At 63.6% G+C, this 111,841-nt stretch carries 111 protein-coding genes, 3 tRNA genes and 2 pseudogenes (1 of these 116 cut by a window edge); 38 read left to right on the plus strand and 78 right to left on the minus strand.

Features of this window, described 5'->3' with window-relative positions; genetic code table 11:
* Positions 1–110, plus strand: a pseudogene (locus HHL26_RS12490) (IS5/IS1182 family transposase); the annotation flags it as partial.
* Positions 111–113: 3 nt separating this feature from the next.
* On the opposite strand, the gene HHL26_RS12495 reads toward HHL26_RS12490, so the two are convergent.
* Positions 114–560 carry a hypothetical protein gene (locus HHL26_RS12495; protein ID WP_169576128.1) on the minus strand — a complete coding sequence of 149 codons (447 nt, stop codon included), beginning with the start codon at positions 558–560 and terminating at the stop codon, positions 114–116.
* Positions 561–710: 150 nt separating this feature from the next.
* Between HHL26_RS12495 and lexA the strand changes: the two genes are divergently transcribed.
* A complete protein-coding gene (lexA, locus tag HHL26_RS12500) occupies positions 711–1,394 on the plus strand; it encodes a transcriptional repressor LexA (RefSeq protein ID WP_066555803.1) in 684 nt (227 codons plus the stop codon).
* Here the strand turns inward: lexA and HHL26_RS12505 are convergent.
* A complete protein-coding gene (locus HHL26_RS12505) occupies positions 1,385–3,457 on the minus strand; it encodes a ComEC/Rec2 family competence protein (protein ID WP_066555801.1) in 2,073 nt (690 codons plus the stop codon). The two genes, lexA and HHL26_RS12505, sit on opposite strands and share 10 nt — an antisense overlap.
* Positions 3,458–3,577: 120 nt before the next feature.
* Between HHL26_RS12505 and gltX the strand changes: the two genes are divergently transcribed.
* Both gltX and HHL26_RS12515 read left to right on the plus strand, forming a co-directional pair.
* Positions 3,578–5,032 (plus strand): glutamate--tRNA ligase, encoded by a 1,455-nt coding sequence (gene gltX, locus HHL26_RS12510; protein ID WP_066555793.1) that lies wholly within the window; start codon positions 3,578–3,580, stop codon positions 5,030–5,032.
* A gap of 17 nt (positions 5,033–5,049) precedes the next feature.
* Positions 5,050–6,336, plus strand: a complete 1,287-nt coding sequence (locus HHL26_RS12515) for a citrate synthase (RefSeq protein ID WP_066561525.1) — start codon at positions 5,050–5,052, stop codon at positions 6,334–6,336.
* 255 nt (positions 6,337–6,591) lie between these two features.
* Here HHL26_RS12515 and HHL26_RS12520 read toward each other — a convergent pair whose 3' ends face one another.
* The 4 genes from HHL26_RS12520 to HHL26_RS12535 all read right to left on the minus strand — a co-directional run bounded on the left by HHL26_RS12520 (position 6,592) and on the right by HHL26_RS12535 (position 10,664).
* Positions 6,592–7,974, minus strand: coding sequence for a HAMP domain-containing sensor histidine kinase (locus HHL26_RS12520; RefSeq protein WP_066555792.1), 1,383 nt, complete (start codon positions 7,972–7,974; stop codon positions 6,592–6,594).
* On the minus strand, positions 7,974–9,071 hold the full coding sequence (locus tag HHL26_RS12525; protein ID WP_082748474.1) for a DUF2336 domain-containing protein: 1,098 nt from the start codon (positions 9,069–9,071) through the stop codon (positions 7,974–7,976). The genes HHL26_RS12520 and HHL26_RS12525 overlap by 1 nt, the downstream gene beginning before the upstream one ends.
* Before the next feature lie 46 nt (positions 9,072–9,117).
* Entirely contained in the window at positions 9,118–10,284 is a 1,167-nt protein-coding gene (locus HHL26_RS12530) for a hypothetical protein (RefSeq protein WP_066555791.1), read from the minus strand.
* Positions 10,285–10,361: 77 nt separating this feature from the next.
* Positions 10,362–10,664: an Hpt domain-containing protein gene (locus HHL26_RS12535; protein WP_066555790.1), complete on the minus strand. Its 303-nt coding sequence runs from the start codon at positions 10,662–10,664 to the stop codon at positions 10,362–10,364.
* 80 nt (positions 10,665–10,744) lie between these two features.
* On the opposite strand from HHL26_RS12535, the gene HHL26_RS12540 reads away from it, so the two are divergent.
* Entirely contained in the window at positions 10,745–13,417 is a 2,673-nt protein-coding gene (locus HHL26_RS12540; protein ID WP_066555788.1) for a hypothetical protein, read from the plus strand.
* A gap of 200 nt (positions 13,418–13,617) precedes the next feature.
* On the opposite strand, the gene HHL26_RS12545 is transcribed toward HHL26_RS12540, so the two are convergent.
* Complete coding sequence (locus HHL26_RS12545) at positions 13,618–14,616, minus strand: D-glycerate dehydrogenase (protein WP_066555786.1); 999 nt, start codon at positions 14,614–14,616, stop codon at positions 13,618–13,620.
* Between the two features lie 119 nt (positions 14,617–14,735).
* Between HHL26_RS12545 and HHL26_RS12550 the strand changes: the two genes are divergently transcribed.
* Complete coding sequence (locus HHL26_RS12550; protein WP_066561521.1) at positions 14,736–15,206, plus strand: SH3 domain-containing protein; 471 nt, start codon at positions 14,736–14,738, stop codon at positions 15,204–15,206.
* 7 nt (positions 15,207–15,213) lie between these two features.
* Here the strand turns inward: HHL26_RS12550 and HHL26_RS12555 are convergent, their stop codons facing one another.
* Positions 15,214–16,740, minus strand: a complete 1,527-nt coding sequence (locus HHL26_RS12555; protein WP_066555785.1) for a peptide MFS transporter — start codon at positions 16,738–16,740, stop codon at positions 15,214–15,216.
* 138 nt (positions 16,741–16,878) lie between these two features.
* Here HHL26_RS12555 and HHL26_RS12560 point away from each other — a divergent pair, with 138 nt between their 5' ends.
* Positions 16,879–17,457: a nitroreductase gene (locus tag HHL26_RS12560; RefSeq protein ID WP_066561519.1), complete on the plus strand. Its 579-nt coding sequence runs from the start codon at positions 16,879–16,881 to the stop codon at positions 17,455–17,457.
* A 72-nt stretch (positions 17,458–17,529) separates the two neighbouring features.
* Positions 17,530–17,874, plus strand: coding sequence for a GntR family transcriptional regulator (locus HHL26_RS12565; RefSeq protein WP_066555782.1), 345 nt, complete (start codon positions 17,530–17,532; stop codon positions 17,872–17,874).
* Between the two features lie 127 nt (positions 17,875–18,001).
* Here HHL26_RS12565 and prsR read toward each other — a convergent pair whose 3' ends face one another.
* From prsR to HHL26_RS12595, 7 genes are all read right to left on the minus strand, one after another.
* Positions 18,002–19,366 (minus strand): PEP-CTERM-box response regulator transcription factor, encoded by a 1,365-nt coding sequence (gene prsR, locus HHL26_RS12570; protein WP_066555781.1) that lies wholly within the window; start codon positions 19,364–19,366, stop codon positions 18,002–18,004.
* Positions 19,366–21,438, minus strand: a complete 2,073-nt coding sequence (gene prsK, locus HHL26_RS12575; RefSeq protein ID WP_066555780.1) for an XrtA/PEP-CTERM system histidine kinase PrsK — start codon at positions 21,436–21,438, stop codon at positions 19,366–19,368. Before prsK ends, prsR begins: the two co-directional genes overlap by 1 nt.
* On the minus strand, positions 21,435–22,823 hold the full coding sequence (locus tag HHL26_RS12580; protein WP_066555779.1) for a TIGR03013 family XrtA/PEP-CTERM system glycosyltransferase: 1,389 nt from the start codon (positions 22,821–22,823) through the stop codon (positions 21,435–21,437). Before HHL26_RS12580 ends, prsK begins: the two co-directional genes overlap by 4 nt.
* 183 nt (positions 22,824–23,006) lie before the next feature.
* Positions 23,007–23,258 (minus strand): hypothetical protein, encoded by a 252-nt coding sequence (locus HHL26_RS12585; RefSeq protein WP_066555778.1) that lies wholly within the window; start codon positions 23,256–23,258, stop codon positions 23,007–23,009.
* A 48-nt stretch (positions 23,259–23,306) separates the two neighbouring features.
* Positions 23,307–23,963, minus strand: coding sequence for a sigma-70 family RNA polymerase sigma factor (locus HHL26_RS12590; RefSeq protein ID WP_066555776.1), 657 nt, complete (start codon positions 23,961–23,963; stop codon positions 23,307–23,309).
* Between the two features lie 113 nt (positions 23,964–24,076).
* Positions 24,077–24,211, minus strand: a complete 135-nt coding sequence (locus HHL26_RS24500; protein WP_254911450.1) for a hypothetical protein — start codon at positions 24,209–24,211, stop codon at positions 24,077–24,079.
* 94 nt (positions 24,212–24,305) lie between these two features.
* Positions 24,306–25,100, minus strand: coding sequence for a response regulator (locus HHL26_RS12595; protein ID WP_066561517.1), 795 nt, complete (start codon positions 25,098–25,100; stop codon positions 24,306–24,308).
* Between the two features lie 82 nt (positions 25,101–25,182).
* On the opposite strand from HHL26_RS12595, the gene HHL26_RS12600 reads away from it, so the two are divergent.
* The 3 genes from HHL26_RS12600 to HHL26_RS12610 all read left to right on the plus strand — a co-directional run bounded on the left by HHL26_RS12600 (position 25,183) and on the right by HHL26_RS12610 (position 27,423).
* Positions 25,183–25,377 (plus strand): hypothetical protein, encoded by a 195-nt coding sequence (locus HHL26_RS12600; RefSeq protein ID WP_140404534.1) that lies wholly within the window; start codon positions 25,183–25,185, stop codon positions 25,375–25,377.
* 118 nt (positions 25,378–25,495) lie between these two features.
* Positions 25,496–25,693 (plus strand): NepR family anti-sigma factor, encoded by a 198-nt coding sequence (locus HHL26_RS12605; protein WP_346765578.1) that lies wholly within the window; start codon positions 25,496–25,498, stop codon positions 25,691–25,693.
* 221 nt (positions 25,694–25,914) lie between these two features.
* Positions 25,915–27,423, plus strand: a complete 1,509-nt coding sequence (locus tag HHL26_RS12610; protein WP_066561513.1) for a sensor histidine kinase — start codon at positions 25,915–25,917, stop codon at positions 27,421–27,423.
* A 52-nt stretch (positions 27,424–27,475) separates the two neighbouring features.
* Here the strand turns inward: HHL26_RS12610 and tgt are convergent, their stop codons facing one another.
* Entirely contained in the window at positions 27,476–28,621 is a 1,146-nt protein-coding gene (tgt, locus tag HHL26_RS12615) for a tRNA guanosine(34) transglycosylase Tgt (RefSeq protein ID WP_087574089.1), read from the minus strand.
* Between the two features lie 53 nt (positions 28,622–28,674).
* On the minus strand, positions 28,675–28,854 hold the full coding sequence (locus tag HHL26_RS12620) for a hypothetical protein (protein ID WP_066555771.1): 180 nt from the start codon (positions 28,852–28,854) through the stop codon (positions 28,675–28,677).
* Between the two features lie 277 nt (positions 28,855–29,131).
* Between HHL26_RS12620 and HHL26_RS12625 the strand changes: the two genes are divergently transcribed.
* Positions 29,132–30,052 (plus strand): crotonase/enoyl-CoA hydratase family protein, encoded by a 921-nt coding sequence (locus HHL26_RS12625; RefSeq protein ID WP_237229982.1) that lies wholly within the window; start codon positions 29,132–29,134, stop codon positions 30,050–30,052.
* A 2-nt stretch (positions 30,053–30,054) separates the two neighbouring features.
* Here HHL26_RS12625 and HHL26_RS12630 read toward each other — a convergent pair whose 3' ends face one another.
* On the minus strand, positions 30,055–31,968 hold the full coding sequence (locus HHL26_RS12630) for an EAL domain-containing protein (RefSeq protein ID WP_346765579.1): 1,914 nt from the start codon (positions 31,966–31,968) through the stop codon (positions 30,055–30,057).
* A gap of 242 nt (positions 31,969–32,210) precedes the next feature.
* Between HHL26_RS12630 and HHL26_RS12635 the strand changes: the two genes are divergently transcribed.
* Positions 32,211–32,897, plus strand: coding sequence for a GNAT family N-acetyltransferase (locus HHL26_RS12635; RefSeq protein WP_066555767.1), 687 nt, complete (start codon positions 32,211–32,213; stop codon positions 32,895–32,897).
* A 39-nt stretch (positions 32,898–32,936) separates the two neighbouring features.
* Here HHL26_RS12635 and HHL26_RS12640 read toward each other — a convergent pair whose 3' ends face one another.
* From HHL26_RS12640 to thiE, 23 genes and pseudogenes are all read right to left on the minus strand, one after another.
* The gene (locus HHL26_RS12640; protein WP_066555765.1) at positions 32,937–33,197 is read right to left on the minus strand and encodes a DUF1467 family protein; all 261 of its coding nucleotides are present in this window, start codon (positions 33,195–33,197) and stop codon (positions 32,937–32,939) included.
* Between the two features lie 12 nt (positions 33,198–33,209).
* On the minus strand, positions 33,210–34,847 hold the full coding sequence (locus HHL26_RS12645; RefSeq protein WP_066555763.1) for a ribonuclease J: 1,638 nt from the start codon (positions 34,845–34,847) through the stop codon (positions 33,210–33,212).
* Positions 34,847–35,626 carry a type III pantothenate kinase gene (locus HHL26_RS12650; protein WP_066555761.1) on the minus strand — a complete coding sequence of 260 codons (780 nt, stop codon included), beginning with the start codon at positions 35,624–35,626 and terminating at the stop codon, positions 34,847–34,849. Before HHL26_RS12650 ends, HHL26_RS12645 begins: the two co-directional genes overlap by 1 nt.
* 16 nt (positions 35,627–35,642) lie before the next feature.
* On the minus strand, positions 35,643–36,350 hold the full coding sequence (locus HHL26_RS12655; protein ID WP_082748473.1) for a biotin--[acetyl-CoA-carboxylase] ligase: 708 nt from the start codon (positions 36,348–36,350) through the stop codon (positions 35,643–35,645).
* Positions 36,347–37,783: an NADH-quinone oxidoreductase subunit NuoN gene (gene nuoN / locus HHL26_RS12660; RefSeq protein WP_066555758.1), complete on the minus strand. Its 1,437-nt coding sequence runs from the start codon at positions 37,781–37,783 to the stop codon at positions 36,347–36,349. Before nuoN ends, HHL26_RS12655 begins: the two co-directional genes overlap by 4 nt.
* Positions 37,783–39,354: an NADH-quinone oxidoreductase subunit M gene (locus HHL26_RS12665; RefSeq protein WP_066555756.1), complete on the minus strand. Its 1,572-nt coding sequence runs from the start codon at positions 39,352–39,354 to the stop codon at positions 37,783–37,785. The genes nuoN and HHL26_RS12665 overlap by 1 nt, the downstream gene beginning before the upstream one ends.
* Positions 39,354–41,399, minus strand: coding sequence for an NADH-quinone oxidoreductase subunit L (gene nuoL / locus HHL26_RS12670; protein WP_066555754.1), 2,046 nt, complete (start codon positions 41,397–41,399; stop codon positions 39,354–39,356). The genes HHL26_RS12665 and nuoL overlap by 1 nt, the downstream gene beginning before the upstream one ends.
* Before the next feature lie 6 nt (positions 41,400–41,405).
* Positions 41,406–41,711, minus strand: a complete 306-nt coding sequence (gene nuoK / locus HHL26_RS12675; RefSeq protein ID WP_066555752.1) for an NADH-quinone oxidoreductase subunit NuoK — start codon at positions 41,709–41,711, stop codon at positions 41,406–41,408.
* Positions 41,708–42,319 (minus strand): NADH-quinone oxidoreductase subunit J, encoded by a 612-nt coding sequence (locus HHL26_RS12680; protein ID WP_066555751.1) that lies wholly within the window; start codon positions 42,317–42,319, stop codon positions 41,708–41,710. The genes nuoK and HHL26_RS12680 overlap by 4 nt, the downstream gene beginning before the upstream one ends.
* Positions 42,320–42,349: 30 nt before the next feature.
* Complete coding sequence (gene nuoI, locus HHL26_RS12685) at positions 42,350–42,835, minus strand: NADH-quinone oxidoreductase subunit NuoI (protein ID WP_004211738.1); 486 nt, start codon at positions 42,833–42,835, stop codon at positions 42,350–42,352.
* Entirely contained in the window at positions 42,832–43,881 is a 1,050-nt protein-coding gene (gene nuoH / locus HHL26_RS12690) for an NADH-quinone oxidoreductase subunit NuoH (RefSeq protein WP_066555750.1), read from the minus strand. The genes nuoI and nuoH overlap by 4 nt, the downstream gene beginning before the upstream one ends.
* Positions 43,878–45,899 (minus strand): NADH-quinone oxidoreductase subunit NuoG, encoded by a 2,022-nt coding sequence (gene nuoG / locus HHL26_RS12695; protein WP_066555749.1) that lies wholly within the window; start codon positions 45,897–45,899, stop codon positions 43,878–43,880. Before nuoG ends, nuoH begins: the two co-directional genes overlap by 4 nt.
* Before the next feature lie 2 nt (positions 45,900–45,901).
* Positions 45,902–47,218, minus strand: a complete 1,317-nt coding sequence (gene nuoF, locus HHL26_RS12700) for an NADH-quinone oxidoreductase subunit NuoF (protein WP_066561509.1) — start codon at positions 47,216–47,218, stop codon at positions 45,902–45,904.
* On the minus strand, positions 47,215–47,883 hold the full coding sequence (gene nuoE / locus HHL26_RS12705; protein WP_066555747.1) for an NADH-quinone oxidoreductase subunit NuoE: 669 nt from the start codon (positions 47,881–47,883) through the stop codon (positions 47,215–47,217). Before nuoE ends, nuoF begins: the two co-directional genes overlap by 4 nt.
* The gene (locus tag HHL26_RS12710; RefSeq protein WP_066555745.1) at positions 47,883–49,118 is read right to left on the minus strand and encodes an NADH-quinone oxidoreductase subunit D; all 1,236 of its coding nucleotides are present in this window, start codon (positions 49,116–49,118) and stop codon (positions 47,883–47,885) included. The genes nuoE and HHL26_RS12710 overlap by 1 nt, the downstream gene beginning before the upstream one ends.
* 29 nt (positions 49,119–49,147) lie before the next feature.
* A pseudogene (locus HHL26_RS12715) lies at positions 49,148–49,753 on the minus strand (NADH-quinone oxidoreductase subunit C); the annotation flags it as partial.
* A gap of 1 nt (position 49,754) precedes the next feature.
* Positions 49,755–50,309, minus strand: a complete 555-nt coding sequence (locus tag HHL26_RS12720) for an NADH-quinone oxidoreductase subunit B (protein ID WP_066555741.1) — start codon at positions 50,307–50,309, stop codon at positions 49,755–49,757.
* A complete protein-coding gene (locus tag HHL26_RS12725; protein ID WP_066555740.1) occupies positions 50,300–50,674 on the minus strand; it encodes an NADH-quinone oxidoreductase subunit A in 375 nt (124 codons plus the stop codon). The genes HHL26_RS12720 and HHL26_RS12725 overlap by 10 nt, the downstream gene beginning before the upstream one ends.
* 130 nt (positions 50,675–50,804) lie before the next feature.
* A complete protein-coding gene (locus HHL26_RS12730; protein WP_066555739.1) occupies positions 50,805–51,617 on the minus strand; it encodes an inositol monophosphatase family protein in 813 nt (270 codons plus the stop codon).
* Positions 51,618–51,765: 148 nt separating this feature from the next.
* Positions 51,766–52,329 (minus strand): elongation factor P, encoded by a 564-nt coding sequence (gene efp, locus HHL26_RS12735; protein ID WP_066555738.1) that lies wholly within the window; start codon positions 52,327–52,329, stop codon positions 51,766–51,768.
* 100 nt (positions 52,330–52,429) lie between these two features.
* The gene (locus HHL26_RS12740; RefSeq protein ID WP_066555736.1) at positions 52,430–52,999 is read right to left on the minus strand and encodes a M23 family metallopeptidase; all 570 of its coding nucleotides are present in this window, start codon (positions 52,997–52,999) and stop codon (positions 52,430–52,432) included.
* Positions 52,996–54,093: a L,D-transpeptidase family protein gene (locus HHL26_RS12745; protein WP_066555734.1), complete on the minus strand. Its 1,098-nt coding sequence runs from the start codon at positions 54,091–54,093 to the stop codon at positions 52,996–52,998. The genes HHL26_RS12740 and HHL26_RS12745 overlap by 4 nt, the downstream gene beginning before the upstream one ends.
* Before the next feature lie 170 nt (positions 54,094–54,263).
* Positions 54,264–54,956, minus strand: coding sequence for a thiamine phosphate synthase (gene thiE, locus HHL26_RS12750; RefSeq protein ID WP_066555731.1), 693 nt, complete (start codon positions 54,954–54,956; stop codon positions 54,264–54,266).
* A 98-nt stretch (positions 54,957–55,054) separates the two neighbouring features.
* Between thiE and HHL26_RS24235 the strand changes: the two genes are divergently transcribed.
* Positions 55,055–55,255, plus strand: a complete 201-nt coding sequence (locus tag HHL26_RS24235; protein WP_237229981.1) for a hypothetical protein — start codon at positions 55,055–55,057, stop codon at positions 55,253–55,255.
* Positions 55,256–55,492: 237 nt separating this feature from the next.
* On the opposite strand, the gene HHL26_RS12760 is transcribed toward HHL26_RS24235, so the two are convergent.
* From HHL26_RS12760 to tkt, 4 genes are all read right to left on the minus strand, one after another.
* Complete coding sequence (locus HHL26_RS12760) at positions 55,493–56,389, minus strand: fructose bisphosphate aldolase (RefSeq protein WP_066555730.1); 897 nt, start codon at positions 56,387–56,389, stop codon at positions 55,493–55,495.
* Between the two features lie 124 nt (positions 56,390–56,513).
* The gene (locus HHL26_RS12765) at positions 56,514–57,716 is read right to left on the minus strand and encodes a phosphoglycerate kinase (RefSeq protein WP_066555729.1); all 1,203 of its coding nucleotides are present in this window, start codon (positions 57,714–57,716) and stop codon (positions 56,514–56,516) included.
* A 78-nt stretch (positions 57,717–57,794) separates the two neighbouring features.
* A complete protein-coding gene (gene gap / locus HHL26_RS12770; protein ID WP_066555727.1) occupies positions 57,795–58,805 on the minus strand; it encodes a type I glyceraldehyde-3-phosphate dehydrogenase in 1,011 nt (336 codons plus the stop codon).
* Between the two features lie 37 nt (positions 58,806–58,842).
* Positions 58,843–60,807 (minus strand): transketolase, encoded by a 1,965-nt coding sequence (gene tkt / locus HHL26_RS12775; protein WP_066555725.1) that lies wholly within the window; start codon positions 60,805–60,807, stop codon positions 58,843–58,845.
* Positions 60,808–60,982: 175 nt separating this feature from the next.
* Between tkt and HHL26_RS12780 the strand changes: the two genes are divergently transcribed.
* The 4 genes from HHL26_RS12780 to HHL26_RS12795 all read left to right on the plus strand — a co-directional run bounded on the left by HHL26_RS12780 (position 60,983) and on the right by HHL26_RS12795 (position 62,537).
* Positions 60,983–61,177 (plus strand): hypothetical protein, encoded by a 195-nt coding sequence (locus HHL26_RS12780; RefSeq protein WP_237229980.1) that lies wholly within the window; start codon positions 60,983–60,985, stop codon positions 61,175–61,177.
* On the plus strand, positions 61,170–61,505 hold the full coding sequence (locus tag HHL26_RS12785; RefSeq protein ID WP_066555723.1) for a cell division protein ZapA: 336 nt from the start codon (positions 61,170–61,172) through the stop codon (positions 61,503–61,505). Before HHL26_RS12780 ends, HHL26_RS12785 begins: the two co-directional genes overlap by 8 nt.
* 214 nt (positions 61,506–61,719) lie before the next feature.
* Positions 61,720–62,298 carry a 5-formyltetrahydrofolate cyclo-ligase gene (locus HHL26_RS12790; RefSeq protein ID WP_066555721.1) on the plus strand — a complete coding sequence of 193 codons (579 nt, stop codon included), beginning with the start codon at positions 61,720–61,722 and terminating at the stop codon, positions 62,296–62,298.
* Positions 62,295–62,537, plus strand: a complete 243-nt coding sequence (locus HHL26_RS12795; RefSeq protein WP_066555718.1) for a DUF2842 domain-containing protein — start codon at positions 62,295–62,297, stop codon at positions 62,535–62,537. The genes HHL26_RS12790 and HHL26_RS12795 overlap by 4 nt, the downstream gene beginning before the upstream one ends.
* Before the next feature lie 146 nt (positions 62,538–62,683).
* On the opposite strand, the gene HHL26_RS12800 is transcribed toward HHL26_RS12795, so the two are convergent.
* The 3 genes from HHL26_RS12800 to HHL26_RS12810 form a co-directional block, all read right to left on the minus strand.
* Positions 62,684–62,760: transfer RNA gene (locus HHL26_RS12800), tRNA-Asp, on the minus strand.
* A gap of 82 nt (positions 62,761–62,842) precedes the next feature.
* Positions 62,843–62,919 (minus strand) — tRNA-Asp (locus HHL26_RS12805).
* A 41-nt stretch (positions 62,920–62,960) separates the two neighbouring features.
* The gene (locus HHL26_RS12810) at positions 62,961–64,115 is read right to left on the minus strand and encodes an AI-2E family transporter (protein ID WP_066555717.1); all 1,155 of its coding nucleotides are present in this window, start codon (positions 64,113–64,115) and stop codon (positions 62,961–62,963) included.
* 186 nt (positions 64,116–64,301) lie between these two features.
* Here HHL26_RS12810 and HHL26_RS12815 point away from each other — a divergent pair, with 186 nt between their 5' ends.
* Positions 64,302–64,781: a hypothetical protein gene (locus HHL26_RS12815; protein ID WP_066555716.1), complete on the plus strand. Its 480-nt coding sequence runs from the start codon at positions 64,302–64,304 to the stop codon at positions 64,779–64,781.
* Between the two features lie 213 nt (positions 64,782–64,994).
* On the opposite strand, the gene HHL26_RS12820 is transcribed toward HHL26_RS12815, so the two are convergent.
* The 4 genes from HHL26_RS12820 to thyA all read right to left on the minus strand — a co-directional run bounded on the left by HHL26_RS12820 (position 64,995) and on the right by thyA (position 69,684).
* The gene (locus HHL26_RS12820; protein ID WP_066555714.1) at positions 64,995–66,266 is read right to left on the minus strand and encodes a dihydrolipoamide acetyltransferase family protein; all 1,272 of its coding nucleotides are present in this window, start codon (positions 66,264–66,266) and stop codon (positions 64,995–64,997) included.
* Positions 66,267–66,275: 9 nt separating this feature from the next.
* Positions 66,276–67,280, minus strand: coding sequence for an alpha-ketoacid dehydrogenase subunit beta (locus HHL26_RS12825; RefSeq protein WP_066561502.1), 1,005 nt, complete (start codon positions 67,278–67,280; stop codon positions 66,276–66,278).
* Positions 67,281–67,318: 38 nt separating this feature from the next.
* Entirely contained in the window at positions 67,319–68,626 is a 1,308-nt protein-coding gene (locus HHL26_RS12830) for a 3-methyl-2-oxobutanoate dehydrogenase (2-methylpropanoyl-transferring) subunit alpha (protein ID WP_066555712.1), read from the minus strand.
* A 110-nt stretch (positions 68,627–68,736) separates the two neighbouring features.
* Positions 68,737–69,684, minus strand: coding sequence for a thymidylate synthase (gene thyA / locus HHL26_RS12835; protein WP_277349395.1), 948 nt, complete (start codon positions 69,682–69,684; stop codon positions 68,737–68,739).
* Between the two features lie 181 nt (positions 69,685–69,865).
* Here thyA and HHL26_RS12840 point away from each other — a divergent pair, with 181 nt between their 5' ends.
* The 3 genes from HHL26_RS12840 (at position 69,866) to HHL26_RS12850 (ending at position 70,893) form a co-directional block, all read left to right on the plus strand.
* Entirely contained in the window at positions 69,866–70,159 is a 294-nt protein-coding gene (locus HHL26_RS12840; protein WP_066555710.1) for a JAB domain-containing protein, read from the plus strand.
* A gap of 104 nt (positions 70,160–70,263) precedes the next feature.
* Positions 70,264–70,340: transfer RNA gene (locus HHL26_RS12845), tRNA-Pro, on the plus strand.
* Positions 70,341–70,398: 58 nt separating this feature from the next.
* Positions 70,399–70,893 carry an Lrp/AsnC family transcriptional regulator gene (locus HHL26_RS12850; RefSeq protein WP_066555709.1) on the plus strand — a complete coding sequence of 165 codons (495 nt, stop codon included), beginning with the start codon at positions 70,399–70,401 and terminating at the stop codon, positions 70,891–70,893.
* 83 nt (positions 70,894–70,976) lie between these two features.
* On the opposite strand, the gene purB is transcribed toward HHL26_RS12850, so the two are convergent.
* Positions 70,977–72,290 (minus strand): adenylosuccinate lyase, encoded by a 1,314-nt coding sequence (purB, locus tag HHL26_RS12855; RefSeq protein ID WP_066555707.1) that lies wholly within the window; start codon positions 72,288–72,290, stop codon positions 70,977–70,979.
* Between the two features lie 255 nt (positions 72,291–72,545).
* Here purB and HHL26_RS12860 point away from each other — a divergent pair, with 255 nt between their 5' ends.
* Entirely contained in the window at positions 72,546–72,929 is a 384-nt protein-coding gene (locus HHL26_RS12860) for an EF-hand domain-containing protein (protein ID WP_066555703.1), read from the plus strand.
* Positions 72,930–73,033: 104 nt separating this feature from the next.
* Here HHL26_RS12860 and HHL26_RS12865 read toward each other — a convergent pair whose 3' ends face one another.
* From HHL26_RS12865 to HHL26_RS12875, 3 genes are all read right to left on the minus strand, one after another.
* Positions 73,034–73,225 carry a hypothetical protein gene (locus HHL26_RS12865; protein WP_066555701.1) on the minus strand — a complete coding sequence of 64 codons (192 nt, stop codon included), beginning with the start codon at positions 73,223–73,225 and terminating at the stop codon, positions 73,034–73,036.
* A gap of 117 nt (positions 73,226–73,342) precedes the next feature.
* Positions 73,343–75,832, minus strand: a complete 2,490-nt coding sequence (gene ligD / locus HHL26_RS12870; protein ID WP_066555699.1) for a DNA ligase D — start codon at positions 75,830–75,832, stop codon at positions 73,343–73,345.
* A gap of 3 nt (positions 75,833–75,835) precedes the next feature.
* Entirely contained in the window at positions 75,836–76,702 is an 867-nt protein-coding gene (locus tag HHL26_RS12875) for a Ku protein (protein ID WP_066555696.1), read from the minus strand.
* A 189-nt stretch (positions 76,703–76,891) separates the two neighbouring features.
* On the opposite strand from HHL26_RS12875, the gene HHL26_RS12880 reads away from it, so the two are divergent.
* Complete coding sequence (locus tag HHL26_RS12880) at positions 76,892–77,218, plus strand: lipopolysaccharide assembly protein LapA domain-containing protein (protein WP_066555694.1); 327 nt, start codon at positions 76,892–76,894, stop codon at positions 77,216–77,218.
* On the plus strand, positions 77,215–77,889 hold the full coding sequence (gene pyrF, locus HHL26_RS12885; protein WP_066555692.1) for an orotidine-5'-phosphate decarboxylase: 675 nt from the start codon (positions 77,215–77,217) through the stop codon (positions 77,887–77,889). The genes HHL26_RS12880 and pyrF overlap by 4 nt, the downstream gene beginning before the upstream one ends.
* Here the strand turns inward: pyrF and HHL26_RS12890 are convergent.
* The 7 genes from HHL26_RS12890 to HHL26_RS12920 all read right to left on the minus strand — a co-directional run bounded on the left by HHL26_RS12890 (position 77,886) and on the right by HHL26_RS12920 (position 87,738).
* A complete protein-coding gene (locus HHL26_RS12890; RefSeq protein WP_087573158.1) occupies positions 77,886–78,314 on the minus strand; it encodes a thioesterase family protein in 429 nt (142 codons plus the stop codon). The two genes, pyrF and HHL26_RS12890, sit on opposite strands and share 4 nt — an antisense overlap.
* Before the next feature lie 94 nt (positions 78,315–78,408).
* A complete protein-coding gene (locus HHL26_RS12895) occupies positions 78,409–79,062 on the minus strand; it encodes a porin family protein (protein WP_066561499.1) in 654 nt (217 codons plus the stop codon).
* Between the two features lie 171 nt (positions 79,063–79,233).
* Positions 79,234–80,625 (minus strand): L-serine ammonia-lyase, encoded by a 1,392-nt coding sequence (locus HHL26_RS12900; RefSeq protein ID WP_066555688.1) that lies wholly within the window; start codon positions 80,623–80,625, stop codon positions 79,234–79,236.
* Between the two features lie 2 nt (positions 80,626–80,627).
* Positions 80,628–84,809 (minus strand): translocation/assembly module TamB, encoded by a 4,182-nt coding sequence (locus tag HHL26_RS12905; RefSeq protein ID WP_066555686.1) that lies wholly within the window; start codon positions 84,807–84,809, stop codon positions 80,628–80,630.
* Positions 84,809–86,845, minus strand: coding sequence for a BamA/TamA family outer membrane protein (locus HHL26_RS12910; protein ID WP_066555684.1), 2,037 nt, complete (start codon positions 86,843–86,845; stop codon positions 84,809–84,811). The genes HHL26_RS12905 and HHL26_RS12910 overlap by 1 nt, the downstream gene beginning before the upstream one ends.
* A gap of 126 nt (positions 86,846–86,971) precedes the next feature.
* The gene (locus tag HHL26_RS12915; RefSeq protein WP_066561498.1) at positions 86,972–87,442 is read right to left on the minus strand and encodes a DUF1465 family protein; all 471 of its coding nucleotides are present in this window, start codon (positions 87,440–87,442) and stop codon (positions 86,972–86,974) included.
* Positions 87,443–87,558: 116 nt separating this feature from the next.
* Positions 87,559–87,738: a DUF465 domain-containing protein gene (locus HHL26_RS12920; RefSeq protein WP_066561497.1), complete on the minus strand. Its 180-nt coding sequence runs from the start codon at positions 87,736–87,738 to the stop codon at positions 87,559–87,561.
* Positions 87,739–87,929: 191 nt separating this feature from the next.
* On the opposite strand from HHL26_RS12920, the gene HHL26_RS12925 reads away from it, so the two are divergent.
* Positions 87,930–88,088: a YdcH family protein gene (locus HHL26_RS12925; protein ID WP_007684009.1), complete on the plus strand. Its 159-nt coding sequence runs from the start codon at positions 87,930–87,932 to the stop codon at positions 88,086–88,088.
* Positions 88,089–88,358: 270 nt separating this feature from the next.
* Here HHL26_RS12925 and HHL26_RS12930 read toward each other — a convergent pair whose 3' ends face one another.
* The 4 genes from HHL26_RS12930 to HHL26_RS12945 form a co-directional block, all read right to left on the minus strand.
* Positions 88,359–88,721: a PilZ domain-containing protein gene (locus HHL26_RS12930; RefSeq protein WP_066555683.1), complete on the minus strand. Its 363-nt coding sequence runs from the start codon at positions 88,719–88,721 to the stop codon at positions 88,359–88,361.
* A 65-nt stretch (positions 88,722–88,786) separates the two neighbouring features.
* Positions 88,787–89,251, minus strand: a complete 465-nt coding sequence (gene dksA / locus HHL26_RS12935) for an RNA polymerase-binding protein DksA (protein WP_066555682.1) — start codon at positions 89,249–89,251, stop codon at positions 88,787–88,789.
* Between the two features lie 579 nt (positions 89,252–89,830).
* A complete protein-coding gene (locus HHL26_RS12940) occupies positions 89,831–90,304 on the minus strand; it encodes a hypothetical protein (RefSeq protein WP_237229979.1) in 474 nt (157 codons plus the stop codon).
* Between the two features lie 295 nt (positions 90,305–90,599).
* The gene (locus HHL26_RS12945; protein ID WP_066555678.1) at positions 90,600–91,040 is read right to left on the minus strand and encodes a host attachment family protein; all 441 of its coding nucleotides are present in this window, start codon (positions 91,038–91,040) and stop codon (positions 90,600–90,602) included.
* Between the two features lie 97 nt (positions 91,041–91,137).
* On the opposite strand from HHL26_RS12945, the gene serS reads away from it, so the two are divergent.
* The 3 genes from serS to rimO all read left to right on the plus strand — a co-directional run bounded on the left by serS (position 91,138) and on the right by rimO (position 94,787).
* Positions 91,138–92,415, plus strand: a complete 1,278-nt coding sequence (serS, locus tag HHL26_RS12950; RefSeq protein WP_066555677.1) for a serine--tRNA ligase — start codon at positions 91,138–91,140, stop codon at positions 92,413–92,415.
* 13 nt (positions 92,416–92,428) lie between these two features.
* Positions 92,429–93,193: a 5'/3'-nucleotidase SurE gene (gene surE / locus HHL26_RS12955; protein WP_066555675.1), complete on the plus strand. Its 765-nt coding sequence runs from the start codon at positions 92,429–92,431 to the stop codon at positions 93,191–93,193.
* Positions 93,194–93,404: 211 nt separating this feature from the next.
* Positions 93,405–94,787 carry a 30S ribosomal protein S12 methylthiotransferase RimO gene (rimO, locus tag HHL26_RS12960; RefSeq protein ID WP_197672770.1) on the plus strand — a complete coding sequence of 461 codons (1,383 nt, stop codon included), beginning with the start codon at positions 93,405–93,407 and terminating at the stop codon, positions 94,785–94,787.
* Between the two features lie 50 nt (positions 94,788–94,837).
* Here rimO and HHL26_RS12965 read toward each other — a convergent pair whose 3' ends face one another.
* Both HHL26_RS12965 and HHL26_RS12970 read right to left on the minus strand, forming a co-directional pair.
* Entirely contained in the window at positions 94,838–95,683 is an 846-nt protein-coding gene (locus tag HHL26_RS12965; RefSeq protein ID WP_066555673.1) for a DUF4163 domain-containing protein, read from the minus strand.
* Complete coding sequence (locus HHL26_RS12970; RefSeq protein WP_066555671.1) at positions 95,683–95,886, minus strand: hypothetical protein; 204 nt, start codon at positions 95,884–95,886, stop codon at positions 95,683–95,685. Before HHL26_RS12970 ends, HHL26_RS12965 begins: the two co-directional genes overlap by 1 nt.
* A gap of 141 nt (positions 95,887–96,027) precedes the next feature.
* Between HHL26_RS12970 and HHL26_RS12975 the strand changes: the two genes are divergently transcribed.
* From HHL26_RS12975 to argC, 4 genes are all read left to right on the plus strand, one after another.
* Positions 96,028–97,425 (plus strand): leucyl aminopeptidase family protein, encoded by a 1,398-nt coding sequence (locus HHL26_RS12975; protein ID WP_066555670.1) that lies wholly within the window; start codon positions 96,028–96,030, stop codon positions 97,423–97,425.
* A gap of 61 nt (positions 97,426–97,486) precedes the next feature.
* Positions 97,487–97,894: a MarR family transcriptional regulator gene (locus HHL26_RS12980; RefSeq protein WP_066555668.1), complete on the plus strand. Its 408-nt coding sequence runs from the start codon at positions 97,487–97,489 to the stop codon at positions 97,892–97,894.
* The gene (locus tag HHL26_RS12985; protein WP_066555666.1) at positions 97,854–98,762 is read left to right on the plus strand and encodes an NlpC/P60 family protein; all 909 of its coding nucleotides are present in this window, start codon (positions 97,854–97,856) and stop codon (positions 98,760–98,762) included. The genes HHL26_RS12980 and HHL26_RS12985 overlap by 41 nt, the downstream gene beginning before the upstream one ends.
* Entirely contained in the window at positions 98,759–99,703 is a 945-nt protein-coding gene (argC, locus tag HHL26_RS12990; RefSeq protein WP_066555664.1) for an N-acetyl-gamma-glutamyl-phosphate reductase, read from the plus strand. The genes HHL26_RS12985 and argC overlap by 4 nt, the downstream gene beginning before the upstream one ends.
* A 76-nt stretch (positions 99,704–99,779) precedes the next feature.
* On the opposite strand, the gene HHL26_RS12995 is transcribed toward argC, so the two are convergent.
* Positions 99,780–99,983: a hypothetical protein gene (locus tag HHL26_RS12995; protein ID WP_066561493.1), complete on the minus strand. Its 204-nt coding sequence runs from the start codon at positions 99,981–99,983 to the stop codon at positions 99,780–99,782.
* Positions 99,984–100,211: 228 nt separating this feature from the next.
* On the opposite strand from HHL26_RS12995, the gene HHL26_RS13000 reads away from it, so the two are divergent.
* Together HHL26_RS13000 and HHL26_RS13005 are read left to right on the plus strand one after the other, a co-directional pair.
* Entirely contained in the window at positions 100,212–100,385 is a 174-nt protein-coding gene (locus HHL26_RS13000) for a hypothetical protein (RefSeq protein ID WP_169576129.1), read from the plus strand.
* A 59-nt stretch (positions 100,386–100,444) separates the two neighbouring features.
* Positions 100,445–101,773, plus strand: coding sequence for a sorbosone dehydrogenase family protein (locus tag HHL26_RS13005; RefSeq protein ID WP_066555662.1), 1,329 nt, complete (start codon positions 100,445–100,447; stop codon positions 101,771–101,773).
* Positions 101,774–101,813: 40 nt separating this feature from the next.
* Here the strand turns inward: HHL26_RS13005 and HHL26_RS13010 are convergent, their stop codons facing one another.
* The gene (locus HHL26_RS13010; RefSeq protein ID WP_066555660.1) at positions 101,814–102,632 is read right to left on the minus strand and encodes an ATP-binding protein; all 819 of its coding nucleotides are present in this window, start codon (positions 102,630–102,632) and stop codon (positions 101,814–101,816) included.
* 110 nt (positions 102,633–102,742) lie between these two features.
* Between HHL26_RS13010 and HHL26_RS13015 the strand changes: the two genes are divergently transcribed.
* Positions 102,743–103,699, plus strand: coding sequence for an L-threonylcarbamoyladenylate synthase (locus tag HHL26_RS13015; protein ID WP_066561491.1), 957 nt, complete (start codon positions 102,743–102,745; stop codon positions 103,697–103,699).
* A gap of 82 nt (positions 103,700–103,781) precedes the next feature.
* On the opposite strand, the gene HHL26_RS13020 is transcribed toward HHL26_RS13015, so the two are convergent.
* The 7 genes from HHL26_RS13020 to HHL26_RS13050 all read right to left on the minus strand — a co-directional run bounded on the left by HHL26_RS13020 (position 103,782) and on the right by HHL26_RS13050 (position 110,466).
* Entirely contained in the window at positions 103,782–104,048 is a 267-nt protein-coding gene (locus tag HHL26_RS13020; RefSeq protein WP_066555659.1) for a hypothetical protein, read from the minus strand.
* A gap of 75 nt (positions 104,049–104,123) precedes the next feature.
* Positions 104,124–104,657 carry a peptide-methionine (S)-S-oxide reductase MsrA gene (gene msrA, locus HHL26_RS13025; RefSeq protein WP_066561489.1) on the minus strand — a complete coding sequence of 178 codons (534 nt, stop codon included), beginning with the start codon at positions 104,655–104,657 and terminating at the stop codon, positions 104,124–104,126.
* 57 nt (positions 104,658–104,714) lie between these two features.
* Positions 104,715–106,421: a long-chain fatty acid--CoA ligase gene (locus tag HHL26_RS13030; RefSeq protein WP_066555657.1), complete on the minus strand. Its 1,707-nt coding sequence runs from the start codon at positions 106,419–106,421 to the stop codon at positions 104,715–104,717.
* Between the two features lie 139 nt (positions 106,422–106,560).
* On the minus strand, positions 106,561–107,244 hold the full coding sequence (locus HHL26_RS13035) for a DUF1013 domain-containing protein (RefSeq protein WP_066555655.1): 684 nt from the start codon (positions 107,242–107,244) through the stop codon (positions 106,561–106,563).
* Positions 107,245–107,369: 125 nt separating this feature from the next.
* Entirely contained in the window at positions 107,370–108,398 is a 1,029-nt protein-coding gene (locus HHL26_RS13040; protein ID WP_066555653.1) for a glycosyltransferase family 1 protein, read from the minus strand.
* A 29-nt stretch (positions 108,399–108,427) separates the two neighbouring features.
* Positions 108,428–109,291 (minus strand): UDP-2,3-diacylglucosamine diphosphatase, encoded by an 864-nt coding sequence (locus HHL26_RS13045; protein WP_066555651.1) that lies wholly within the window; start codon positions 109,289–109,291, stop codon positions 108,428–108,430.
* Positions 109,292–109,446: 155 nt separating this feature from the next.
* A complete protein-coding gene (locus HHL26_RS13050) occupies positions 109,447–110,466 on the minus strand; it encodes an NAD(P)H-quinone oxidoreductase (protein ID WP_066555649.1) in 1,020 nt (339 codons plus the stop codon).
* Positions 110,467–110,562: 96 nt separating this feature from the next.
* Here HHL26_RS13050 and HHL26_RS13055 point away from each other — a divergent pair, with 96 nt between their 5' ends.
* Both HHL26_RS13055 and clpA read left to right on the plus strand, forming a co-directional pair.
* Positions 110,563–110,760 (plus strand): DUF1192 domain-containing protein, encoded by a 198-nt coding sequence (locus tag HHL26_RS13055; protein ID WP_082748472.1) that lies wholly within the window; start codon positions 110,563–110,565, stop codon positions 110,758–110,760.
* A 157-nt stretch (positions 110,761–110,917) separates the two neighbouring features.
* A protein-coding gene (gene clpA / locus HHL26_RS13060; protein ID WP_066555647.1) for an ATP-dependent Clp protease ATP-binding subunit ClpA crosses the window boundary here: on the plus strand, positions 110,918–111,841 show its 5' end (the start). The gene runs 1,395 nt beyond the window's last position; only the first 924 of its 2,319 coding nucleotides appear in the window; it begins with the start codon at positions 110,918–110,920; the stop codon falls past the right edge of the window.

Consider the following 111,841-nt stretch of genomic DNA (forward strand, 5'->3'; position numbering starts at 1 on the left):
GCAATCGTCGCCTCGCCAAAGACTTCGAGCGGACTATCAAATCCGCAACCGCGCTTCTCTATGCCGCCGCTGCCATCGTCCTCATCCGACGCATCGCTCGTTACGCATGAGATTCAAGACAGGCTCTTAGAAGGATCGGTGTTCATTCCTATGATAGCAGTTCCGGGGCCGATTATCTCGCAATTAATAAACTTCTTACCGTTGACACGCTTACGTCCAAGCGGCGCCAGATCGCGTAAATACAGCCTCTTATTCTGATAAACCCGCGCCATTGGATCAAAATCTAAGCCCTCCCCGTCCAGTCGTGCCCGATGCCTTCTTTCGACTCTCCAGAGCTGCGTCTTGGCGAATAGTGCGAAGGACATGCTGGTAAGTAAGAACGTCACCAAGCCGCAGGCTATCCATCCAAAAGCGCCGAATTGATTGATGAGGCCCACGCCCTGAGAAAGATAGGCCATCACGATGCCCAAAATCGTGCCCGGAACGATGGAGCCTGAAAAAGTGAATAGCGATGAAGCCACCGAGAGTAGGCGCTCCATTGATTGGCTGAACTTTGCCATCTTGCCCCCTTCATGCCGAATCTCCTTCGGCATGGGGATCGCATATAGCGGATATCGCTACTTGTCGGAAAGGGATAATAACCAGGCGCTTGACTTACCCCTTTCCGTTTCCTATGCGTTCCCCATACGTTCCAAGGAGGGCAAGGCGAGATGTTGACACCCAAGCAACAGGAATTGCTGAGCTTCATTCAGACCCGGCTGGAGGAGGGAGGCGTCTCCCCCTCTTTCGAGGAGATGAAGGAAGCGCTGGACCTGCGGTCCAAATCCGGCATTCACCGCCTAATCAACGCGTTGGAGGAGCGCGGCTTCATTCGCCGCCTGCCCAATCGCGCCCGTGCGCTGGAGGTGCTCAAGCTTCCCGACGCCATGCATCGCGCGCCCAAGCTCATTGCGCCGCTCAAAGCCCCCTTGGCGACCGGACCGGCGTTGATCACGCCGCCTGCCGCCAATGACATCCTTGAGATTCCGCTGCACGGCCGCATCGCGGCGGGCGTGCCGATCGAAGCGTTGGAGGGGCAGAATATGCTCTCCGTCCCCGCGGCGCTGCTCGGGACCGGAGATCATTATGCGTTGGAAGTGGCAGGCGATTCCATGGTCGAGGCGGGAATACTCGACGGCGACTTCGCGCTCATCCAGCGCACCGAGGTGGCGCGCGAAGGACAGATCGTGGTCGCGCTGATCGACGAGAATGAGGCCACCCTCAAATATTTCCACCGCGAAGGACAGAAGGTTCGGCTCGATCCCGCCAACAGTGCCTATGAACCGCAAATCTACAATCCGCAGCAGGTCCGGATACAGGGAAAGCTGGCGGGGTTATTGCGGCGCTATAACTGACGACCCGGCAATCCGCGCGGTCGACCCAAAGGCCGCGCGACCCAGGGATGCTCGTCATTCCCGGTCTTCACGCTGCGGATGGAGCCATGGTCGAGATCGATGGCAAGGCCGCCCGTTGCGGCCAGGGATCGTCGATCCACCTTCAACCAGCGCGGTCGGCAGACCCCCGGCAGGCGCCGATCGCTGACGACGATATCGACGCGCGCGCAATCCCGCGCCAATATGGCATTGTCGATCTTCATGCTGCTTCGCGTCAGCAGCAGGTTCCAGTTCCGGCCTCCGCCCGTCACGCGAACGGCGCAAAGATCGGGAGAACAGCGGGCTTGCGGCAACGCCGCCATTGCCTCCAGCGTGCCGTCATAGCCCGCGCTTTCCGCCATGACCTCCCGCACATAGCTGCCCGCCCGCCCGCGCAGCGTCGCCATGCCGTCATTCGCAGTCCGGACCGCGACATGGCGACCATCTCCCGTTATCAAGATGGCGGGTGGCGAACTGGTCACGATCATCACCACGCCAGCCGTCACTGGCATCAAACCCGCCCAGCGCCACCGGCTTCGCCATAACAGGCACCACAACATGCCTGACAGGATGAAGCCGAACACCACCCCCGATTGCCCGGGCGCCAGAACCACCGCCCCGGGGCTGGACGCCACCCCATGCGCAACCAGCAGCAACAGGTCCAGCGAGCGGGCGGTGAGCCACCAGAAGGGGGCGCCCCATCCGCCCATATCGAACAGCAAGGCCATCGCCTCCAACGGCATGACGACCAGAGTGGTGAGCGGTATGGCCACTAGATTGGCGACCGAACCCAGCATGCCCGCCTTGTGGAAATGAAAAAGCGCGATGGGGGCCAGCACCAGTTCGACCACCAGTCCCGTCGCCAGCATGCCCATAAGATTGCGGGCGATCCGGCGCCATATTTCTTCGTCCCGCGCCGACAGGAAAGCACGAAAGCGCGGATGCTCACCCAGCGACACCAGGGCGACCACCGCGGCGAAACTCATCTGGAAACTCGGCCCCACCAGCGCTTCGGGCCAGAGGATCAGCACCACCAACGCGCCCGCCGCCACCAGCCTGAGCGTGATCGCGTCCCGCCCCATTGCCAGCCCGCCCAGGACCAGCAAGGCAGCGACGCATGACCGCACGGTCGGCACTTCCGCACCCGTCAGAAGCGTATAACCGATACCCGCCAAAGCCCCGCCGCCCGCCGCGACCAGCATCAGGGGCCAGTCGAGCGCCGCCCGACGGCTCAGCGCCATCGCCCGCATCAGCAGGAAAATCACCGCCGCGATCAAGGCCGTGACATGCAGGCCGCTGATGGACAGAAGGTGAGCAAGCCCGCTCCGCCGCATCGCCGCGGCATCGACTTCGGAAATCGCGCCTTGATCCCCCGTAGCCAGAGCGGCGGCAATGCCTGCGCCCTTCCCCGGAACCCGTTCCAGAATATGCGCGAACAGCCGAGCCCTGAGCGGCGGCCCCGCCGTCGCGGGCCGCAGGACGGTGATCGGCCGCAGCACGCGCCCGGTCGCACCGATCCCGTCAAAATAGGCCCGGCGCGCGAAATCATAGCCGCCCGGCAGGCTGGGTGGTGCAGGCGGCATCAGCCTCGTCCGGAAGCGCAGGACCGCCCCCTCCCCGATACCCGCCGGCATCAGCGCATCGTCAAGATTGACGCGTATCAGAGACGGCAGCGCGGGCATGCCGATCGGACGAACCAGCACGCGACTCATCTTCTGCGCAGGGCGCCGGTCGACCGATCTGACCTCCCCCGTCAGCTCGACAAAAGCCGCCCGAGGCAAGGGCGGCGCGCCCCACATCATCGCCTTTGCCCAGACCAGCAGGCATCCTGCACAGGCCAAAAGGCTGCCCGCCAGGATCGCCTGACGCACCCGTCCGCCGATCGGCAAAACAAGCGCGGCGCATGCCCCCGCCAACATGGCGCAGCAAAAGGCAAGCCATTGCAATCTATTAGGCAAGGCGAACCAGGCCGCAATACCAACAGCCAAGGCAACCGGAACCCAAAGCGGCAGCCGCTCGCGCTCTTCCTCCAGCCAAAGTTCCAAGCCGCGCCGAATCCGTTCCGCCCTTGCCCGGGCGGAAGTGACAACGGAGGTTTGTCGTGGCTCGAAAGCCATGCTAGGGGGCGTCGCGATCATGGATAGGCCGGGTGGATATCAGGGCGAATGTCAGGGAATGAAGCGGTGAGTGCTACGGGTTCGAACAAACAGGTAGTAACCCGTTTTGCGCCCTCGCCTACCGGTTTTCTTCATATCGGCGGCGCGCGCACCGCGCTCTTCAACTGGCTGTTCGCGCGTCATCATGGCGGCAAGTTCCTGCTGCGGATCGAGGACACGGACCGGGCGCGTTCCACTGAGGAAGCCGTGACCGCGATTTTCGACGGCCTGGAATGGCTGGGTCTGGGCGGCGACGAACCCGCGGTCTTCCAGTTCGAGCGCACCCCCCGCCATGCCGAAGTGGCGAACCAGTTGCTCGCCGCCGGTCATGCCTATCGCTGCTATGCGTCGCCCGAGGAACTGGCGGAACTGCGCGAGCAGCAGCGCGCCGCGAAGCAACCCATGCGCTATGACGGGCGCTGGCGCGACCGCTCGATCGAGGAGGCGCCTGAAGGCGCACCCTTCGTCATCCGCCTGAAAGCGCCGCGCGAAGGCGAAACGGTGATCGAGGACGCCGTGCAGGGCCGCGTCGTCGTCCAAAATGCGGAGCTGGACGATATGATCCTGCTGCGCTCCGACGGCACGCCTACTTATATGCTGGCCGTGGTGGTCGACGATCATGACATGGGCGTCACTCATGTCATTCGCGGCGACGACCATCTCAACAATGCGTTCCGCCAGCTTGGCATCATCAAAGCCATGGGTTGGGAAGAGCCAGTCTACGCCCATATCCCGCTGATCCACGGATCGGATGGCGCGAAACTCTCCAAGCGCCACGGCGCGCTGGGCGTTGACGCTTATCGCGACGAAATGGGCATGCTGCCCGAAGCGGTGCTCAACTATCTGCTGCGACTCGGCTGGGGCCATGGCGATGAAGAGATCATCTCCCTCGACCGCGCCGTCGAACTTTTTGATATCACGGGCGTCGGCCGCTCACCTTCACGCTTCGACATCAAGAAGCTGGAAAATCTGAACGGCCATTATCTGCGCGAAGCCGATGATGCGCGCCTGGCTGCGCTGGTCGCGCCGCGAATCGGGGAAAGGCTGGGCACTCCCTTGCCCGAAGGCGCCGAAAAGCTGCTGACCGACGCCATGGCGTCGCTGAAACCCCGCGCCAAGACGCTTAACGAAATTGCGGAGGGGGCCGAATTCTTGTTCAAAAATTGCCCGCTCGATTTTGACGAGAAGGCTCTTGCTCTGCTAGACGACTCGGCGCGCGCGCTGCTGGGACAGACAGCCGACGCTCTTGCACCCATCCAGTCCTGGACGGTCGAAGCGATCGAGGAAGCAATACGCCGCGTGGCAGAGGATGCCAGCCTCGGGCTTGGAAAGGTCGCGCAGCCTTTGCGCGCGGCGCTGACCGGTCGCACGGTTTCGCCGGGAATTTTCGACGTCCTTTTCCTTTTGGGGAAGGCGGAGAGCTTGGAACGATTGGCCGCTGTGAGGCACGCATCGGCCGATTGAAGTATCAGGAGAACAGCATGTCGGATAATAATGCCACTTTGACCGTCGGAGGCGACGCGAAAGACTATGCCATTCTGAATGGCACGGTCGGCCCGCAGGTCATCGATGTTCGCAAGCTTTACGCCAACACCGGCATGTTTACCTATGATCCGGGCTTCACCTCGACCGCGAGCTGCGATTCGGGCCTGACCTATATCGATGGCGACGCCGGCGTGCTGCTGCATCGCGGCTATCCGATCGACCAGCTTGCCGAGCAGTCGACCTTCATGGAAGTCAGCTACCTGCTCCTCAACGGCGAACTGCCGTCCAAGAAGGAGCTGGAGGATTTCACCCGCACGATCACGCGCCACACCATGGTGCATGAACAGCTCACCACCTTCTACCGCGGTTTCCGCCGCGACGCGCACCCGATGGCGATCATGTGCGGCGTGGTTGGCGCGCTGTCGGCCTTCTACCATGATTCGACCGACATCAACGATCCGGAACAGCGCAAGATCGCCAGCCACCGCCTGATCGCCAAGATGCCCACGATCGCGGCCATGGCGTATAAATATTCGGTGGGTCAGCCCTTCGTCTATCCGCGCAACGATTTGAGCTACACCGCCAACTTCCTGCGCATGACCTTCTCCGTCCCGGCGGAAGAATATGAGCCCGATCCGGTCATCGTCGATGCGATGGACAAGATCTTCACGCTCCATGCCGACCATGAACAGAATGCGTCGACCTCGACCGTGCGTCTGGCCGGTTCGTCGGGCGCCAATCCCTTCGCCTGCATCGCTGCCGGCATCGCCTGCCTCTGGGGTCCGGCGCATGGCGGCGCGAACGAAGCGGCGCTCAACATGCTGCGCGAAATCGGCACCGTCGATCGCATTCCCGAATATATCGCCCGCGCCAAAAACAAGGACGATCCGTTCCGCCTGATGGGCTTTGGCCACCGCGTCTACAAGAATTACGATCCGCGCGCGACCGTGATGCAGAAGACCGCGAAGGATGTTCTGGCCAAGCTGGGCGTGAACGACCCGATCTTCGACGTGGCGAAGGAACTGGAGCAGATCGCGCTTCACGATCCTTATTTTGTCGAAAAGAAGCTCTATCCGAATGTCGACTTCTATTCGGGCGTGATCCTCTCGGCCATCGGCTTCCCGACCGAGATGTTCACCGTGCTGTTCGCGCTCGCCCGCACCGTCGGCTGGGTCGCGCAGTGGAACGAAATGATTTCGGACCCCGCGCAGAAGATCGGCCGTCCGCGCCAGCTCTACACTGGACCCGCGCAGCGCGACTATGTCCCGGTCGAAAAGCGCTAAGCGGCGCTGACAATGAGAAAAGAGAAACGGCGCCCGATAGGCGCCGTTTTTTTTCAGCCGGAACATGTGATGTTTTACAAAAATAGCCATTAGCTGCCATTGAGCGCATCCGTGTTCCTGCGAAGGCAGGAACCCAGTTCCGCCGCTTGTGGATCATCGCACCGTAGGAACTGGACTCCTGCCTTCGCAGGAGCACGCTGCGCTTCAAGGAAAACAGCGCGGAACAGAACGTCCGCTACCGGCCCTTCCCCTTGGCTACCCCGCAAAAACAGGAAGCAAAAGCGTAAAGTGCGCGCCCCCTTCCGGCGCGTCGTCGATGCGGATATCTCCATCCATCGCTCGCGCCAGACGCCGCGAAATATAAAGCCCCAATCCGCTGCCGCCCGCATCGCTGCGGCCCAGTCGCTCGAACTTGTCGAAGATGCGCTCACGGCTGTCCGCGGGAATGCCATCCCCCCGGTCCAGCACCGCAATCCAGGCTTGCCCGGCTTCCCGGCCAGTCTCGATCCGCACGGTCGATCCTTCGGGCGCATAGCGGACCGCATTGCCGACAAGGTTCATCAATATCTGTAAGGCACGGCGGAATTCCCCGACCGCAGGCTGCTTCACCTCCGGCGCGGGCGCCACCACGCAAATCCCGCGATCCAGCGCCTTGACCAGGAACAGCCCGGCGGCCCGTCTCCCTATGTCGGCCAGATCGATCTCTTCGGCTATCACGCTGAAATCGGGCCGGTCGATCGCTTGCAGATCGGCCAGATCGTCGATCAGCGCCATCAAATGCCGCCCCGCCGCCGATATGTCATGGGCATAGCCGACATAATCCGGCCGCAACGGCCCTTCCAATTGCGCACCGATCGAATCCGCATTGGCGATGATCCGGCCCAAAGGCTGGCGCAACGAGCGGTCCAGCCTTTTGCCGAACTCGGCGGGATAGAACACCACCGGCTCCGGCGCGGCGAGTGGCGCCGCCACTGCGCGATCCAGCGGCAGCGCCTTCCCGCGATAGCCCACCAATTGCCCGGCCAGATCGAACATCGGAAAGCCCGACAGCATGAAGCGCTGCGCAGCATCGCCGGTCAGCGCCGCAACCTGATCGCGAAAGGCGCGCCGCTGGGCAAAGCCGCGCAGGATCGACAGATCGCCGTCCGCATCCGGACGCAATTCGAAATAGCTGGTGAAGCGGCTGCCCGGCACGGGCGCCGCCGAAGGCAGCGCGCCCTCTTCGCCAAAGCCCTCCAGCACCATCTGGAACCGCAATTGCGTGTCGATCTGCCATGTCCAGCCGTCCGACAGGGCGGCGATGTGGGTATCCCGCCGCATCAGATCGACCGGCGCGACAGCCGGCTGCCGCTCATGCCAATCGATGACGGCAAGCTGAACCAGTTCCGCTTCCGGCCTGGCGCGCACCCACATGTCGATATCGCCGCGTTCCGCCGCAGCGACGACAGGCCGCGACAGCGCGATTCCCAGATGTCCAGCCAGCCGAACCATCGCCGCCAGTTGCGGGATCGCCAGCATAGTTCCCAAATCCCCCCCTGCCTCCTGCTGCAAGGCGAGCAAGGGCGCATCCGCACTCAGCAGCCGACCGTCCGCAGCGACTGTCGCCCGGATGATGGCAGGATGCGCCGGCATGTTCATCAACCGCTAATCCGCAGCAGATGATCGAGCTTGGCCCGCAGCGCCGCGGGCGCGCGCAGGGCGTTCACCGCCGCATCCGCCTGCGCCATGGTGAGATCCTGATAGCGCACCGCTTCCCCGACAATCGCCGCGTCGGACAGGGACGGCCGCACCGGCCGCAACGCCAGCAGCAAATGCCGGTAATCTGCATCCGATCCCCCGAGGGCGCGGCAGAGCGCGGCGACCTGTCCCACCGGCCCCATGACCAATATGTCAGCGACCTGCGCGCTCTCCATCCGCAACCGCCGTCCGGCCAGCGCCGCAAACAACAGAAATTGCCTCTGCCCCAGCGCCGCGCCCATCAATTCCGGCGCGTCTGCCCCATCGCCCAGTTGACGGACCAGCCTGTCGGCCGCCGCAATCGGTCCCAAAGCCTCATCATGCCGCGCGAGCAGCCGCTGCGCCGCCGCTTCGACCAAGGGCAACACCGCCTCGGGCTCCATCAGGCCGCTCCGCTGGACGATCGCCGCCAGGCAAGCCGCCGCCGTCCACAGCAATTCCGCGAAAAAATCCGCAGGCAGATCGGGCTGCATCGGCTGATCCTCCGCCGCCGTCATCAGCCATCGCCCCTCGGCCAACATCAGCGCCGCCAGCGCATTCCCCAAGGCAGGATCGTCGGCGGGAAACAGCGACTCCGCTTCCGATTCGCCGCCAGCGTTGCCATCGGACACGCCAAATTGGCGCAGCATCAGGCTGATCCCGCCCCGCATCTGCATATGGGCGAGTAGCGCCGGTCCCAGCAGGGTCGGCTGCGCGCGCAGGGTCGGCCAGCAGACAGGCCGCGGCCATTGCGCCAGGGCTGCTGCGATTTCGGGCGTTTCCTCCAGCGCCAAGCGCAATCCGATCTCGATCGCGGTCAGGCATCCGCCCAGATGCCGCCGGGTTTCCGCCACCAGCGCATCGTGCCGCTCCCGCCCCTCATCGGGAAAGAAAAACGCCAGATCAATGGCATGACCAACAGGAACGGCGGACATGCCCGCCATGACTTGCGCCATTGGCCAGCAGTCCGCCTGGGTCGGTCCGATCAGGGACGAAAAGGCGCTCATATCGGCCAGCATAATGGCACGTCGTTAAAATGCACTAAACCGTAACGAGCAAAATCGCTCAAACCCGCCGCAGCAGGATCATCGCTCCGGCAGAGGCAATGGCGCATAGCATCGCAAGATCGAACATCAGCGGCAGCACGCCCAAGAGCGCCCCCGCCAGCAACGGCAGCAGCGCGCTGGCAGGGGTAAAGATCGTCCACGGCCGCGCCGCGCCCATCTTTTGCCCGCGGTCGGCCAACTGGATGATCGCCAGCAGCAGCGCCAGATAAAGCGGCGTGGCGCCTTGCGCCGCCAGCGCTATCCCGCCCACCGCGAAAGCGGGCGCGACAAAGGCCGTCCAGCCCATGGGCAGCGGCCGCAACGCCATTTCGTCCAGCCGGTCGGCGGTTTCCGCCATCAACAGCGACAGCAGCAACAGGCAAAAGCCCGCCCCGGTCCAAAGCAGTTCGATCGGCACCAGCGCGATCGCACCCAGCGCCATGGCCGCGATCCGCACCTGCAGGGCGGGAACCTGCATGCGCATCAACGCCGGGCTGATCAACCGCGCGACCGGACCCAGCAGATAATGTTCCGCCGCGCCCCTTACCCGCCGTTGCCGCGGCCCGTGGGAGAGTACCGCCTGGGCCGCCAGATCGGCCTGTTCCTGCGCCTCGACCAGCGCCACCCGGCCTTCCAGCAGATCGTCCTGCGGCACGGTGACCCGCCGCGCCCCGGCCTGCACCGCGGCCCGCACCAGGGTCAGCGCCAGATCCCAGTCACCGATCATGTCGAGCGTGTTGAACAACAGGTCCGGGCTGACCCGCGCCAACCCTGCCCAGCGCTGACCGGCATCGATCCGTTCGAACGGCGCGCTGGCGCGGCTGTCGTCCGTCACCAGCAGGGCATTGCCCTCATGGCCCGCCATCGCCTCGAAATAGTTCTGTCCGATGATCGCTCCATCCGCGACCAGCAGCGTATCGGCGTCACGCGGCGCATCGCGCACCATCGACACCATGTCCCGCACCAGCGCGACGGCAATGCCGTCCGCCGACAGCCGGTCGACCACCTGCGACAGAGCCGGGGTGATGACGCTGACCAGGATCATCACCCGGTCGGCGCCCGCGCGCACGGCCTGCCGCGCCTGATATTCCACCAGCGTCTGCCCGGCGAAATGCAGACTGCCGCGCAGCGACCCGGCCGAATCGCCACCGGCCCGGCTCGCGCTGAGAATAGCCGCAAAAGTCATGCGTGATGAAACCGACCCGATCGTTGTTCTGCCACCTTGTTACAAGGCGGACGCGTTCACGCAAGCAGCGTCACGCATCACCCCCGCGCAAGATCGTCAATCAACGCCCGCAAGCGCCGCAGGATGCGCGGATCGCCGGGCGCGGCGTCGACCGCTTCATCGGCCATGGTCATCAGGCTGGTAAGGCCGAAACTGGCCGCCAGCCCTTTCAGCCGCCATGCGGCAAGCTGCCAATTGGCGTCGCAACGGGCGCGCCCGAGCAAATCGAGATGCCGCTGCGCGCTTTCCATGAAGGCGACGCGCAGATCCTCAATCAACGGCCTGTCGTCACCGACAGCAGCGGCCAAAGCCGCATTCAGGGCGCCTGGGTCATAGGACATGGGGTCAACGCTATCTGGCTTGCGTTAAGTTTTGGTAACAGGGCATTTTCGTGCGCGTAAAAGCTGCTAGGATAGCAACCATGAATGGGGGCAGCACAATCGTCGAATTCTGGCGGGACAAGGACGCAGCGGCCGATGACACGGCGCGGGCAGACGACAGCTTGCTATTGAAACAGGCCGTTTTGGATCTGGAGGACGAAGGCATCCCCATCGAAAATGGCGAGCGCGGCGTGCGCGGCACCCAATGGGCGCTGCTAGCCGCAGGCATCGCCTGGATCGGCTTTGCCGGCTGGGCCACGCTTTCGTCCGGGCAATGGCGGGCGGGGCCGGCGGCCTGGCCGAGCCTGGTCGCGACGATCCTGGTGCCGCTCATCCTGCTCGGCGTCTGCTATCTGCTGCTGCTGCGGAACAGCCGCAGCGAATCCCGCCGCTATCTCGACACCGCCCAGGCTCTCAGGACCGAGGCGGAACTGCTCGAACTGCGCCTCGGCCGAATCGCCGGTCAGTTGGAGACGGCGCGCCAGACCATGCAGGATCAGGCGGAACTGCTCGACAGCTATGGCGCGGCGGCCAGCAGCAATATGGAAGCGTCGGCCGAACTGATCGCGAGCCGCGCCAACAGCACCGCCGAACGCGCCGAAGCCGCCGAACGCGCCGGACTGGCCCTGGTCCAGCGGATGGAAACGCTGATCGCATCGATCCCCGAACTGGAGGATCGCGCCACCCGCGTGTCGGCGCAGATCATCGACAATGGCCATGCGCTGTCGGAACGCATCGACGCGTTGGAGGCGCGGCTGCATGCGCTGGGCGAACTGTCGGACGACGCCCGCGCGCGCACGCTGTCCGCGACCAAGAGCCTGTCGAGCCAGCTCACCCAGCTACAGGAAGCCACCCGTTCCGCCACGCAGGAGGTCACGGGCATGGCGGACTTGGCTTCGGGCCGGATCGAAGCGACAACGCAAAGCGCCCGCAAGGCGATGGAGGAAAGCTGGCTCGACATCGAGCAGAAGTCTGTCGTCCTGAGCGGGCTGACGGATCGAACGAAGGCGGACATCGCGGAGACGACTGAGTCCGTCATCGCCCTTCTGACGCAGGAATTGAACCGCGTCGAAATCGACGTGCTGCATCGCCTGGAAACCACCCATGGCCGGGCGCAGGAAACCATGGCGGCGGTCGATGCCAATCTGACGGCTCAGGCTCTGTCGCTCAAATCGCTGATCGAAGGCGCGCAGGCCGGGATCGCCGCGACCAGCCAGTCCGCGCTCACAATCCTGTCTCGCGATGCCGAGACCGTCGAGGCGGAACTGCGCCAGCGGGTCGAAGCCGCCATTGCGCAAACCCATGAAGGCATCAGGTTGACGGACGACGGCATCGCCCGTCAGACCGAGGCGCTGGAGACGCTGATCGCCCGGTCGCGCAACAGCATCGCCGCCATTGGCGATGAAACCGTCACCAATCTTGCGGATCATGTGGGCGAAATCGAAAGCCGCCTGCACCAGATCAACGATCTGGTGCAGGGTCAGCGGGCGCTCGTCTCCGGCCTGCAGGGCAGCCTCGACGATGCGGTCGATTCCGCACAATCCCGTTTCGCGGCGATGGAACAATCTGCGCTGGCCCGCAACGAGCGGCTGACCGAGGCGTTGAGCCGTCTGACCGCCGAAACGCAACGCATCGACTCGGCGCTGGCCGCCGGCGGACTGACCGCCGAAAGGCTGATCGGCAGCGCGGAGACGCTGATGATGGCGCTCGATTCCAGCGTGCGCGAACTTGATGAAACCTTCCCCGCAGCGCTTCAGCGGTTCAACGGGCGAATCGAGACCAGCCGTACCCTGCTCGACAGCGCCGCGCCGGAAATGGAGCGGCTGGAGGCGATTTCCGAGGCGCTGCTCGGCCGCACCCAGGAAGCGGAAGAACTGCTGCGCGGCCAGGGCCGCCGCCTGACCGAATGGCTGGAAAGCACGCAGAGCGGCGTCGACGCCAATCGCGAGCTGGTGGAAAAGCTGCGCACCGCGCTCGACAATGCGCATCAGGACGCCACCCGCATCACCGAAGGCGCAGGCCCGCTGCTCGTCACCGCCCTGCTGCGCGTCAAGGACACCGCCGACCAGGCGGCCGAGCGCGCTCGTCAGGCGCTCAGCCGAGCCATTCCCGAAGCGGCCGAGGCGCTTGCCGACGCGAGCGAAGAAGCGATGCGGCGCGCCATAGGTGAAAAGGTCACGGCGCAAATCGAGATGGTCGCCAAGGTGGCCGAGGAAGCCGTGAAGGCCGCTCATCAGGCCTCCGATCGCCTGACCCGCCAGCTTCTGACCATCGCTGACACCAGCGCCAGCGTCGAAGCGCGGATCGAAGAGGCCGAACGCGCCACCGAAGATCGCGACCGCGACCATTTTGCGCGCCGCTCCGCTCTGATCATCGAATCGTTGAACAGCACGGCGATCGACGTGTCCAAGATTCTGTCCAACGATGTGACGGATTCGGCCTGGTCAGCCTATCTGAAGGGCGATCGCGGCGTCTTCACCCGGCGCGCGGTCAAGCTGCTGGACGCCGGCGAGTCCCGCGAAATAGCCCTGCATTACGACAATGATCCTGAATTTCAGGAACATGTGAACCGCTATATCCACGATTTCGAATCGATGCTGCGGATCATCCTGTCGGCCCGCGACGGCAATGCGCTGGGCGTTGCGATCCTATCGTCGGATATGGGCAAGCTCTATGTCGCGCTCGCTCAGGCGATTGAGAGGCTGAGGCAGTAAGCGACCTGGAGATTGGAAACACTTCCGGTAACGGCCATTTCCGGACATTTTCGAAGTTCGTCATTCCCGCGAAGGCGGGGATCCATCTCCTGACCTAACCGCTTGATGCAACGCTGGGAGATGGATTCCCGCCTTCGCGGGAATGACAAAACAGGAAGCGTCCGCTCTCCACCCTTTCCACCATCCCACCGGCGACAGGTTCAGACCCAGCCTTCCAGCACCTGATTGGGTGGCCGGTGACCGTCGACCCAGCTCCGGATATTGGCGATCACCCGCGCCCCGGTGGCGTCGCGTCCCTCGAACGTCGCAGACCCCATATGCGGCAACAGCACGACGTTGGAGAGGTCCAGCAGCCGCGGATCGACCGCCGGCTCATGGGTATAGACGTCCAGCCCCGCTCCTGCGAGCCGTCCTTCGGCAAGCGCGGTGATCAGCGCCGCTTCATCCGTGATCTCGGCGCGCGACGTGTTGATCAGATAGGCATCAGGCCGCATCAGCGCGATCCGCCGCGCATCGATCATGCACCGGCTGTCGGCATTGAGCGGACAATGGATGGAAACGATGTCGCAGTCGCGCAGCAGTGAATCCACATCCGGATACCAATGCGCCTGCAATTCCTGCTCCACTTCGAAGGGCAGGCGGTGGCGATTGTGATAGGCGATGGAAAGGCCGAACGCCACGGCCCGGCGGGCGACGGCGCGGCCGATGCGGCCCATGCCGATGATGCCCAGCCGCTTGCCGCCGATGCGATGGCCCAGCATCCCCGATGGGCTCCAGCCGGCCCAGGCGCCGGAACGCACCAGCTTTTCCCCTTCGGCCAGGCGGCGCGGCACGGTCAGGATCAGCGCCATCGTCATGTCGGCGGTATCTTCGGTCAGCACGCCGGGCGTGTTGGTGACGATGATCCCCTTCTTCCGCGCTGCGTTGAGGTCGATATGGTCGACGCCGCTGCCGAAGCTGGCGATCAGTTGCAGCCGCTCCGGCGCAGCCTCGATCAACGCCGCGTCCAGTTGATCGCTGACGGCCGGCACCAGCACGTCGCACTGCGCCATGGCGCGGGTCAGCGCGGCGCGATCCATCGGCACGTCACCGATATTGAAGACTGTATCGAACAGATCGGCCATGCGCGCCTCGACATTGGGAGGCAGGCGGCGCGTGACGATGACGCGCGGCTTGGCGGGGCGCGGTTTCTTGGCCATGTCTGGCCGCTATTCTTCGTAAGCGCGATGGTCAAGCGCTTATCCCCAATGTGCAAGAGAGCGGTTGTCGGTCATAGGCGCGAGCGGCTATGGTCGCGGGGTCGCATGATGGGGAATATATGGGCATGAAGGGCTATCTGGGCGCGGGCATCGTCGCCGCGCTGTGCTGGACGGGCGGGGCATGGGCCGCGCCTGCGAAGCCGGTTCCCTATTGGGCGTCGTTGACGCAGGCCGAGGCGCGCATGCGCGTGGGGCCGAGCCTGGATTACCCGTCCAACTGGGTCTATCGCCGCCGCGACCTGCCGGTGAAGGTGGTGCAGGTGCTGGGCCTGTGGCGCAAGATCGAGGATTCCACCGGCACCCAGGGCTGGATGCATGTCCGGCTGCTCAGCGACACGCCCACCGCCATCGTCACTGCCGGCATCGCGCCGATGCGCAATTCCCCCCGCGAGGATGCCCGTCCTCTCTTCCGCGCGCAGAAGGGCGTGGTGGGGCGGCTTTCCTCCTGCGGCAAGGGCTGGTGCGCGTTCGATGTCGGCGGGCAGAAGGGCTTCATCCGCGAAAGCGATATCTGGGGGGCGACGCAGTAACGCCCGTTCAGGCGTTTTCCTCTCCAAAGCGATCGCTGTGCATCAGCCGCTTCACCAGCGGCGCCAGCGCCATCACCACCAGGCCCGCGCCCACGGACCACCAGCCGATCTGGCTGTAGACCGCCAGCACATCGCCACGGGAGGCCGCTCCCCCCTCTCCGCCCGTAGCCGCCGCGATCAACCCGGCGGCATATTCGCCCAGCGCCATGGCCAAGAACCAGATGCCCATCATCAGGCCGATCATGCGCGACGGCGCCAGCTTCGACATGGCGGAAAGGCCGACCGGCGACAGGCAGAGTTCGCCCAGCGTGTGGCAGAGATAAAGCAGGAAGATGAACAGCACCGGCGTCAGCGTGCCGGGCGCGCCGGTCCCCGCCACCAGGATCAGGAAGCCAGCGCCGACCAGCGCCAGTGCAATGCCGAACTTGGCCGGGGTGGAGGGTTCCCATCCCCGCTTCGCCAGCCAGATCCACAAACCCGCGATCACAGGCCCGAACATCAGGATATAGGCGGCGTTGACCGACTGGAACATCGACGCCGGGACATGGAAACCCAATATATGCCGGTTCGTGTAGCGATCGGTGAACAGGCTGAGCGACGATCCGGTCTGCTCGTACAGGCCCCAGAAGATCGGGTTGATGACCAGCAGGAACAGCGCCGCCAGCATCCGGTCGCGGCCGATCCGCTCCATCCGGCCAAAAGCCTCCCAGAGGATGTACAGCACGACGGCGACGCTCGCCGCCGCCAGCATCCAGCCGACGACTGCGTGGCTCTGGATCAGGAACCAGCAAAGCGCGATCGACGCCAGGCTGGACAGATAGACCAGCCATTCGCGGCTGATGACGCCGCCGACGCGCTCCTTCAGGCGCGCTGGATCGGGCGGCTCTCCCCGGCCCTGTAGCAGCGGCTTGCACAGCATGAAGCCGATGACGCCCGCGATCATGCCGACCGACGCCGCGCCGAAACCCCAATGCCAGCCCCATGTCTGACCCAGATAGCCGCAAATGACCGGACCGATGGTCGCGCCCAGATTGATGCCCATGTAGAAGATCGTATAGGCCGGGTCGCGCCGCATATCGTCACGCGGATAGAGCTGCCCCACCAGCGCCGACACGCTGGATTTGAGGAAGCCGGTGCCGGTGATCACCGTCGCCAGGCCGAACCAGAACAGGCCAAGGCCCATGGCGCCCGCATCGTCGCTTTCCATGCCAAGGATGATATGCCCGATGGCGATCACGACGCCGCCAAACAGCACCGCCTTACGCTGGCCGAGATAGCGATCCGCCAGATAGCCGCCCATCAGCGGCGAAATATAGATGAGCGACATATAGGCGCCATAGGCGTAGCTGGCGTCGCGGTCGGAAAAGAGGAAATGCTGCGTCAGGTAGAAGATCAGCAGCGCGCGCATGCCGTAGAAGGAGAAGCGTTCCCACATCTCCACGAAAAACAGCAGGAACAGCCCACGCGGATGGCCGAGCCAGGTCTTGCCTGTGCCCGCCCCTGCCCCGGCGGCGGTTGTAACGGAGGTCGCCATCCGGCCCCTTATCCTATCTTGTTGCGGGGCCTGCGGAACGCACCCCTTGTCGCCGCCAGCCTAGAGCCGAAATTATTCATCTGTCAAAGAGCGGCCATGCCCTTGCGTCCGATCAGCGGGCGAGCCATCTGGAGCGCCATGTTCAATGACCTCAGCTCTCCGCTCTCGCTTCTCCAGACCCGCAGATCCGGCAAGCCCCGCGACCTGATCGCGCCGGGACCGGATGCCGACCAGCTCCGCACGATATTGGAGGTGGCGCAGCGCACGCCCGATCATGGCAAGCTGACGCCCTGGCGCTTCGTGATCGTGCCGCTGGAAAAGCGCGAGGCTCTCGCCGCGCTGCTGGAGACCGCCTATCGTGCCGAAAAGCCGGATGCGGGCCGGCTGGAAATAGAGGCGATGCACCAGTTCGCGCATCAGGCTCCGACGCTGGTCGTCGCGCTTTCCGCGCCGGTGGAGGGCAGCAAGATTCCGCTCTGGGAACAGGAATTGTCGGCAGGGGCGGCGATCATGAACCTGCTCCACGCGACCCATGCCCTGGGCTTTGCTGGCGGTTGGCTGACCGGCTGGGCCTGCTATAATGAGGATGTGCGGGCAGCCTTCGCAAAGGGCAAGGAACGGATCGCGGGCTTCGTCTTCATCGGTACGCCGGGAAGAGAACAGGAAGAACGGCCCCGGCCAGAATATGACAATATAGTTTCCGTTTGGGATAGATAGTTACGTATCCAGCCTGACATGGCGCAAGAGCGTGGCTTGACCCGCACGGCTGTATTATGGCACTGATGCACCATGGCCGACGACTCCAAACCCGTCTATCTCCGCCTGCGGGAGATCATCGCCGCCTCGATTCTGGACGGGGAATTTCGAGACGGCGACATGCTGCCTTCAGTGCGCGCCCTGGCCGCGCAACAGGGCGCCAATCCGCTGACGGTGGCCAAGGCCTATCAATGTTTCCAGGATGACGAACTGGTCGTGGTGAAGCGCGGCGTCGGCATGTTCGTCGCGGACGGCGCCACGCGGCGGCTGCGGGATATGGAACGGGCGCGATTCCTGGATGCCGTGTGGCCTCCGGTGGCGGAGCAGATCAGGCGGCTGGGGATCAGCGCGGCGGATCTGGGAGTTGAGAGGGTTTAGGACCAGCACGCCGTGCTCCTGCGAAGGCAGGAGCCTAGTTCAAACGGCGCGATAATCCCCAAAGGACGGGACTGGACTCCTGCCTGCGCAGGAGCACGTTGCATTTTTGGGCCAATCGGAAGAACCCTCAATTCTGCATCCGATATTGCTTCAACAAATCATAGAGCGTCGGCCGGCTGATCCCCAGCACCTTCGCCGCGCCTGAAATATTCCCATCCGTTCGCGCAATCGCCCGGCGGATCGCGCGGCGGTCGGCCATTTCCCGTACCGCCTTGAGGTTCACCGCATCACCCCCTTCGGCCCGATCCCCGTCCAGATCGAGATCGGCGGCGGTGACATGCTTGCCATCCGCCATGATGACAGCGCGCTTCATCCGGTTCTCCAGCTCACGCACATTGCCGGGCCAGCCCCAGCCATCGAGCGCCGCCAGCGCATCGGGCGCGAGACCCTTGACCTGCGGATTCATATCCTTGGCGAAGCGGTTGAGGAAATGCCGCGCCAGCAGCGCCGGATCGCCCGGCCGCTCCCGAAGCGCGGGAATGCGCACCACGATCTCGGCCAGCCGGTAGTAAAGATCCTCGCGGAAGCTGCCCGCCGCGATCATTTCCTCTAAATTTTGGTGCGTGGCGCACACGATCCGCGTGTCAACCGATATGGGCTGGCGCCCGCCGATCCGCTCGATCACCCGCTCCTGCAGGAAACGCAGCAGCTTGACCTGCAAAGCCAGCGGTATGTCGCCCACTTCATCAAGGAACAGCGTCCCGCCCTGCGCCAGTTCGATCTTGCCCGGCGTGGTCTTGATCGCGCCGGTGAAGGCGCCCTTCTCATGCCCGAACAGTTCCGCTTCCAGCAGCGTCTCCGGGATCGCCGCGCAGTTGATCGCGACAAAGGCACCCTCGCGGCGCGGGCTGGCATCGTGCAGCCCCTGCGCCAGCAATTCCTTGCCGGTGCCGCTCGCCCCCAGCAGCAGGACGGAGACGTCCGCCCCCGCGACCCGCTCGATGGTGCGGGCGACCTTCATCATTTCCGGCGCGGCGGTGATCAGGCGGCCCAGCACGCGCCCGCCCTCCGGCGCGGTTTCGGCCAGCCGCGCATTTTCCTTTTCCAGTGCATGGACGTGGAAGGCGCGGCGGACGATCAGGCCCAGCTCATCGATGTCGACCGGCTTCTGATAGAAATCATAAGCGCCGCCCGAAATGGCATGGAGCGCGCTTTCCCTTGCGCCATGGCCGGATGCCACGATGACCTTCGTATCAGGCTTGATCCGCAGGATTTCCGCCAGCGTGGCGAAACCCTCGCTGGTGCCGTCGGGATCGGGCGGCAGACCCAGGTCCAGCGTCACCACATCGGGCGCCTGCTCGCGCAGCATTTCGATCGCTTCCTCGCGGTCGCCCGCGATGAAAAGCTGATATTCCTCATAGGCCCAGCGCAACTGCCGCTGAAGCCCCGGATCATCCTCGACGATCAGCAATTTCGGTCGCATGTCGCTCATCAGGCGGCCTTCCCCCTAAATTCTTCCCCCGAGGCCAGCGGCAGGCGCAGCGTGAAACGGCTCCCCACCCCCGGCTTGCTTTCCACGTCGATCCGGCCACCCATGGCCTGGGCCAGCGCCCGCGCCTCGAACGCGCCGATACCGAAACCACCCGTCTTGCTGGACGAAAAGGGCTTGAACAGCTCGCGGCGGATGAATTCCGCAGTCATGCCCCGGCCCTGGTCCACGACGTCTAACGCTGCATTTTCGGCCTCAACCGACAGACGCAATTCCACAGGACTATCGGGCCTGCTGGCGTCGATTGCGTTCTGGAGCAGATGAATCACGATCTGCTCGACCCGCGCCGGATCGGCCAGCACCTGCGGCGCATCGCCCGTGACGCGTATCTCATGCTGGCGCGAACGGGTGCGCGCCACCTGCTGCGCCACCTCGAGCAGCGCCATGGGACGCGGTTCTTCCGCCCGGCCCTTGTTATGTTGCGACAGGCGGGCAAGCATGTCGTTCATCTTGCCCACCGACTCTTGCAGCGTCAGCACCATGTCAGCGCGGAAGTCCGGATTGTCGGCATGCCGCTCCGCATTGCGGGCGAGCAGCGAAAGCTGGCTCACCAGATTTTTCACGTCATGGATGATGAAGGCGAAGCGGCGGTTGAACTCCTCGAAACGCTGGGCATCGTCCAGCGCCTGCTGCCCCTGCGCCTCGCTCAGATAGCTGGCGGCCTGCCGTCCGGCGGCGCGCAGCATGTCGAAATCCTCCCAGTCGAGCCGCCGGTCGATCGGCGGCCGGGCGAGCAGGATGGCACCGATCAGCCGACCGAAATGAATGAGCGGCACCAGCGCCCAGGCGCGGCGATCGAGGCTCATCCAGCCGGGCGCGCTGATTTCTCCCGCGCCGCTTGGCGGGCGATCGATGTCGATGATCCAGCCGCTCTGTTCGATCAGTGCGGCGAGCGGTGCGGGCACCACTGCCCCATCGGGCATCTCGCCGGGCCAATTCCACTGCGTCTCGAACGCCAGCGCGCCATCCTCCGCCCGCAGCATCAGCACGGCGGCGGGGGAATCGGTGATGTCGGCCACCGCCTTCGCCACCCGCTCTCCCAAAGGCAGGGCATTGTCGCCCGGACGCCCTATCGTGTCACCGAAGCGCATCCATTCAGTGCGATAATCATAGCGGTGCTGGAAGAAATGCTTGGCCACCTGCACCTTCCAGAAGGCGCGTATCCGGCGGGAGGGGAGCAGCACCAAGGCGCTGACCGCCATGAAGAAGACGCAGCCGATTTCGACGACCCGCGCATAGGGGCCGGCGACCAGTTCCACCAGCACCGCCGCTGCCGCCAGCACCACGACATACAGCGCGATCGCCGCCAGCGAGAGCGACTGCAAGGTCAGCGCGCGCGACAATTGCAGCCGCCCCGCCATGTCGTTGCGCATCCCCGCCGCGATTACTGGCGCGAGCAGCGCCATCATCGGCCCGCGCAGCGCGTAAAGCTCGTTGGCGCGGTGCATGGCGAAGGTGGCGATGGCATAGAGGTTGAGATCATAGGTCCACATCGCCGCCAACGCGCCCAGCAGCAGCGCCACCCGCCCCCGTTCCCGCGTCGGCCAACTGATGTAGAGATGATGGACCAGCATCAGGCTGCCGATCGCGGTCATCATGTGCAGCACCAGCGAAACATGGGTGAGTGCGCGATGCAGGTCGCTGGACGAAGGCAATTGCCGCCAGATGAGGTCGGTGAAGGTCTGGAGCAGGATGATTCCCGCCACGGCGGCGTAAACCGATCCGATCGCCACCAGCGATCCTCCGCGGGTTGCCCCATTCCGCCGCAGCATGGCGAACAGCAACAGCAGCCAGGCGGCGTTGCGGATGTTCTCGCCAATGCCGGTCAGCGGCTTTTCCACCCCGCCGAAGGAGACGTAGAGCGACCAGCAGGAAGTGAGCAGCAGCGCGGCGGCCAGCAGCCGCTGTTCGGCCGCCTCTTCCCGGCGGCGCAGGATGAAGATGCCCAGCGCCGCGAACAGCACGGCGGCCAGGGCATGGCCCCAATCCCCGACGAATTGCAGCAGCATGCTCATCGCGCGCCCTCTGGCCAGAGGATGACGCGCAGGGTCTGGATCAGGATCAGCAGGTCCAGGAAGGGCGTGTAATTCTTGGCGTAATAAAGGTCATATTCCAGCTTGTGCCGGGCATCCTCTATCGACGCGCCATAGGGATAGTTGATCTGCGCCCAGCCGGTGATGCCGGGCTTCACCATATGCCGCTCGGCATAATAGCGCAGATGCTGTTCCAGATCCTCGACGAACTGGCGGCGTTCGGGACGCGGGCCGACAAAGCTCATCTCGCCCTTCAGCACCGTCCAGGTCTGGGGCAGTTCGTCGATGCGCAGCTTGCGCAGCCAGTAGCCGAGGCGCGTGATGCGCGGATCGTCCTTTTCCGCCCATACCGCCTGGCCGGACGATTCCGCATCCTGCCGCATGGTACGCAGCTTCACGATCCAGAATTCCTCGCCGAACAGGCCGACGCGCTGCTGGCGGTAGAAAGCGGAGCCTTTGCTGTCGAGCTTCACCAGGATCGCCGCCAGCAGGATGATGGGGCCGGTCAGCAGCAGCAGGATGGAACTGGCGATGATGTCGAACAGCCGCTTGGCGATGCTGGAAATCCGGCGGCCGGCGGAAAAGCCGTCGGAGAAGATCAGCCAGCTCGGATTCACGCTATCCAGGTCGACGCGGCCGGTTTCGCGTTCCAGAAAGGTCGATATCTCGTTCACATGGACGCCGGTGGTCTTGATGCGCAACAGGTCGCCCAGCGGCAGCGCGTTGCGCCGCTCCTCCAGCGCCAGCACGACCTCGCTCGCGGCCAGGCGGACCACGAAATCAGCGAGATTGTAAATGGCGCCGCGGTTGATCGCTTCGGGGATGACCTGCGAGCCGTCGTTCATCGCGATATAGCCGACGATGAGAAAGCCCGAGCCCTTGCGCTGTTCAATCTCCCTGATGCGGGCGGCACGATTGCCCGCGCCCAGCACGACCAGCCGCCGCTTGAACGCCTCGCCGCCCAGCATCGACCCCAGAAGGATGCGGATCGCCAGCAGCATAGCGATGGCCAGCCCCATGGCGTAGAGCGAATTGGATCGCCAGAGCGTGATGTCCGGAAGCAGGAAATGCATGACCGACAGGAACAGCACGCCCAGCGAAATCGCGACCAGCAACCGCGCCAGTGCATAACGGATCGATTGCAGCGCCTCCGGGCCATAGACGCCGACGGCGATCATCGCCGTCTGGATCGCGATGCCGAAGCTGACGAGCGGCCCGATGCGCGTGGTTACATGATCGACATTCATGCCGATCTGATGCGCGCGCAAAATCCAGCCGCCTTCCGCCGCGCCGATCAGCAGCAGGAAGTCCAGCAGACCGAGCAGCAACACCGCATGCGGCACATAATGTTTGAACAATCTTATCATTCGTCGCGCGTTTCCCGCTGCGCCCGGCGGGCAGGCCATCGCCGGATCGCCTTACAGGTGCTGTAAGGCGATCCGACACCGCCGGGGACAATGCACGACAATCACAAAGATTTTCTGAACGGGAGCCTATGTCTTATCAATGCCGCAAAATGGTGTCGGCGGGCATGGGCATGCAAGGACGCTTCAATCATGATTTCGAAGCGTATCCGCCGCATTCTTCGCCGCATCGCCCACCACATGGGCCGCGCTGTCGACAGACCCGGCCGCTTCCGTCAGAGTATCGGCCCGGCGATCATCCCGTTCCTTGGTCATGTAGAAAAAGCCGATCGCCAGGATCAGGGCGATGGCCACCAAAAGGAAGATGATCAAGCTGCCGCGCGACCGGCCCGGTACGGAAGCCGGTTCGTAGGATTCATCCTTACGCCCCTCGTCCATTCTCCTTCTCCCGATCCTCACATCCAGAGGTGGAGAGTGTAACACAGATCATTCCAGGTCGGAGTCGGTATCTTCGCTCACTTCCCTGGCTTCGCGGCCACGGCTCAACCGGTCGACATCGTCCATGATCTCGTCCAGCACCGACGTGTCGCTGGTTTCATGGCTGCGGCGCGAAGGCAGTTCGCCATTTTCCAATATCTGTTCCAGCGCAGCGCGGCCGCGCGCGACCCGGCTCTTGATGGTGCCGACGGCGACGCCGCAAATCTCGGCCGCCTCCTCATAGGCAAAGCCGCCCGCGCCGACCAGGATCAGCGCCTCGCGCTGCGGCTGCGGCAATTGCAGCAAAGCGCGCTGCATGTCCGACAATTCGACATGCTTGTCCTGCCCGGCAGGCGCGGCAAGCAGGCGGTCGGCGGCCAGATCGTCCCAGTCGCCCCGGAAACGGGAGCGGCGCATCTGGGAAAGATAGTGATTGCGCAGGATGATGAAGGTCCAGGCGCGCATGTTGGTGCCCGCCTGGAAGCGGCTGCGCGCGGCCCAGGCCTTCAGCAGCGTTTCCTGCACCAGATCGTCCGCCACATCGCGATTGCCCGACAGCGACCGGCCAAAAGCGCGCAAATGCGGGATCACGGCTGCCAGCTCGCGCTTGAAATCCGCGTCCGACAGGGTTTCGCGCTCCACATCCTGGCTTATGCCCTCGCTCATGGAAACAACCCCCTCACCGGCCGTCGCCCTCGCTGCATGAACGGAAGTCGTCAAAGCCATATGTGCGTCCGCATCCCAATTTTTTTCTTCTCAAGGACCAATTGCCGCAGCATTCAATAGCCCCATAATATCACAATCATCACGATGATCGCGAGTGTCAGCGAAATGCCCAGGACGTAACGCACATTATGCCGCGTAGAGCCCGCTCTGGCATCTTCGGTCGCAATGTGCTGTTCCTGTTCAGCCATCAAGCTTCTCCCGATCGTTACGCATCAATAACGCGAGTCGCGGATCGGGGTTCCCGCTTTTTCCGGCCTAATTTTAGAAAGCTGACAGCAACGATCAGGCCGGAGCCGTGGCTTCGTCGAAGAACAGCGCCTGGGAAATCGCCGCCTTGACGGTGGACCGCTGGAAAGGCTTGGTGATGAGGAAGGTCGGCTCCGGACGCTCGCCTGTCAGCAAACGCTCCGGGAATGCGGTGATGAAGATCACCGGCACGGAAAATTCGGCAAGGATATCCTTCACCGCGTCGATCCCGCTCGAATCGTCGGCAAGCTGAATGTCCGCCAGCACGAGGCCCGGCCGTTCCGCCAAGGCTTCGCGCACCGCATCTTCGCGGGTGACGGCGATCGCGGTCACTTCATGGCCCAGGTCGCGGACGATGGTTTCAATGTCCATCGCGATGATCGGCTCATCCTCGATAATCAGCACCTTGGCGAGGGTCTGAGACTCGATCTCGCTCAGCGCTTCCTTGACCAGCGCCTCGACGTCATCGCTCTCCAGACCGATGAGATAGCCGACATCGTCGACGGTGAACCCTTCCAGCGCCGTGAGGAGCAGAGCCTGGCGCGGCAGCGGCGTCAGGCGGGCCAGCCGCGCCTGCGCGATCGCTTCCTGCCCGTCGACGCCGGTCAGCACCGGCCCGTCTTCCAGATGGGAGGAAGACCAGATCGCATGGAAGGTTTTATAGAGGCCAAGGCGCGGGTCGACATTTGCGGGAAATTCGTCCGGCGCCGCCACAATGGCTTCGAGCGTGGCACGGACATAGGCATCGCCATGCGCCTGACTGCCCGTCAGCGCGCGCGCATAACGACGCAGGAAAGGAAGGTGGGGGTGGAGTTGCTGACCAAGCGACATCTGTAAAAAATCTCCCAGCCCATCGGGCGCCTTGTCATGGCTTAACATATGCGTCGAAACATTCGCCGGATCGGAAGGATGGATGGACGATGCCGATGTGGCAAGCCCCCCTTCCCCCTTTCAGAACGGAAAGGCTTTCGGCAGGCTTGCCGAAATCGCTCCCCCATTCCTGCACCGGCCTGCCCAGCGGGCAAAAAATGCTTCGCCAAGGGAACCAACAACCGGGGGATTTGTTTCACTGCCGTTCGGTTTTTTCGAAATCTTTGGAATTTTGTGATTTGATTTCCCAGACGTTGAATTGACGTCATAGGGGAAAGCCGCAAGAAGAGCAGGCTGGCATGATATTGATGGCTGCAGAGGGGCGTGTTTTGGTTGCTTCAACGACGGAACGGGATGTGACGGGAGGGGACAAGAAAGATGTCGGCACCAGCACTCCGGGTTCTGGCGTGAAGGGCGGCGTCGCCCGCAAGAAACGCGCATCCGCGGCGAAAGATGACGGCCAGGTCGCCAACGCCCTGCGTTCCGTTTACCAGCGGGCGGTGGATGAGGATATTCCCGCCGAAATGCTCGACCTTCTCAGCAAGCTGGACTGACTCTCCCTGATCAGCCGGACCAGAACAACCGGAGGGGATATGGCGCTTCTGGAAAAATCCGGCGGGCGGATGTTGCCTTCCTGGGAAAACCGGCGTTTGATGTTCAGCGTCAGATAATGGACACAAGCCCCGCACCGCCGCCCATCGAAGCCACGCCTCCTCCGGCCCTTCTCTCCTTCGTGCAAAGATTGAACAACATTTCCCATTCGACCGGCGTCAAGATGTTCCTCATCCTGACGCTGGCGCTGCTGCCGCTTGGGCTCATCGCGCTGGTGGCGTCGCTCCAGGCGATCCGCACGACCGATCTGGAAAAGGAAGCCCTGCTGCGCGTCGCCGTCACCCAGAGCGCGCGTAAATTATCGGCGGATCTGGCCTCGGATCGTACGGCGCTGATGCTGACGGCCAACAGTTTCGCCACGTCCGGGCCGGATCGGGGCATGTGTGCGCGCCTTTCGGTGTTCCTGAACTCCCACGATCGCGGCGGGGGGCGCTATTATATTTACGACCGCGCAGGCCGGCGGCTATGCGGCTCCTCCTTGCCGGAGCCCACCGGCCTGCCGCCCTCGCTGCGCTTCAGCAGCGCCCCCGCCCAGTTGCTTCCCAATGCGCCCTATCTCGTCAGCCGCGCACAAAGCAGCAACGGCGCGGTCGTGGCGATCGCATATTATTCGCGCGCCTATCTGGAGGCGATGACCAACCCGGCAGGCACGTTGCAGAACCGGCAGATCACCCTGCACGATAGCCGCCACAGCCTGCTCATCACGCGCCCCGCCAGCTTGCCGAGCGGCCATAGCACGACGCTTTCGGCCCGGCTCGATTCGCCGGGCATCATCCTCACCATGACGCTGCGCGATCCCCCGGTCACGGTTGCGCGCATGCTCTCGCTGTTCCTGCCGCTGGTCATGTGGTTCGCGGCGGCGGCGATAGGCTGGTTCGTGGTCAACCGCCTGCTGATCCGGCCGCTGGTGCTGCTGCGCCGATCGGTGGCGGCCTATCAGCCCGGCGAGGTGCTGGAACCGATGCGCCGCATCCGCACCCCCGCGCAGGAGATCGTGGCGCTGGGCGACACCTTCCGCGAAATCAGCGAGGATGTCGCGACCCATGAGGCGGAAATGGCGGAGGGTCTGGAAACCCAGCGCAAGTTGACCCGCGAGGTCCATCACCGGGTCAAGAACAACCTTCAGATCATCGCCAGCCTGATCAATCTCCACGCGCGATCTGCCCATGATACGGAAGCGATCGAGGCCTATGCGACGATCCAGCGCCGGGTCGATGCGCTGTCCGTCGTCCACCGCAACCATTATGCGGAGCTGGAGGAGCATCGCGGCGTCGGCGTGCGCTCGCTCATCAGCGAATTGTCGGCCAGTCTGCGCAGCACCGCCCCCGCCGAAGCGCGCCGCTTCGGCATTCAGATCGACAGCGACAATCTGCATATCAGCCAGGACGTCGCCGTGCCGATCGCCTTCCTGCTGACCGAACTGGTCGAACTCGCCATGCTGTCCAACCCGCGCACCGCGATGCGGATATCGGTGCAACTGGAACCGGGCAGCACCGGCCGGGCGGTGCTCCACATTCTCTCGCCCGCCCTGCGCGGATCGCCGGACATGACCGCCCGGCTGGAGGAACGCTATGGACGGGTTCTCACCGGCCTGTCCCGCCAGTTGCGCGCGCCGCTGGAGCATGATCCGGAAACGGGGGATTATGCGATAGCGATTACGGTGCTGGATTAGGCCTGGAGCGAGGGACGATCCGCACGCCCCGCCCCAACGCCGTCTTCGCCCCTCAAGCCCGCCGATAATCCCGCCGGAAATCCGCCGCGAAACCCGCAAACCGCCCCTCGGCTATGCTTTGCCTGATCCCCTGCATCAGCGCCTGGTAGAAATGGATGTTGTGCTGCGTCATCAGCATCGCGCCCAGCATCTCGCCCGCCTTCACCAGATGATGCAGATAGGCGCGGCTCCAGGTCGCGCAGACCGGGCAGTCGCAGCGTGGATCAAGCGGACCCATATCCTCGGCAAAGCGCGCATTGCGGATGTTGAGCGGCCCGGCCCAGGTAAAGGCCTGCCCGTTGCGCCCGCTGCGCGTCGGCAGCACGCAATCGAACATGTCGATGCCGCGCTCCACCGCGCCGACGATGTCGTCGGGCTTGCCCACGCCCATCAGATAGCGCGGCTTGTCCACCGGCAGCATGTCCGGCGCGAAATCAAGCGTGGCGAACATCGCCTCCTGCCCCTCGCCCACGGCCAGCCCGCCAACGGCATAGCCGTCGAAGCCGATCTCGATCAGCTTTTCCGCCGAAATCCGCCGCAACCCTTCGTCAAGCGATCCCTGCTGGATGCCGAACAAAGCCGCTCGTTCGGGGTGGTCTTTGGCGGCATGCTCCCCGCCCGCATCGAAGCCGTCGCGCGAACGCTTCGCCCAGCGCATGGAGCGCTCCATGGACTTGGCTGCCTCGTCATGGGTGCAGCCGTTTTTCGTGCACTCGTCGAACGCCATGACGATGTCGCTGTCCAGCAGCCGCTGGATTTCCATCGACCGTTCCGGGGTCAGCATATGCTTCGACCCGTCGATATGGCTTGAAAAGGCGACGCCCTCCTCGCTCATCTTGGTCAGCGCGCTGAGGCTCATTACCTGATAGCCGCCGCTGTCGGTCAGGATCGGCCGGTCCCAGCCCATGAAGCCGTGCAGCCCGCCCAGCCGCGCCATGCGTTCCGCGCCGGGACGCAGCATCAGATGATAGGTGTTGCCCAGGATGATGTCGGCGCCTGTCGCGCGCACTTCGGCAGGGCGCATCGCCTTGACCGTGGCAGCCGTGCCCACCGGCATAAAGGCAGGCGTGCGGATGTCGCCGCGCCGCATCTTTATGGTGCCGGTGCGGGCCTTGCCGTCGGTCGCGGCGATCGAAAAGGAGAAACGGGGATTGGTCACGCTGCGCGCTGTAAGGTTGAAAGACGCGCCATACAAGGTCGCAAAGGCGCGGTTCAGCCCTTCTTGCGCAACCCGTCCAATGCCACGATCGCGTCGACGTTGAAGCCCTCCACCCGGCGATAATTGCCGATGAAGCAAAGGCAATCCGCAGACAGGCTGAGCCGCCATGACTCACCTTGCAGATCGTGCAGCAGCAGGGTCACAAGCTGCGTATCGGTTCGGGGCGTATTCATGCCGCCCGTCCTAATTAATAAAGGTTAACAAAGGCCTGCGCCGAATTTGCGACCGGCAGTCAAAACAGCGATTTGTTGCATTAGTGCAACATTTACCCTTCGATAACCCTCTTTTGGGCGACATGTACGCAACAGTAGCTAATAAAAATGGTTAATTCCGGAGCGACCTCGACCGCGGCGGTTGCATAAGTGCCGCAACACTGTTCTGCTCATTATCTGTCGCAGTTTGGGGGCTCAGATGGTTGATTCCGGGCGATTTAATTCCGCGCGTGAACATATGGACGAGCTGACTCCCGCCCATCTCCCGGCGGAGGAGGACGCTGCCCTCATTGCCGTTACGGAAAGCGTGACTTCCGCGCCGGACATCGGCACGTCGACGATGTTCGACCTGGGCCAGATCGACGTGAGCTGGGACGCGGCGGCGGCCACTTTGTGGGCATTCATGACACCCGCGAATCGGCCCAACTTCAGTCCGGCGATGCTGCGCGACGTCCGTTACTGGTATGTGGAGACGAAGCGGCTGTTCGACGCCGGCAAGCTGCCGGTCAAATATATGGTGGCGGGATCGCGCTTTCCCGGCGTCTTCAACCTGGGAGGCGATCTGGAACTGTTCGCCGGCTGCATCGAGCGGGGCGACCTGCCGGGACTGGTCGATTATGGCCACGCCTGCATCGACGTGGTGCACCGCACCTGGCGCAATGGCGACCTGCCGGTGATCTCGATCGCGCTGGCGCAGGGCGATGCGCTGGGCGGCGGGTTCGAAGCCTTGCTCTGCTTCGACGTGGTGATCGCTGAACGCAGCGCCCGTTTCGGCCTGCCCGAAATGCTCTTCGGTCTGTTCCCCGGCATGGGTGCCTATTCCATCCTGGCGCGCAAGCTGGGCCGGCTGATGGCCGAGCGGATGATCCTGTCCGGGAAGGTCTATAGCGCGCAGGAAATGTACGACATGGGCGTCGTCCATACGCTGGTGGAGGATGGCGAAGGCGAACAGGCGGTGCGCGACTATATAGCGGGCAGCCTGTCCCGTCATGCGGGCCATGTCGGCGTTTTCCAGGCGGGCCGACGTGTCGATCCGCTGGAATATGAGGAACTCAAGGACATCGTCGAAAATTGGGCGGCCACCGCGCTCAAGCTCGATCCGAAGAGCGTGCGGATGATGCGCCGCCTGGCTTCGGCCCAAACCCGCCTGCAGAAATAGGATCAGGCGCGCCGCCGGTCCTGCAACATCGCCACGGTGCCGCTGTCGTCGTTCATGCGCCGCATCATCTCCAACACCTGGGCCGCAGGCACCGGCCGGCTCAGCACGAAGCCCTGGACATTGGTGAAGCCCATCTCATGGGCGCACCGCAGTTGATCCTCCGTCTCTATGCCTTCGGCCACCGTCTCCACGTCCAGCGCATGGGCCAGATAAGCGACCGACTGGGCGATCGCCCGGTGGCGTGAATTGCCATCCACCCCGCGCATGAAGCTCTGGTCGACCTTGATCGTGTCGAAGGCATAGTCGCGCAGATAGCCGAGCGAGGAATAGCCCGTGCCGAAATCGTCCAGCGCCAGCCGCAGGCCGATGCGCCGCAGGTCGGACAGGATCAGGTTGGTCCGCCCGCTATCCTCCAGGAAGATCGATTCCGTCACCTCCAGCTCCAGCCGGCGCGCCTTCAGCCCCGACTGCATCAACGCCGATATCACCGCGCGAGGCAGACCGTCGCTCTTGATCAGTACGGGCGAGATATTGACGGCGACGCGGACATTCTCATCCCATTCCATCGCATCCTCGCAGGCCCGCTCCAGCGCCCAGGCGGTGATCGGCTCGATCATCGAACTGCTTTCCGCGATCGGGATGAACTCCGCCGGAGAAATGCGGCCAAGCGTCGGATGATCCCAGCGCATCAGCGCTTCGCAGATCGCGATCTTCCCCGTCTCCGTATCGAAGATCGGTTGATAGTGCAGCATCAGCTCATCATTGGCCATGGCGCTGCGCAGGCCCATTTCCAGCTCGTAGGTGCGGTTCTGCCGCTCCTTCATCGACCAGGTGAACTGCGCATGGCGGTTCCGCCCGGCATGTTTCGCCTGATAGAGCGCCATATCCGCATGCTGGAGCAGTTCCTCGCTGTCCTGCCCATCCTCCGGCGCGACGGCGATGCCCATGGAGGCGGTCACGCCCAGACGATAGCCGCCGACATCGAAGTCATGCGCGAATTCCGCCATCACATCGGCGGCGATATGCTCCGCCGCACGCCGGTCGGCGCCCGGACAGATCAGGACGAACTCGTCCCCGCCGAAGCGCGCGACATGGCCCCGGCCGTCCAGCGCATGGGAAAGCCTTTCAGCGACCCCGCACAATAGCTGGTCGCCAATCATATGCCCCAGGGAATCGTTGATTTCCTTGAACCGGTCCAGATCCATCCAGAACACGGCCATCGGATCCTGATCGGATCGTCGCCCGTCGAACAGTTCGCGCAGCCGCATCTGCATCGCCATGCGGTTTTCGACGCCGGTCAGGCTGTCGAACCGGGCCAGACGCTCGAACTTGGTGGCGAGCTGGGACTTTTCATATTTGCCCTGCAACGCCTCCAGAACGATGCGGTGCGTCGTCTTGGTGATGTCCGCCATGGCGAAGATCATCAGGAAGCAGAGGATGCCGAGCACCGTATAGCCCAGCCCACCCGAAAGGATGAGGCCCAGCGAAGTCGGTAGCAGCGAGAGGCAGGTCTGGCCGACCGCGACCTGGATGCGCCCCGCATTGCGGCCGGAAATGCCACCTGAATAGGACGCCACCAGACAGACGGCCAGGACGTGCAGCTTCGCGTCGTTGGACAATAGCAGTGTCGCGAACGACAAAATTCCCAGCAGCGCCGCATAGCACCAGGCGCCCAGCTCATAAGCCAGCCCCCAGATCGGCTGGGTCACGCCATGCTGATGGGCAAGCTGCCGCTGAAAATAGACGGCGGAGATCGATCGGCTGAGCCCTACCAAACAGATCAATCCGCAAATGACGGTAATGGCGGTAATCTGCGCATGCCACGCGACCACCAGACTCAGCGCCCCGCCCGCCACCGCGCCGATCATCAGCGATGCCGGGGAAGCATAGAGGGATTTGACGAGATTCGCCTGCACTTCAGCGCTTTGCTGAGTGTCCGGGGCAAGGCGCCCGCGCAAGGTTGCGATCAAGTTTCGTTCATGGCGTGGCACGTCATCGCCACCTTTGCCGAAACATGATTTCCATTTGGTAAATCACGCCCCGCAAAGACGCCCGAAACAAGCGGATTGTTACGGAATCGACAGTTTCCACGGCCCGCCGCCGGATGGAGACGGGAAGGGCTTGCCATCCCTGCTCTTAACCGGAAAATAGGACCGTCATGACAGATCATCCTCTGCATCGCCCCGTCTGGAACGCCCTCAACAGCGGCTGGATGCCGCTGGCCCAAGGCGATGCGCATGCATTGCGGATCGATCCGCGCTACGGCCCCTTCGCCGCCGCCGCGGATGATGGGCCGACGGCGCAGGCCGCACTGGCGGCGCTGGTGCCGAAGGATGGCGAGGCATGGATCGTCGAACCGGAAGCCCCGACGCCACCACCCGGCGCCCGCCTGGTGCGGGAAGCGATGCTGGCGCAGATGGTGGCGGAAGAAATCCTTGGCGATCCCGTCCCCTTCGACCCCGTCATCTTGACCGAAGAGGATGCGGCGGAGATGCGCGCCCTGGCTCTGATGACGAAGCCGGGACCGTTCCTGCCCCTCACCCACCGGCTCGGCCGGTTCATCGGCATCAAGGAGCAGGGTAAGCTGATCGCCATGGCGGGCGAGCGGATGCGCATGCCCGGCTTTGCCGAAGTCAGCGGGGTTTGCACCCATCCCGACCATCGCGGACAGGGCCATGCGAAAAGGCTGATGCAGATCGTCGCCAGAGCCATGCTGGAACGGGGAGAAACGCCCTTCCTCCATGCTTATGCCGCGCATGAGGCAACGGTCGCGCTCTACGAGACGCTCGGCTTTCGGGTGCGGGCGCGGATGCACATGATGGTGATCGCCGCTGACGCGCGATAAATCGGTGAAATCGCCTCCGCGCGCCGCTCCACCAGACGCTCAGCCGATATGCGTCCACCGCTCCAGCGTGATCCAGCCTTCGACATAATTGGCATAATAGAGGCCAAACAAGGCCGCCGACAGGATGGTCGCCCGGATGGCGACCCGGCCCGGCCGGAAATTGCCGGGCGCGCTGTCCGCCTGCCCCTTCAGCAACACCTCGCCCGTTTCGTCAGGCGTACGAATGCCGAAGGGAAGCACGATGAATGCGCTGATCACCCAGAACAGCACATAAATGGCAAAAATCGCATACCAGTTCATGGAGGTCAGGCTTTAGGCGCGAATGAGCAGCACGTCTACCACGGGCTTCTTGCCTGTCCAGCGCGTCGCCGTGCGCCGCACCGCCAGTCGCACCCGCTCACGCAGCGCTTCCTCTTCCTGCGATCCCTTGGCCACGACGGCGGCAGCTTCCTCGGCGGCTTCCTGCAGAAAGGCCGTCTTGTCTTCCTCGACCGGCACGCCCTGGGTCCGCAAGGCAGGAGTGCCGATCACCCGCCCCTTGCCGTCGAGCGCCACCGCCACGCTGATCTGCCCATGCAGCGCGACCTTCCGCCGCTCATTCATCGTCGAGCCATCTGCCGGCAGAATGACATCGCCGTCCAGCACCAGCCGCCCAGTGGCTTCCTGGCCGATAATCTCCGGCCCGTTCGGTGCCAGCCGCAGCATATCGCCGTTGGACTGCACCACGGCGGAAGGCACCCCGCTCGCCAGCCCCAGCCGCGCCTGCTCGGCCATATGCCGCCGCTCGCCATGCACCGGCAGCAGGATCTGCGGCCGCACCCAGCGATACATGGCCTCCAGTTCAGGCCGCCCCGGATGGCCCGACACATGGACCTCCGCCTGACGATCCGTCACCATCAGCACGCCCTTGGTCGCCAGCGCATTCTGGATGCGCCCGATGGCGATCTCATTGCCCGGAATCTGCTTGGAGGAGAAGACGACCAAATCGCCTTCGTCCAGCTTGATCGGATGGCTGTCAAAGGCGATGCGGGACAATGCCGCGCGCGCCTCCCCCTGCCCGCCGGTGGCGATGATCATCACCTCATTATGGGGCAGCGCCATCACATCGTCCCAATCGACGGTGGGCGGAAAATCCTTGAGATAACCCGCAGTGCGTGCCGTCGAGATGATCCGGTCGAGCGACCGCCCCGCCACGCAGAGCTTGCGCCCCACGGCATTGGCGACCTCGCCCAAGGTCTGCAGACGCGCGGCGTTGGAGGCGAAGGTAGTGACCAGCACCCGGCCCTTCGCGCCCTTGATCGTCTCCATCAGCCCTATGCGCACATCGCCTTCGGAGCCGCTCGCCTCTGCATTGAAGACATTGGTGCTGTCGCACACCAGCGCCAATATGCCCTCATCCCCGATCGCGGTCAGTTCCTCGGGCGTTGAGGGCTGGCCCAACTGCGGCGCCTCATCCAGCTTCCAGTCGCCGGTATGGAATATCTTGCCATAAGGCGTGTCGATCAGCACCGCATTGCCTTCGGGGATCGAGTGAGCCAGCGGCACATAGCGGAAACCGAACGGCCCCAGCGCGAAGCTGCCCTCATTGTCGATGACGTTGAGCTCGACCTCTCGACTGAGTCCCTCTTCCTCCAGCTTCAGCCGGATCAGCCCAGCGGTAAAGGGCGTCGCATAGAGCGGCACGCCCAGATCGGCGGCGAGATAGGGAATCGCGCCGATATGATCCTCATGCCCATGCGTCAGCACGATGCCGAGCAGGTCGTCCTTGCGTTCCTCGATAAAGGCGAGGTCGGGCAACACCAGCTCGACGCCCGGATAGGCCGGATCGGCAAAGGTGAGGCCCAGATCGACCATTACCCATTTGCCCTGGCAACCGTAGAGATTCACATTCATGCCGATCTCCCCCGACCCGCCAAGGGCCAGGAAGATCAGCTCATTTCCAGGTGTCATTATGTTTTCAAACTCCGTTCATACAGCAATGCGAGGCCCTGGATCGTGAGATCGGGCGCGATCGCATCGAAAATATCGCTATTGTCATCAAAGAGGACCGCTAAGCCCCCCGTCGCAATCACCTTGGCCGGCCGGCCGATCTCCGCACGGATGCGGGCGACCAACCCCTCCATCATCGCAACATAGCCCCAGAAGACGCCGATATGCATCTGCGCTTCGGTGGTCCGACCGATAACCGACCGGTTCTCCGGCGGCGCGATCGCGATCTTGGGCAACTTGGCGGCGGCCGCCACCAGCGCATCCAGCGACAGGTTGATGCCCGGCGCGATGATGCCGCCCTTATAAGCGCCATGATAGTCGATTACGTCGAAGGTCGTCGCCGTGCCGAAATCGATGACGATAAGATCGGCCGCGTAGAGATGGTGGGCGGCGATGGCATTTACAACCCGGTCCGCGCCGACCGAGGCCGGTTCGGCCACGTCCAGTTCAATCTCCCACTCCACCGGCGCCTGCCCGGCGATGAGCGCGGTCGTCTTGAAATATTTCTCGGCCAGCACCTGAAGATTATGCAGCGCCCGCGGCACGACGGTCGCGATGATCACCGCATCGACGTCTCCGATGGCAAAGCCCTCCAGCATCAGAAGCTGGTTCAGCCATACCGCATATTCGTCGGCCGTGCGGCGGGGATCGGTCGCGATCCGCCACCGCGCGCGGATGTCCCGCCCGTCGAGCAGCGCAAAAACCACATTGGTGTTACCCGCGTCGATCGCGAGAAGCATAGCCCGTCCCCGGATATCAGATGAGAAGGATGTCGCCGGCATGAATGGCACGGCTCTGCCCATTCGCCAAGCGCAGGATCAGCATGCCCTGCCGGTCGAGCGTATCAAAGGCTCCCTCGATCGTCTCGCCATCGGGTTGCACCACCCGCATCGGCGTACCGGTGGGATGAGCGTTGAGCAGCCAATGCGTCCGCACCGGATCCAGCCCCTGCACCCGCCAGATCGCCAGCCAGTGCGCGAACAGTTCCGCCAGCCGCGCCTGCAAGGCGGCTGCGTCAACGTCCGACGCGCCCTGCGCGAAGAGGCTCGTCACCGGACGATCCAGCCCGACCGGATGCCCCGTCACATTGATGCCGATCCCCGCGACGATGGCATCGCCAGCCCGCTCCAGCAGGATGCCGGCGATCTTCGCGCCATCGACCAGCACATCATTGGGCCATTTGATCCGCGCCTGACCCGCGCAAAGCGGCGCCACCAGCGCATGAACGGCATTGGCCGCCACCAGCGCCAGCGTATGCGGCAGCGGATCGCCCGCCCGCAGGCGGATCACCGTCGAACAATAGAGATTGCCGTCGGGGCTTTCCCAATTGCGCCCCATGCGCCCCCGCCCGCCGGTCTGGCGTCCTGCGCGCAGCCAGCAGCCCTCTGAAACGCCTTGCTCCACCAACGCCAGCATGTCGGCATTGGTGGAGCCAGTCTCCTCAACGAAGCGAAGATCGGTCAGAACAACGCCGCCGCTGCCGCAGCGCTCGCCTTGTCGAGCATCGGGTTGAGCAGATAGCCGAAGACGATCACCACGGCGCAGGCCGTCAGGATGACATTTTCGACCGCCCCGCCGCGCGCTTCATAGGCGTCAGCGGGTTCGTCGAAATACATCGTCTTGATGACCTTCAGATAATAGAAGGCGCCGATCACGGAGGCCGCGATACCGAAGGCGGCCAGCGCCGTCAGCCCTGCCGCCACCGCCGCATCGAACACCAGGAACTTCGCCCAGAAGCCGAAGAGCGGCGGGATACCGGCCATGGAGAACATGAAGATCGCCAGCGCCGCCGCCAGACCCTTGCGCGAACGCGACAGACCGGCAAGGCTCGCAATCGTCTCGACCGGACGGCCATCCGCATCGCGCATTTGCAGGATGCAGGCGAAAGCGCCGATGGTCATCACGACATAGATCGCCATGTAGCTCATCGTCCCGGCCACGCCAGCGGGGGTGCCCGCCGCCAGGCCGATCAGCGCGAAGCCGACATTGTTGATCGACGAATAGGCCATCAGGCGCTTGATGTTGGTCTGGCCGATGGCCGCGACCGCGCCGAAGAGAATCGAGGCCAGCGCCACGAAGATCACGATCTGCTGCCAGTCCAGCCCCGCCGGACCCAGCGCCTCGATCGCCACGCGGACGGTCAGGCCCATGGCCGCGACCTTGGGCGCGCTGGCGAAGAAGGTCGTGACCGGCGTGGGCGCGCCTTCATAGACGTCGGGCGTCCACATATGGAACGGTACGGCGCTGATCTTGAACGCCAAACCCGCCAGCACGAACACCAGGCCGAACAGCTCGCCCTTCGACACGCCGTCGCCCAGCGCGACCGCGATGCCGTCAAAGCCGGTGCCGCCGGTGAAGCCGTAAAGCAGCGAAATGCCGTAAAGCAGGATGCCGCTCGCCAGCGACCCCAGCACGAAATATTTGAGGCCCGCTTCGGACGAACGCTCGTCCTGCCGCATGAAGCTCGCCAGCACATAGGAGGCAAGGCTGTTCATTTCGAGGCCAACATAAAGCGTCAGCATGTCGCCCGCCGACACCATCATCCCCATGCCGATGGCGGCGAAGAGGATCAGGATCGGATATTCGGGACGCAGGGCGCCGCCAGTGATGAAGTAGCGAGGCGCCAGCAGGATCGCCGCCGCCGCCGCGCCGTAGATCAGCGCCTTGGCAAAGACCGAGAAGGCGTCAGCCCGGACCAGCCCGTCAAAGGCCACCGGCCCATGGGCCAGCGAGGTCGAGAGCGTCAGCCCGGCAATCGCCAGCGTGGCGACCGACAGCCAATTGATCAGCCGGGTCGTGCCATCGCCGCCATAGGCCGCGATCAGCAGCAGGATCAGGCCACCGGCCGTCAGCACCAGCTCCGGCAGGACCGCCAGAAGGGAAGCGGAATCAATCATCAGTGCGCCTCCCCCGACGCTTTTTCATGGGATATTGCAGCGGCAGGTTCATGATGAGCCTCAGCACCCGGAAGCACCGGACCCATCTTGATCCTGGAATCACCCGCCGGAGCGGCGGAGGCGATGCGCGCTTCGAGCGCGCGGATGTCGGAACGCATGGGGCTGAGGAAGCTTTCCGGATAGATGCCCATCCACAGCACCGCCGCAGCGATCGGCGCCAGCAGCCAGACTTCCCGCATCGACAGGTCGGGCATGGCCGCCGCGTCGGCATTCTTCTGGTCGCCATAGCAGATGCGGCGATAGAGATAGAGCATATAGGCCGCGCCCAGGATGATGCCCGTGGTGCAGACCAGCGCCACCCAGCTCGACGCCTGGTAAATGCCCATCAGCGACAGGAATTCCCCGACGAAGTTGCTGGTGCCGGGCAGACCGACCGACGCCATGGTGAACAGCATGAACAGCACCGCATATTTCGGCATGTTGATGCTGAGGCCGCCATAACGGGCGATCTCACGGGTGTGCAGGCGGTCATAGATGACACCGACGCACAGGAAGAGCGCGCCCGACACCAGACCATGGCCCAGCATCACCATCATCGCGCCTTCGATGCCCGCCTGGTTGAAGGCGAACAGACCGACGGTGACGATCGCCATATGCGCGACCGACGAGTAGGCGATCAGCTTCTTCATGTCCGACTGAACGAGGGCGACGAGGCTGGTATAGACCACCGCGACCATCGACAGACCCCAGACCAGCGGCGCCAACTGCGCCGAGGCTTCCGGGAACATCGGCAGCGAGAAGCGGATGAAGCCATAGCCGCCCATTTTCAGCAGCACGCCCGCCAGAATGACCGAACCGGCGGTCGGCGCCTGAACGTGCGCGTCGGGCAGCCAGGTATGGACCGGCCACATCGGCATCTTCACCGCGAAGCTGGCGAAGAAGGCCAGCCACAGCCAGATCTGGATTTTCGGGTCGAAATTATAGGCCATCAGCGTCGGGATGTCGGTCGTGCCCGCGTCATGCACCATCCACATCATCGCGATCAGCATCAGCACCGAGCCGAGCAGCGTGTAGAGGAAGAATTTGTATGAAGCGTAGATACGATCCGCGCCACCCCAGATGCCGATGATCAGATACATCGGGATCAGGCCGGCTTCGAACATGATGTAGAAGAGGTAGAGATCCTGCGCCGTGAAGACGCCGATCATCAGCACCTCCATGAACAGGAACGCCGCCATATATTCGCCGACGCGCTTTTCGATCGCGTGCCAGCTCGCCCCGATGCAGATCGGCATCAGGAAGACGGTCAGCATGATCAGCACCAGCGCGATGCCGTCAATGCCCAGCGCCCAGGCGAAGCGCCCGAAGATCGGCGCATATTCCTGGAACTGCCACTGCGCGGCGGTGCCCGACTGGTCGAAATGCGCCCAAAGCACGACGCCCAGCACCAGATCGACCAGTGTCGCCACCAGCGCGATCAGGCGCGCCTGACTGGCGCCCGAGTAGAGACAGGCGATGGCCCCCGCCATCGGCACTGCCATCATCAGGGAAAGGATGGGGAAGCCGTCCATTATCGTGTCATCGCCCAGGTTGCGGCTGCGGCGAGGCCAATCAGCATCACCAGCGCGTAAGTGTAGAGGTAGCCGGACTGAAGCCGACGGGTGACTTTATTGCCCTGCACGACCAGCGCAGCCAGACCATTAGGCCCGAAGCGGTCGATGAAGCCCACGTCACCGAACTTCCAGAAGAAGCGGCCGATGGCGAAGGCAGTCTTGACGAACAGGAAGTGGTACAGCTCGTCGAAATACCATTTGTTGAGCAGGAACTGGTAGAGAGCGCCGAAGGTCGCGACGAAGCGACGCGGCCAGTCGGTGAACTTGAGATAGGCCAGCAGGGCGATCACGAGACCGGTCAGCATCACCGTGAACGGACCGAACTTGACCCAGGTCGGCACTTCATGGCTCGCGTGCATCAGGTGGCTGTCGAACGCGATCGCGCCCTTCCAGAACTCGATGCCGCCTTCCGGCCCTATGAACTGGTCATGGAACAGGAAGCCCGCGAACACCGCGCCAAGGCTCAGCACCACCAGCGGCACCAGCATGACCCAGGGACTTTCATGCGGATGATAGCCCGCCGTGCCCGTCAGCTCATGCCCATGCTCGTCATGATGGCCATGGCCGTCATGCTCGGTTTCTTCTTCCGGCGTCTCATGATGGCCGTGGACCGCATGCTGGATATGCTCCGAAGCGGCCCAGCGGGGCTTGCCGAAGAAGGTCAGGAACACCAGACGCCAACTGTAGAAGCTGGTGAGCAGCGCCGCGAAGACGCCGACCAGATAGGCGCCCACACCCGCACCGCCCGAAGCATAGGCCGCTTCGAGAATGCCGTCCTTCGAATAGAAGCCCGCAAAGCCGACGCCAACGAGCGGCAGGCCTACGCCGGTAATGGCCAGCGTGCCCAACGTCATCGTCCAGAAGGTGATCGGAATCTCCTTCCTGAGCGCGCCATAGTAACGCATGTCCTGCTCATGGTGCATCGCGTGGATGACCGAACCGGCGCCAAGGAACAACAGCGCCTTGAAGAAGGCGTGGGTGAAGAGGTGGAACATCGCCGCGCCATAGGCGCCGACGCCCGCCGCGAAGAACATATAGCCGAGCTGCGAACAGGTGGAATAGGCGATGACGCGCTTGATGTCGTTCTGCACGGTGCCCACGGTCGCCGCGAACAGACAGGTGGCCGCGCCGATGATGGTGACGAAATGCAATGCCGTCGGCGAAGTTTCGAACATCGGCGACAGGCGGCACACCATGAACACGCCCGCGGTCACCATGGTCGCCGCGTGGATCAGCGCCGACACCGGGGTCGGGCCTTCCATCGCGTCCGGCAGCCAGGTGTGGAGGCCCAGCTGCGCCGACTTACCCATCGCGCCGATGAACAGCAGCAGGCAGAGCACGGTCATGGTGTCGAAACGATGACCGAGGAAGCCGATGGTCGAACCGGCCATGGACGGCGCGGCGGCCAGGATTTCCGGGATCGAGATGGTGTTGAACACCAGATAGGTACCGAAAATGCCCATCATGAAGCCAAGGTCACCAACGCGGTTGACGACGAACGCCTTGATCGCGGCGGCATTGGCCGAGGGCTTACGGAACCAGAAGCCGATCAGCAGATAGGATGCCAAACCGACGCCTTCCCAGCCGAAGAACATCTGCAACAGATTGTTCGCCGTCACGAGCATCAGCATCGCGAAGGTGAAAAGCGACAGATAGGCGAAGAAGCGCGGCTGATCCGGCTCCTCCTCCATATAGCCCCAGCTATAGAGGTGGACGAGGCTCGACACGCTGGTGATGACCACCAGCATGACCGCGGTCATGGTGTCGACGCGCAGCGCCCACTGAGCATCGAAGCTGCCCGACTGAATCCAGGTGAAGGCGGGCGCGACATAGGGCTCAGCATGGCCAGTCACGAAGCTCAGGAAAATCGGCCAGCTCATTGCGCAGGAGGCAAAAAGCGCGCCGGTGGTGACGATCTTCGCGGGCAGCTTGCCAAGGGCCTTGTTGCCAAGACCGGCGATGGCAGCAGCCAGCAACGGGAGAAGGACGATAAGCTGGATCATCGAGCTTTAGCCCTTCATCCGGTTGACATCGTCGACGGCGATGGTGCCGCGACCACGGAAGTAAATAACGAGGATGGCAAGGCCAATGGCTGCCTCACCCGCCGCGACGGTCAGCACGAACATCGAGAAGACCTGACCCACCAGATCGCCAAGGAAAGCGCTAAAGGCGACAAGGTTGATGTTCACGCTGAGGAGGATCAGCTCGATCGCCATCATGATGATGATGACATTCTTACGATTGATGAAGATGCCCAGCACGCCCATCACGAAGAGGATCGCGCTGACCACCATATAATGCTGAAGGCCGATCACAGCTCCACCCCCTGCCCGACGGGCTGATTGACGTTCCGCACGGCATCCTGCGGACGGCGGCGGTTCTGTTTCGCGACATTCTGGCCACGCACGCCGCCACGGGCACGATGGGTCAGCACGATGGCGCCGATCATCGCGACCAGCAGGACGATGCCCGCCGCTTCGAACAGGAAGATGTAACGGGTGTAGAGCAGCCCGCCGATCGCCTGAATGTTACTAAGTTCCGGGTTCACCGGCGCGGCGCGCTGCGCCAGCTCGATGGGACCGGCGCTCCACAGGCCGATACCCAGCACGATCTCGGCCAGCAGCACCAGCGCGATCAGCAGCCCGAAGGGCAGATAATCGACGAAACCGGCGCGCAGCTCGGCGAAATCGATATCAAGCATCATGACGACGAACAGGAACAGCACGGCGACCGCGCCGACATAAACGATGACCAGAAGCATCGCGATGAATTCGGCGCCCAGCAGGACCATCAGGCCCGCCGCGTTGAAGAAGGCGAGGATCAGCCACAGCACCGAATGAACCGGATTGCGCGACAGGATCGTCAGCGCGCCGCTGCACACCACCAGCGTGGCGAACAGATAAAAGGCAAGCACGTGAATCACAGGACCATGTTCCCCTTGGGCGGCTGCGGCTTAACGGTAGGGTGCATCGGCGGCAAGGTTCGCGGCAATCGCCCGCTCCCACTTGTCCCCATTTTCAAGGAGCTTGGCCTTGTCGTAGATCAGCTCCTCGCGCGTTTCGGTGGCGAATTCGAAGTTCGGACCCTCGACAATCGCATCCACCGGGCAGGCTTCCTGACAGAAGCCGCAATAGATGCACTTGGTCATGTCGATGTCGTAGCGCGTCGTCCGGCGGCTGCCGTCGTCGCGCGGCTGCGCTTCGATGGTGATCGCCTGCGCCGGGCAGATCGCCTCGCACAGCTTGCACGCGATGCAGCGCTCTTCCCCATTGGGATAGCGGCGCAGCGCATGCTCTCCCCGGAACCGCGGCGAGATCGGGTTCTTCTCATAAGGGTAGTTGATGGTCGCCTTGGGCTTGAAAAAATATTTCAAGGTCAGCCAATGCGCCTTCACAAACTCCCAGAGGGTGAAGGATTTTACGTAGTATCCGAGGCTCATTGAGCGCCTCCGTAACGCGTGAACATGAGGAAGCCCGAAACCAGGAAGACGAACAGCAGCGAGGTCGGCAGGAAGATCTTCCAGCCCAGCCGCATCAGCTGATCATAACGGTAGCGGGGCACCGTCGCCTTCACCCAGGAGAAGACGAAGAAGAAGAACAGAATCTTGGCCAACAGCCAAAGGATGCCCGGCACATAATAAAGCGGCGCCCAGTCGAATGGCGGCAGATAGCCACCCCAGAACAGGATCGCGTTGAGCGCGCACATCAGGATCACGTTCGCATATTCGCCCAGCCAGAACAGCGCGAAGGCCATGGACGAATATTCAGTCTGGTAACCCGCGACGAGTTCGGATTCCGCTTCGGTGAGGTCGAAGGGCGCGCGCGCCGTTTCCGCCATGGCCGAAATCAGGAACATGATCGCCATCGGGAAGAGCAGCGGGTTGAAGCCGTTACCGTTCAGGAAGCCATAATAGCCCTTCTGGCTCTCGACGATCTGGGTCAGGTTGAAGCTGCCGGCCCAGAGGACGACGCAGATCAGGATGAAGCCGATCGAGACTTCATAGCTGATCATCTGCGCGCTGGCGCGGATCGCCGAATAGAAGGGATATTTGGAGTTGGAGGCCCAGCCCGACAGCACCACGCCGTACACGCCGAGCGAGCTGATCGCGAGAATGTAGAGCAGCCCCACATTGATGTTCGCCAGCACCACGCCCACCTGGAACGGGATCACCGCCCAGGCCATCAGCGCGACCGTGAAGGTGATGATCGGCGCGATCAGGAACAGTGCGCGGTTGGACGCCGACGGGATGATGGTTTCCTGGAGGAAAACCTTGGCGCCGTCCGCGAAGGACTGGAGCAGGCCGAAGGGACCCACGACGTTCGGGCCGCGGCGCAGCGCCATGGCCGCCCAGATCTTGCGGTCGGCATAGATGATCATCGCGACCGCCAACATCAGCGGCAGTGCGATCAGCAAAATGCCGATGATCGTCGAAAGCAGCCACGCCCCTTCATAGGGCAGGCCCAGATTATTGAAGAAAGCGGTCACTCTGCGGCCTCCGCGAAGGTCACACCATGGATCAGCTCGGCCGAGCATTGCTGCATCGTCGGGCTGGCGCGGCAGATGGCGTTGGTCAGGTAGAAATCCTTGATCGGCGAACCGAACTCGCCGGTGGCGCCAGTCGGCAGCGACGGCAAGTCTTTGAGGTCTTTTGGCCAGCCATAGTCAGCCAGACCCTCAACGCCGAGCGCCGGAACCGCCTTGGCCATTTCGGCGCGCAGCGCTTCGAAGCTGTCGAACGGCAGGGTCGCGCCCAGCACTTCCGACAGGGCACGCAGGATCGACCAGTCCTCGCGGGCATCGCCCGGCGCGAACACGGCCTTTTCGCCACGCTGCACCCGGCCCTCCAGATTGACATAGGTGCCAGCCTTTTCGGCATAGCTCGCGCCCGGCAGGATCACGTCCGCCGCATGGGCACCCTTGTCGCCATGGTGGCCGACATAGACTTTGAAGCTATCCTCGAACGCCGAATAATCGACCTCGTCCGCGCCGAGCGAGAAAAGCAGCTTCGGCTTGGCCGCCGCCACCGCCTTGATGCCGCCCTGCGTCGCATAGCCGAGCATCAGCCCGCCCATGCGCGCCGCCGCGAAGTGCAGGACATTATAGCCGTTCCAGCCGTCCTTGATCAGACCCAGCGTCTCGACCAGCGCCAGCGTATCGCCATGCGCGCCGTCCTTGGCCAGCACGCCGCCACCGACGATCATCGCCGGACGGGCCGACTTACCGAACGCTTCGACCACCGCTTGCGGCAGCTTGGCGAGCAGCGACGCGTCGTTACCCAGCCATTCGACCTTATAGGTGAGGTCAACCTGCGGGCCGAGGGCGAAGACCTTCGCGCCCTTCTTGATCGCCTTGCGGATGCGGGTGTTCACCAGCGGCGCTTCCCAGCGCAGATTGGTGCCAACCAGCAGGATCACGTCAGCGGTCTCCAGACCGGCCAGCGTCGTGTTGAAGTTCACCGCCGACAGGCTCGACACATCATAGGCAAGGCCGGTTTGACGACCTTCGAGCAGGTTACCGCCCAGCTTCTCGACCAGCGCCTTACCCGCGAACATCGTCTCGCAGTCGAGCAGATCACCGGCCAGAGCCGCGACCGAACCGCCATGTTTGACGGTGGCAATCGCCACGAAAGCCTCGTTCCAGGTCGCCGGAACCAGCTTGCCGTCCTTGCGGATAAAGGGCTTGTCGAGACGCTTGCGAACCAGACCGTCGACATTGTGCCGGGTCTTGTCGCTCGCCCATTCCTCGTTCACGTCGTCATTGATACGCGGCACGGCACGCAGCACCTGACGGCCACGGCTGTCGAGGCGGATGTTGGTGCCGACCGCGTCCATCACGTCGATCGCATGGGTCTTCTTCAGCTCCCACGGACGCGCTTCGAACGCATAGGGCTTGGACGTCAGCGCGCCCACCGGGCAGAGATCGACCACATTGCCCGACAGCTCGCTTTTCGCGGCATGTTCGAGATAGGTGGTGATCTGCATATTCTCGCCGCGATAGATGGCGCCGATTTCCGGCACGCCCGCGACTTCCTCGGCAAAGCGCACGCAACGGGTGCACTGGATGCAACGGGTCATGACCGTCTTGACGATCGGACCCATATATTTCTCGGTGACGGCGCGCTTATTCTCGTCGAAGCGGCTCGTGCCCTTGCCGTAAGCAACCGACTGGTCCTGAAGGTCGCATTCGCCGCCCTGATCGCAGATCGGGCAGTCGAGCGGGTGGTTGATGAGCAGGAACTCCATCACCCCTTCGCGCGCCTTCTTGACCATCTCGGTCTGCGTGAAGATTTCCTGATTTTCGGCGGCGGGCAATGCGCAAGACGCCTGCGGCTTGGGCGGTCCAGGCTTCACTTCGACCAGACACATGCGGCAATTGCCCGCGATGCTCAGCCGCTCATGATAGCAGAAACGGGGTATTTCCTTCCCCGCCAGCTCGCAGGCCTGGAGGACAGTGGCGCCCGCCGGAACTTCGAGTTCTACGCCGTCTACTTTGACCTTCGGCATGGTTACTCCGCTGCCTCCATGACGGGGGCGCTACCCTTGTTTTCATTGATCCGGCGCTCGATTTCCGGACGAAAGTGCCGGATCAAGCCCTGGATCGGCCAGGCCGCCGCGTCGCCGAGCGCGCAGATGGTGTGACCTTCGACCTGCTTGGTCACCTGCTGGAGCATGTCGATCTCGCTGATATCGGCATCGCCCGAACGCAGCCGTTCCATCACGCGCCACATCCAGCCGGTGCCTTCGCGGCAGGGCGTGCACTGGCCGCAGCTCTCATGCTTGTAGAAATAGGACAGGCGCGAAATGGCGCGGACGATGTCGGTCGACTTGTCCATGACGATAACAGCGGCGGTACCAAGGCCGGACCCCACGGCTTTCAGCCCGTCGAAATCCATCGGCGCGTCCATGATCTCACGCGCTGGCACCAGCGGCACCGAAGACCCACCGGGGATCACCGCCAGCAGATTGTCCCAGCCGCCGCGAATGCCGCCGCAATGCCGGTCGATCAGTTCCTTGAAGCTGATGCCCATCGACTCTTCGACGACGCAGGGCTTGTTCACGTGGCCGCTGATCTGGAAGAGCTTGGTGCCCTTGTTATTCTCGCGGCCGAAGCTGGAGAACCATTCGGACCCACGGCGCAGGATCGTCGGCGCGACCGCGATGGATTCCACATTGTTCACCGTGGTCGGGCAGCCATAAAGACCCGCACCCGCCGGGAAAGGCGGCTTCAAACGCGGCTGGCCCTTCTTGCCTTCCAGGCTCTCGATCTGCGCGGTTTCCTCGCCGCAGATGTAAGCGCCCGCGCCGCGATGGACGAAGACGTCGAAATCATAGCCCGAACCGCACGCATTCTTACCAAGGAAGCCCTTTTCATAGGCCTGTTCGACGGCGGCGAAGAGGACCTTCGCCTCATAGATGAACTCGCCGCGGATGTAGATATAGGCGGCCCGCGCCCGCATCGCGAAACCGGCGACCAGCGCGCCTTCGATCAGCTTGTGCGGATCGTGGCGGATGATTTCGCGGTCCTTGCACGAACCCGGCTCGGATTCGTCGGCGTTGATGACCAGGAAACTCGGACGGCCATCCTTGCTTTCCTTGGGCATGAAGCTCCACTTCATGCCGGTCGGGAAGCCCGCGCCGCCACGACCGCGCAAGCCAGACGCCTTGATGCGCTCGATGATTTCGTCCTGGCCGATTTCCAGCAGCTTCTTGGTATTGTCCCAATCGCCGCGCTTGATCGCCGCGTCGATGCCCCAATCCTGGAAGCCATAGACGTTGGTGAAGATGCGATCCTTGTCGCTGAGAGGCGCAATCACGTCGCTCATGCCCATTCCTCGCGATAATCATGGTTGCCGTTGACCATCTCCTTGAGCGTGGTCGGCCCGCCTTCGGGGCAGCTCGTCTGGCGATCGATCTGCGGCCCGATCTTGGGCTGCTTGCCAGCGGCGAGATCGTCGAGGATCGCGCTCATGCTGTCATAGGTCAGGTCTTCGAAATTATCGTCGTTGATCTGGACCATCGGCGCGTTGGCGCAGGCGCCCAGACACTCGACCTCGCTCAGCGTGAACAGGCCGTCGGGGGTCGTGCCGCCCTTGACCAGACCCTTGTTCTTGCAGGCCGAAAACACATCGTCCGAGCCGCGCAGCATGCACGGCGTCGTGCCGCAGACCTGCACATGATAGCGGCCGACCGGCGCGAGGTTGTACATGGTGTAGAAGGTCGCGACCTCGTAAACGCGCATGTACGGCATTTCGAGCTGGTCAGCGATATATTCCATCACCGGCACCGGCAGCCAGCCGTTCGTCTGCGTTTCCGCGCCCACCTGACGCTGGGCCAGATCGAGCAGCGGCATCACCGCCGACTGCTGACGGCCGGCAGGATAGCGGGCAATGACCTTCTTCGCCTGTTCGGCGTTCTCGGCCGTCCACGCGAACGCGCCCCAGCGCGCGCGGGTCTCGGCCTCGTCCGGGATATGAACTGCGTCAGCCATTAGCGGTCACATTCTCCAAACACGATGTCCATGGCGCCCAGGACAGCGGTGGTATCGGCCAGCATGTGGCCCTTCATCATGAAATCCATCGCCTGAAGGTGCGAGAAGGCGGTCGGGCGGATCTTGCAGCGATAGGGCTTGTTGGAGCCGTCCGCGACCAGATAGACGCCGAACTCGCCCTTGGGGCTTTCGGTCGCCACATAGACTTCGCCAGCGGGCACGTGGAAGCCTTCGGTATAGAGCTTGAAATGGTGGATCAGCGCTTCCATCGAGCGCTTCATCTCGCCACGCTTGGGCGGCGAAACCTTGCGGTCGAAGCTGGCGATCGGCCCTTCCGGCATTTCATTGAGGCACTGCTTCATGATCCGCGCGGACTGGCGGACTTCCTCGACGCGCACCATGAAGCGGTCATAGCAGTCATAGTTGGTGCCGACCGGAATATCGAATTCCATGCGGTCATAGACGTCGTAAGGCTGCGCCTTACGAATATCCCAAGGGATACCGGAGCCACGGATCATCGGCCCGGAGAAGCCCCATTTCAGCGCGTCTTCCTTGCTCACCACGGCGATGTCGACATTGCGCTGCTTGAAGATGCGGTTGTCGACCACCAGGCTCATCGCGTCCTCGAACAGGCGCGGCAGACGGGTGTCGAGCCAGTCGGCAATGTCGGTCAAGAGCTTGAGCGGCACATCCTGATGCACGCCGCCCGGCCGGAAATAGGCCGAGTGCATGCGGGCGCCCGAGGCACGCTCGAAGAAGTTGAGGCAATCCTCGCGGATTTCGAACAGCCACAGGTTCGGCGTCATCGCGCCGACGTCCATGACGTGCGAGCCGAGGTTCAGCATGTGGTTGCAGATGCGGGTCAGTTCCGCGAAGAACACGCGCAGATATTGCGCGCGCAGCGGCACTTCCAGATTCAGCAGCTTCTCGATGGCCAGAACGTAGGAGTGCTCCATGCCGAGCGGCGAGCAATAGTCCAGCCGGTCGAAATAGGGCAGCGCCTGCATATAGGTCTTATATTCGATCAGCTTCTCGGTGCCGCGATGCAGCAGGCCGACATGCGGGTCGCAGCGTTCGACGATTTCGCCGTCCAGCTCCATGACCAGACGCAACACGCCGTGCGCCGCCGGATGCTGGGGGCCGAAGTTGATCGTATAGTTCTGGATTTCGGTGTCGCCGTAGGTCGGGTCGGCGGCGTCGACCTTATGATCCAGCTTTTCGAGATAATCGGACATCAGGCTTTGCTCCCCTGGTCCTTGGCCTCAGCCTTTTCGTCGCCCGGCAGCACATATTGCGCGCCTTCCCACGGGCTCATGAAGTCGAAGCTGCGGAAGTCCTGCGCCAGCTTCACCGGCTCATAGACGACGCGCTTATCCTCTTCGGAATAGCGCAGCTCGACATAGCCGGTCAGCGGAAAGTCCTTGCGCTGCGGATGGCCCTTGAAGCCATAGTCGGTCAGGATGCGGCGCAGGTCGGCATTGCCTTCGAAAATGACGCCATACATGTCGAACACCTCACGCTCCAGCCAGCCGGCGACCGGCCAGAGATGCGTGACGGTGGGAACGGGCGTATCCTCGTCGGTCGACACCTTCACACGGACGCGATGGTTCCGCGTGACGCTGAGCAGATGGTAGCAAACCTCGAACCGGTCGGGACGATCGGGATAATCGACCCCGGCGATTTCCATGAGCTGCTGATAGCCCGCCTTGTCGCGCAACAGCATCATCGCCTCGGCCAGCTTTTCGCGCACGACGGTGAAGCTCAGCTCATCGGCATGGTCGACGGTCTCGACCAGCATCGATCCCAGCAGCCCGGCGATTTCCTGCGCGATCCCTTCTGGGTTCGCGATCTTAGGAGCAGAATGACCCATATTAACGCTCAACTGTCCCGATCCGGCGGATCTTCCGCTGCAACTGCATGATGCCGTAGAGCAAGGCCTCTGCGGTCGGCGGACAACCCGGCACATAAATATCGACCGGCACGATGCGGTCGCAGCCACGAACTACCGAATAGCTGTAATGATAATAGCCGCCACCATTGGCGCAGCTGCCCATCGAAATCACATATTTCGGATTGGACATCTGGTCGTAAACCTTGCGCAACGCCGGAGCCATCTTGTTGCAGAGGGTCCCCGCAACGATCATCACATCCGACTGGCGCGGAGAGGCGCGTGGCGCGGCGCCGAAGCGCTCCATGTCATAGCGCGGCATGTTGACGTGGATCATTTCCACCGCGCAGCAGGCCAAGCCGAAGGTCATCCACCATAGCGAGCCGGTGCGCGCCCACTGGAACAGTTCCTCGGTCGAAGTGACAAGGAAACCCTTGTCGCTGACTTCGCTGCTCAGCGCGTTGAAGAAATCCTGGTCGGGCTGCGTGCCGGCCGGCAACAGCGTGCCAGGAACCGGACGGTCAAGTTCTACTCCCAATCGAGTGCTCCCTTCTTCCACGCATAGACGAGGCCGAGCACCAGCTCCGCTATGAAGATCATCATCGTCGCCCAGCCGGCCCAGCCGATCTGGTCGAGGCTGACCGCCCAGGGAAAGAGGAACGCCGCTTCCAGATCGAAGATGATGAACAGGATGGCGACGAGGTAGAAACGCACGTCGAACTGGCTGCGCGGTTCTTCAAAGGCGGGGAAACCGCATTCATATTCGCTGAGCTTGGCCGGGTCGGGCTGATGAGAGCCGGTCAGGCGCCCCACGAGCATCGGCAGGAACACAAATGCGCTCGAAAGCAGCAAGGCGATCCCGAGAAAGATCAGGATCGGCAGATATTGGGCTAGATCGACCAACGGAGTCCCCTGGGCGAAAATGATTTACGGGCGCGCTTTAGGCCCGCTGCATATGCGAAGCAAGGCCCGCAGGCATGAGAATGATTCGCAACAATTGCAGCGGGCCGATCGCGTCACCAAAACCGTGACTTCAACGCAGCGCGCCAGCCACCAGCTTATGCAATTTGCTGTGGATGGCGTCGTTGCCCGCAATGACTTCCTTGCGCTCGATTGCCTGGTCGCCGCCGCGGAAGTCCGAGACGAAGCCGCCAGCTTCCCGCACCATCAGCAGGCCCGCGGCGACATCCCAGGGCTGCAATCCGCTTTCCCAAAAGCCGTCATAGCGCCCGGAAGCGACATGGGCGAGGTCGAGCGACGCCGCGCCGAAGCGACGAATGCCCGCGACGGAAGGCGCCACCGCGCCGAAGATGCGCGTCCACTGGGCAAAATCGCCATGGCCCATGAATGGGATGCCGGTCGCGATCAGGCACTCCCCCATGTCCCGCCGTGCCGACACGCGCAGACGCTGGTCATGCCGCCAGGCGCCCCGGCTCTTTTCCGCCCAATAGCTTTCGTCGGTGACAGGCTGGTAGATCAGGCCGGTGGTGACCTCCCGCTTGCCGCCATAAAGCGGCTCCTCGACGGCAATCGAGATCGCGAAATGCGGAATGCCGTGCAGGAAGTTGCTGGTGCCGTCGAGCGGATCGATGATCCAGCGCGGCTTGCCCGGATCGCCGGCGATTTCCCCGCCCTCTTCCAGCAGGAAACCCCAATCGGGGCGCGCCTTCTGCAATTCCTCGACCAGGGTCTTTTCCGCCTGCTGGTCAGCCTTGGACACGAAGTCCGCCGGTCCCTTGCGGGACACCTGCAGATGCTCGACCTCCCCGAAGTCGCGGCGCAGCTTGGAGCCGGCCTTGCGCGCTGCGCGTTCCATGACGGTCAGAAGGCCTGAATGGGAAACCATTTTTCTTTCTCCCCCCCTCCCACAGGCGGGAGGGGGCCGGGGGTGGGCGGCCGCCCAAGCGGCCCTCAAAAAAGGAGGGGGCAGAAGGCTCGCTGCGCTCGCCACCCACCCCCTTCCCCTCCCTTGAAAGGGAGGGGTGAATTGTCTTTTAGTCCGCGCGCTTTACATATTCGCGTTCGTACACATCGACAACGATGCGCGTGCCGGTGACGATGTGCGGCGGCACCATGACGCGCACGCCATTGTCGAGGATGGCGGGCTTGTAGCTGGCCGAAGCGGTCTGGCCCTTCACCACGGCGTCCGCCTCCACGACCGTCGCTTCGATCGTTTCGGGCAACTGCACGGAGATCGGGCGCTCCTCATACATTTCGAGGATGACCATCATGCCGTCCTGCAGGAAGGCGGCAGCGTCACCGATCAGGTCCAGCGGCAAATTGATCTGCTCATAGGTTTCGGTATCCATGAAGACGAGCATGTCGCCCTCGGCATAGAGATACTGGAAATCCTTGGTGTCGAGGCGGATACGCTCGACCGTCTCGGCGGAGCGGAATCGGACGTTGTTCTTGCGTCCGTCGATCAGATTCTTGAGTTCCACCTGCATATAGGCGCCGCCCTTGCCGGGCTGCGTGTGCTGGATCTTCACGGCGCGCCACAGGCTGCCGTCATATTCGATGTTGTTGCCGGGACGAATCTCGACGCCGCTGATCTTCATGGGAAGAGCCTGCCTATATGTCTGAAGGTGAAAAGAGCCGGCCTCTGGAGGCTGGCCGCGCCCTTACATCGGGAAGGGCCGAAGGGCAAGAGGGAGCATCCTATCGCGGCTTCGCCAGCAAGGGATAGGGGTTGATCGCCCGCCCGCCATGCCATGGCTCGCCCGCCGCCATCTCATGCACGGCAAAGTGGAGGTGCGGCGCCGATGGATCGGCATTGCCGCTGCTGCCGACAGTACCGATCCGCTGCCCGCGCCGGAGCGCCTGTCCTTCCCGCAGACCCGGCGCATAGCCGTCCAGATGTGCATAATAATAGATATGCCGCCCGTCGGACGACCGCTCGTAAACGGTTCGTCCGCCCTCCTCGCTCCAGAACAGCTTTTCGATCCGTCCATCCGCCGCCGCCAATACCGCCCTGCCCCGCGCCGCCATGATGTCGATCGCGTCATGCGGCCGCGCGCCGTTGGCGCGGGCTTGGGTGAAGGTGTCGGTGAGCGCGGTCGGCGGAACGCCCTCCACCGGGATCAGCAATGCACCAGCTTCCGCCGCGGCAGGACGCGATGGCGTCCTCTCGCTCGGCCCATCCGCCGGCACGATCCGCACGCACAGCCGCAGAAAGGCCACGCTGAGCAGGACGGCAAACCCGATCCCCGCCCAGCCGCGCGCCCTCATGGCTGGAACACCGCCTTGACGCCGGACTGCACCATCTGCGCCAGCCGCGCCGCATCCCAATTGGTCAGGCGAATGCAGCCATGGCTTTCCGTCCGCCCGATCGTCTGCGGCTCGGGCGTGCCGTGAATGCCGTAATGCGGTTTGGAGAGGTCGATCCACACCACGCCGACAGGGCCATTGGGGCCCGGCTTCAACACCGCCTTCTGGTCGGTGGAAGAGGCATCCCAGAACAGGTCCGGATTATAGTGAAAGTCAGGATTGCGGCTCAACCCCTTGATTTCCCATGTTCCGATCGGCAGCGGATCATGCTGCGATCCCGTGGTGGCGGGGAACTGCGCGATCAGCCGGTTCTGCGCATCATAGGCGCGCAGCAGCCCGTCCGATTTGTCCACCACGATATGGTCGGCCTGCGGCTGCTCCTTGGCGACACCCAGACTCGCAAGCGTCTCGCCCCAGTCCCGCTCATCCCCTTCGATCCGCGCCACCGGCTGGTTCGCGATCGCCGGCACGCGGACAGTGGTGCCCGCGCCGACCCTGGCATCGGGCCGGTTGAGCGTCATCAGCACCTCCGGCCTGGTGTGGAACCGCTCGGCCAGCTTCTCCAGCAGATTGCGATAGCCCAGCGCCGGCAGCTTCGCCTGATCGTTCAGATCCTTGGGAACCGCGAAAAACGGTCCCTTGGCGAACCCTGTAGGAATCTTCACCAGCCATGTCGCGGGCTGAGGCCGCTCGCCCAGCAGCGTTTTGGCCGTCGCCTCATCATATTGCCCGGTCTGCGGCAGCCCCCTGGCCTCCTGAAATCCCTTGAGCGCGCTGGTGAAGGACATGCCCTCCTTTCCATCCAGCACGCCCGGCGAAAAGCCCGCCCGGTCGAGCGCCACCTGCGCCTGGAGCACGGCCTCAACCCGCGCCGGCGCCCCTGCCGGTTCCGGCACGAGGACGAAGGCGTAGGGATCGGTGGCGGGTGCGGCGGGGCGCGCCGCCTGCTTCGGTTGATGGGAGGCAGCATTTGACGGGGCGCTTTCATCCGCTTCCGTAATGGTCATGTTACAGGCTGAGCATAGCAGCGCGAGGATCAGGGCATGGTTTTTCAAAGCGATACTCTCCCGATTGTGGAAGAGGAAACGCGCAAAGTGCGAGAAAGCTGCCTGCCTCGCTTTCCCGCCGTGCTCCTGCGAAGGCAGGAGCCCAGTCCTGCTGCTGGTTCTTTATCGCAACGCCTGAATTGGACTCCTGCCTTCGCAGGAGCACGGCGGCACGATTTTTATTTCCGTGCCAGCACCGCCCCAAATGCCGCCACGCCCGCCTGCGGACCTTCCGGATGGTTCCACACCGCCCCACTCACCGCCAGAAAATCCGCCCCCGCCTTCACCAGCGGCGCGGCATTGTCCGCCGTGATCCCGCCAATGGCGACGCAGGGCAGCTCGAACAGCGCGGTCCACCAGCCCAGGATCGACGGATCGGGCCGATGAAGGGTTTCCTTGGTCATGGTCGGATAAAAGGCTCCAAAAGCGACATAATCCGCCCCCGCCTCGCCCGCTTCCATCGCCAGATGGCGGCTGTCATGGCAGGTGACGCCGATCTGCACCGACGGCCCCAGCAGCTTGCGAGCCTCTCGCGGATCACCGTCGCCCTGCCCCAGATGCACCCCATCCGCGCCCAGCCGCTTGGCAAGGGCCATACTGTCGTTGATGATGAAGGCGACGTTCCGCTCGGCGCAGAGTTTTTGCAGCGGCTCGGCGGCGCGGGCGATGGCGTCGTCATCCAGACCCTTCAACCGCAACTGGAAAGCCGCGACGCTGCCTCCGTCCAAGGCAGCCTTCAGGCTCTCGACAAAGCCCGCCTCGATTACTGGCGGCGAGATCAGATAGAGCTGACAGGCGGGGCGAAAGCCCTGCTCGAAGCGGTCAGCGAAATTCGGATCGAGGGCCAGTTCTTCATCTGTGAAATCGGTCATGCCATCGCCTTAGCCGCTTTTGGGCGGGTTGGAAAAGAGCGGAGCCTATCCCGCCCCGGCAACGTTTCTCTCCCCATGATCAGGATCGGTTGCTGGGGATGAAATTATCGGGATTGGCGCGGGCGCTTCTACCGGAGAAGATGGCGGCGAAAAACTGGTTCGCCTTCGATGCCGAACAATTCGACACGGTAGTGTTGCCCTTTGCGTGGCGCCACCGCCTATGTCCGATTGGCATCCGCACCAAGGGAAAATATCGCGGCGGTTATTCGCGCGAGAGGCTGGTGGATTGGGCCGAATGAATGAAGGTGCAGGATCCTGAGGATCGGACCGTCTGGCCCTATTTCAACAATGATTATAACGCGCAGGCGATCATCGACGCCCGCATTTTGAAGGAAGCCGCCGGAGTCTAGAGCAGAATCCGACCCGATTGCATCGGATCGGCTGCTCTAGGCATTTGTTTTGCCGCGTTTTCCGAGTCAGCAGATGATTCTATCTGCTTAGAAAACGCTCTAGGCACCGGCGGCTCCTTTATCGGATCAGGCCACCTTCCGGGTCGACGCGCCGTGGATCTCGTCGATCGCTTCGCCCAGCGAGGCGTTGAACTCATCTTCGCTCATCTGGTGACGCAGATCGTTCAGCAGCGCGCGGCTGAAGCTGGCGATGATGCCGCGATTCTTCGCCAGCTCGACACAGGCCTCCGAGCGCGAGAAGCCGCCCGACAGAGCGACGACCCGCAGCACGCGGGGATGATCGACCAACGGGTCGAACAGCCCGGCCTTGGTGGGCAGCGACAGTTTCAGCATCACCTTGTCGTCGCCCGGCTGCGCGTCGAGATTTTTGAGGGTTTCCTCCAGCAGAATCTGGTCGGCCTCGGCGCGTTCGGGGCTCTTGATGTTGACTTCCGGCTCGATGATCGGAACCAGACCGGCGGCCAGAACCTGGCTGCCGACTTCAAACTGCTGCTTCACGACGGCGGCAATGCCTTCGCGATTGGCGAGGTTGATGACCGAACGCTCCTTGGTGCCGAACACGCCCAAAGCTTTGGCGCGGTGCAGCAGCGTGTCCAGACCGGGGTTCGGCTTCATCAACTGGACGCCGTTCGCTTCATCCTCAAGCCCCTTGTCGATCTTGATGAAGGGCACCACGCCGCGCTCGATCAGCGCCTGAGGCACGGACTTGCCGCCGGCTTCGCCATCCATGGTGCGCTCGAACAGGATCGCGCCCAGCACCTTCTCACCCGAAAAGACCGGCGAGGTGATGATGCGGCTGCGCATGGCGTGAATCAGGCCGAACATCTCTTCTTCGCTGGTCCAGGCGTCTTCCTCGATGCCATAGCCCTTCAACGCCTTGGGCGTCGAACCGCCGCTCTGGTCGAGCGCCGCGATGAAGCCGTTGCCGCCCTCGATCTTCGCCTTCATGTCCTCGAACTGCATCTGCACATACCTCTTTGTTGGATGCGCCGCCCTCCCGGCAGCGCGTCTAGGGGTAGGACGCCTTGCACGGCGTCCACGGTCGAGCCGGACCGGCCACTCTCCAAAGCCGGCCCCGCAATCTTGTTCAGGCCATCAGCGCCTTGACGCCGGGCAGTTCCTTGCCTTCCATCCACTCCAGGAAAGCGCCGCCAGCGGTCGAAACGAAGCTGAAATCGGCCGCCACACCGGCATGGTTGAGCGCCGCGACGGTATCGCCGCCGCCCGCGACGGACGTCAGGCCGCCCTCCTTCGTGAGCGCCGCGGCGGTCTTCGCCAGCGCCACGGTCGCCTTGTCGAAAGGCGCGATCTCGAACGCGCCAAGCGGCCCGTTCCACACCAGCGTCCGGCAGTTCTTGAGCGCATCGCCCAATGCCTCCACAGCAGCGGGGCCGACATCGAGGATCATCTCATCCTCAGCCACCTCATGCACATTGCAGGTACGCAAGCTGGGCGGATTGGCGGCGAATTCCTTCGACACCACCACGTCATAGGGCAGATGGATGGTGCAGCCGGCGGCCTCCGCCTTGTCGAAAATCGCATCGGCTGTCTCGGCCAGATCCTTCTCGCACAGCGATTTGCCGACATCGACCCCGCGCGCATGGAGGAAGGTGTTGGCCATGCCGCCGCCGATGATCAGATGATCGACCTTCGCGACCAGGTTGTTCAGCACGTCGAGCTTGGTCGAAACCTTGGCGCCGCCGACGACCGCCGCGACCGGCTTCACCGGCTCGCCCAGCGCCGCTTGGAGCGCATCCAGTTCCTTCTCCATCGAACGCCCAGCAAAGGCAGGCAGCTTGTGCGCCAGCCCCTCGGTCGAGGCATGGGCGCGGTGCGCTGCGGAGAAAGCGTCATTCACATAGAGATCGCCAATCGCCGCCATCGCCTCGGCCAGTGCGGGATCGTTCTTCTCTTCACCGGCATGGAAGCGGGTATTTTCCAGGATCGCGATATCGCCCGGCCGCATCACTGCAATGCCATCAACCGCCGCTTCCCCCTGGCAATCGGGGATGAACTGCACTTCCCGGCCCAGCACGGCCGAGAGCGGCCGGGTGATCTTCGAGAGCGAATATTCCGGGTTCTTCTGCCCCTTGGGACGGCCGAAATGGGCAAGGATCAGCACCTTCGCGCCCCGGTCGGCCAGTTCCAGCACCGTCGGCATCGCCGCGCGCAGGCGGGTGTCGTCGGACACGGAGCCATCCTGCATCGGCACGTTCAGATCCTCGCGCACCAACACCACCTTGCCCGTGATGTCTCCCATGTCGTCGAGTGTCTTGAACGGCTTTGCCATGATCGCTCCCTGTGCTGGCAGTAAAATATAATCAGTGATCAAAAACCCCGCCGGATGGTCCGGCGGGGCTATCGGGTCTTAGAGGAACTTCGCCACGACGCCGGTCGTGTCGATCATGCGGTTCGAAAAACCCCATTCATTGTCGTACCAGCTCAGCACGCGGACCAGCGTGCCGTCGATCACCGCCGTTTCCAGGCTGTCGACGGTCGAGCTGCGGGCGTCGCCATTATAGTCGATCGACACCAGCGGCTCGTCCGAATAGCCGAGTACGCCCTTAAGCGGACCGGATTCCGAAGCGGCCTTCAGCAGTTCGTTGACTTCCTGCACGGTGGTCGCGCGCTTGGCGTCGAACTTGAGGTCCACGACCGAGACGTTCGGGGTCGGCACGCGTACCGACGAGCCGTCCAGCTTGCCCTTGAGTTCCGGCAGAACCTCGCCCACGGCGCGAGCGGCGCCGGTGGTTGTCGGGATCATCGACAGGGCAGCGGCGCGGGCGCGGCGCATGTCCTTGTGCAGCTGGTCCAGCGTGTTCTGGTCGTTGGTGTAGCTGTGGATGGTGGTCATGAAGCCCCGTTCGATGCCGATGGCATCATGCAGGACTTTCGCGAGCGGCGCGAGGCAGTTGGTGGTGCAGCTCGCGTTCGAGATCACCACGTCGTCGGCGCTCAGCGTTTCATGATTGACGCCGAACACCACGGTCTTGTCGACGCCGGTGGCGGGAGCGGAGATCACCACGCGCTTGGCGCCCGCGGTCAGATGCGCGCTCGCCTTCGCCTTGTCAGCGAAGATGCCGGTGCATTCGAGGGCAATGTCGACGCCCTGCGCGGCGTGCGGCAGGTTCGCCGGGTCACGTTCGGCAGTCACGGCGATGCGCTTGCCGTCGATGACCAGGAAATTGCCGTCGACGCTAACTTCACCGGCCCAGTTGCCGTGCACGGAGTCGCGCTTGAACAGCAGGGCATTGGACTTGGCATCGCCCAGGTCGTTGATGCTCACCAGTTCCAGATCATGGTCGGTGCGCGAAAGAATGGCGCGCGCCACCAGACGGCCGATGCGGCCGAAACCGTTGATTGCTACCTTCGTTGCCACTGCACTTGTCTCCCGGTTTTACGGTTGGATTGAAATATCAGTCGAGCGCCGCCACGATCTGCGGCGCGATCTTGGCGGCGGTCAGGCCGAAATGATCGTAGAGTACTTCCGCCGGAGCCGAAGCGCCGAACGTGTCGATGCCAAAGCGCAGGCCGGCAATGCCGACATACCGTTCCCACCCGAAAGTCGTCCCCGCCTCAATCGAAGCGCGCAGGACATGGTGGGGAAGGAGATCATCCTTATAGGCCTGCGGCTGCGCGTCGAAATGCGCCCAGCTCGGCATGGAGACGACGTCGGCGCCGATGCCCTGCTCTTCCAACAGGGCGGCGGTGGCGACGGCGATCTCGACTTCGGAGCCGGTGGCGACCAGCACCACCTTGCGATCGCCCTTAGCGGCGCGCAGGCGATAGGCGCCCTTGGCGGAGAGATTTTCGCTCTTCTCGGTGCGAAGCTGCGGCAGGTTCTGGCGGGTCAGCGCCAGCACCGACGGGCCGGTCGCATCCTTCAAGGCAAGTTCCCAGCACTCCGCCGTCTCGACGATGTCCGCCGGACGATAGACGTCGAGATTGGGGATCATGCGCAGCGACATGACATGCTCGATCGGCTGGTGGGTCGGGCCGTCCTCGCCCAGACCGATGGAGTCATGGGTCAGCACATGGATGGCGCGGATCTGCTGGAGCGCGGCCAGGCGGATGCCGCCGCGCATATAGTCGGAAAAGACCAGGAAAGTGCCGCCATAGGGAATGACGCCACCATGCAGCGCCATGCCGTTCATCGCGCAGGCCATGCCGAATTCGCGAATGCCGTAATAGACATAGCGGCCCGAATAATCGTCCCTGGTCAGCGGTCCGGTCGACTTGGTCTTGGTGTTGTTGGAGCCGGTGAGGTCCGCCGAGCCGCCCAGCGTTTCGGGCAGCAGGTCGTTGATCGCGCCCAGCGCCAGTTCGCTCGCCCTGCGGGTCGCGACCTTCTGCGGATTGGCGATCAGCGTGTCGATATAGGCGTCGAGCGAGAAATCGGCGGGCAGTTCACCAGCCATGCGCCGCTCGAACTCCGCCTTCTGCCCGTTGCTGCCCAGGCGATCGGCCCAAGTCGCATGCGCATCCGCACCCTTCGCGCCAATGGCCTGCCAGGCGGCGGCGATATCCTCGGGAATGACGAAAGGCTCAGCCGTCCAGCCAAGGAACTCGCGGGCCGCAGCGACTTCCGCCTCGCCCAGGGCCGAACCATGAACGCCCGAAGTGCCCGCCTTGTTGGGCGCGCCATAGCCGATCTTGGTGGCGCAGGCGACCAGCGACGGACGCGGATCGGCCAGCGCTTCATCGATGGCGCGGCGCACATCGGCCACGTCATGCCCGTCGCAGGACACGACATGCCAGCCGGTCGCGGCGTAACGAGCCCGTACATCCTCACTGCTCGACAGGTCGATCGAGCCGTCGATGGTGATCTTGTTATCGTCCCACAGCACGATCAGGCGGCCCAGGTTCAGATGCCCCGCCAGACCGATCGCTTCATGGTTGATGCCTTCCATCAGGCAGCCGTCGCCGGCCAACACCCAGGTCCGGTGATCGACGATCTCGTCCCCGAACTGCGCATTCAGATGCCGTTCGGCAATCGCCATGCCGACCGCAGTGGCAAGGCCGGAACCCAGCGGCCCGGTGGTCGCCTCGACGCCCGCTAGTTCGAAATTCTCAGGATGCCCGGCGCAGGGGCTGCTGAGCTGACGAAAGTTCGCGATGTCCTCGATCGTCGGCTTGGCATAGCCGGTCAGGTGCAGCAGCGAGTAGATCAGCATCGACCCATGGCCCGCCGACAGCACGAAACGGTCGCGATCGGCCCATTTCGGCGCCTTCGGATCGAACTTCAGATAATCCTTGAACAGCACGGTCGCGACATCCGCCATGCCCATCGGCATGCCCGGATGGCCGCTGTTGGCGGCCTGCACCGCGTCCATGGAGAGCGCCCGAATGGCGTTGGCGAGGGACTTTTCGGAAACGGTCATCGAAGCGGCGTCTTTCCTGGCTTTTCAACCGGCCCCCTGTTCAGGCCGTCGAGTCGAGTTTGCGCTCCCTTTGTCGACTCAGGGACAAGGCGTCAACCACGGGCGGCCCCCTGGGTACGCCAAGCCGCCGAATGACTGCTTTTGCGCGGCGAAAACTTTGTCTATGCGTGAGAACATGGCAAGCGACCGCATGATGCAGGCGATCCGCACGCTGGAGCGCGCGATCGACCAGCTCGAACAGGATGTGAACGGCTTTTCGTCGGCCGCCTCCTTTGAAACCTCCTCCGGCGTTGATACTGCGGCTGCCCGAGCGGCGCTGCAATCGCTGGACAGTCTCATCACCGAATTGAAGGGGCAGGCCGGTGGCTGAAACCACATTGCACATCGCCGGACGCGTCTATGACATACGCTGCCGCGACGGCGAGGAAGCGCATCTGGCGCATCTCGCCAACCTGATCGAACGCAAGGCCCGCCTTGCCCAGCAGAACACGCCGGGCCTGACCGAAGTGCGCACCCTGCTGTTTGCCGCGCTTTTCCTGGCGGACGAACTCAACGACCTGAAGCGCGAGGCCATCGGCCGCCAGCAGACCCTGGCGCTGGAGCCGGAGGACGAACCCGCCGTCCGCGCGCTCGAATCCCTCGCCGCCCGCATAGAAAAGCTGCGGGAAAGGCTTGTCGCAGCCGCGCCCGAAGCCTAGATAGGAAGGTGACGGGTACTGCGCGGTACGAGCTTTAGCGAACATCCCTGAGGCGATAATCACATCCACGGGGGCTGTCCCTGGGCGGGTTCCGGCCCGATCTACATGGTTCCCACCTGACGTTGAGGCGTCAGAGGATCTTCCAGCAAACGGCCGAGGCGGTCCCGTCACCCTCCTCCCTCCAAGCCCCATTTCCCCGACCTAAGGCCCCAAGATGAGCGACGACACCGAAAAGGCGACCCTGCGCGCGATCGCCCGGGAAAGGCGGCGCGCTTTCGTGGCCTCGCTCGATCCGCTGGCGCACCGGCTGGCGTTCAAGGTGATCCCCTCCCCCCTCGCCCGGCGGCTGGCCGATGCGCAAGTCGTGGCTCTTTATATGGGGCTGGATGACGAAGCCCCGGCCCAGCGGCTGGCCGCGCCCCTGCAAGCCCTGGGCAAGACGCTGGCCCTGCCCCGCGTCATCGATCGCCTGGGCAGCATGGATTTCCTGAGTTGGCGCCCGGAGGATCAGCTCTTCCCCGGCCTGTTCGGCACCAGCCACCCGCAAGCCGCGGGTGATCCGGTGGTTCCCGACGTCATCATCGCCCCGCTGATCGGCTTTGACCGGGCGATGAACCGGCTGGGGCAAGGCGGCGGCTATTATGACCGCATTTTCGCGCGTTATCCCGATGCCCTGCGCATAGGCCTCGCCTGGTCGGTGCAGGAACATGACGCCCTGCCCGCCGATCCGTGGGACTTGCCATTGCACCTGATCCTGACCGAAATCGAACTGATCGAAGGCAAAGAAGCATGAGCATCGATCCCCGGCACGTCTACAAGCCGAGTTGGCGCAAACCGGCGGGCATGTTCATCATCCTGGGGCTGATCGCGCTCTGGGCGGTGCTGGTCGGCAGCCTGTCCGGCATGATCGGGCAGTTGCCGATGATCGTGCAGGTGCCGGTTTATATTTTCCTCGGCCTGATCTGGATTTGGGTCCTGCCGCTGCGGCGCCTGCTGGCCTGGATGGAGACAGGGCGCTGGCGAGGTTTTTAAGGCTTCCCTTACCATCTTCATCGTCATCCCAGCGAAAGCAGGGATCTCGTGAGGCTAGATCGTGCCATCTCGACGGAGATGCCAGCTTTCGCTGGCATGACGAAAATGGGGAAAGCTGGCTCCAGCCAAACTCGATCCGAAGAGAATGGCGCGAGTGACGGGGCTCGAACCCGCGACCTCCGGCGTGACAGGCCGGCGCTCTAACCAACTGAGCTACACCCGCGCAGGGCGGCATCTTGGCGCGGCCTCATGAAGCCACCAGACGATGCTGATCTGAAAAACCATCCACTTGCCCCTAAGGAAAGTGGCGCGAGTGACGGGGCTCGAACCCGCGACCTCCGGCGTGACAGGCCGGCGCTCTAACCAACTGAGCTACACCCGCGTTCGGTGTGGGCGGGCATCTATGCGGCCCCGTTCCCCCTGTCAACTGCCTGCAACATCAGTTTCACGGCTTTCGTCATTTTCTTTGCGCGGGGACACTGTCAGCGTGCCGCGCTCGAACAGGAAACCGGCAATATCGGGCGTTCCGGCCGCCGAAACGACGGTCTGGATGATGATCAGAAGCGGCACGCCCAACAAAGCCCCCGGCGTCCCCCACACCCAGCCCCAGAAGGTCAGCGACACCAGAATCAGCAGCGGATTCATGGTGAGCCGCCGCCCGAGAATCGTCGGCGTCACGAAATTGGCCTCCACCAGATGAAAGCCGATCTGGAGCGCGGCGGGCAACAGCGCCTTCCACACATCGTCGAACACCATCAGGCCGCCGAGCGCCAGCAGCACAGCGACCAGCATCGGCCCGAAATAGGGCACGAAATTCAGCAGCGCGACGATCCCGCCCCACATCAGCGGCGACGGCATGCCGATCAGCCAAAGCGCAAAGGCGACCGCCAGCCCCAGGCACAGATTGATCGTCGCGATGGTCAGCACATAGGCGGAGGTCGCATCCACGACATTCTGGATCACCCGCGCCACCGCCATGGCGCCGTCGAAACTCTCCCGGCTGTTGATCGTCCGCCGCCGCAGCTTCGTCCAACCGGCCAGGAAAAAATAGATGATGAGCATCGCGAACACCATCTGGATGATGGCCGAAGGCGCAGAGGTCGCGGCAAATTGCAGCAGCGACCGGGGTGCATCCACTGCCGCCGTCTGCGCCGCCGCCACCGGCCCGGTCGCCAGCATCCGCACCGTTTCATCCACGAAGCGCTGAAGCTGCGAATAAAAGTCGATCAGCGGCGCCAGATTATTCTGAATCTTGGGCAGGCGCTCAGGCAAGAGGCGAAACCAGTCCGCCGCCGGCACGATGATCAGCACCAAGGCCGTATTCGCCACAATGAGGAAGGCTATTACCGCCGTCAGCGCCGCAAGGGCCGATGGCACCCGCCGCCGCTCCATCCACTCCAGAAAGGGCACCAGCGCGATCGCGATCACCAGCGCGGCGGTCAGCGGCAGAAAAAACTCCGCCCCCTCGCGCAAGGCGAAGGGCATGGCCAGGACCAGCCCGATTCCCGTCGTCAGCGCGATCGACGCCAACAGCCGGTCCCGCCGTCTGTTGATCTCCTGCTGTTCCTGAGGTGTCACCCGTGAAATATCCCCGCGCCGCCGTCCTTATGTCACCGGCGGCCCCAGCCCCTCTATTTAGGCCCGTCCATTTGCGCCCGTCAATTTACATCAGCGAAACAGGCAGATAGCAAGGGAAACAAGGTTTTAACCAAATCTTCGGCACTTGGCTGCCACATTCGGCCCACAAAGAGACGGGGGATTGGCATGAAATCGGTGGGGTGGCTCATCGCTTTGGCCTGTATCGGCGCGCCGCAAATGGCCCAGAGCCGACAGGATATCCGGCAGGGAATCAGGCTGGACACGCAAATGTTCGTCGAGCGGGTGAGCACCGACATCAACGGCCGCGCCCGCCGCATCCTGCAAAGCGCCGACCGTGCCGGATCAGGCGACCAACTGATATTGGTGGTCAACTGGCGCAACGAAGGCAGCCGTCCCGTCCGCAACCTGGCCGTCACCAACGCCGTTCCACGCGGCGCCCAGCTCGACCTTAGCAATCCCGCGATGCAGGTTTCGGTCGACGGCGGCGCCCATTGGGGCCGCCTCACCGATTTCTGGCTGCCGACCGCGCTGGGCGGCACCCGCCGCGCTATCCCCGCCGACATCACCCATGTCCGCTGGACCGTGCCCGACGAGATCACGCCCGGCGAGAGCGGCCGCCTCAGCTACCGCGCCACGGTTCGTTAAGGCATGCAGGAATTTGGCCGGAATTGGCCAATGCAAGCCATTAAGTGATACGTGTTCCTGCGAAGGCAGGAACCCAGTTCCGCCGCTTGTGGATCATCGCACCATAAGAACTGGGCTCCTGCCTTCGCAGGAGCACGATGCGCTTCAAGAAAAGCATTACGAAGCAGACCGTCCGCTTCCCACCCAAAGCGTGCCTAAACCAATTCCAATATCCTAGTCCGCAAACAGCAGGACCGGCGTTTCCAGCAGCTTCCGCACCGCCTGAACGAAGCTCGCCGCGTCCCAACCATCCACCACGCGATGGTCGCAACTGATCGACAGATTCATGAGCTTGGCGGGCACCACTTCCTTGCCCCGGAACACCGGCCGCTCGATGATGCGATTGGGTCCGATGATCGCGACTTCCGGCCGGTTGATGACCGGCGTCGTCGCCACCCCGCCCAGCGGCCCCAGCGATGTCAGCGTCAGCGTAGAGCCGGACAACTCCTCCGACTTCGCCTTGCCCGTCCGCGCCGCGTCGGCCAGCCGCCTGATCTCCGCCGCAAGCTGCCAGACATTGCGGTCCTGCGCGTCCCGGATCACCGGCACCATCAGCCCCGCATCGGTCTGCGTCGCAATGCCCATATGCACGGAGCCATAGCGCGTGACCACGCCCGCCTCATCGTCATAGCGAGCGTTGAGCATCGGAAATTCCGGCAACGCCCGGCAAATCGCCGCGATCAGCAGCGGCAGCATGGTGAGCTTGGGCCGCTCCCCACGATTGGCGTTCAACTGCTCGCGGGTTTCCTCCAGCGCGGTGACGTCGATTTCCTCGACATAGGAGAAATGCGGGATGGCTCGCTTGGAGGCGGCCATATTCTCGGCAATGCGACGGCGCAGGCCGATGACCTTGACCTCCTCATCGGCGCGCTTGGTCGACCGCCCCGCAGGCCGATAGCCCTGCCCCGAACCATAGAGCAGGAAGGCGTCGAGGTCGGAATGCCGGATATGATCGCCGCTCGGCTTCACCTGGCTCAGATCGATCCCCAATTCCTTCGCCCGAGCCCGAACGGCGGGGGAAGCGAGAACTTCCGTCTTAATAGCCCCCTTCTCCATCGGGGAGGGCGTCGGCACTGTCGGCTTTGCTTCTGTAATAACAGGAGCGGGTTCGCTTGACTCGTCGCCCTTCCCCGATCCCTCCACATTGGGTAGGGGTGCTGGCGCGGGAGCCGCTTCCTCGGCCTTGGAAGAAGCCTCACCCTCCCCCTCCGTCTCAATCTCCACCAGCATCGACCCGATGGCGATCTGCTGCCCCGGCTCGCCCGCCAGCCGGACCACCGTGCCCGCGACCGGACTTTCCATCTCCACCGTCGCCTTGTCGGTCATCATGTCGGCTATCGGCTGGTCTTCCTCGACGCGGTCACCGACCTTCACATGCCAGCCGACGATCTCCGCTTCCGCGATGCCCTCACCGATGTCCGGCAACTTGAATGTAAAAAGCGCCATGACAGCCCCTCAATCCTTCAAAATCTTGTTGATGGCTTCGCGAATGCGCACCGGCCCCGGAAAATAAGCCCATTCCAGACTATGCGGATAAGGCGTGTCGAAGCCGGTCACGCGCTCGATCGGCGCTTCGAGATGGTAGAAGCAGCGCTCCTGCACCTGCGCCATCAATTCCGCGCCAAAGCCGCTGGTCCGCGTCGCCTCATGCACGATCAGGCAGCGCCCGGTCTTGCGCACCGACTGTTCGATCGCCTCAATGTCCAACGGCACCAGCGTCCGCAGATCGAGGATTTCCGCATCCACGCCCATTTCGGCCACGGTGTTCTCCACCACATGCACCATCGTACCATAGCAGAGCACGGTCAGCGCCTCGCCCGCCCGCGTCACCCGCGCTTCGCCCAGCGGCACGCGATAATAGCCGGTCGGCACCTGAGCCTGCTCATGCCCCGCCCAGCTCTTCGCGGGCGTATCATAATGCCCGTCGAACGGCCCGTTATAGATGCGCTTGGGTTCGAAGAAGATGGTGGGATCATTATCCTCGATCGCCGCGATCAGCAGCCCCTTGGCATCATAGGGCGTCGAGGGGATGACCGTCTTCACCCCCGACACATGGGTGAAAATGCCCTCGGGCGACTGGCTGTGCGTCTGCCCGCCGAAAATCCCGCCGCCAAAGGGCGACCGCACGGTCATGGGCGAGATGAACTCCCCCGCCGAGCGATAGCGCAACCGAGCCGCCTCCGACACCAACTGGTCCAGCGCCGGATAGATATAGTCGGCAAACTGGATCTCCGGCACCGGCCGCAGCCCATAGGCGCCCATGCCCACCGCCACGCCGATGATCCCGCACTCCGTGATCGGCGTGTCGAACACCCGGTGATTGCCATATTTCTGCTGCAACCCCGCCGTCGCGCGGAAGACGCCGCCGAAATAGCCGACATCCTCGCCCATCACGACCACATCCGGGTCACGGCCCATCATCACGTCCAGCGCGCTATTGATCGCCTGGATCATGTTCATCTGCACGATTTCGCTGCGTGCCTCCGTCACGGTGTCGCTCACAGCCCAGCCGCCTTCCATTCGTCCAGCATCTTCTGCTGCTGCTCTTTAAGGTGCCAGGGCATCTCTTCGAACACATCCTCGAACATCGATTCCATCGGATGGTGGAGGCCATGGCCAAGGATGCCGTTCTTCTCGGCTTCCCGCGCCGCGTCGCGGACCATTTCGGCCAGCTCCTTGTCCATCGCCGCGTGGCGTTCCTCGTCCCAGATGCCAAGGCCGATGCAATGCTTCTTCAAGCGCGCGATCGGATCGCCCAACGGCCAATGGCTCGCTTCATCGGCGGAGCGATAGGCGCTGGGATCGTCCGACGTGCTGTGCCCCTCAACCCGATAGGTGAAATGCTCGATCAGCGTCGGCCCGGCATTAGCCCGCGCCCGGTCGGCAGCCCAGCGCGTCGCGGCATAGACCGCCAGCGCATCATTGCCATCGACCCGCAGCCCCGCGATCCCATAGCCGATGGCCCGCGCCGCGAAGGTCGTCGCTTCCGCTCCCGCAAAGCCCGAAAAGCTGCTGATAGCCCACTGGTTATTCACGACGTTCATGATGACGGGCGCCCGATAGACGCTGGCGAAAGTACAGGCCGAATGGAAGTCGCCCTCCGCCGTCGATCCCTCGCCGCACCAGGTCGCCGCGATCCGCGTATCCCCCCGCGCTGCGCTGGCCATCGCCCAGCCCACCGCCTGCGGATATTGCGTCGTCAAGTTGCCGGAGATCGAGAAGAATCCCGCCTCCCGCGCCGAATACATGATCGGGAGCTGGCGCCCCTTCAATCGGTCGCCCTTGTTCGAATAGATCTGGTTCATCATGTCGATGATCGGCCAGCCCCGCGCGATCAATATGCCCTGCTGGCGATAGCTGGGGAAGCACATGTCGTCGCTCGCCAAAGCCAGCGCCGCGCCGATCGACACCGCCTCCTCGCCCGTCGACTTCATATAGAAGCTGGTCTTGCCCTGGCGCTGCGCCCGGAACATGCGTCCATCGAAAGCCCGCGTCAGCGCCATCGCACGCAGCATCTTCAGCAGCGTCTCGGCGGGCAGCTTCGGATCCCAGGGGCCGACCGCCGCACCATTTTCATCGAGCACCCGCACCAGCCCATAGGCCAGTTCCCGCATCTCGCCCGGCTGTGCGACCTCATCAGGCCGCGCCTGAGCGCCCGCTGGCGGAATGTCGAAATCGCTGAAATCGGCGGTGTCGCCCGGCCGGAATTTCGGTTCCGGCACATGCAGACGGAGCGGAGGCAGATTGCGCCCCGATCCAAGCGCCGCCCCATCCCTTCCAGCGTCCGAATCGATCCGGTCGCTCATCCTGCCTCCTCTTGTGCATTGCAATAATATTGCTCTGTGCAATTATTATATTACAACGCCCGCAAAGGCAAGCCTTACTGACCCATTTCGTCGCAGATCGGTCCTCGCCGCTAGACGGCGACCGGCGCGGCGATGTGCCTTTGCGGTGCGTAATCAATCACCTCGAAATCTTCGATCCGATAATCGAAAATGGATGAAGGCCGCCGATTGATCCGCAATTTGGGTGCGCCGGATGGATTTCGGCTGATCTGTTCCTCCACCAGCTCGGCATGGTTGAGGTAGAGATGCACGTCCCCGCCCTGCCAGACGACCTCACCCGGCTCCAGATCGCATTGCTGCGCCAACATCCGCGTGATCATCGACAGACCGAAGATATTGAAGGCGAAGCCCAGCCCCAGGTCGCAGCTCCGCTGGAACAGCAGCCCATTGAGCCGCCCATCCGCTACCTGGAACTGATAGGTCATATGGCAGGGCGGCAGCGCCATGCGCGACACCTCATCCACATTCCAGCCTGTGAACAGCAGCCGCCGCGACCCCGGATTGGATCGAATCCCCTCGACCAGATCGGCTATCTGGTTGTGCCCCTGCGCCGCCCGCCGGTAGAGGCCATCCCCCACCTCCTCATAGCGCGGCCAGTTCACCCACTGCGCGCCATAGACCGGCCCCAGATCGCCCCAGCGCGCCGCGAACGCGGCATCCTCGACGATCCGCGCTTCGAAGGCATCGCGATCGATCTGCTCGCCCGTCGCGCGCCGATAGGCATCCAGCGGCCAATCGGTCCAGATATGCACGCCCTGCCGCACCAGCTCGCGAATATTGGTGTCGCCGGTCAGGAACCACAGCATCTCCCGCGCCGCGACCTTCCAATAGACGCGCTTGGTGGTCAGCAGCGGCACTGCGTCATCCGCCAGAGGGAATCGCATCGTCGCGCCCAGAACAGACCGCGTTCCCACGCCGGTCCGGTCGATCCGTTCACCGCCATGCAGCCAGATCCGCCGCATCAGGTCCAGATATTGCTGCTCATAATGCGGCTCGGACAAGGAAGGCAGGCTGGTCAAAGCGGGCACTCTCATGATTTCTGGCATAGCTTTAGCCATGATTCTGACGATAGCATCGTCATGTAGCCCAGCCGACCGCCCGCGCCAAATGCTGCGAAACGGATCGGATTATGCGCCGCTCTCTCCAAAAGGGACCAGCCTTCCCCTACCGTAAATGCGTCACACGAGCATCCTGTGACGAATGCGCGATCCCGCTTCCCTCAATCTGCTCATCCTCGATGACGAATGGCGCCCGCTCCACCGGCTGCGCGCGGACCAGGACTGGCGCCGTACCGTGGATACGCTGCTCCAATGGGACAGCCACTGGTTGGCCATCGAACAGCAGCGCCCCGACAGCCCCCTTCCCCACTGGACGGACATCCGCCTGACGCGAACCCTGTCGAAACGCCTTCGCCCCATGGAAATCGGGCTGGCGGATCATGTGATTCACGGCGGCCAGAGCCGTTTCAGCTTCCGCGAGGCGGGGCTTTTATGAGCCGCCCAAAAAAAACGCCTTCCGCCGCTTGCCAGCCGGAAAAGCCGCCTCTATAGGCTGCGACCTGCCCAGCGGGACCGCCTCGAAACGGACCTGCTATCGGTCGGGGAGTAGCTCAGCCTGGTAGAGCACTGTCTTCGGGAGGCAGGGGCCGGAGGTTCGAATCCTCTCTCCCCGACCATTATACTTGTCGGAAATCCTAAGCTATTTCACGGCATCCTGCTTCCATGGCAAAATCCATGAAAAATCCGACATCCACGGTCGAAATGGACGAATTCGATCGCAAGATCATCGCCGCCCTGATCGAGGATGGCCGCATGACCGTCACCGATCTCGCCCAGACGGTGGGCCTTTCCAAGACCCCTTGTCAGGTCCGCCTGCGCCGGCTGATCGAAACGGGCGTGATCCGCGGATTTCGCGCCATCGTCGATCCGGCGAAGCTTGGCATGGATCATGTCGCCTTTGCCGAGGTGAAACTGTCCGACACGCGGGAAAAGGCGCTCGATGAGTTCAACGCCGCCGTCCGCCGCATTCCCGAAGTCGAGGAATGCCATATGATCGCCAGCAGCTTCGACTATCTGCTGAAGGTCAGGACGGCCGACATCCGCCGCTATCGCGCGGTGCTGGGGGAGAAGATCTCCAGCCTGCCACATGTCGCCAGCACCTCCACCTATGTCGCGATGGAAACCGTGCTGGACGCCAGCGGCCATCCCCGGAGCAAGAGCCGCACCTGACTCGGGGCGGAAGCATATAGAGGGGGAGGATTAAAAGGGCGCGTTCCCGCGCCCTTTCAGCGTGTCCTTATCTCACCCTGATCCTATTCCCCGAACACCCGGCGGAAGATCGTATCGACCTGACGGAAGTGGTAATCGAGGTTGAACTTCTCCTCGATCTGCTCAGCGGTCAGCGCCGCCGCCACATCCAGATCGGCCTTCAGCAATTCCATCAGCGAAAGCTGGCCATCCGATTCCCACACCTTCATCGCATTGCGCTGGACATAGCGGTAGCTGTCCTCCCGCGACACGCCCGCCTGGGTCAGCGCCAGCAGCACGCGCTGCGAGTGCACGAGGCCACCCATCTTGTCGAGATTCTTCATCATCCGCTCAGGATAGACGAGCAGCTTGTCGATGACGCCGGTCAGGCGGCCCAGCGCGAAATCGAGCGTGATGGTCGCATCCGGCCCGATATAGCGTTCGACCGACGAGTGGCTGATGTCGCGCTCATGCCACAGAGCGACATTCTCCATCGCTGGCAGGGCATAGCTGCGCACCATGCGGGCCAGACCGGTGAGATTCTCGGTCAGCACCGGATTGCGCTTGTGCGGCATGGCCGAGCTGCCCTTCTGGCCGGGCGAGAAATATTCCTCAGCCTCCAATACCTCGGTGCGCTGGAGGTGACGAACCTCGACGGCGAGGCGCTCGATGGACGAGGCGATGACGCCCAGCGTCGCGAAGAACATGGCGTGACGGTCACGCGGGATGACCTGCGTGGAAACCGGTTCGATGGCGAGGCCCAGCTTCTCCGCGACATGCTCCTCGACGCGGGGGTCGATATTGGCGAAGGTGCCGACCGCGCCGGAAATAGCGCAGGTGGCGACTTCCTCACGCGCAGCGACCAGACGGGCGCGACAGCGGCTGAACTCGGCATAGGCTTCGGCCATTTTCAGGCCGAAGGTCACCGGCTCGGCATGGATGCCATGGCTGCGGCCGATGGTCGGGGTCAGCTTATGCTCATAGGCGCGGCGCTTGACGACCTCCAGCAGCTTGTCGAGATCATCGATCAGGATATCGGCGGCGCGGGTGAGCTGCACGGCAAGGCAGGTGTCCAGCACGTCGCTCGACGTCATGCCCTGATGCATGAAGCGGGCTTCGTCGCCCACCTGTTCGGCCACCCAGGTCAGGAAAGCGATCACGTCATGCTTGGTGACGGCCTCGATCGCGTCGATGGCGGGCACGTCGATGGCGGGGTTGGTCGCCCACCAGTCCCACAGCGCCTTGGCGGCGGACTCGGGCACCACGCCCAGCTCACCCAGCTTTTCGGTCGCATGCGCCTCTATCTCGAACCAGATTTTGAAGCGGGCTTCCGGTTCCCAGAGGGCGGTCATTTGCGGGCGGGCGTAACGGGGGACCATCGGGCGAATCCTGCGTGCATGAGTTGAAAGTCGCTGCGCCGCCTAGCAGCACCGCCTTTCCGGGGCAAATCGGACAGCCAAGGAACGCGGAGCGACGCGCTTTTCCGTGCTTCGTCCCATTAATCGCAGCATCAGGCGGCGAATCGAGCCGAATCGGCAGGTGAATGGAGCATCGTGAATAAAAGTTCAGGAACTCCATGTTTTATTTGGCTATTGTGACATGCGAAATTCGGACGGCCAGACCTGGAGCATAGGATGATCCGCGCATTTCTTTTGGCGAGTGCCTTTTTCGTAGCGACGCCCGCGCTGGCGCAGGCCGGTGCCGTGCCGCAGGAGGCCGCGCCCGCGCAGCAGGGCAATCAGGCGCAGCCCGCCACATCCGGCGATGCGGTCGCCTCGATCGTGGACACGGAATTTCCGGCCTATGACCAGAATCATGACGGCCAGCTCGACAAGTCCGAATTTTCGCGCTGGATGGTGGCGCTCAAGGATCAGGAACTGAAGGCCACCGGAAAATCGCTTGCGCCAGCCGAGGTCACGGCCTGGGCCGATGGCGCTTTCGTCACGGCCGATGCGGACAAGAGCACGAGCATCAGCAAGCCGGAACTGATCGCCTATCTGAGCGGCGGCGCCGGATAGGAGAAATTCCCCGTCCCGAGGCGGGGGTAGAGCCCAAAACGGGTCGCATCATGAGGCGGTATGGAGCGAAGGCCATGCCGCCTCTTTTTTGCGCCGTAGGGAAGTCAGCCGCGCTTCTTGTTCGCGTAGAGCAAAGCCGCGACGATCGCGGCGGAGCCGATGCCGACGGCGGTGCCCATCCAGACGGCCTTGCCCGCCGACTTGCGCGCGGCGGTGGCCATATCGGTCTTGTCGGCGGTGGAGGAGACGGGGGTTGCGGCGCCGCTTTCGGGCGCTTCTTCGATCGGCTTCGTCATGGTGATTCCCGATATGCAACAAAGCATGATCGCAGAAAAGGCGGATGCGGCGAAAATATTGGATCTAAAAAATCCTCCCTGCGCGCAGCATGGGCTGAATCCCCACGCGCCCGCGCCCTAATGCGCTGGCAGGGGCTGATGCGCTTCACCCCAGCCGCGAAGGTCGCGCGAAGAGGCCCGCTCCAGCAATATGGCGGCATCCTTCACCGTGAAATGCGCGGCGCTGTCGATATCGTCCAACTCCTCCCAACTGACCGGCGCGGCGACGGAGGCCTTTTCGCGGGCTCGCACAACATAGGGCAGCACGGCCGTCGCGCCGCGCTGGTTGCGCAGCCAGTCGATGAAGATGCGGCCTTTGCGCTTCGCCTTGCTCATGGTCGCCGTGAAGCGATCCGCTTCCGAAGCGGCCAGCGCGCGGGCAAAACGGTCGGCAAAATCCTTGACCTGCGGCCATTTCGCCTGCGGCGTCAGCGGCACGACGACATGAATGCCCTTGCCGCCCGAGAGCATGGCAAAGCTGGTGAGCCCCAAATCCTCCAGTGCCCGCCGGATATCGCGAGCGGCCTTTTTGACATCCCCGAAATCCAGCCCTTCATCCGGATCGAGATCGAAGATCATGCGGTCGGGCCGCTCGACATCCGCGACGCTGGAACCCCAGCCGTGAAATTCGATCGCCCCCATCTGAACGCAGGCAAGAAGTCCGTCGCTATCTTCTACATAGAGATAATCTTCCTCATTCCCCGCTTTCTCGCGGATCGCGACATGCTTCACATGATCACCGAAACTGCCGCTGTCATGTTTCTGGAAGAAGCATTTCTTCGCCCGCCCCTGCGGACAGCGGACCAGGCTGATCGGACGGTGCGCGATCCAGGGCAGCATTGCCGCACCCATGGCGGCATAATAGTCGGCAAGCTCGCCCTTGGTGACCTTCGCCTCCGGAAAGATCAGGCGGTCGGGATGGCTGATCGTGACATCACTGCGGGTTTCGGGCGTCGGCATGGCTTTCTCGCGTTGAACATCGCTGGCCGCCTTGTCCTCGCGCAAGCCGAGGAAGCTGGCATGGCGGACGATATTCTCCGCCGTGAACTCGGCAAAGGCGATTTCAGCGACCAGATCGGGGCGGACCCATTGCGCGCCACGGCTTTCGCTGCGGGGCACAGCCAGCGCGGCGGTCTTGCGCCCCCGCCTGCGCAGGGCAGCGATCAGCCCTTCGCTATTGGCGGCGTTGAAGCCCGTGCCGACCTTGCCCGCATAGACCAGTCCTTCCCCTTCCCGCTGCCCGAGCAGCAAGTTGCGGATGGCGCGCCCGCTGGCGCTGCTGGGCGTCCAGCCGATGATGACGAATTCCTGGCGGCGGGTGCATTTGACCTTGAGCCAGTTCTTCGTGCGGGCGCCGCGATAGGAAGCGTCGGCGCGCTTGGAGACTATCCCCTCCTGCCCTGCCCCGCACATGGCCTGGAACAGCCTTTCCCCTGCGCCGACGACATGATCTCCGACATGGACATGCGCCGAGCCGTCCCCCAGCAAAGCGGCCAGCTTTTCCTTGCGCGCGATATTGGGCAGCGAGGTCAAATCCTGTCCGTCGAGCTGGAGCAGGTCGAAGGCGAAAAGGTGGAGCGCCGCCTTGGCCTCCCCCTTCAACATCTGCTGAAGGGTAGAGAAGTCCGGGTTTCCGTCGCTGTCGAGCGCGACGATCTCCCCGTCGATCAATGCAGCGGGAAGATCCATGGCCGCGACTTCGCCCGCAAGAGCCGCGAAACGCTCCGTCCAGTCGAGACCTGTGCGGGTGAAGATCTTGACCTTCTCCCCCGCCACGGAGAGCATGCAGCGATAGCCGTCATATTTGATCTCATGCATCCAGCCATTGCCAGTGGGAACGGCATCGACCAACGTCGCGAGTTGCGGCGGCTGGAAAGCGGGCGCGGGGCGCGTCCTGGCCTTGTCTGGCGGCTTGACCGGGGTTGCGCGAACGGCTTGTTTCATCGCCGCGTCAAAGGCTTTTCCCTTCTTGCCCTTCAGGGATATGGCCGGCGCGTCGGTCGCGATTTCGCCCATGGTCCGGCCGCTCCTGATGCTCGTCAGTTCGCGGGCGGTCAGGTCTTCCGCGCTGCCGGCATAGCCATCCTCGATCTTGCGCAGCAGCCAATTCTCCCCTTTCTCCCTGCCGCGGGGTTTCAGCCGGATCAGCAGCCATTCGCCGCGCATCCTCTGCCCATGCAGGATGAAGTGGAGATGGCCCTTCTCCAGATCATGCACGCTCTTGCCGGGGACGGGTTCCCACGTCCCTTCGTCCCAGAGCATCACGGTGCCGCCGCCATATTCGCCCTTGGGAATCGTGCCTTCGAACGTCGCATAGGACAGCGGATGATCCTCCGTGCGGACGGCGAGGCGCTTGTCTTCCGGATCGAGGCTGGGACAGCGAGTCACTGCCCAACTCTTGAGGACTCCATCCATTTCCAGGCGAAAGTCGTAATGCAGGCGGGTCGCGTCATGCTTCTGCACGATGAAGCTGTTGCCGTGGCTGCGGCCGCGCTTGCCCGACGGCTCCTTCGTGCGGGTGAAATCGCGCTTGCGGTTATAGGTGCTGAGCGGGTCGACCTCAGCCATGGATCAGGCCCGTTTGCGGGTAGTCGGCTTGGCGGGCGCCTTCCGCGCTGAGGTCTTGGCGGCGGGCGTTTTGGGGGGAGCGCCTGTATCGACCGATTTCTTGAGCGCCGCCATCAGATCGATCACATTGCTGCCGCGCCGGGCCGGAGCCTCTTCCGCGTCCTCGATGATGCGGCGGCCCTTCGACTTTTTCTTCTTCTCGATCAGCCGTTCCAGCGCATCGACATAGCGGTCGTGGAAGCTGTCGGGCTTGAAGGGCGCGGTCTTCTTCTCGATCAGCGTTTCGGCCAGGTCGAGCAATTCGGCGTCCGGCTTCACATCTTCAATGTCGCGAAAATAGCCTTGGGCGCGGTTGACCTCATCGGCATAGCGCAGCGTTTCGAGCACCATGCCCCGGCCGCAGGGCTTTAGCGACACGATATATTCGCGGCCCCGCATGGCGAGCTGGCCAAGGCCCACCTTCCTCGTCCGCCGCAGCGCTTCCCGCAGGACGATGAAGGCTTCCTCCGCCAGATCGTCGGCGGGGACGACATAATAGGGCCGCTCATAATAGAGGACGTCGATCTCGGCCGCATCGACGAACTGGGTGAGTTCGAGCGTCTTCTTGCTCTCCAGCTTCACCGCCTCGATCTCGTCGGGTTGCAGCAGGACATAGTCGCCCTTCGACACCTCATAGCCCTTGACGATGTCCTCGGGTTTGACCGGCCCCAGGCCGGGGACTGTCTTTTCGTAGCGGACCCGCTTGCCGCTGGGCTGATGGATCTGGTGAAAGGCGATCTGCGCACCGGATTTGGTGGCGGCGTAGATCTCCACGGGGATGGACACCAGCGCCAGACGGATCTGGCCCTGCCAATATGCGCGCGCGGCCATGGCGTGCTGCCTCCTTTGCCAGGACGAAATGCGCGGGGTGCGGCGCGGGTTCCGAAGAGCGGCGGCGGAGACGGCGCGGGCAGGAAAAAGGCGCCTTTCCGCGCATCGCGGCCGGTACATCCGACGAAGCGCTTCCGAAGCGCGATAAAATCGCCTAAGCTGCATCGTTCAGCAGCTATAGGAGCGTTGATGCAATTTCTGCGGACTGCCTTCTGGGTCGTCATCGCCGTCGCCCTGGCGTTATTCTGCGTGGCAAACTATACTCGCGTGGAAGTCAATCTGTGGGGCGACCTGGTCATGGAAACCAAGCTCCCAGTCCTGTTGATCGGCGCCTATCTGTTGGGGGCGCTGCCTTTCTGGATCATGGCGCGGGCCACGCGCTGGCGAATGAAGCGCAAGCTGGAAAGCACCGAAAGAGCGCTGGTCGCCGCCACCGCAGCCCCTTCCCCCGCCGTCCCCGCCGCCGTCAATCCGGCGGCTTCGGCCCCTTCCCTCTCCGTTACAGGACAAGCATGACCAGCCCGATCTACGTCGCCATCGATACGCCCGACCTGCGCAAGGCTCAGGAACTTGCGCAGCAGGTGCGCCATCATGTGGGCGGATTGAAGCTGGGCCTGGAATTTTTCTGCGCCCATGGCCATCATGGCGTGCATGAGATGATGAAGTTCGGCCTGCCGATCTTCCTGGACCTGAAATTGCACGACATCCCCAATACCGTGGCCAAGGCGGTGCAGGCGCTGCATATGCTGGAACCGGCTATCCTGACCGTCCATGCGGCGGGCGGGCGCGCAATGCTGGAGGATGCCAAGGCGGCGGCGGGCATCAATACAAAGGTCGTCGCGGTGACGGTGCTGACCAGCCTGGACAATGGCGACCTGCTCGACATCGGCGTGGGCGGCCGGGCTGAGGATCAGGTGGCGCGTCTGGCCGATCTGGCGCGCAGCGCGGGGCTGGACGGGATCGTCTGTTCCGGCGAGGAAGTCGGGCTGGCGAAGAAGGCTTGGGGCGACGGCTTCTTCGTGGTGCCGGGAGTCCGCCCCGCCGGTGGCGCGATGGGCGATCAGAAGCGGGCAGTGACGCCGCGTGAGGCACTGGATCGGGGCGCCTCGATCCTGGTGGTCGGGCGGCCGATCAGCCTGGCGGAGAAGCCGGATATTGCCGCTCGCGAAATCGAGGCGACGCTCTAGATTTTGCCGTTGCGACCGTTTTCCTGATCGGCCGCAAAGAAATGCTGGATGACTTCGCGCGCCAGGCGCGCGGGGCGCAGCGTGTCGGCATCCAGGCAGCACCAGCTCGACTTGACCTCCGCCAGAACCTCTTCGCCCCGGCGGATGATCGTTTCGTAAAAGGCTCGCGCACCCTGCACCTTTTCAAGCAGGACGGTCGCGATCACGTCGTCCTCCAGAAAGGTCGGCTTGCGATAGGTGATCTCATGCTTGAGCGCGACCCAGAGATGGCGCGTAACCACCTCCGTCGGAGCGAGTGCGCGCCAATGGTCCAGCACCGCCGCCTGCACCCATTTCAAATAGCTGGCATTGTTGACATGACCCATGAAGTCGATGTCATCCGGCTTGATGCCGACAGAATAAAGATGGGGAATCGCGTCGCGCACGGCGACCGTCATAGCAGGTCCGCAGTGGCGCCGACAGGGCTGCGCGCCATGGCGTGAGGTGAAGGGGCCGGAGCGACCCGGCCCCTCCCTTCCGTCAGAAGCGCCAGCCGAGGCTGGCCACGACCTGATGACGATCGGTGTCGATGCCGAATTCGTCGCTGGTCGCGCCGTTGGCGAAGTCGATATGCGCATCCTCATATTTGGAATAGCGATATTCGAGCTTGGCGAAGGTGTTGGCGTTGATGGCCCGCTCCACGCCCGCGCCGATGCGCCAGCCGTCCAGCTTGAAATTGGTGCTGGTTTCCTGATTGGTGTCGCCAGCCAGCACGTCGAGCTTCGTATTGGTATAGCCGCCCTTCACATAGACCAGCGTGTTGGGGCTGGCGAGGATGCCCGCCCGCGCGCCGATGTAAAGATCGCGGCCCTGCTTGACCCGGCCGAAGCCGAACTGGTCGGTGAAGTCGGTCCGGCTGCTCTTTGAGGTGGAGTCGGTATATTCCCCCTCCACGCCGACGACGGCGCTGCCAAGGTTCACGTCATAACCGGCACCGACGCCGTAGAGCAGGCCGTCAATCGACTGATCGTTGCGATTATTGTCATTGTCGACGCTGCTGCCTGCGCCGGTATGATCATAGCCCAATATCGCTTCGACGCGCGGACCAGTGAATGTCGGGGCGGCTTCCTGCGCCAGAGCGGGGCTTGCGACCGCTGCGCCGGTCAGGAGGGTTGCGGCCAGGATCTTACGCATATTCGGATACTCCATTCTTCTTCTCGTCCCCCTGTCAGGAGGGAAGACGGTGAAGTCATGGAGATGCCGTCAGGTTTCATGAACCTCAGATAAACGATTGATTATGTGTCATTAATGTCACGAAATGAAGTCCATTCGCCGCGAAGATGAGCGGGCGGGACGACGAGCCGATCAGCATTCCACCACATTGACGGCAAGGCCGCCGAGGCTGGTTTCCTTGTATCGGCTGGCCATGTCCTCGCCGGTCTGGCGCATGGTTTCAATCACCGCATCCAGGCTGACGATGTGACGGCCATCGCCTTGCAGGGCGAGATAGGCCGCGTTGATCGCCTTTACCGCGCCCATGGTGTTGCGCTCGATACAAGGGATCTGGACGAGGCCGCCGATCGGATCGCAGGTGAGGCCGAGATTATGTTCCATGCCAATTTCGGCGGCATTTTCGATCTGTTGGTTGGTGCCTCCCAGCACGGCGGCAAGGCCGGCGGCGGCCATGGAGCAGGCGACGCCGACTTCGCCCTGGCAACCCATTTCGGCGGCGGAGATGGAGGCGCGCTTCTTGTAGAGGAAACCGATCGCCGCGGCAGTGAGCAGGAAGCAGCGCTCCCCTTCGCGGTCGGCGCCGGGGACGAAACGGCGATAATAATGCAGCACCGCCGGGATGACGCCCGCCGCGCCATTGGTGGGCGCGGTGACGACGCGGCCGCCTGCGGCATTTTCCTCATTCACGGCGAGGGCGAACAGGCTGACCCATTCGAAGATCTGCGCCGGGCCGAGGGCGTTTTGCTGCAAGACCAGCCGATTGTGGATGGAGCGGGCGCGGCGACGGACCTTGAGCCCGCCGGGGAGCAGACCCTCTTCCTTGAGACCCCGGTCGATCGAGGCGCTCATGGCGTCGATCACGCTGTCGAGAAAGGCTTCGGTTTCCGGCCGGGTGCGCCAGGCGCCCTCGTTGCGCAGGACAAGGGTGGCGATGCTGAGGCCGGTCGCTTCGCCCAGGGCGAGCATTTCGGCGCCGGAGGAAAAGGGATGCGGCTGGACGACATTATGGCCGAGTTGCGGATCGAACCCTTCCGCCGTGCCGGGAAGGACGGCGCCGCCGCCGACGGAATAATAGTCGCGGATCAGCGGATCGTCCTTGCCCTCGAACCAGGCGGAGAAGCGCATGCCGTTGCTATGCGCTTCCAGAAATTCGCCCTTGCGGAAGAGGAGATCGGTGGCTTCGTCAAAGGGGATGAAGAGCTTGACGGCGCTGCCCGCGCGGATGCGACCTTCGCGGCGGATGGCGGCAAGGATCGTGGGAACAGCGTCCGGATCGACGCCTTCAGGACGATAGCCGGACAGACCGAGCAGGATCGCCGTGTCGGTGGCGTGGCCTTTGCCGGTGAGGGCCAGCGAGCCGTAAAGTTCGCATTGCACCCGCGTCGGGGTTGCGGGCAGCGAGTCCATGAACAGCAGCGCCGCGCGCATCGGGCCGACCGTGTGGGAACTGGACGGACCGATGCCGATGGTGAACAGGTCCATGACGCTGATTGCGGCGGCGGCGTCGATGCGGGACTTGGTCACGCTCAATAATCCTTTGAAACGCGGACGTTGACGCTTTCACGGCCCAGCGTCGAGATGGCGCCCAGCAGCGAGAGCCAGCGCGTGACCTGATATTCGATGCGCGTGGCGGAATAGCCCTGCCCGTCGGTGATCAGCTCCACATAGGTCTTGCGCGTCAGATATTTGCCCGCCGCGATGGAAGTCCCCTGCCCCTGCGTCGGGTCAGCGGCGATGATGCGGAGACGATCCAGCCCCGCCGCCTTGCGCACGGCGTTGATCGGGTCAAGGCCGCCCTGCCCCTGGAGCGAACCGACCGCCGAAGCCAATTGCAGCGCTTCTGGCGCGGACAGGTTGGTGATCGATGTGCCGAAGAGGATTCGGGAGAGCAGTTCGTCCTGCGGCAACGCCGGTACGCTGGTGAAGCTGATGACGGGCTTGAGACCCGTGCCGCCGACATGGATGGTGGCGGTCAGGTCGCTGACATTCGCCTCCGCATCGATGTCGAGCATAGGGTTGACGGGGGTGCGGCCGTCGAACTGGATCTTGCCTTCCTTGAGGTCGAAGCGGCGGCCGGCGAAATCATAGGTGCCGCGGACGAGGTCGGCGGTGCCCCCGATGGCGGGATTGGTGACGGTGCCGCCAATGTCGAGATCGGCGCGCCATTCGCTGTCGAGGCCCAGGCCAGTGACGATCAGGCGGTTGCGGGCGCGCGCCTTGATCGCCAGCGCCCAGGGGACGACGGTGCGCGGACGCTCGATCTCATCGCCACGGCGGTTGATCTCGATGACCCGAAGTTCGGGGATTTGCGCGACGGCGGCGGCGCGACCCATGGTGAAGCGGCTGCGGTTGAGGATGAGGTCGCCGCCGATGGTGCCGCCCTTGCCGGTGGAACTGAGCGTGATCGGGCCGGTGACGGTGGCGGCTATGTCGTCCCGCTCCAGCAGGGCCGCATTTTCGGCTTGCAGGCGCAAATCCATGCCGACGCCTGCGATGCCGTTGAAGGTGAAGCTGCCCGTACCCGTGACCGTCCCCCCATTTTGCGCGGCGGCGCTGAAATCGGTCATGACCAGTTGCGCGCCGGAGAAGCGGCCCCGCGCCTTGACGCCGTGCAGGCGCATGCCGGTGATGGGGCTGTTGATCGCAGCGCTGTCGGTGGCGAGCGAGCCAGTGATGGCGGGATCTCCCAGCGTGCCGCGTGCGTCGGCGGTGACGCTGACGGGGCCGGATATGTCGACGATCTCCACCCCGGTCAGGCGCCAGAGCGTGTCGGCGGTGCCATTATAACGAAGCTGCGCGAAGAGCGGAGCGCGGTTGAGGCGCTCGACAAGGCTGCCTTCAGGCCCGAGCGGCGTGAGCAACGCCTGAGCGCGGCCGATGGTCTGGCCATCCGCGACGAAGATCATGCGGGTCGCGAGCCGGTCGTGAGTGAGGACCGCGTTGACGCCGGCATCGACCGGGCGGGAACTGAGCGACAGGCCGGAACGGGACAGGCCGCGCACACGCAGTTCCGCCTTGCCGGTGGGCATGCCGCCGCGAGTATGGACATAGCTGAGCGAGCCGGTCGCCGTGCCACCGAGGCCGAGATTGTCATAGGCGATGTCGAGCAGCGAGAGCGGCAGCTTTTCCAGGCGCGCCTCTATGCTGGTGGTCTGGCCGCTCAGTTCGCCGCCCAGTTGGAGCGAGCCGCCCGCGAAGCTGATCGACGCAGGATCGAGGCGCCAGCCATCTTGCGTGCGGGTGAATATGGCGGCGCGGGTCAGCTTGATCGGGCGCTTGTCGACAGTACCGCCGGCCTGAAGCTGGATGCGGCCGGGCGTGACCTGCGCTTCGCCGGTGAGGTCGAACAGGCGGCCGCGCTGGCCGGAAATGCTGGCGCGGACCTTGCCGCTGCCGTCGACCAGATCGGCATTGGCGGCCAGGCGGCCGATCTGGATGGCGCCGACGCGAAGCCCCCGCGCCTGCGCCGTGGCGTTGATCGAGGTGCCCGAAGGATCGAGCAGGATCGTGGCGTCCAGCTTGCCACGGCGGACGGTGATGGCGGTGGGGCCGTCAAAGCTGGCGTCGGTGGCGACAAGCGCGAGCTTGAGTTGCTGCACGCCGCTGACCGGCGCGAAGGCGATGGTGCCGGTGACGGGGCCGCTGACGTTGAGCGTGCCGTTCAGGCCACCCGTGACCGGGCGCAGGTCGCCGCTGGCGGTCACGCCGGAGGCCGTGACGCGGGCGATGCGGACGATGGCCTGCCCACCGGGCGGCAGCAGGATCGCGCCATTGCCGGTGAAGGGACCAAGGGTGGAGCCGCCCTCTGCCGTGAAGCTGTAACCCGCCGCGTCAGGGATCAGATGCGCGTGCATGTCGGTGACGCCCAGCGCCTTCAATGGGCTTTGCAGGACGAGGTCGACGGTCGGGCGGTCGATCTTGCCCTCCAAAATGAGGCGCAGCGGGCCATAGCTTTTGTGCTGGCCGCCGCCTTCGAAATGGAAGGTGCCATCGCGGCGGCGATAACCCTTGGCCGTGAGGGTGAGCAGCGGCGCGTCGAGGTGGAGGTTGGTGAATTGAAGCTGGCCGTCCGGCCCCAGCGAGAGCGCGCTGCGGGCCACCGGCAAGCCGCCGCCCAGCGAGCGCAGGAAGCTGTTGTCGAGCCGCCGCATCCGCGCCATGGCGTTGCCGCTAAGGGTGAAGGCGCCCTTGGGACCGGGGATCGCGCGCAGTTTCGACGTGACGTCGACGATGCCGAGGCCGCGAATGGCGAGACCGCTGATCTGACCGTCAAGGCCGAAATCATAACGGCCCGTCCTGAGATCCGCGATCATGATGAGCTTGCCGCGCAACTTGTCGGAGCGGACAGTCATCGGGTTGCTGACGATCTGCTGGTTCTTGAGCTGGAGCACGCCGTCGAGCACGAAATTGCGGATGATGCCTTCGACCAGCTCCCCCTGCCCGTCCAGACGGCGCGCGCGCAGATGGACGGGTATCAGCGCGGGGCCGCCCTTGGCCTTGCGCCCCTTCCCGTCGGCGCGGACATCGTGGATCACCGTCTTGCCGAAGGCGAGTTGCTTTGCAGTCAGCAGATATTCATAGCCGAACCCGGCAAGCGGACCGTCCAGGCGGATACGGGCGGCGATGTCGCGGCCGGTCATCGATTTGAGCAGCGCCTGCGGGCGGGCGAGCTTCACATCGACCAGCAGATTATCGAGCGCATTGTTGCGCAGGTCGATGCCGCCATCGGCACTAAGATCGATCGCGGTGGAGCGGAGCGAGAGCTTGCCGTCGATCACACGGTCGGCCATCGATCCGCTGGCCTGGATGGCCAGGCGCGGCGCGGAAAGACGCTGGAACAGACCCTGCCCCGCTATGGCGGAGCCTTCGATCGTGCCGGTGGCGGCATAGGTCCCGCTGCGGGCGGCCAGTTTCAGGTCGATGGCGGGTTCGCTGTCGAGCGTACCGGCGAGGCGGCCATCCCAGCGGGTCCAGCTGCCCTTGCCGTGGATGCGCAGATTGGCGTCCTGTTTCAGGCCCGCCATGACGGCCAATACCCCACCCTTGGGAGCGTTGACAGTGACGTCGAGGTCGAACTTGTCGTCGTCCGGACGACTGTCGAGCGCGATGTTGAGCGCATCCTCGCCGTTCAGCACGCGAGCCGAGAGGTCGATGATCGCGCGGCCACCACGAATGTCGGCGTCGCCCAACAGCGTGGCCTGCTGAATCTTGCCGGTGACGCCCCAGTCGATGATCAGGCGGCCGACCGAAAACTGCATCAGGCGGATGTCGAAGCCGGGGAGGATCGGGCCTTGCCGCTCGCTGGGGTTGAGCTTGGGCAGCTTGCGCAGGGTCGCCTCCGGGATGACGAGGCGATCAATGTCGAGCCGGTTGGAGAGCCAGGCGAAGGGCCACCAGTCGAGTTCCACGCGTGGCGCGTCAAGGAAGGCGCCCTTGGGATCGGACAAGGTGAGGCCGTGGAGGATCGCCTTGCGGTATATGCTGCCGTCGATCCGGTCGACATGGATGCGCAGGCCCGAAGGCGGGCTGATCCGGGCGATGCGGGAAACGAGGAAGCGGTGGCCGGGCGCGGTGTCGAGCCAGGCCAAGGTGCCTGCGATAATGAGCAGCAGCGTCGCGAGCAGCCCCGCGATCCAGCGCTGCCAACGGCCGTCCCAGGCACGGCGGCGGCGTGGCGGCAGGGTCGTTTGGGACTGATCTTCTGTCATCAGAAGGCCTGCCCCAACGAGACATAGACGGCAAGCTTCGGGTCACCCGATTGTGGATTGATCGGCGTGCCGACATCGATGCGGATCGGGCCGAAGCTGCTGTAATAGCGTACGCCCAGCCCCGCGCCGATGCGCAGGTCGCGGAAGCGCGGCAGGAAGCTCGTTGAGATATTGCCGGCGTCGACGAAGGGCACGACGCCGAAATTGCCGAAACGGATGCGCGATTCCAGCGAAAATTCAGCCAGACTCTTGCCACCCACCGGATCATTGTCCGGGCCGTAGCGCGGGCCGATCGCCTGATAACCATAGCCGCGCACCGACGCGCCGCCGCCTGCATAGAAACGCCGCGAGGGCGCGATGCGATCGACCGTGGAACCCAGGATCGTCCCGAAACGGGCGCGCGCGGCGAGCACGATGCGGTCGCTCATCGGCTGATAGACGCTGCCGTCGAGCTGCACGCGGGCATAGCCGAAAGTGCTGTTCTGGAAGGAGAGCTCCGGACTGAGGCGACCGCCGAGGCGAAAGCCCCTGGTGGGGTTCAGCAGGTCGTCGCTGCCGTCATAGGTGAGGCTCAACGGGATCGCACTGATGAAGAAGGTGCGACGGTTGCCGTTGCTGAACGCATCCGCTTCGTCCGAGGCGATCAGTTCGCCGCCGATGCGCCAGACCCATTTTTTCTGGAACAATATGTTGGTCTGGCGCTCCAGCGAGCCCGACAGGGTGATGGTGCGCGCGTCATAGGCATCGCGCTGGATGTTGCTGACCGACAGCAGCCCGGTCAGCACATTGTCGCGGCGGCGGAAATTGTTGCGGCGATAGATGACGGATGCCGTCTGTTCCTGGGTGCCGAGCACACCGCGCAACGTCACGGAACCTTCAGGCGGGAAGAAATTGCGGTGCGTCCAACTGACTTCCGCGCGATAGCCTTCACCCGTGCCATAGCCCAGTTCGCCCGCAATGGTGCGCAGCGGCGCAGGCCTGGCGTCGATGGCAAGGTCGACATGCTCGCCATCGCCGGCATCCTTCGGCGTCATAGTCAGGGAGGAGACGAGGCCGGTGGCGACCAGCGCCTGACGCAGATCCTCGACATCCGAGGCCATATAGGTATCGCCGGGATGAAAGCGGGCGATGCGCTGGACATGGCGGGCGCTGAACAGATCCTCATCGGCCATGACGATCTTGCCGAAGGTGCGATAGGCTCCGGGATTGACGACAATGTCCAGCTCGCCCTTGCGCTCATCATGGTCGATGCGGACTTCCGGTTCCCCCACCTTGCCGAAGGGGAAGCCGTTTTCCGCAAGGGCGACCGTCAGCGATGCCTGGCCCGCGAGGATGGCGTCGGCGTCAACCGGGTCTCCGGGCTTGGGCGGGAAGGCTGAGCGCAATTCCGCCTCGCGCTCTCCAGTGGTTTCAAGGCCCGTCAGGTCGACGGACGAGAGCAGATAGCGGGCGCCCGGCACGATCCGGAAGGTGACGACCAGCTTGTCGCTGCCGGGCGGCGGCGCGGCGACGGCCCCGCGGACGCGGGCGGCATAATAGCCCTTGGCGCGCAACAGGCGGTCCAGCAGGTCGCTGTCTTCCTTGATGCGGCGATTGATCTGGGCAAGGTTGGCAAACTTCCCCTCCCCCTGCTGCAATGCCGACAATTCCTTGAAACGGGTGGTAAACTGAGCATCGGCAATCTCTTCCACGCCGGAAAGCGTGACGGAGTAGCGGCGCTCTTCGCCAGTGTCCGCAAATGTCGCTGCCTCCTCCGCCGGTTCGTCGGAGGCTTCGGGTGCGATGACCTGATGCGGCGCGTCGGAGGTTTCGGGCGGCAGCTCGACCATCGGGGCGATGCTGTCCGGTTGACCCATGTCGGGCCAGTCCACGCCTATGTCCGGCATCGGCGCAAGGGCGGGATCGGGGTCGCGCTGGACACCGCTCTGGGGCGCCGTCTGCGCATAGGCGACGGGCGCGAGCAGAAGCAGCGGCACGAGAAGGGCAGCTTGCGGAAGGCCTGAAATGCGGCGGCAGGTCCGCAAACCGGTGTTCATATGCCTGATCTAGACCAGTTATTGGGCAGAAGGCCAGCCCCCAAGATCAAGCCGGGATGACGATATTATCAACGTCCCATTCTGGCCAACCAAGGCTGTCAATCAAATCTTCCGCACGCCAGACCGTCAAAAGGCGGCGTTGAGGCGATCCATCAGGGCACGGGCAGGATTGGGTTCCGCCTGGGCGCGCGGGCGGGCCATGCGGTCCTGCAGGCGGGCGACGCGCTCGTAAAGATCCTGGCTCGCCTCTATCAGCGCGCGGGCGGCGAAGGGGAAGTTGGCGGAAAGCGCCGGATCGGTGGTGGCGGCATGGCCCAGGCGATATTTCTCGTCCAGCATCTCCGCATCGTTGAGTTCGCCGCGTTGCCAGGCGCGCTGGCTCAGCAGCCAGGCGATGATGTGCATGAGGCGGGTCGTGACTTTCAGCGATTCGCAGGCAAAGGCGACGCGGCGGAGCGGATCGTCGGCTTCCGGACCGGACGTCTCGCGAATGTCGAAATAGGCGCGCGCCTCATCCGCCATGATCATGGCTTCGACATAAAGGCCATCGACCAGACGGCGGTGCAGGCCCTGGTCAAGAGAAGCGGCGAGTTTCATGGCCGACATGTGCCATAAGCGGGAACCCTTGTCAGGCCCGATGCGGCCCGTTAACCCCGAATTGTCTCATTCGGGGGCGGTTGGCGCGGCATTAACCACAATCCGCCCAAAACCGGTCAGGCGATGATGTCGGGGACGAGCTGATCCTCCAGCAACGCCATTTCGTCGCGCAGCCGCAATTTGCGTTTTTTAAGGCGAGCGATCTGCATCTGATCGCCCGAGCCGGAGTCGACCAGCGCGGCGATGGCGCCGTCGAGATCGCGATGCTCGATTCGCAACAATTCCAGCCGACGCATGATGTCTTCGCGGCTCACCATACACCTACTTTCGCACCCATTGCCGTCCCATCCTCCTTTGATAGCCCCACCGGCCGACACGAACCATCGCAAATTTCAACGCGTCCCGTCGCAAAGCGCGAATCACCCGAAGACAATCCCCGCGAATCGTGATTTATTCATCCGTCCATCACCCTCGTTAGGAGAATGTCATGGAAAATAGCCACATTTCAGCTCTTTCGGCCAAGCATGCAGGGCTTGAGGCACGAATCAAGGCGGAGACGAGTCGTCCGATGCCCGATGCGATCCTGGTAGCCTCGCTCAAGAAGCAGAAGCTTCGGCTGAAGGAGGAAATGGAGGCGCAACACTGACAGCCGGTGACGCCTGAGTGAAAGGCATGGATCAGCGGTCCCTTGCCGCTGATCCAGCCCTTTTCTTGAGGTGACGGGTGACGAAAGCTCCGGGGCTGGATGGGCCTGCGGGGCTATTTTTTGGCATTGGTGGGAAAGTCCGCCATGGGCTGCAAAGGCGCGCAGCCTCTCAATCCTCCCGTGGGGAGACCAGCCGCAGGCTGGTGGAGGGGAAATGGGCGAACGTTGCGGCGCCCCCTCCCCATCTGACGACGGGAAGGATTTGAAAATTCAGCGAATGAGCCGGCGCTGGCGCAGATAGTCCGGCACCGAAGCCTGTCCCGCCTGCGCCGAGATCGGGCGGCGCGCCAGTTGCGGGTCGATTTCCTCATCGAAGGCGATGCCGATGCGGTCTTCGCGCGACCAGACGACCGAGCCGTTGACCTGGCCGATGCCGCGCAGATCGAAACGGATGCGGGTGCCCGCAGGCACGGCGCGCTCGCAATCGGCCATCAAGCCAGTCGCGGAAAGATTGCGGACTCGCGCTCGGCCAAGCGGCGTGCCGTCCACCGAACTCAAATTGGTGAGCAGGAACAGACTGTCTCGCGGACCCGATCGCGCGGGGCCCCGATCCATGTTTTCATTGCCATCCATCCACAACGCCCTGCAATATCACCACATTATCGCAGCGATATTGCCATGGGCGCATGGACAAAAGGTTAATCGTCGCGAGAGACTTTTTCCTGTCGTTCGTGCCGTTCCTGCGCTTCGACCGTCATGGTCGCGATCGGACGGGCTTCCAGGCGGCCCAGCGAAATGGGTTCGCCAGTCACCTCGCAATAGCCATATTCGCCCTCGTCGATGCGGCGCAGCGCGGCGTCGATCTTGGAGATCAGCTTGCGCTGGCGATCGCGGGTGCGCAGTTCGATCGACCAGTCCGTCTCGCTCGATGCGCGGTCGTTGAGATCGGGTTCACGCAGCGGTTCATTCTGCAGAACCGCCAACGTCCCCTCCGCTTCAGTCAGTATCTGCTTTTTCCAGTCCCACAGGCGCTGCCGGAAATACTCCAACTGGAGCGGGTTCATAAATTCTTCGTCTGCGGAAGGACGATAATCGGGGGGGAGGGTTACAGCCGATTTCGGCGGATTTGGGCCGTCTTTATCGGAATTCAGGACCGATGCCATCTGGCTCTCCGACTCGCGGGACCCCCAATGCTTAAAGTGCCGGGGTATCCGTGACTTGTGATTGACGGCGCCTAATAACCAGCGGCACGGCCGGAGACAAGCGGGCAATCGGTGGTCCGGCGCGCCGATCCTGCACCGCATCGCGCTTACCCACGGAAAACCGACGATTCCGTAGGGTGGGGCAATGCCAAAAGAAAATAGACAAGCCGTATTGTCGCAGCGGCCAGCCGCCGTGTCACTATGGGACGTTAACCATAGTAGTTTATGATTTATTATATTTTTCCTCGACTTGGCCCCGATATTCAGAGTTAACGCCATTGAAGTTAACGCTTTGTTTTGCGTTGATAGAGTTAGGAAACGGCCCCGCGACCGTTACTGCGCAATTTCAGTGACGGGACCTGTCAGGCTGCAAAGATAAACAAGAGTGGAACCTATGTCGGTACGGATGGCATTGGCTAAATTATGCGCTTGCGCCGCTGGCGGTGCGATCATCGGCGGCGGCGCTGTCCATGTCGCTGAAAGCGCGCGCCCGGCCGGGGTCCACAGCACCAAGGGCGTGAAGGCGGCCCCGCGCAGACATTATGCCGTGCGCAAGGTCCAGCGGGTGGTAAAGACGGTGTCCTGCGCGCCGCAAACCGTGACGGTGACGACCCAGGCCGCACCCATCCCCCTGCCCGCGCCGGTGGCCGCGGCGGAAATGCCGGTCATGTCGGGCGGCGGCGGCGCGCCCATCGTGATGGCGGGCGGCCCCGGCTTTGGCGGCGGCGGCTTCATCGGCGGGTTTTTCGGCGGCAGCGGCGGCGGTTCAGGCGGATCGGTGGTGATCTCCTCCACCAGCAGCTCGACCGGCGGAATCACCAGCTCGACCAGCTCGACGACCGGTGGGGTGTCGACCTCGACCGGAGGCGTATCCACTTCGACTGGGGGCGTTTCGACTTCGACTGGCGGGGTATCGACGTCCACGGGCGGGGTTTCGACCTCGTCGGGCAATGTGTCGACATCCTCGGGAAATGTTTCGACCTCGTCGGGCAACGTCTCCACATCGAGCGGCAATGTGACCAGCAGTTCTTCGACTTCGAGCTCGACCTCCAGCTCGTCTTCGTCGAGTTCCTCGACCAGCAGCTCGACATCCTCCTCCTCTTCATCCTCCAGTTCGTCGGGCGGCGATCATCATCCGCCGCCACCGCCGACCGATGTTCCGGCGCCGCCAATGGTGCTGCTATTTGGAGCAGGCGCAGCAGCCCTGCTGGCCCGCAAACGGTTCGCGCGAACGAAGGCGGGGATCGAAGGTTAACCGGGGGCGATCCGGTCGGCGCATCCGGGGGGAAGCGCCGGCCGGATATCGCGTTCAGCTCGTCGCGATGATTCGCTCGATTTCCGGCACAGGGTGATTGGACAGATCCTTGGCGATCTCCCCCACCAGCCGGTTCTGCACTTCCTTGTGATAATGTTTGCGCATTTCCCCCAGGGCGGCGGGCGGCGCGACGACGATCAGCTTGTCATAGTCATGGGCGAGGGCGCGGCGCTTGAGCAGTTCGGCCGCTTCGGCAGCGAAGCGGGCTTCCTCCAGATCGTGGAAATTGGTCTGCTCCACGGCTCCCCGGTGACTGCCCACCGAATTGGGACCGCGCCCGGTCCCGTCGGAGGCCTGCTCGCGATCGGGGGGATTGTCCTGCTGCTTCACTTCCTCCGTTTCCAGATTGGGAAAGGCCGGGCTGCCCTTGTTGCGAAAGAACAGCATTTTGCGCCCGTCGGCAACCAGCACCATCGCGTCATGGTCTATTTGCATCGTCCCGTTCCTCTCTTTTCAACGATCGCTTTTAGCACGAACGGTCGGCGGCGTGCAGGGTTGCGCGGCGGCAAGCACAACGGCATAGGGCTGACCCATGCACGACATTCGTTTCCTTCGCGAAAATCCCACCGCTTTCGACGCCGGACTTGCCCGGCGCGGGCTTGAACCGCTGAGTGCGGAACTGCTGGCGCTCGACGAACGCAGCCGGGCGATCAAAACCGCGCTGCAACAGGGCCAGGCGCGCCGCAATGAGGCGAGCAAGGCCATCGGGCAGGCGATGGCGCAGAAGGATATGGAAAAGGCCGAGGCGCTGAAGGCCGAAGTCGCCGCGCTCAAGGACAGCATGCCCGCGCTGGAGACCGAGGATCGCGAAGTCGGGGAGGCTTTGGCGGCGCGGCTGGCGGCAATCCCGAACCTGCCGGCGGACGATGTGCCGCTGGGCGAGGATGAAGCGCAGAATGTCGAGGTTTCGCGCTGGGGCGAGCCGAGGAGCTTCACCTTCACGCCGCAGGATCATGCGGATTTCGGACCGGCGCTAGGACTGGATTTCGAGGGCGGCGCAGCGCTGTCCGGCGCGCGCTTCACCGCGCTGCGCGGGCAGATGGCGCGGCTGCACCGGGCGCTGGCGCAATATATGCTGGATCGCCAGTCGGGCGAGAATGGCTATGATGAGGTCAATCCGCCGCTGCTGGTGCGCGACGAGGCGCTGTTCGGCACGGGGCAGTTGCCGAAATTCGCGGAGGATCTGTTCAGGACCACCGATGGGCGCTGGCTGATCCCGACGGCGGAGGTTTCCCTCACCAACCTCGTGCGCGAGCAGATCGTGCCGGTGGAGACCCTGCCGCTGCGCTTGACGGCGCTGACGCCCTGTTTCCGGTCGGAAGCGGGATCGGCTGGGCGCGATACGCGTGGGTTCATCCGCCAGCATCAGTTCGAGAAGGTCGAGCTGGTGGCGATCTGCAAGCCGGATGAGTCCGAGGCCGAGCATGAGCGAATGTGCGCGGCGGCCGAGGGCGTGTTGCAGGCGCTGGGACTGCCCTATCGCAAGGTGTTGCTCTGCACCGGCGACATGGGCTTTGGCGCGCGCAAGACCTGGGATCTGGAAGTCTGGCTGCCGAGCCAACAGACCTATCGCGAGATCAGCTCCGTCTCCAACTGCGGCGATTTCCAGGCGCGGCGGATGAATGCGCGCTACAAGCCGGAGGGCGAGAAGCAGACCCGCTTCCTGCATACGCTCAATGGGTCGGGACTGGCCGTGGGGCGGACTTTGGTGGCGGTGCTGGAAAATTACCAGCAGGAGGACGGCAGCGTGCTCGTGCCGGAGGCGCTGGCGCCCTATATGGGCGGCCTGACGCGGTTGCGGCCCCGGTAAAGGGCGGCTCGTCATGCGTATCCTGCTTACCAATGACGATGGGGTTGATGCTCCGGGCCTGACCGTGCTGGAGGAGATTGCGCGGACGATATCCGACGATATCTGGATCGTCGCGCCGAGCGAGGAGCAGTCGGGCGCGGGCCATAGTCTGACGCTCACGCGGCCGCTGCGCATCCGCCAGCATGGCGAGAAGCATTATAGCGTGACGGGTACGCCGACCGACGCGGTGATGATGGCGGTCGGACATCTGATGCAGGACGCAAAGCCCGATCTGGTGCTTTCCGGCGTCAACCGGGGGGCCAATCTGGCCGAGGATGTGACCTATTCGGGCACGGTTTCCGCCGCGATGGAAGGCGCGATTTCCGGGATCAAGTCGATTGCGCTCAGCCAGGTCTATGCGCGGGAGGGCATGGGCGATGCCGTGCCCTTCGCGGCTGCGCGGGCATGGGGCGAGCGGGTGTTGCGGCCGCTGATCGCCATGCCGGCCAGTCCCCGGCTGCTGTTCAACGTCAATTTTCCGGCGATCGATCCGGAGGCGGTGAAGGGCATTCGCGTGGTACGGCAAGGTTTCCATGATGTCGACCGGACGAAGATCATCCGGGGCACCGACCCGCGCGGTTATGACTATTATTGGTTTGGACTCGGGAAAAGCGACTCCGTGCCCGAGGGGAGCGATCTAGCCGCCATTGCCGAGGGTTATGTGACGGTGACGCCGCTGCATTATGACCTGACGCAGGACAGCGCGATGGCGGCGACAGCGCAGGTCTTCGGGAATTAGCGTTGGCTGACGCGCGTTCCTGCGCAGGCAGGAACCCAGTTCTGCCCCTGACCGCCCAGGCACTATACGACCGATCTGGCCGCATCCGACGGACGAGTGAAGCTCCAGACCGGCGACATCATCATCGAGATCGTGCAGGGGGATGCGGCCGGGGAAGCCCGCAGCCTGGCTTGATTTCAGATCCCCCGTGACATTGGGCGCAAAAATCCCTATGTGCGCGGCGATCATGGCAACCAAAATTCCCGAAGCGCCGAAGGTCGGCATGGTGTCGCTGGGCTGTCCCAAGGCACTGGTCGACAGCGAGCGCATCCTGACCAAGCTGCGTTCCGACGGCTATCAGATGTCCGCCGACTATGCCGGCGCCGACGTCGTGCTGGTCAATACCTGCGGATTCCTCGATTCGGCCAAGGAAGAATCGCTGGAAGCCATTGGCGAAGCGATTGCGGAAAATGGCCGCGTCATCGTCACCGGCTGCATGGGCAATGAGGCGGAGTTGATCCGCGCCAAGTTCCCGCAGGTGCTGGCCGTTACCGGCGCGCATCAATATGAGGCGGTGGTGAACGCGGTGCATGAAGCTTCGCCGCCGGTGCCGAACGCCTTTGTCGACCTGGTGCCGGAAGGCGGCCTCAAGCTGACGCCGCGCCATTACAGCTATGTGAAGATTTCGGAGGGCTGCAACCATCGCTGCTCCTTCTGCATCATCCCCTCGCTGCGCGGCGATCTGGTGTCGCGGCGTGTCGATGCGGTGCTGCGCGAGGCGGAAAAGCTGGTGCATGCGGGGACGAAGGAACTGCTGATCATCAGCCAGGATACATCGGCTTACGGAGTCGATACCCGGCATGAGACGCGCCAGTGGAAGGGCCGCGAAGTTCGAGCGCATATGACCAATCTGGCGCGGGAATTGGGGCAACTCCGCACCGCGGAGGGCACGCCGCCTTGGGTCCGGCTGCACTATGTCTATCCCTATCCGCATGTGGACCATGTGATCCCGCTGATGGCCGAGGGGTTGCTGACGCCCTATCTCGACATTCCGTTCCAGCATGCCGCGCCTTCAGTGTTGAAGGCGATGAAACGGCCCGCGAACGAAGCCAAGGTGCTGGACCGCATTCGCAAATGGCGCGACATCTGCCCGGATATCGCGATCCGTTCCTCTTTCGTCGTGGGCTTCCCCGGCGAGACGGAGGCGGATTTCGATTATCTGCTGCAATGGCTGGATGAGGCGCAACTGGATCGCGTGGGCGCTTTCCGCTTCGAGCCAGTCGAGGGCGCCACCGCCAACGACCTGCCGGGCGCAGTGCCGGAAGAGGTCAAGGAAGAGCGCTATCAGCGGATCATGGAGAAGACCGCTGCGATCTCCGCCGCCAAGCTTGCCACAAAGGTGGGGCGCGTGCTGCCGGTCATCATCGATGAGGTGGGCGAGGCTGATGAGGACGGCTCGGTCGGCGCCACCGCCCGCAGCCAGGCCGATGCGCCGGAGATCGACGGCAATGTCTTCCTGCGCGACGTGGGCGAAGGATTGGTGCCGGGCAGCATCCTCAACGCGCTGATCGAGGATGCGGATGAGCATGACCTTTTTGGCGTGCCGCTGGGCTAGGCATTTCGTGCTCCTGCGAAGGCAGGAACACGGTGCATTGCGGGGCAGCATCATTCTGCTGCGACGAAAGCGTCCTGATACTCGGTCTTGATCGCCTTGCGCATTGCCGCGTCGACGGGCAGCGCAATGTCGTAGCTGCCCTCGGCATAGGGACCGGCGCTGTAGGGGCCGATGACCACGGTGACGCTGTCGATCAGCTTGCCGTCCTTTGACGTGGGCACCAGCACCTGCTTCATCGGATCGATGCATTTGGTGAAGTCGTCATCATCGCTGCGCTTCACCGGCTCGCCCCTCTTTTCGGCCCGCGCCTTGTCGAGCGCCTCGCAGAAACGGTCATGAATGGCGGCGGCAAAGGCGGTTGGCGATGTCATAAGCGCCTCCACCGCCGTTTCGCGCTTGCGGTCCTTGTCCCACAGCAGGGCGTCATAGCCGGTCATGCCATGAGCGCCGCCAGTATAGACATAGCTTTCCGATTCCAGCGCCAGGAAGCGCGGGGTGTCGGCGGTCACGGTCCAATGGGTTTCGAGGGCGTGGGCATGGAACGGAAAGCTCGAAGCCTTGGCCGCCTTCTGATCTTCGCGCGCCATTTTCAACGCATCGGACTTATTGACCTTGAGCGTGTTGCCGAATTTTTCGACCAAAGCGGGAATCTGCGCCGCCTGGGCGGGATAGCCGTAGGCGAACTCCAGCAGATCGGTCTTTTCCTTCTGCTCGAACGGCTTGGCGGGCAGGGGCGGTTCAGGTTGGCCGGACATGCGGTTGGCGAAATTGCTGGCGACGACATCATTGCCGGTCGCCATCGCATTGTCCGCATCCTTGGCTGCCGAGCACGCGCCAAGCAACAACCCCGCCACAAACAGCGGTCCCGCTTGTCCCCTCCCCTGGCCGCGCCGCATCAGTGGGTCTTGGTTGCCGCCATGCACCGTTCGCTGATCGCCTTGCGCGTATAGCTGCTCTGGAGCGCAGCGCCCGCATTGGGCCAACCTTCCGCGATCAACGCCTGCTCCACCGCATGCGCTCCATCGAAGCGCCCGCCTTCCGCCAGCGCATAGGCACGGGCGCGAAGAGCCTGGAGCCTGCCATCGTCGGTGTGCATCATCACATCTCTCCTTATTGTAGCTGCGTTCAATCTATGCCTGCGGACCGTTCAACGCAAATGATAGCGCGGTCGAAGGAGGCGCGGAGGCGACGAAAAATTGCGCTTTTCATCCCGGCCGCCTTTCTTCAAAACAGGTGCGTCATGACTGATTTTTCCGACCTGCTCAAAGCCGACAACAATCAACCCGCCCGATCGATCCGGATCATCGATGCGCAAGGCCTGGAGGCGTGGCTCGCGAGCCAGCCGGAACGGGTGCGAACGCTGGTCGCGGCGCAGAAATTCAAGGGCAAGGCGCATGAACATGCCATTTTGCCCGGCGACGATCCGGCGGATTGGTCCGTGATCGCAGGAGTCGCATCCTGCGAAAAGCTGGGGCCATGGTGCCTTGCCAAACTGGCCGAAGCATTGCCCGAAGGCATGTACCGGCTGGCAGAGGGAATAGCGGGTCCAGCCATGCTGGGATGGCTGACCGCGCAATATCGTTTCGACCGCTATCGCAAGGAGGAGAATGGCTCCGGCGTCCGCGTGCTGCTGACCAGCGAGGTGGCGCAGATCGAGGCGGCGACGCGGCTGGCCGAAGCGGTGGCGTTGGTGCGCGATCTGGTCAACACGCCCGCCGCCGACATGGGGCCGGGCGATCTGGAAGCAGCGGCGCGCAAGGTGGCGGAACGCTTCGATGCCGAATGCAAGGTGACGAAGGGCGACGCGCTGGAGCAGGGCTTCCCCATGATCCACGCGGTCGGCAAAGCGGCGGACAAGAGCTTCGCGCCACGGCTGATCGAATTGCGCTGGGGCGACCCCAAACATCCGAAAATCGCCATTGTCGGCAAAGGCATCTGCTTCGACAGCGGCGGGCTCGACATCAAGCCATCCTCAGCCATGCGCCTGATGAAAAAGGATATGGGCGGCGCGGCCCACGCACTGGCACTGGCGCAACTGATCATGGGTTCGCGCCTGCCGGTCAGGCTGCACCTGCTGATCCCGGCGGCGGAAAATGCGGTTTCGGGCAATGCCTTCCGGCCCGGCGACATATTGCAGTCGCGCAAGGGGCTGACGGTCGAGATCGGCAATACCGATGCCGAAGGGCGGCTGGTGCTGGGCGATGCGCTAACGCTGGCGGGCGAGGACAAGCCGGACCTCATCATCGACTATGCGACGCTGACCGGCGCGGCGCGAGTGGCGGTGGGGCCGGACCTTCCCGCCCTCTTCACCAACGACGATGCGCTGGCCGGGGAAATGGATGCCGCAGGCGGCGTGGTCGACGATCCGACCTGGCGCCTGCCGCTGTGGGACGGCTATGCCGAGATGCTGAAATCGGACGTGGCGGACATCAACAATGCGGGCGAAGGCGGCTTTGCGGGCGCGATCACGGCGGCCCTGTTCCTCAAGCGCTTCGTGCCTGAAAACACGCCTTGGGTGCATCTGGACACCTTCGCCTGGCGCCCCTCTTCGCGGCCGGGACGGCCCAAGGGCGGCGAAGCGCTGGGGCTGCGTGCGGCCTTTCACGTGCTGCAGGGGCGCTATGGCCATAAAAAGTAAAAAGAAAGCGGTTTTGGCGGGCCGTTACGCAACCGGATTGGCTATTATGCGTTAGGGGTGCATGGATGCCCAATCTGCACAGAATGAAGCCGCAGAATTGAACCGGCCCGGCCTCAAGCCGCTCGGCCAATGGATGCGCACGCTGGTCGATTATGTGCGGTCGGGCAAGCCTGATCTCACCAATCGGCAAATGGCCCTGATGCTGACGGTCTATATCGGCGCGGGGCCGCATACGGTGCGGGGACTCGCGGAGGCGCTGAACGTCTCCAAGCCGGTGATTACCCGCGCGCTGAACAAATTATCGGCGCTGGGTTATCTGCGCCGGGAACGGGACTCCACCGACCGGCGCAATATTTTCATCACCCGGACGCCAAAAGGGGCGGAATTTCTTGACGCCTTTCACCATTTCATCGCAGGAACCGGCCGCGATGAACGCCTCAACCTCTCCCACGCGGAACGCTCCGCCTGAACCTATCCGCTTCAAGCTGGATGGCCGGTCGGTCAAGCTCGACACGCGCATCCATGCGGCGCGCGGAGACCTCGCTGATCTGGCGCTCGCCGGGGTGCTGTTTTCCGCCCATTATGCCCGCGCGGTCGAACTGACCTGCGTGGCAGCCGGCGCTCCGGTGCTGGCCAGCGACACGCCCAAGGCGCAGGCGGTCAGCGAATTGCTGCGCGGCGAGAGCTTCCATGCGCTGGACGTGACGGCGGACTGGGCCTGGGGCTTTTGCGGGCATGATGGCTATGTCGGCTATGTCCGGCGGGAGGCGCTGGATGCGCGGGAAGTCGTCAACAGCCGGGTCATCACCGGCACCGCCCCGCTGTTCAGCACAGCCGACATCAAATCGCCCATTGCCGATTACTGGCCACGCGGCGCGCAATTCGCGGCGGAGGCGGAGGGCGATTTCTTCGCCTGCGCCGACGGCTATGTGCACAAGCGCCATGTCGCGGCGATCGACGCGCTCGAAAGCGATTGGGTCACGGCGGCGGAGCGCTATCTTGGCCAGCCCTATGTCTGGGGTGGGCGCGGCCATCGCGGCGTCGACTGTTCGGGGCTGGTGCAGGTCGCGCTCGGCCAGTGCGGGATCAAGGTGCCGCGCGACACCGATCTGCAGCGCGAGGGGATCGGCTCCCCGATCGCGCCTGACGCGCCGCTCCGACGAGGAGACTTCGTGTTTTTTCCGGGCCATGTCGGCCTCATGACCGACGGCGACCATTTATTGCATGCCAACGCCTATTGGATGAGCGTGGTGATCGAGCCTCTGGCCGACGTCGTCGGACGATTGGCGGCGGATCATGCGGAACCCATATCGGCGCGGCGGAGAATCGGCACATGACACATCGGATTTTCATCGACGGCGGCGTCGGAACTACGGGTTTGGAAATAAACGAGCGGCTGGCGGGCCGCCCGGAATTGTCGATCATCACGCTGGACGCGGACAGGCGGAAGGATGCGGCGGCGCGCCGGGATGCGCTGAACGCGGCGGATATCGTTATCCTCTGCCTGCCTGACGATGCGGCGCGGGAGGCTGTGGCGCTGATCGACAATGACCGGACTCGGGTGATCGACGCGTCGACCGCGCATCGCGTTGCTGACGGCTGGACCTATGGCTTTGCCGAACTGGAGCCAGGCCATCGGGAGAGGCTCGCCAATGCCCGCTTCGTCGCCAATCCCGGATGCTGGCCGACCGGCTTTCTGGCGCTGGTGCGGCCGCTGGTGCTGGCAGGCTTGCTGCCGGCAGACTGGCCGGTGACGGTGTCGGGCGCATCGGGCTATTCGGGCGGCGGCAAGTCGATGATCGCGGAATATGAGGGCGCAGAAGGCGCGCCGAGCGCTTTTCGGCCCTACGGGCTAGGGCTGACGCATAAGCATGGGCCGGAAATGCTGCGCTATTCTGGCTTGCAGCACCCTCCCCTGTTCGCGCCGGCCGTGGCGAGCGCCTATCGCGGCATGATCGTCGAGGTGCCTTTGCAATTGCGGGCCATGCCAGGCGCGCCTTCGGTGGCGGATGTGCAAAGGACGCTGGCGGCGGCCTATGCGGGGTCACCGATCGTCAGCGTGGCGTCGGCGGAGGACAGCGCGGCCATGGGGCAGGTGCGGCTGGAGCATGTCGGCGCGACCGACCGGCTGGCCTTGTTCGTCTTTGGCAATGAAGCGACAGGTCAAGCGCGGCTGATCGCGGCGCTCGACAATCTGGGCAAGGGCGCGGCGGGGGCCGCGGTGCAGAATCTCAACATCCTCGCCGGGTTGCCGGAGACGGCCGGACTGCGGCTTTAGGCACAACAACGATCCACGCCCCTTCCGTCATGCTGAACCTGTTCCGGCATGACGGGTGAGGGTCGGGCCAAATCGCTCAATGAATGGTGCCAAGCGGCCCCTCATGGGTGAGCAGCACGATGAGCCGCTCGATCTGCCGCCAGTGACAGAAGCGGATATGATTGCCTACATCCCGGCTGCGATCGGCGCGCGCCGCGGCCTCATAGCCCGCATTGTCACCGAACAGCGACATCAATTCAGCCGCGTCCTCATAGCTCTTTCGATCCGAAAGATATGGCATATTCATGACCTGGCCCCCCAAAGTCCCCACCCTGAACGGTAGGGGCAGCGGTTCAATCGCCATACCAGTTCCGGCCATCGACGCGCGGGCGCGGCCTACAAGGGTGAACAGCGGGTTAGCCAAGTCCCAGGCTGACACAATCATCCCGTGGCGGGACAGGCCTGTCCCGAAACGGCGCAGACGGGAAAGCTCTGGCCATGCATCCCCGCCCGTGGCAAGGAACGGCCAATGACCAAGGCCAGAAAAGAACCGATCGGCGCAGGCGCCATTTTGGCGCTCACCATTTTGGGCGGCACAATCCTGGGCGGCCTGATGGGCCAGCCGAGCGCTGGCCTGTTGGCGGGCACGGCGCTGGGCATTGTGATCGCCGTCCTGCTGTGGCTGTTCGATCGGGGAAAATAGCTTCGCGCCGGGCACTTGCGCGCCTTGCCAGCATAAAGGGGCCAGCATAAACGGGGACCATGAAGAAGCATCTGATCGCGCTCACCCTCCTCACCCTGGTCATTCTCGGCGGCCTTTTCTTCTACTTCGCGCAGGGGGATAAGGCACAGCTTCCCGTCGGCGCGGATGTGGGGAAGGAACCCGTCTTCACCAGCCCGCGCAGCGAAATGATCCCGACGATGAATGTCGCGGATGCCGTGCCGTGGAAGGGTAGCGAAAAGCCGGTCCCCGCAAAGGGGCTGAGCGTCGATCGCTTTGCCGATGGGCTGGACCATCCCCGCTCATTGCTGCGCCTGCCCAATGGCGATGTACTGGTGGCGGAAACCAACAGTCCCACGCGGCCGACCGGCGGCATCGTCAACCGGGTGATGAACTATCTGATGGACAAGGCGGGGGCCGGCGTGCCTTCCGCGAACCGCATCACCCTGCTGCGCGACGCCGATGGCGACGGGCGGGCTGAGACGAAGACGGCTTTCCTGACGGGGCTGCATTCGCCCTATGGCATGGCGCTGGTCGGTGACACGCTCTACGTCGCCAATACCGATGCGTTGATGGCCTTTCCGTACAAGGAAGGCGATACCAAGATCACCGCCAAGGGGCGCAAGATACTGAGCCTGCCGGCGCAGGCGCCCAACATGCATTGGACGCGCAGCCTGGTCGCCAGTCCACAGGGGCTGCTCTATGTCGGTGTCGGCTCCAACAGCAATATCGGGGAAAATGATCTGGAAACGGAGGCCAATCGCGCCGCCGTGCTGGAGATCAATCCCAATACCGGCGCCTATCGCATCTATGCTTCGGGCCTGCGCAATCCCGTGGGACTGGCTTTTGAGCCCAAGAGCGGCGCGCTTTGGGGCGTGGTGAATGAACGCGACATGCTGGGCAGCGATCTCGTCCCCGATTATCTGACGCGGGTCGAATTCGGCGCCTTCTACGGTTGGCCGTGGAATTATTGGGGTGGTTATGAGGATCGCCGAGTCCAGCCGCAAAGGCCGGAAATCCGCGAATATACCAAGCGGCCCGATTATTCGCTGGGCAATCATGTAGCGCCGCTGGGGCTCAGCTTTGCCGACAAGGTTTCGCTGGGCGCCCCCTATGGCAACGGCGCCTTTGTCGGGCTGCACGGCAGTTGGAACCGCAAGCCGATGTCAGGATATAAGGTCGTGTTCGTGCCCTTTGGCGACGATGGCGAGGCGGGCAAGGCCAAGCCGGTCGACGTGCTGACAGATTTTCTGGGGACCAAGGGTGAGGCCCATGGGCGGCCCGTGGACGTGACGGCGGATGCCAAGGGCGCGTTGCTGGTGAGCGACGATGTGGGCGGCGTCGTCTGGCGGGTGACGCGGAGCAATTGACAGGGGATATTCCTACCAAGGCGGCAGCATATTCCGGACGCTATATCGTCACCCCATTCCGTCCGGCCAGTTCCACCACATATTGCCAGGCGACGCGGCCTGAGCGGCTGCCGCGCTGGGTTGCCCATTGGATGGCATCCAGCGGCTCGAAACTGAGACCGAGACTGGCCGCATAGCCGCTGACGATGGCGACATAGGCGTCCTGATCGATCGCATGGAAACCCAGGCTGAGGCCGAAGCGGTCCGACAGCGCCATCTTGTCGTCCACCACGTCGCGTGGATTGACCGGGTCATCCTGTTCCGACAGGTGGCGCGGCACGATATGGCGGCGGTTGGACGTCACATAGAGCCGGACATTCGCCGGCCGCGCGGCAGTGCCGCCCTGCAATAACGAGCGCAGCGACCGGGCGTCCCCCACGCCATGTTCATCGAAGCCCAGATCGTCGAGGAACAGGATGAAGGGCCGCTGCGTGTCGCGCAGGATAGCGAAGAGTTGCGGCAGGCTGGCCAGCTCATCGATCGCGCATTGCAGCAGGGCGATGTCCTGTCCTTCGGCCTGGAGCTTGCCGACGACGGCCGCGACGACGGCGGACTTGCCGGTTCCCCGCGCACCCCAGAGCAGCACGTCATGCGCGGCATGGCCCGCGGCATGGCGGCGGCTGTTTTCGAGCAGCGCTTCCTTCTGCGCGTCGATGCCGGTCAGCAGGGCGTAATCCACCGGCGCGAAGGCCTCCACCGCCCGGATCGTGGCGCCGTTCCACACATAGGCGGGCGCAGCGGCCAGATCGGCGGAGGAAGCGGGCGGCGGCGCGATCCGTTCCAGCGCTTCGGCAATGCGGGTCAGCAGGGCGTCGTTCATGGCCCCTCGCTTAGCCCTCCTCCACTTGACGGGCAAGCGCGGCGCCAATGTCATTCTTCTGTAGCAATGGCCTTTTACTCCCGGAAATCGGGGCTTATATCGCTGGGGTCGTGACCATCCCAAATCCAGTCTTTTCCACTCGAATAAGCCGCTATGGCAGCGAAGCGCTGCGCGAGGCGGCGTTGCTGATCCGTGCCGGCGAGCCGGTCGCGGTGCCGACCGAGACGGTCTATGGCCTGGCGGCGGATGCCACGGACTCCAATGCGGTAGCGGCGATCTACACCGCCAAGGGACGGCCGAGCTTCAATCCGCTGATCGTGCATGTCGCGGACAGGGAGATGGCTGGACGTTTGGCGGATTTTTCGCCGGTGGCGGACAAGCTGGCAGAACGGTTCTGGCCCGGCGCGCTGACCATGGTTCTGCCCGTGCGCGCCGATAGCGGGCTGTCGCCGCTGGTGATGGCGGGATTGCCGACCGTGGCGCTGCGCCTGCCCGCGCATCCGGCGATGCGGGCGCTGATCCGGGAAAGCGGCCGGCCGCTCGCCGCGCCGTCGGCCAATCGCAGCGGCGCGATCAGCCCGACGCGGGCCGAGCATGTGCTGGCGAGCCTCAACGGCAAGATCCGCATGATCCTGGACGAAGGGCCGACCAGCGAAGGACTGGAATCGACTATCGTCGCGCCGGAAAGCGACTGCATCCGGCTGCTGCGGCCAGGGCCGGTGACGGCGACGATGCTGGAGGAGGCGACCCGGCTGCCGGTGGTGACGGGCGCGGAAAATGCGAAGATCGAGGCCCCGGGCCAGTTGGAAAGCCATTATGCGCCATCCAAGCCGGTGCGGCTGAATGCGCTGAAGGCCGAGAAGGACGAATATCTGATCGGCTTCGGGTTGATGCCCTGTCATGTGAATTTGAGCCCGGATGCCGATATGCGGGAGGCTGCGGCGCATCTGTTCGCGGCGCTGCATATGGCGGATGCGAGTGCAGCGGAGCGGATTGCCGTCGCGCCGATCCCGAATGAGGGGATCGGGGTGGCGATCAACGATCGGTTGCGGCGGGCGGCGGCTTGATCGACTGACCTAAGATTTAAGCAACTTCGTGTTCCTACGCAGGCAGGAACACGGCCCTTCTCACGGCAAGGTAACTACCGCCCTACCCGCAATTATCGTAGCCCGCATCGCGGCATTCGCGGCGGCGACGCTCTTCCTCTTTCTTCCGTTCACGGGCTTCGCGCGCTTCCTGCTTGCGCATCTTGCGGCCGTAATTGCGGTCGGCTTCTTCCTGGCTGGTGGTGCTCCAGTCGACCACCTGACTGCCCGCGCGCACCGGTGCCGTCACGATATTGGCCGCCGTCCGCGCGATGCAGCCCGGCAGGAGCAGCAACAAAGCCGGCGCGGCCATCAATCCGATCTTGTTCATATATCTTCCCCGGCTTGTCTTCCTCGCCAGCTTAGAGACGCTGGCGGCAAGGGCAAGCCGTGGGCGACGAACGGTTCAGGCTTCGATACGTTCGGCAAAGCCCTTGCGCAGCTTGGCCAGCTTGGGCGGGATCACCGCCATGCAATAGGGATTCCGATCCCCCACCCGTTCCCAATATTTCTGGTGATAATCCTCCGCCGGATACCAGGGAGCGTCGGGTTCGATGGCCGTGACGATCGGATTCGTCTGATCCGCCTGGGCGCGCTCGATGCCCATCTTCGCTTCCGCCGCCTGTTCGGGCGAATGGGGGAAGATGGCCGAGCGATATTGCGTGCCGATGTCATTGCCCTGACGGTTGAGCGTCGTCGGGTCATGGGTCGCGAAGAAAATGTCCAGCAGGTCGCCATAGCCGATGACCGTGGGATCATAGGTGATGCGGATCGCCTCGGCATGGCCGGTGGCGCCCGAACAGACCTGTTCATAGCTCGGGTTGGGCAGCGCGCCGCCGATATAGCCGCTTTCCACGGCCTTCACGCCCTTCAGATTCTGATACACCGCCTCTGTGCACCAGAAGCAGCCGCCAGCCAGAGTTGCGATTTCTTCGGCCATGTTTGCGTCCTTGTCCTTGCCCAACTGTCCTTGCGTCGACCGCACAGATAGGAAGGATCAGCCCGCGGTTCCAGTCTGCGGCGTTGCCGCTTCCGCCTTGGCACGCTCTTCGGCCACCAGTTCCTTGCGGGACAGCTTGCCGACCAGCGTCTTGGGCAGGTTGAGGCGCACCTCCACCTCGCATACCTTCTCATGCTTGCCCAATTGCGGGTTCAGCCACTCCTTGAGCGCGGCGCCGTCGATGCCAAAGCCCTCCTGCAAGGTGACGAAGGCCTTCGGGCACTCGCCGCGATAATGGTCGGGAATGCCGATCACCAGCGCTTCCTTGACCGCCGGATGGTGGTAGAGAATCTTCTCGACCTCGCTGGGAAAGACCTTGAACCCGCCCACGGCGATCATGTCCTTCAACCGGTCGACGATCTTCACATAGCCGTCCTCGTCGATCAACCCGACATCGCCGGTGCGCAGCCAGCCGTCGACGAACACCTCCAGATCGGCGTCAGGCCGCTGCCAATAGCCCTTCATGATCTGCGGCCCGGCAAAGACCAGCTCGCCCGGTTCACCTTCGGGCGGCGGACGGGTCGGGTCCTCGCGGTCGACCAGCTTGACGCGGGTGCCGGGGACCGGCTGCCCCACGGTGCCGGACTTGTTGAGCCCCTCATAGGGGTTGGAGCAGACGACCGGGCTGCTTTCGGTGAGGCCATAGCCTTCGACCAGCTTGCTGTGGGTCATCGCCTCGAACCGCTGCTTGACCTCCAGCGGCAAGGGCGCGCCGCCGGAAATGCACAGGCGCAGGGAGGAAAAGTCGATATTGGGCGTGGCAGGATGATCCAGCAGCGCCTGGTACATGGTCGGCACACCGGGCAGCGACGTCGCCTTGGTCCGCTGGATCGCGGCCAGCACCTGCGTGCCCTCGAAGCGCGGCAGCATCACCATCTCGCCGCCGTTCAGCACCGTGCGGTTGAGGACGCAGGTGTTGGCGAAGACGTGGAAGAAGGGCAGCACCGCCAATATGCGGTCGGGCGCCTCGGGATGCGGGTCGATCAAGCGGACCTGCCGCGCATTGGCGGTGAGGTTCTGATGGGTCAGCATCGCGCCCTTAGGCCGGCCTGTGGTGCCGCCGGTATATTGCAGCAGGGCGATGTCCTGTTCCGGGTCGATCGCGACCGGCGTGGGGTTCTCGCCATGGCGCAGCAGGTCGGCATAATGAGTAATGCGCGGGTCGTGCGGGACCGTGGCGGTCTCCTTGCGCTTGAACAGGCGGAACAGCACCGATTTGGCGGGTGGCAGGACTTCCGCGACGCAGCCGACGACCAGTCGCTCAAGGCTGCTATTGTCCAGCACTTTCAGCGCCGTGGGCAGCAGCGCCTTGGCCGACAGGGTAAAGAGGATGTTGGTGCCGCTGTCCTCGACCTGATGTTCCAGTTCGGCGGCGGTGTAGAGAGGGGAGTAATTGACGACCGTCGCCCCGGCCATCATCGCGCCATAATAGGCCGCGACATAATGGGGGACATTGGGCAGATAGAGCCCGACCCGATCGCCCTTCCGGACGCCCAGATCCTGCAATCCCCTGGCGATCCGCCGGATGATATGGAACATCGCGTCATAGGTCGTCTTGCGACCCATGAAATCGATCATCACCGCATCCGGCTTGGCCGTGGCGCTGTTCGCCACCATGTCCACCATCGACAAGGGCGGGAATGTCTGTTCCCAGGCGGAGGGGTGATTATAGCGGGTTTTCCAGATATTTTCGCTGCTCTCCATTTGTACAGGTGTAAGTTACGCCTTCCCTTTACGCAAGCGTCAAGCACGACAAAAAGGGCCGCGCCTTGCGGTCAAGGCGCGGCCCTTTTGCATGAGCATCCGGTCGTCACTCCACCTCTGGCGGAATGACGTTACGGCATCAAATGTGACCCTTATTGTCGCTGAACGGATCGAGGATCTTCGCGGCGCCCGAAATGAAATCGGACTCGCTCTTGAGCGCCTCTTCCGCGCGGCGGGTGGCGTCCTCGCGCTCACGGCGCAGTTCGTTGATCAACGCCTCGCGGTCGCCGTCCAGACGCGAATCGGTGGGCGCTTCGATGCCCGCCTTCTTCGCCGCCTTCGTCACCAGCGCGTCCAGTTCCCGCTGCGAGCAGAGACCGAGCGTCACCGGGTCCTTGGGCACGATGTTGGAGATGTTCCAATGCGTGCGGTCGCGGATCGCGGCGATGGTGGTGCGGGTGGTGCCGATCAGCTTGCCGATCGCGCCGTCCGAAATTTCGGGGTGGTTGCGCAAGATCCAGGCGATGCCATCGGGCTTATCCTGGCGCTTGCTGACGGGGGTGTAGCGCGGCCCCTTGGTCCGGCGGACCGGCTCCGGGCCTTTGAGCATCTTGAGCCGATAGTCCGGATTGGACTCGCCCTTGTGGATTTCCTCCATCGTGATTTCATGGGCGCGGACCGGATCGCGGCCGGTATATTTGGTGCCTGCGGTATCGTCGGCAATCGCCTGCACTTCCAGGATGTGCAGCCCGCAAAACTCCGCAATCTGGTCGAAGCTCAGCGCGGTGTTGTCGACCAGCCAACTGGCTGTCGCATGGGGCATGAGAGGCTGGGACACGGGAATTCTCCGGCATAAAACGGCGCTTAAAAACGATAAGGGCCGCCCAAGCAGGGCGGCCACGCCCGACCTGAGATAGTGCATCCCGCCCCGCCGGGCAAGGAAAAGCGTCAGGCGGCGCTGTCGAGCGCCTGGGGATCGATATTGTGCAGGCCGGTCAGAAATTCCTGCGCGCTGCGTTCCCAGCTAAAGCTCCGGCCATAGGCGGCGCAGATTTCGCGGTCGCAGAGGAGCGCGGCGGCGATGGCATGCTCCAGCCGGTCGGACAATGCGCCGGTTTCCGGGGTGACGATGTCGACAGGGCCGGTGACGGGATAGGCCGCCACCGGCGTGCCGCAAGCCAGCGCCTCGATCATGACCAGGCCGAAAGTATCGGTGCGGCTGGGAAAGACGAAGACATCGGCACCGGCATAAGCGCCGGCCAGATCGGTGCCGAACATCGGCCCCAGAAAATGCGCCTGCGGATAAGCTTTTTCCAGCATGGCGCGGGCCGGGCCGTCACCCACCACGACCTTGGTGCCGGGATGCTCGCTGGCGAGGAAGGCTTCCAGATTCTTCTCGATCGCGACCCGCCCGACATAGAGCTGGATCGGACGCGGCAGGTCGGCAAAGGCGGCGGGCGGCGTCGCTTGTGGCGTGAAGGCGGCAAGGTCCACTCCCCGGCCCCAGGCGCGCACCTGTGCCAGCCCATGGGCGCGGAGTTGCTGCCGCACCGAACGGGTCGACACCAGCACCGCTTCGGCAGGGCCATGAAACCAGCGGATATAGCGCCAGAACCAGGCTGCGGGCAGGCCGGTACGCTGCGCCACATAGTCTGGGAAATGCGTGTGATAGGCGGTGGTGAAGCGGATGCCGCTGCGCAGGCACCAGCGCCGGGCCGCAAGGCAGAGCGGACCTTCAGTCGCCAGATGGATCGCATCGGGACGAAAGGCCGCGATCATCTGGCCCATAATGGTCGACCGGACGAAGGCCAGACGGATTTCCGGATAGGTCGGACAAGGAATGGAGCCAAAGAGATCGGGCGAGATCACCTTCACCTCATGCCCCATCTTTTCCAGTTCCGCCTGCATGGTCTGGAGGGTCCGGACAACGCCGTTCACCTGCGGGCTCCAGGCGTCGGTAATGATGATGATACGCATGGGGGGTGGGCGCATCGGCTCTCCTCCCGTCAGGCTGCGATCCGCGAGGGTTCTTCGGCGGTGCGCCTGGCGATCTCGTCGGCCCAGTGCAGCACTTCCATCCGGCCGTCGAAATGCTCGACCAAAGCGGTGCAGCCTTCCACCCAATCGCCGTCATTATAATATTCGACGCCGGCGATCTCGCGGATTTCGGCATTGTGGATATGGCCGCAGACCACCCCGTCGACGCCGCGCGATCCGGCTTCATGCGCCACCACTTCCTCGAAGCGGGAGATGAACTCGACAGCGTTCTTGACCTTGTGCTTGGCCATCTTGCTGAGCGACCAATAGGGCAGGCCCATGCGCTGACGCACCGCGTTCACAATGATATTGACGCGCATCAACATGGTATAGGCGGCATCACCGATGAAGGCGAGCCAGCGGTGCGCGAGCATGATCGTGTCGAATTCATCACCGTGCAGGACCAGCAGCTTGCGGCCATCAACCGTCTCATGGATCGCCTTGCGCCGGATTTCGACGCCGCCGAAGCTGAGGCCGGTGAACTGGCGGAACATCTCGTCATGATTGCCGGGGATGTAGATGACGCGAGTGCCGCGCTTGGCGCGCTTCATCACGCGCCACACCACGTCATTATGCGCGGCGGGCCAGTAGAAGCGCCTTTTAAGCCGCCAACCGTCGATGATGTCACCCACCAGATACATGGTGTCGCTATCGACGCTGTCGAGGAAGTCGATCAGCATCTTCGCGTTGCAGCCGCGCGTGCCGAGGTGAATGTCCGAAATCCAGATCGTGCGATAGCGGCGACGCTTCCCTTCCCGTTCGGGAATGGCGAACTTGTCGTCGGCGCCATCGTCCAACTCCGCCAGGAAAGGCAGGCGTGTGATGACGTTCATGATACGACCCCTGAGCAGTTTCTCTCAGGAGCGAATCCATAGCCGGTCTATGTTACAACTCCGCAGCGAATGTGACGGAAATGCTACGGTTTTGGCCAAAAATGGACGTTTGATAATATCGTCATCCCAGCGAAAGACAGACCCTCCGCCACCCGTCAAACCGTCAACACGATCTTCCCGAAATGGTCGCCCGCATCCATGCGCCCATGGGCCTTTGCAGCTTCCACCAGGGGAAAGCGGCTGTCTATCGCAGGCCGCAACTTGCCCTGTTCGATGAAGGTCCACACCACCCGCATCAGCTCATCCGCCACCAGGCTCTTGAACGCCACCGATCGCGGCCGCAGCGTCGATCCCGTCAGGGTCAGCCGCTTGCTCATGATCGTGGGAATGAAGACTTCCGTTTTGGCCCCGCTCATCACGGCGATGGATACATGGCGCCCATCTTCGGCCAGGCACTGGATATTGCGCGGAACATAGGCGCCGCCAACCATGTCCAGGACCGCCTGCACCCCCTGCCCGCCAGTGATCCGCTTGACCTCCTCGACATAGTCCTGGGTGCGGTAATTGATCGCATGATCCGCGCCCCAGCCCTTGGCCTGTTCGCATTTTTCATCGCTGCCGCAGGTCACGATGATGGCAATGTCGAACAGCTTGCAGAGCGTGATCGCCATGGTGCCGATACCGCTGGCGCCGCCATGGACCAGCACGATGTCACCCTCGACCACATAGGCGCGCTCGAACAGGTTGCTCCACACGGTGAACAGCGTCTCCGGCAGTGCCGCCGCCTCCACCAGATCATAATCGTCCGGCACGGGCAGGCATTGGCCCGCCGGCGCGACCGCATATTCAGCATAGCCCCCGCCCGGCAGCAGAGCGCAGACCCGGCGGCCGACAAGCTGCCCGGCGCTCCCGCCCGCAGCGACAATCACGCCCGAAACCTCCAGCCCCGGAATGTCCGAAGCGCCCGGCGGCGGCGGATATTTGCCCTGGCGCTGCATCACGTCCGGGCGATTGATCCCGGCCGCCGCGACCTTGATCAGCACTTCATCGGGACCAGGCACGGGAACCGGCCGCCGCTCTGGCGCCAGCGCATCCGGCCCGCCCGGAACCTTTATGCCGATCGCCGTCATTTCGCTCGGCACTGTTTCGTTCGGCCCTGGGCCTTCGATAGCCATTGCTGCCCCCGCGGCAAATGTTGCACCGCACCTAAATCGACGGGCGGAATGAAGGCCTTATTGACAGACTGGTCCGCAGGGTCAACATTGCACGACATGGACATGGATAACGATCTGCCGAGAAAGGCTGATGATCCGCTGGCCCAACTGCTCCGACAGGATCTGGGCCCACTTTCCGTGGCCGATCTGGAAGCGCGCATCATAGCGCTGGAGGGCGAAATCGCCCGAATCCAATCAAAGATTGAAAGCGCCGTTAACCACAAAGCAAGTGCTGAGGCGTTATTCAAGCGATGAACCCGCGCCCCGCCCTCTGCGGCCTTGCCAAAGGCTCCACCGGGCACGGGCAGTCTGGCAATTCCGGTGGTCGAGATGCCCATCTTGATCCGCCGTCGAGCAATGCCGACATATGGTTCAAGTACAGCCCCTCTTTGGGGTCAGGAGTATAAAAGACATGCCATCTTTCGCACCCGCCCTTGAAACCACCCTGCATAATGCGCTGACCCACGCTTCAGAGCGTCGTCACGAATATGCGACGCTGGAGCATCTGCTGCTCGCGCTGATCGACGATGAACATGCGTCGAAGGTGATGCAGGCCTGCGGCGTGGAACTTGGCGAGTTGAGCGACGCCGTGACGCAATATCTCGACTCCGAACTGGACAGCCTGAAGGTCGAAGGGGCCAGCGACCCCTCCCCCACCAGCGGCTTCCAGCGGGTGGTCCAGCGCGCGATCCTGCACGTCCAATCCTCCGGCAAAGATGAAGTGACGGGCGCAAACGTCCTCGTCGCGCTCTTTTCCGAGCGGGAAAGCTATGCCGTATACTTCCTCCAGCAGCAGGACATGAGCCGCCTGGATGCGGTCAGCTACATCAGCCACGGCGTCGGCAAGGGCACGGCCATCCCTGAGCAGCGCGAGACCAAGGGCGCTCAGGAAGAGGAAAAGAAGGTGCAGGACAGCAAGGGCAAGAAGGACAGTGCCTTGGAGCAGTTCACCGTCAACCTCAATGAAAAGGCGGCGCGGGGCAAGGTTGACCCGCTGATCGGCCGCGCATCCGAAGTCGACCGGACGATCCAGATCCTCTGCCGGCGGTCGAAGAACAACCCGCTTTATGTGGGCGATCCGGGCGTGGGCAAGACTGCCATCGCGGAAGGTCTGGCACGCAAGATCGTCGAGGGCGAGGTTCCCGATGTCCTGAAGGAAGCGGTGATCTACTCGCTCGACATGGGCGCGCTGCTGGCCGGCACCCGCTATCGCGGCGATTTCGAGGAACGGCTGAAGGCAGTCGTGACCGAGCTGGAAAAAATGCCGCATGCGGTCCTCTTCATCGATGAGATCCACACCGTCATCGGCGCGGGCGCTACCTCTGGCGGCGCGATG

Source organism: Sphingobium sp. TB-6, assembly GCF_012927365.1.
Taxonomy (GTDB): domain Bacteria; phylum Pseudomonadota; class Alphaproteobacteria; order Sphingomonadales; family Sphingomonadaceae; genus Sphingobium.

Coding starts and splice junctions, on each gene's coding strand:
- HHL26_RS12495 (WP_169576128.1), bottom strand. CDS start 560: ATGGCAAAGTTCAGCCAATCAATGGAGCGCCTACTCTCGGTGGCTTCA.
- lexA (WP_066555803.1), top strand. CDS start 711: ATGTTGACACCCAAGCAACAGGAATTGCTGAGCTTCATTCAGACCCGG.
- gltX (WP_066555793.1), top strand. CDS start 3,578: ATGTCAGGGAATGAAGCGGTGAGTGCTACGGGTTCGAACAAACAGGTA.
- HHL26_RS12515 (WP_066561525.1), top strand. CDS start 5,050: ATGTCGGATAATAATGCCACTTTGACCGTCGGAGGCGACGCGAAAGAC.
- HHL26_RS12520 (WP_066555792.1), bottom strand. CDS start 7,974: ATGAACATGCCGGCGCATCCTGCCATCATCCGGGCGACAGTCGCTGCG.
- HHL26_RS12525 (WP_082748474.1), bottom strand. CDS start 9,071: ATGCTGGCCGATATGAGCGCCTTTTCGTCCCTGATCGGACCGACCCAG.
- HHL26_RS12530 (WP_066555791.1), bottom strand. CDS start 10,284: ATGACTTTTGCGGCTATTCTCAGCGCGAGCCGGGCCGGTGGCGATTCG.
- HHL26_RS12535 (WP_066555790.1), bottom strand. CDS start 10,664: ATGTCCTATGACCCAGGCGCCCTGAATGCGGCTTTGGCCGCTGCTGTC.
- HHL26_RS12540 (WP_066555788.1), top strand. CDS start 10,745: ATGAATGGGGGCAGCACAATCGTCGAATTCTGGCGGGACAAGGACGCA.
- HHL26_RS12545 (WP_066555786.1), bottom strand. CDS start 14,616: ATGGCCAAGAAACCGCGCCCCGCCAAGCCGCGCGTCATCGTCACGCGC.
- HHL26_RS12550 (WP_066561521.1), top strand. CDS start 14,736: ATGGGCATGAAGGGCTATCTGGGCGCGGGCATCGTCGCCGCGCTGTGC.
- HHL26_RS12555 (WP_066555785.1), bottom strand. CDS start 16,740: ATGGCGACCTCCGTTACAACCGCCGCCGGGGCAGGGGCGGGCACAGGC.
- HHL26_RS12560 (WP_066561519.1), top strand. CDS start 16,879: ATGTTCAATGACCTCAGCTCTCCGCTCTCGCTTCTCCAGACCCGCAGA.
- HHL26_RS12565 (WP_066555782.1), top strand. CDS start 17,530: ATGGCCGACGACTCCAAACCCGTCTATCTCCGCCTGCGGGAGATCATC.
- prsR (WP_066555781.1), bottom strand. CDS start 19,366: ATGAGCGACATGCGACCGAAATTGCTGATCGTCGAGGATGATCCGGGG.
- prsK (WP_066555780.1), bottom strand. CDS start 21,438: ATGAGCATGCTGCTGCAATTCGTCGGGGATTGGGGCCATGCCCTGGCC.
- HHL26_RS12580 (WP_066555779.1), bottom strand. CDS start 22,823: ATGATAAGATTGTTCAAACATTATGTGCCGCATGCGGTGTTGCTGCTC.
- HHL26_RS12585 (WP_066555778.1), bottom strand. CDS start 23,258: ATGGACGAGGGGCGTAAGGATGAATCCTACGAACCGGCTTCCGTACCG.
- HHL26_RS12590 (WP_066555776.1), bottom strand. CDS start 23,963: ATGAGCGAGGGCATAAGCCAGGATGTGGAGCGCGAAACCCTGTCGGAC.
- HHL26_RS24500 (WP_254911450.1), bottom strand. CDS start 24,211: ATGGCTGAACAGGAACAGCACATTGCGACCGAAGATGCCAGAGCGGGC.
- HHL26_RS12595 (WP_066561517.1), bottom strand. CDS start 25,100: ATGTCGCTTGGTCAGCAACTCCACCCCCACCTTCCTTTCCTGCGTCGT.
- HHL26_RS12600 (WP_140404534.1), top strand. CDS start 25,183: ATGGACGATGCCGATGTGGCAAGCCCCCCTTCCCCCTTTCAGAACGGA.
- HHL26_RS12610 (WP_066561513.1), top strand. CDS start 25,915: ATGTTCCTCATCCTGACGCTGGCGCTGCTGCCGCTTGGGCTCATCGCG.
- HHL26_RS12620 (WP_066555771.1), bottom strand. CDS start 28,854: ATGAATACGCCCCGAACCGATACGCAGCTTGTGACCCTGCTGCTGCAC.
- HHL26_RS12625 (WP_237229982.1), top strand. CDS start 29,132: ATGGACGAGCTGACTCCCGCCCATCTCCCGGCGGAGGAGGACGCTGCC.
- HHL26_RS12635 (WP_066555767.1), top strand. CDS start 32,211: ATGACAGATCATCCTCTGCATCGCCCCGTCTGGAACGCCCTCAACAGC.
- HHL26_RS12640 (WP_066555765.1), bottom strand. CDS start 33,197: ATGAACTGGTATGCGATTTTTGCCATTTATGTGCTGTTCTGGGTGATC.
- HHL26_RS12645 (WP_066555763.1), bottom strand. CDS start 34,847: ATGACACCTGGAAATGAGCTGATCTTCCTGGCCCTTGGCGGGTCGGGG.
- HHL26_RS12650 (WP_066555761.1), bottom strand. CDS start 35,626: ATGCTTCTCGCGATCGACGCGGGTAACACCAATGTGGTTTTTGCGCTG.
- nuoN (WP_066555758.1), bottom strand. CDS start 37,783: ATGATTGATTCCGCTTCCCTTCTGGCGGTCCTGCCGGAGCTGGTGCTG.
- HHL26_RS12665 (WP_066555756.1), bottom strand. CDS start 39,354: ATGGACGGCTTCCCCATCCTTTCCCTGATGATGGCAGTGCCGATGGCG.
- nuoL (WP_066555754.1), bottom strand. CDS start 41,399: ATGATCCAGCTTATCGTCCTTCTCCCGTTGCTGGCTGCTGCCATCGCC.
- nuoI (WP_004211738.1), bottom strand. CDS start 42,835: ATGAGCCTCGGATACTACGTAAAATCCTTCACCCTCTGGGAGTTTGTG.
- nuoG (WP_066555749.1), bottom strand. CDS start 45,899: ATGCCGAAGGTCAAAGTAGACGGCGTAGAACTCGAAGTTCCGGCGGGC.
- nuoF (WP_066561509.1), bottom strand. CDS start 47,218: ATGAGCGACGTGATTGCGCCTCTCAGCGACAAGGATCGCATCTTCACC.
- nuoE (WP_066555747.1), bottom strand. CDS start 47,883: ATGGCTGACGCAGTTCATATCCCGGACGAGGCCGAGACCCGCGCGCGC.
- HHL26_RS12710 (WP_066555745.1), bottom strand. CDS start 49,118: ATGTCCGATTATCTCGAAAAGCTGGATCATAAGGTCGACGCCGCCGAC.
- HHL26_RS12730 (WP_066555739.1), bottom strand. CDS start 51,617: ATGGTTTCCCATTCAGGCCTTCTGACCGTCATGGAACGCGCAGCGCGC.
- efp (WP_066555738.1), bottom strand. CDS start 52,329: ATGAAGATCAGCGGCGTCGAGATTCGTCCCGGCAACAACATCGAATAT.
- HHL26_RS12740 (WP_066555736.1), bottom strand. CDS start 52,999: ATGAGGGCGCGCGGCTGGGCGGGGATCGGGTTTGCCGTCCTGCTCAGC.
- thiE (WP_066555731.1), bottom strand. CDS start 54,956: ATGACCGATTTCACAGATGAAGAACTGGCCCTCGATCCGAATTTCGCT.
- HHL26_RS24235 (WP_237229981.1), top strand. CDS start 55,055: ATGAAATTATCGGGATTGGCGCGGGCGCTTCTACCGGAGAAGATGGCG.
- HHL26_RS12760 (WP_066555730.1), bottom strand. CDS start 56,389: ATGCAGTTCGAGGACATGAAGGCGAAGATCGAGGGCGGCAACGGCTTC.
- HHL26_RS12765 (WP_066555729.1), bottom strand. CDS start 57,716: ATGGCAAAGCCGTTCAAGACACTCGACGACATGGGAGACATCACGGGC.
- tkt (WP_066555725.1), bottom strand. CDS start 60,807: ATGACCGTTTCCGAAAAGTCCCTCGCCAACGCCATTCGGGCGCTCTCC.
- HHL26_RS12780 (WP_237229980.1), top strand. CDS start 60,983: ATGGCAAGCGACCGCATGATGCAGGCGATCCGCACGCTGGAGCGCGCG.
- HHL26_RS12790 (WP_066555721.1), top strand. CDS start 61,720: ATGAGCGACGACACCGAAAAGGCGACCCTGCGCGCGATCGCCCGGGAA.
- HHL26_RS12795 (WP_066555718.1), top strand. CDS start 62,295: ATGAGCATCGATCCCCGGCACGTCTACAAGCCGAGTTGGCGCAAACCG.
- HHL26_RS12815 (WP_066555716.1), top strand. CDS start 64,302: ATGAAATCGGTGGGGTGGCTCATCGCTTTGGCCTGTATCGGCGCGCCG.
- HHL26_RS12820 (WP_066555714.1), bottom strand. CDS start 66,266: ATGGCGCTTTTTACATTCAAGTTGCCGGACATCGGTGAGGGCATCGCG.
- HHL26_RS12825 (WP_066561502.1), bottom strand. CDS start 67,280: ATGAACATGATCCAGGCGATCAATAGCGCGCTGGACGTGATGATGGGC.
- HHL26_RS12830 (WP_066555712.1), bottom strand. CDS start 68,626: ATGAGCGACCGGATCGATTCGGACGCTGGAAGGGATGGGGCGGCGCTT.
- HHL26_RS12840 (WP_066555710.1), top strand. CDS start 69,866: ATGCGCGATCCCGCTTCCCTCAATCTGCTCATCCTCGATGACGAATGG.
- HHL26_RS12850 (WP_066555709.1), top strand. CDS start 70,399: ATGAAAAATCCGACATCCACGGTCGAAATGGACGAATTCGATCGCAAG.
- purB (WP_066555707.1), bottom strand. CDS start 72,290: ATGGTCCCCCGTTACGCCCGCCCGCAAATGACCGCCCTCTGGGAACCG.
- HHL26_RS12860 (WP_066555703.1), top strand. CDS start 72,546: ATGATCCGCGCATTTCTTTTGGCGAGTGCCTTTTTCGTAGCGACGCCC.
- HHL26_RS12865 (WP_066555701.1), bottom strand. CDS start 73,225: ATGACGAAGCCGATCGAAGAAGCGCCCGAAAGCGGCGCCGCAACCCCC.
- ligD (WP_066555699.1), bottom strand. CDS start 75,832: ATGGCTGAGGTCGACCCGCTCAGCACCTATAACCGCAAGCGCGATTTC.
- HHL26_RS12875 (WP_066555696.1), bottom strand. CDS start 76,702: ATGGCCGCGCGCGCATATTGGCAGGGCCAGATCCGTCTGGCGCTGGTG.
- HHL26_RS12880 (WP_066555694.1), top strand. CDS start 76,892: ATGCAATTTCTGCGGACTGCCTTCTGGGTCGTCATCGCCGTCGCCCTG.
- pyrF (WP_066555692.1), top strand. CDS start 77,215: ATGACCAGCCCGATCTACGTCGCCATCGATACGCCCGACCTGCGCAAG.
- HHL26_RS12895 (WP_066561499.1), bottom strand. CDS start 79,062: ATGCGTAAGATCCTGGCCGCAACCCTCCTGACCGGCGCAGCGGTCGCA.
- HHL26_RS12905 (WP_066555686.1), bottom strand. CDS start 84,809: ATGACAGAAGATCAGTCCCAAACGACCCTGCCGCCACGCCGCCGCCGT.
- HHL26_RS12910 (WP_066555684.1), bottom strand. CDS start 86,845: ATGAACACCGGTTTGCGGACCTGCCGCCGCATTTCAGGCCTTCCGCAA.
- HHL26_RS12915 (WP_066561498.1), bottom strand. CDS start 87,442: ATGAAACTCGCCGCTTCTCTTGACCAGGGCCTGCACCGCCGTCTGGTC.
- HHL26_RS12920 (WP_066561497.1), bottom strand. CDS start 87,738: ATGCGTCGGCTGGAATTGTTGCGAATCGAGCATCGCGATCTCGACGGC.
- HHL26_RS12925 (WP_007684009.1), top strand. CDS start 87,930: ATGGAAAATAGCCACATTTCAGCTCTTTCGGCCAAGCATGCAGGGCTT.
- HHL26_RS12930 (WP_066555683.1), bottom strand. CDS start 88,721: ATGGATGGCAATGAAAACATGGATCGGGGCCCCGCGCGATCGGGTCCG.
- dksA (WP_066555682.1), bottom strand. CDS start 89,251: ATGGCATCGGTCCTGAATTCCGATAAAGACGGCCCAAATCCGCCGAAA.
- HHL26_RS12945 (WP_066555678.1), bottom strand. CDS start 91,040: ATGCAAATAGACCATGACGCGATGGTGCTGGTTGCCGACGGGCGCAAA.
- serS (WP_066555677.1), top strand. CDS start 91,138: ATGCACGACATTCGTTTCCTTCGCGAAAATCCCACCGCTTTCGACGCC.
- surE (WP_066555675.1), top strand. CDS start 92,429: ATGCGTATCCTGCTTACCAATGACGATGGGGTTGATGCTCCGGGCCTG.
- rimO (WP_197672770.1), top strand. CDS start 93,405: ATGTGCGCGGCGATCATGGCAACCAAAATTCCCGAAGCGCCGAAGGTC.
- HHL26_RS12965 (WP_066555673.1), bottom strand. CDS start 95,683: ATGCGGCGCGGCCAGGGGAGGGGACAAGCGGGACCGCTGTTTGTGGCG.
- HHL26_RS12970 (WP_066555671.1), bottom strand. CDS start 95,886: ATGATGCACACCGACGATGGCAGGCTCCAGGCTCTTCGCGCCCGTGCC.
- HHL26_RS12975 (WP_066555670.1), top strand. CDS start 96,028: ATGACTGATTTTTCCGACCTGCTCAAAGCCGACAACAATCAACCCGCC.
- HHL26_RS12980 (WP_066555668.1), top strand. CDS start 97,487: ATGGATGCCCAATCTGCACAGAATGAAGCCGCAGAATTGAACCGGCCC.
- HHL26_RS12985 (WP_066555666.1), top strand. CDS start 97,854: ATGAACGCCTCAACCTCTCCCACGCGGAACGCTCCGCCTGAACCTATC.
- argC (WP_066555664.1), top strand. CDS start 98,759: ATGACACATCGGATTTTCATCGACGGCGGCGTCGGAACTACGGGTTTG.
- HHL26_RS12995 (WP_066561493.1), bottom strand. CDS start 99,983: ATGCCATATCTTTCGGATCGAAAGAGCTATGAGGACGCGGCTGAATTG.
- HHL26_RS13000 (WP_169576129.1), top strand. CDS start 100,212: ATGACCAAGGCCAGAAAAGAACCGATCGGCGCAGGCGCCATTTTGGCG.
- HHL26_RS13005 (WP_066555662.1), top strand. CDS start 100,445: ATGAAGAAGCATCTGATCGCGCTCACCCTCCTCACCCTGGTCATTCTC.
- HHL26_RS13010 (WP_066555660.1), bottom strand. CDS start 102,632: ATGAACGACGCCCTGCTGACCCGCATTGCCGAAGCGCTGGAACGGATC.
- HHL26_RS13020 (WP_066555659.1), bottom strand. CDS start 104,048: ATGAACAAGATCGGATTGATGGCCGCGCCGGCTTTGTTGCTGCTCCTG.
- msrA (WP_066561489.1), bottom strand. CDS start 104,657: ATGGCCGAAGAAATCGCAACTCTGGCTGGCGGCTGCTTCTGGTGCACA.
- HHL26_RS13030 (WP_066555657.1), bottom strand. CDS start 106,421: ATGGAGAGCAGCGAAAATATCTGGAAAACCCGCTATAATCACCCCTCC.
- HHL26_RS13035 (WP_066555655.1), bottom strand. CDS start 107,244: ATGCCCCATGCGACAGCCAGTTGGCTGGTCGACAACACCGCGCTGAGC.
- HHL26_RS13040 (WP_066555653.1), bottom strand. CDS start 108,398: ATGCGTATCATCATCATTACCGACGCCTGGAGCCCGCAGGTGAACGGC.
- HHL26_RS13045 (WP_066555651.1), bottom strand. CDS start 109,291: ATGAACGTCATCACACGCCTGCCTTTCCTGGCGGAGTTGGACGATGGC.
- HHL26_RS13050 (WP_066555649.1), bottom strand. CDS start 110,466: ATGGCTATCGAAGGCCCAGGGCCGAACGAAACAGTGCCGAGCGAAATG.
- HHL26_RS13055 (WP_082748472.1), top strand. CDS start 110,563: ATGGACATGGATAACGATCTGCCGAGAAAGGCTGATGATCCGCTGGCC.